Source organism: Branchiibius sp. NY16-3462-2 (genome assembly GCF_001594145.1).
Taxonomy (GTDB): domain Bacteria; phylum Actinomycetota; class Actinomycetes; order Actinomycetales; family Dermatophilaceae; genus Branchiibius.
In genome coordinates, this window is sequence record NZ_LVCF01000035.1 from 229,025 (window position 1) to 343,566 (window position 114,542).

The 114,542-nt window shown below is 67.4% G+C and carries 111 protein-coding genes, 1 tRNA gene, 1 pseudogene and 1 riboswitch (2 of these 114 running past the window's edge); of the genes and pseudogenes, 69 read left to right on the plus strand and 44 right to left on the minus strand.

The annotated features are described in order from the left end of the window. The 4 genes from AZH51_RS10500 to AZH51_RS10515 form a co-directional block, all read right to left on the minus strand. Positions 1-651, minus strand: the 5' portion of a protein-coding gene (locus AZH51_RS10500; protein ID WP_291523981.1) for an SDR family oxidoreductase. 309 nt of this gene lie to the left of the window's left edge; only the first 651 of its 960 coding nucleotides appear in the window; the start codon lies at positions 649-651; its stop codon lies beyond the left edge, outside the window. Continuing rightward, entirely contained in the window at positions 648-1,124 is a 477-nt protein-coding gene (locus AZH51_RS10505; RefSeq protein WP_291523983.1) for a hypothetical protein, read from the minus strand. The genes AZH51_RS10500 and AZH51_RS10505 overlap by 4 nt, the downstream gene beginning before the upstream one ends. Next, entirely contained in the window at positions 1,121-2,317 is a 1,197-nt protein-coding gene (locus tag AZH51_RS10510) for a zinc-dependent alcohol dehydrogenase (RefSeq protein ID WP_291523985.1), read from the minus strand. Before AZH51_RS10510 ends, AZH51_RS10505 begins: the two co-directional genes overlap by 4 nt. A gap of 99 nt (positions 2,318-2,416) precedes the next feature. After that, positions 2,417-2,869, minus strand: coding sequence for an HIT family protein (locus tag AZH51_RS10515; protein WP_291523987.1), 453 nt, complete (start codon positions 2,867-2,869; stop codon positions 2,417-2,419). Between the two features lie 140 nt (positions 2,870-3,009). Here AZH51_RS10515 and mraY point away from each other — a divergent pair, with 140 nt between their 5' ends. From mraY to AZH51_RS10545, 6 genes are read left to right on the plus strand one after another with little or no spacing between them, the layout of a single operon-like run. Further along, a complete protein-coding gene (gene mraY, locus AZH51_RS10520; RefSeq protein WP_291523989.1) occupies positions 3,010-4,110 on the plus strand; it encodes a phospho-N-acetylmuramoyl-pentapeptide-transferase in 1,101 nt (366 codons plus the stop codon). Positions 4,111-4,152: 42 nt separating this feature from the next. Beyond that, positions 4,153-5,553 carry a DNA polymerase IV gene (locus AZH51_RS10525; RefSeq protein ID WP_291523991.1) on the plus strand — a complete coding sequence of 467 codons (1,401 nt, stop codon included), beginning with the start codon at positions 4,153-4,155 and terminating at the stop codon, positions 5,551-5,553. Positions 5,554-5,611: 58 nt separating this feature from the next. Next, positions 5,612-9,016, plus strand: a complete 3,405-nt coding sequence (locus tag AZH51_RS10530; protein ID WP_291523993.1) for a DUF2126 domain-containing protein — start codon at positions 5,612-5,614, stop codon at positions 9,014-9,016. 12 nt (positions 9,017-9,028) lie between these two features. Next, the gene (locus AZH51_RS10535) at positions 9,029-11,566 is read left to right on the plus strand and encodes a circularly permuted type 2 ATP-grasp protein (RefSeq protein ID WP_291523995.1); all 2,538 of its coding nucleotides are present in this window, start codon (positions 9,029-9,031) and stop codon (positions 11,564-11,566) included. Then, the gene (locus tag AZH51_RS10540) at positions 11,566-12,492 is read left to right on the plus strand and encodes a transglutaminase family protein (protein ID WP_291523997.1); all 927 of its coding nucleotides are present in this window, start codon (positions 11,566-11,568) and stop codon (positions 12,490-12,492) included. The genes AZH51_RS10535 and AZH51_RS10540 overlap by 1 nt, the downstream gene beginning before the upstream one ends. 28 nt (positions 12,493-12,520) lie before the next feature. Then, positions 12,521-13,408, plus strand: a complete 888-nt coding sequence (locus AZH51_RS10545; RefSeq protein ID WP_291523999.1) for a serine hydrolase — start codon at positions 12,521-12,523, stop codon at positions 13,406-13,408. On the opposite strand, the gene AZH51_RS10550 is transcribed toward AZH51_RS10545, so the two are convergent. Both AZH51_RS10550 and AZH51_RS10555 read right to left on the minus strand, forming a co-directional pair. Next, positions 13,409-15,340 (minus strand): potassium transporter Kup, encoded by a 1,932-nt coding sequence (locus AZH51_RS10550; protein WP_291524001.1) that lies wholly within the window; start codon positions 15,338-15,340, stop codon positions 13,409-13,411. Between the two features lie 23 nt (positions 15,341-15,363). Continuing rightward, on the minus strand, positions 15,364-15,747 hold the full coding sequence (locus AZH51_RS10555; protein WP_291524003.1) for a helix-turn-helix domain-containing protein: 384 nt from the start codon (positions 15,745-15,747) through the stop codon (positions 15,364-15,366). A 105-nt stretch (positions 15,748-15,852) separates the two neighbouring features. Here AZH51_RS10555 and AZH51_RS18740 point away from each other — a divergent pair, with 105 nt between their 5' ends. After that, positions 15,853-16,776: an alpha/beta fold hydrolase gene (locus tag AZH51_RS18740; RefSeq protein WP_367188045.1), complete on the plus strand. Its 924-nt coding sequence runs from the start codon at positions 15,853-15,855 to the stop codon at positions 16,774-16,776. Here the strand turns inward: AZH51_RS18740 and AZH51_RS10565 are convergent. After that, a tRNA-Leu gene (locus AZH51_RS10565) sits at positions 16,733-16,815 on the minus strand. The two genes, AZH51_RS18740 and AZH51_RS10565, sit on opposite strands and share 44 nt — an antisense overlap. Positions 16,816-16,890: 75 nt before the next feature. On the opposite strand from AZH51_RS10565, the gene AZH51_RS10570 reads away from it, so the two are divergent. The 4 genes from AZH51_RS10570 to AZH51_RS10585 are packed head-to-tail and all read left to right on the plus strand — an operon-like array spanning position 16,891 to position 21,528. Beyond that, a complete protein-coding gene (locus AZH51_RS10570; protein ID WP_291524006.1) occupies positions 16,891-17,184 on the plus strand; it encodes a hypothetical protein in 294 nt (97 codons plus the stop codon). A 9-nt stretch (positions 17,185-17,193) separates the two neighbouring features. Then, a complete protein-coding gene (gene gtfA / locus AZH51_RS10575; RefSeq protein ID WP_291524008.1) occupies positions 17,194-18,690 on the plus strand; it encodes a sucrose phosphorylase in 1,497 nt (498 codons plus the stop codon). Between the two features lie 4 nt (positions 18,691-18,694). Next, the gene (locus AZH51_RS10580; protein ID WP_291524010.1) at positions 18,695-20,200 is read left to right on the plus strand and encodes an ATP-dependent DNA ligase; all 1,506 of its coding nucleotides are present in this window, start codon (positions 18,695-18,697) and stop codon (positions 20,198-20,200) included. 5 nt (positions 20,201-20,205) lie between these two features. Then, complete coding sequence (locus AZH51_RS10585; protein ID WP_291524012.1) at positions 20,206-21,528, plus strand: M20/M25/M40 family metallo-hydrolase; 1,323 nt, start codon at positions 20,206-20,208, stop codon at positions 21,526-21,528. 18 nt (positions 21,529-21,546) lie between these two features. On the opposite strand, the gene AZH51_RS10590 is transcribed toward AZH51_RS10585, so the two are convergent. Next, positions 21,547-21,732 (minus strand): DUF5703 family protein, encoded by a 186-nt coding sequence (locus tag AZH51_RS10590; RefSeq protein ID WP_291524014.1) that lies wholly within the window; start codon positions 21,730-21,732, stop codon positions 21,547-21,549. 40 nt (positions 21,733-21,772) lie between these two features. On the opposite strand from AZH51_RS10590, the gene AZH51_RS10595 reads away from it, so the two are divergent. Continuing rightward, positions 21,773-22,054, plus strand: coding sequence for a primosomal protein (locus AZH51_RS10595; protein ID WP_291524016.1), 282 nt, complete (start codon positions 21,773-21,775; stop codon positions 22,052-22,054). Here AZH51_RS10595 and AZH51_RS10600 read toward each other — a convergent pair. Then, on the minus strand, positions 22,051-22,989 hold the full coding sequence (locus AZH51_RS10600; protein WP_291524018.1) for an aldo/keto reductase: 939 nt from the start codon (positions 22,987-22,989) through the stop codon (positions 22,051-22,053). The two genes, AZH51_RS10595 and AZH51_RS10600, sit on opposite strands and share 4 nt — an antisense overlap. A gap of 22 nt (positions 22,990-23,011) precedes the next feature. Here AZH51_RS10600 and AZH51_RS10605 point away from each other — a divergent pair, with 22 nt between their 5' ends. From AZH51_RS10605 to mshC, 4 genes are read left to right on the plus strand one after another with little or no spacing between them, the layout of a single operon-like run. Further along, positions 23,012-23,707 carry an MSMEG_4193 family putative phosphomutase gene (locus tag AZH51_RS10605; protein WP_291524020.1) on the plus strand — a complete coding sequence of 232 codons (696 nt, stop codon included), beginning with the start codon at positions 23,012-23,014 and terminating at the stop codon, positions 23,705-23,707. 19 nt (positions 23,708-23,726) lie between these two features. After that, positions 23,727-24,257: a DUF3090 domain-containing protein gene (locus AZH51_RS10610; RefSeq protein ID WP_291524022.1), complete on the plus strand. Its 531-nt coding sequence runs from the start codon at positions 23,727-23,729 to the stop codon at positions 24,255-24,257. Then, on the plus strand, positions 24,235-25,035 hold the full coding sequence (locus tag AZH51_RS10615; protein WP_291524024.1) for an SCO1664 family protein: 801 nt from the start codon (positions 24,235-24,237) through the stop codon (positions 25,033-25,035). The genes AZH51_RS10610 and AZH51_RS10615 overlap by 23 nt, the downstream gene beginning before the upstream one ends. A gap of 19 nt (positions 25,036-25,054) precedes the next feature. Further along, on the plus strand, positions 25,055-26,296 hold the full coding sequence (mshC, locus tag AZH51_RS10620; protein WP_291524025.1) for a cysteine--1-D-myo-inosityl 2-amino-2-deoxy-alpha-D-glucopyranoside ligase: 1,242 nt from the start codon (positions 25,055-25,057) through the stop codon (positions 26,294-26,296). On the opposite strand, the gene AZH51_RS10625 is transcribed toward mshC, so the two are convergent. Continuing rightward, entirely contained in the window at positions 26,293-27,579 is a 1,287-nt protein-coding gene (locus AZH51_RS10625) for a ClC family H(+)/Cl(-) exchange transporter (RefSeq protein WP_291524027.1), read from the minus strand. The two genes, mshC and AZH51_RS10625, sit on opposite strands and share 4 nt — an antisense overlap. A 66-nt stretch (positions 27,580-27,645) precedes the next feature. Here AZH51_RS10625 and AZH51_RS10630 point away from each other — a divergent pair, with 66 nt between their 5' ends. Genes AZH51_RS10630 through AZH51_RS10640 form a run of 3 tightly spaced genes read left to right on the plus strand, consistent with a single transcriptional unit; the run spans position 27,646 to position 29,560 of the window. Further along, complete coding sequence (locus tag AZH51_RS10630; RefSeq protein WP_291524029.1) at positions 27,646-28,113, plus strand: MarR family winged helix-turn-helix transcriptional regulator; 468 nt, start codon at positions 27,646-27,648, stop codon at positions 28,111-28,113. A gap of 23 nt (positions 28,114-28,136) precedes the next feature. Continuing rightward, on the plus strand, positions 28,137-29,033 hold the full coding sequence (locus AZH51_RS10635) for a maleylpyruvate isomerase N-terminal domain-containing protein (protein WP_291524031.1): 897 nt from the start codon (positions 28,137-28,139) through the stop codon (positions 29,031-29,033). Next, entirely contained in the window at positions 28,991-29,560 is a 570-nt protein-coding gene (locus AZH51_RS10640) for a PadR family transcriptional regulator (protein ID WP_291524032.1), read from the plus strand. The genes AZH51_RS10635 and AZH51_RS10640 overlap by 43 nt, the downstream gene beginning before the upstream one ends. A 9-nt stretch (positions 29,561-29,569) precedes the next feature. Here AZH51_RS10640 and AZH51_RS10645 read toward each other — a convergent pair whose 3' ends face one another. Further along, positions 29,570-30,412 carry a PAC2 family protein gene (locus AZH51_RS10645; protein WP_291524035.1) on the minus strand — a complete coding sequence of 281 codons (843 nt, stop codon included), beginning with the start codon at positions 30,410-30,412 and terminating at the stop codon, positions 29,570-29,572. Between the two features lie 71 nt (positions 30,413-30,483). Between AZH51_RS10645 and metH the strand changes: the two genes are divergently transcribed. Both metH and AZH51_RS10655 read left to right on the plus strand, forming a co-directional pair. Beyond that, positions 30,484-34,233 (plus strand): methionine synthase, encoded by a 3,750-nt coding sequence (gene metH, locus AZH51_RS10650; protein WP_291524037.1) that lies wholly within the window; start codon positions 30,484-30,486, stop codon positions 34,231-34,233. Then, a complete protein-coding gene (locus tag AZH51_RS10655; protein WP_291524039.1) occupies positions 34,234-34,902 on the plus strand; it encodes an HAD family phosphatase in 669 nt (222 codons plus the stop codon). It abuts the gene before it with no gap. Positions 34,903-34,927: 25 nt separating this feature from the next. Here the strand turns inward: AZH51_RS10655 and AZH51_RS10660 are convergent, their stop codons facing one another. Next, a complete protein-coding gene (locus AZH51_RS10660) occupies positions 34,928-35,374 on the minus strand; it encodes a hypothetical protein (RefSeq protein WP_291524041.1) in 447 nt (148 codons plus the stop codon). Positions 35,375-35,417: 43 nt separating this feature from the next. Here AZH51_RS10660 and AZH51_RS10665 point away from each other — a divergent pair, with 43 nt between their 5' ends. Further along, complete coding sequence (locus tag AZH51_RS10665; protein WP_291524043.1) at positions 35,418-35,792, plus strand: hypothetical protein; 375 nt, start codon at positions 35,418-35,420, stop codon at positions 35,790-35,792. Between the two features lie 25 nt (positions 35,793-35,817). On the opposite strand, the gene AZH51_RS10670 is transcribed toward AZH51_RS10665, so the two are convergent. Continuing rightward, complete coding sequence (locus tag AZH51_RS10670; protein ID WP_291524045.1) at positions 35,818-36,684, minus strand: PD-(D/E)XK nuclease family protein; 867 nt, start codon at positions 36,682-36,684, stop codon at positions 35,818-35,820. Positions 36,685-36,737: 53 nt separating this feature from the next. On the opposite strand from AZH51_RS10670, the gene AZH51_RS10675 reads away from it, so the two are divergent. The 3 genes from AZH51_RS10675 (at position 36,738) to arc (ending at position 40,841) form a co-directional block, all read left to right on the plus strand. Next, entirely contained in the window at positions 36,738-37,883 is a 1,146-nt protein-coding gene (locus AZH51_RS10675) for a site-2 protease family protein (RefSeq protein ID WP_291524047.1), read from the plus strand. Positions 37,884-38,008: 125 nt separating this feature from the next. Continuing rightward, positions 38,009-39,034 carry a tRNA (adenine-N1)-methyltransferase gene (locus tag AZH51_RS10680; RefSeq protein ID WP_291524049.1) on the plus strand — a complete coding sequence of 342 codons (1,026 nt, stop codon included), beginning with the start codon at positions 38,009-38,011 and terminating at the stop codon, positions 39,032-39,034. A gap of 64 nt (positions 39,035-39,098) precedes the next feature. Further along, positions 39,099-40,841 (plus strand): proteasome ATPase, encoded by a 1,743-nt coding sequence (arc, locus tag AZH51_RS10685; protein WP_291524051.1) that lies wholly within the window; start codon positions 39,099-39,101, stop codon positions 40,839-40,841. 3 nt (positions 40,842-40,844) lie between these two features. On the opposite strand, the gene AZH51_RS10690 is transcribed toward arc, so the two are convergent. Next, a complete protein-coding gene (locus AZH51_RS10690; RefSeq protein WP_291524053.1) occupies positions 40,845-41,228 on the minus strand; it encodes a DUF3054 domain-containing protein in 384 nt (127 codons plus the stop codon). A 102-nt stretch (positions 41,229-41,330) separates the two neighbouring features. Between AZH51_RS10690 and AZH51_RS10695 the strand changes: the two genes are divergently transcribed. From AZH51_RS10695 to AZH51_RS10740, 10 genes are all read left to right on the plus strand, one after another. Beyond that, positions 41,331-41,984: an SRPBCC family protein gene (locus AZH51_RS10695; RefSeq protein ID WP_291524055.1), complete on the plus strand. Its 654-nt coding sequence runs from the start codon at positions 41,331-41,333 to the stop codon at positions 41,982-41,984. Further along, positions 41,981-42,658 carry a DUF4166 domain-containing protein gene (locus AZH51_RS10700; protein ID WP_291524057.1) on the plus strand — a complete coding sequence of 226 codons (678 nt, stop codon included), beginning with the start codon at positions 41,981-41,983 and terminating at the stop codon, positions 42,656-42,658. The genes AZH51_RS10695 and AZH51_RS10700 overlap by 4 nt, the downstream gene beginning before the upstream one ends. Continuing rightward, positions 42,651-43,286 carry a TetR/AcrR family transcriptional regulator gene (locus tag AZH51_RS10705; protein ID WP_291524059.1) on the plus strand — a complete coding sequence of 212 codons (636 nt, stop codon included), beginning with the start codon at positions 42,651-42,653 and terminating at the stop codon, positions 43,284-43,286. The genes AZH51_RS10700 and AZH51_RS10705 overlap by 8 nt, the downstream gene beginning before the upstream one ends. Before the next feature lie 28 nt (positions 43,287-43,314). Further along, complete coding sequence (dop, locus tag AZH51_RS10710; protein ID WP_291524060.1) at positions 43,315-44,850, plus strand: depupylase/deamidase Dop; 1,536 nt, start codon at positions 43,315-43,317, stop codon at positions 44,848-44,850. Between the two features lie 87 nt (positions 44,851-44,937). After that, positions 44,938-45,138, plus strand: coding sequence for a ubiquitin-like protein Pup (locus AZH51_RS10715; RefSeq protein WP_109684590.1), 201 nt, complete (start codon positions 44,938-44,940; stop codon positions 45,136-45,138). Then, positions 45,135-45,968, plus strand: a complete 834-nt coding sequence (gene prcB, locus AZH51_RS10720; protein WP_291524064.1) for a proteasome subunit beta — start codon at positions 45,135-45,137, stop codon at positions 45,966-45,968. The genes AZH51_RS10715 and prcB overlap by 4 nt, the downstream gene beginning before the upstream one ends. After that, the gene (prcA, locus tag AZH51_RS10725; protein ID WP_291524065.1) at positions 45,965-46,735 is read left to right on the plus strand and encodes a proteasome subunit alpha; all 771 of its coding nucleotides are present in this window, start codon (positions 45,965-45,967) and stop codon (positions 46,733-46,735) included. Before prcB ends, prcA begins: the two co-directional genes overlap by 4 nt. Before the next feature lie 152 nt (positions 46,736-46,887). Next, the gene (locus AZH51_RS10730) at positions 46,888-48,699 is read left to right on the plus strand and encodes an ABC transporter ATP-binding protein (protein ID WP_291524066.1); all 1,812 of its coding nucleotides are present in this window, start codon (positions 46,888-46,890) and stop codon (positions 48,697-48,699) included. Continuing rightward, complete coding sequence (locus AZH51_RS10735) at positions 48,696-50,543, plus strand: ABC transporter ATP-binding protein (protein ID WP_291524068.1); 1,848 nt, start codon at positions 48,696-48,698, stop codon at positions 50,541-50,543. The genes AZH51_RS10730 and AZH51_RS10735 overlap by 4 nt, the downstream gene beginning before the upstream one ends. Beyond that, a complete protein-coding gene (locus AZH51_RS10740) occupies positions 50,522-51,196 on the plus strand; it encodes a YigZ family protein (protein WP_291524070.1) in 675 nt (224 codons plus the stop codon). The genes AZH51_RS10735 and AZH51_RS10740 overlap by 22 nt, the downstream gene beginning before the upstream one ends. Here the strand turns inward: AZH51_RS10740 and AZH51_RS10745 are convergent, their stop codons facing one another. Beyond that, complete coding sequence (locus tag AZH51_RS10745) at positions 51,197-52,180, minus strand: NAD-dependent epimerase/dehydratase family protein (protein ID WP_291524072.1); 984 nt, start codon at positions 52,178-52,180, stop codon at positions 51,197-51,199. Between the two features lie 48 nt (positions 52,181-52,228). On the opposite strand from AZH51_RS10745, the gene pafA reads away from it, so the two are divergent. From pafA to AZH51_RS10760, 3 genes are all read left to right on the plus strand, one after another. Next, the gene (pafA, locus tag AZH51_RS10750; RefSeq protein WP_291524074.1) at positions 52,229-53,590 is read left to right on the plus strand and encodes a Pup--protein ligase; all 1,362 of its coding nucleotides are present in this window, start codon (positions 52,229-52,231) and stop codon (positions 53,588-53,590) included. Positions 53,591-53,656: 66 nt separating this feature from the next. Then, positions 53,657-54,679, plus strand: a complete 1,023-nt coding sequence (locus AZH51_RS10755) for an FKBP-type peptidyl-prolyl cis-trans isomerase (RefSeq protein WP_291524076.1) — start codon at positions 53,657-53,659, stop codon at positions 54,677-54,679. Positions 54,680-54,739: 60 nt separating this feature from the next. Further along, positions 54,740-55,156: an FKBP-type peptidyl-prolyl cis-trans isomerase gene (locus tag AZH51_RS10760; RefSeq protein WP_291524078.1), complete on the plus strand. Its 417-nt coding sequence runs from the start codon at positions 54,740-54,742 to the stop codon at positions 55,154-55,156. A gap of 104 nt (positions 55,157-55,260) precedes the next feature. Here the strand turns inward: AZH51_RS10760 and AZH51_RS10765 are convergent, their stop codons facing one another. Continuing rightward, the gene (locus AZH51_RS10765; RefSeq protein ID WP_291524080.1) at positions 55,261-56,340 is read right to left on the minus strand and encodes a DUF3866 family protein; all 1,080 of its coding nucleotides are present in this window, start codon (positions 56,338-56,340) and stop codon (positions 55,261-55,263) included. A 54-nt stretch (positions 56,341-56,394) separates the two neighbouring features. On the opposite strand from AZH51_RS10765, the gene AZH51_RS10770 reads away from it, so the two are divergent. The 6 genes from AZH51_RS10770 to AZH51_RS10795 are packed head-to-tail and all read left to right on the plus strand — an operon-like array spanning position 56,395 to position 62,959. Then, entirely contained in the window at positions 56,395-57,387 is a 993-nt protein-coding gene (locus AZH51_RS10770) for a YafY family protein (protein WP_291524082.1), read from the plus strand. Continuing rightward, positions 57,387-58,355, plus strand: coding sequence for a YafY family protein (locus AZH51_RS10775; RefSeq protein ID WP_291524084.1), 969 nt, complete (start codon positions 57,387-57,389; stop codon positions 58,353-58,355). Before AZH51_RS10770 ends, AZH51_RS10775 begins: the two co-directional genes overlap by 1 nt. A gap of 51 nt (positions 58,356-58,406) precedes the next feature. Then, on the plus strand, positions 58,407-58,739 hold the full coding sequence (tatA, locus tag AZH51_RS10780; RefSeq protein WP_291524086.1) for a Sec-independent protein translocase subunit TatA: 333 nt from the start codon (positions 58,407-58,409) through the stop codon (positions 58,737-58,739). Positions 58,740-58,784: 45 nt separating this feature from the next. Next, positions 58,785-59,621 carry a twin-arginine translocase subunit TatC gene (gene tatC, locus AZH51_RS10785; protein WP_291524089.1) on the plus strand — a complete coding sequence of 279 codons (837 nt, stop codon included), beginning with the start codon at positions 58,785-58,787 and terminating at the stop codon, positions 59,619-59,621. A 9-nt stretch (positions 59,622-59,630) separates the two neighbouring features. Next, positions 59,631-62,420, plus strand: a complete 2,790-nt coding sequence (locus tag AZH51_RS10790; RefSeq protein WP_291524091.1) for a DEAD/DEAH box helicase — start codon at positions 59,631-59,633, stop codon at positions 62,418-62,420. A gap of 14 nt (positions 62,421-62,434) precedes the next feature. Beyond that, positions 62,435-62,959, plus strand: a complete 525-nt coding sequence (locus AZH51_RS10795) for a PH domain-containing protein (RefSeq protein ID WP_291524093.1) — start codon at positions 62,435-62,437, stop codon at positions 62,957-62,959. Here the strand turns inward: AZH51_RS10795 and AZH51_RS10800 are convergent. Then, complete coding sequence (locus tag AZH51_RS10800; RefSeq protein ID WP_291524291.1) at positions 62,956-63,858, minus strand: 5'-3' exonuclease H3TH domain-containing protein; 903 nt, start codon at positions 63,856-63,858, stop codon at positions 62,956-62,958. The genes AZH51_RS10795 and AZH51_RS10800 overlap by 4 nt on opposite strands. Positions 63,859-63,928: 70 nt before the next feature. On the opposite strand from AZH51_RS10800, the gene AZH51_RS10805 reads away from it, so the two are divergent. Then, the gene (locus tag AZH51_RS10805) at positions 63,929-64,402 is read left to right on the plus strand and encodes an Lrp/AsnC family transcriptional regulator (protein WP_291524095.1); all 474 of its coding nucleotides are present in this window, start codon (positions 63,929-63,931) and stop codon (positions 64,400-64,402) included. Between the two features lie 10 nt (positions 64,403-64,412). Next, entirely contained in the window at positions 64,413-65,585 is a 1,173-nt protein-coding gene (locus tag AZH51_RS10810; protein WP_291524097.1) for a nucleotide sugar dehydrogenase, read from the plus strand. A gap of 57 nt (positions 65,586-65,642) precedes the next feature. Here the strand turns inward: AZH51_RS10810 and ybaK are convergent, their stop codons facing one another. After that, positions 65,643-66,113 carry a Cys-tRNA(Pro) deacylase gene (ybaK, locus tag AZH51_RS10815; protein WP_291524099.1) on the minus strand — a complete coding sequence of 157 codons (471 nt, stop codon included), beginning with the start codon at positions 66,111-66,113 and terminating at the stop codon, positions 65,643-65,645. Positions 66,114-66,427: 314 nt separating this feature from the next. On the opposite strand from ybaK, the gene lnt reads away from it, so the two are divergent. Together lnt and AZH51_RS10825 are read left to right on the plus strand one after the other, a co-directional pair. Next, positions 66,428-68,011, plus strand: coding sequence for an apolipoprotein N-acyltransferase (gene lnt / locus AZH51_RS10820; protein ID WP_291524101.1), 1,584 nt, complete (start codon positions 66,428-66,430; stop codon positions 68,009-68,011). Then, a complete protein-coding gene (locus AZH51_RS10825) occupies positions 68,008-68,760 on the plus strand; it encodes a polyprenol monophosphomannose synthase (RefSeq protein ID WP_291524103.1) in 753 nt (250 codons plus the stop codon). The genes lnt and AZH51_RS10825 overlap by 4 nt, the downstream gene beginning before the upstream one ends. 89 nt (positions 68,761-68,849) lie before the next feature. On the opposite strand, the gene AZH51_RS10830 is transcribed toward AZH51_RS10825, so the two are convergent. Beyond that, positions 68,850-69,206, minus strand: coding sequence for an RNA polymerase-binding protein RbpA (locus AZH51_RS10830; RefSeq protein ID WP_109684568.1), 357 nt, complete (start codon positions 69,204-69,206; stop codon positions 68,850-68,852). A gap of 205 nt (positions 69,207-69,411) precedes the next feature. On the opposite strand from AZH51_RS10830, the gene AZH51_RS10835 reads away from it, so the two are divergent. Further along, positions 69,412-69,942 carry an FxsA family protein gene (locus AZH51_RS10835; protein WP_291524106.1) on the plus strand — a complete coding sequence of 177 codons (531 nt, stop codon included), beginning with the start codon at positions 69,412-69,414 and terminating at the stop codon, positions 69,940-69,942. On the opposite strand, the gene AZH51_RS10840 is transcribed toward AZH51_RS10835, so the two are convergent. Genes AZH51_RS10840 through AZH51_RS10860 form a run of 5 tightly spaced genes read right to left on the minus strand, consistent with a single transcriptional unit; the run spans position 69,943 to position 76,465 of the window. Continuing rightward, on the minus strand, positions 69,943-71,304 hold the full coding sequence (locus AZH51_RS10840; RefSeq protein ID WP_291524108.1) for an MFS transporter: 1,362 nt from the start codon (positions 71,302-71,304) through the stop codon (positions 69,943-69,945). Further along, positions 71,301-72,254 (minus strand): GDP-L-fucose synthase, encoded by a 954-nt coding sequence (locus tag AZH51_RS10845; protein ID WP_291524110.1) that lies wholly within the window; start codon positions 72,252-72,254, stop codon positions 71,301-71,303. Before AZH51_RS10845 ends, AZH51_RS10840 begins: the two co-directional genes overlap by 4 nt. Further along, positions 72,247-73,281, minus strand: a complete 1,035-nt coding sequence (gmd, locus tag AZH51_RS10850) for a GDP-mannose 4,6-dehydratase (RefSeq protein WP_291524111.1) — start codon at positions 73,279-73,281, stop codon at positions 72,247-72,249. Before gmd ends, AZH51_RS10845 begins: the two co-directional genes overlap by 8 nt. After that, the gene (locus AZH51_RS10855; protein ID WP_291524112.1) at positions 73,278-74,639 is read right to left on the minus strand and encodes an O-antigen ligase; all 1,362 of its coding nucleotides are present in this window, start codon (positions 74,637-74,639) and stop codon (positions 73,278-73,280) included. The genes gmd and AZH51_RS10855 overlap by 4 nt, the downstream gene beginning before the upstream one ends. Then, positions 74,636-76,465 carry a hypothetical protein gene (locus tag AZH51_RS10860; RefSeq protein WP_291524113.1) on the minus strand — a complete coding sequence of 610 codons (1,830 nt, stop codon included), beginning with the start codon at positions 76,463-76,465 and terminating at the stop codon, positions 74,636-74,638. Before AZH51_RS10860 ends, AZH51_RS10855 begins: the two co-directional genes overlap by 4 nt. 190 nt (positions 76,466-76,655) lie before the next feature. Here AZH51_RS10860 and AZH51_RS10865 point away from each other — a divergent pair, with 190 nt between their 5' ends. Further along, entirely contained in the window at positions 76,656-77,465 is an 810-nt protein-coding gene (locus tag AZH51_RS10865) for a WecB/TagA/CpsF family glycosyltransferase (RefSeq protein WP_291524114.1), read from the plus strand. A gap of 77 nt (positions 77,466-77,542) precedes the next feature. Here AZH51_RS10865 and AZH51_RS10870 read toward each other — a convergent pair whose 3' ends face one another. Then, entirely contained in the window at positions 77,543-78,988 is a 1,446-nt protein-coding gene (locus tag AZH51_RS10870) for a polysaccharide biosynthesis tyrosine autokinase (RefSeq protein WP_291524115.1), read from the minus strand. A gap of 199 nt (positions 78,989-79,187) precedes the next feature. Here AZH51_RS10870 and AZH51_RS10875 point away from each other — a divergent pair, with 199 nt between their 5' ends. Genes AZH51_RS10875 through AZH51_RS10885 form a run of 3 tightly spaced genes read left to right on the plus strand, consistent with a single transcriptional unit; the run spans position 79,188 to position 80,797 of the window. Beyond that, on the plus strand, positions 79,188-79,463 hold the full coding sequence (locus AZH51_RS10875) for a DUF1905 domain-containing protein (protein ID WP_291524116.1): 276 nt from the start codon (positions 79,188-79,190) through the stop codon (positions 79,461-79,463). Next, entirely contained in the window at positions 79,460-80,329 is an 870-nt protein-coding gene (gene mmuM, locus AZH51_RS10880) for a homocysteine S-methyltransferase (protein WP_291524119.1), read from the plus strand. Before AZH51_RS10875 ends, mmuM begins: the two co-directional genes overlap by 4 nt. Before the next feature lie 9 nt (positions 80,330-80,338). Then, positions 80,339-80,797 carry a GNAT family N-acetyltransferase gene (locus tag AZH51_RS10885; RefSeq protein WP_291524121.1) on the plus strand — a complete coding sequence of 153 codons (459 nt, stop codon included), beginning with the start codon at positions 80,339-80,341 and terminating at the stop codon, positions 80,795-80,797. On the opposite strand, the gene AZH51_RS10890 is transcribed toward AZH51_RS10885, so the two are convergent. From AZH51_RS10890 to AZH51_RS10900, 3 genes are read right to left on the minus strand one after another with little or no spacing between them, the layout of a single operon-like run. Next, positions 80,760-81,899 carry an aminotransferase class I/II-fold pyridoxal phosphate-dependent enzyme gene (locus tag AZH51_RS10890; RefSeq protein WP_291524123.1) on the minus strand — a complete coding sequence of 380 codons (1,140 nt, stop codon included), beginning with the start codon at positions 81,897-81,899 and terminating at the stop codon, positions 80,760-80,762. The two genes, AZH51_RS10885 and AZH51_RS10890, sit on opposite strands and share 38 nt — an antisense overlap. Next, the gene (locus AZH51_RS10895) at positions 81,896-82,396 is read right to left on the minus strand and encodes a DinB family protein (RefSeq protein WP_291524125.1); all 501 of its coding nucleotides are present in this window, start codon (positions 82,394-82,396) and stop codon (positions 81,896-81,898) included. The genes AZH51_RS10890 and AZH51_RS10895 overlap by 4 nt, the downstream gene beginning before the upstream one ends. Positions 82,397-82,405: 9 nt before the next feature. Further along, positions 82,406-82,828, minus strand: coding sequence for a cupin domain-containing protein (locus AZH51_RS10900; RefSeq protein ID WP_291524127.1), 423 nt, complete (start codon positions 82,826-82,828; stop codon positions 82,406-82,408). Positions 82,829-82,859: 31 nt separating this feature from the next. Here AZH51_RS10900 and AZH51_RS10905 point away from each other — a divergent pair, with 31 nt between their 5' ends. Both AZH51_RS10905 and AZH51_RS10910 read left to right on the plus strand, forming a co-directional pair. Next, complete coding sequence (locus AZH51_RS10905) at positions 82,860-83,657, plus strand: alpha/beta fold hydrolase (protein WP_291524129.1); 798 nt, start codon at positions 82,860-82,862, stop codon at positions 83,655-83,657. Then, positions 83,657-84,166 (plus strand): helix-turn-helix domain-containing protein, encoded by a 510-nt coding sequence (locus AZH51_RS10910; protein ID WP_291524131.1) that lies wholly within the window; start codon positions 83,657-83,659, stop codon positions 84,164-84,166. Before AZH51_RS10905 ends, AZH51_RS10910 begins: the two co-directional genes overlap by 1 nt. Before the next feature lie 7 nt (positions 84,167-84,173). Here AZH51_RS10910 and AZH51_RS10915 read toward each other — a convergent pair whose 3' ends face one another. Continuing rightward, positions 84,174-84,758, minus strand: coding sequence for a carboxymuconolactone decarboxylase family protein (locus AZH51_RS10915; RefSeq protein ID WP_291524133.1), 585 nt, complete (start codon positions 84,756-84,758; stop codon positions 84,174-84,176). Further along, positions 84,755-85,624, minus strand: coding sequence for an SDR family oxidoreductase (locus AZH51_RS10920; RefSeq protein ID WP_291524135.1), 870 nt, complete (start codon positions 85,622-85,624; stop codon positions 84,755-84,757). The genes AZH51_RS10915 and AZH51_RS10920 overlap by 4 nt, the downstream gene beginning before the upstream one ends. A gap of 18 nt (positions 85,625-85,642) precedes the next feature. Here AZH51_RS10920 and AZH51_RS10925 point away from each other — a divergent pair, with 18 nt between their 5' ends. Genes AZH51_RS10925 through AZH51_RS10955 form a run of 7 tightly spaced genes read left to right on the plus strand, consistent with a single transcriptional unit; the run spans position 85,643 to position 93,285 of the window. After that, a complete protein-coding gene (locus AZH51_RS10925; RefSeq protein ID WP_291524137.1) occupies positions 85,643-88,000 on the plus strand; it encodes an excinuclease ABC subunit UvrA in 2,358 nt (785 codons plus the stop codon). A 22-nt stretch (positions 88,001-88,022) separates the two neighbouring features. Beyond that, entirely contained in the window at positions 88,023-88,820 is a 798-nt protein-coding gene (locus tag AZH51_RS10930) for a DUF1295 domain-containing protein (RefSeq protein ID WP_291524139.1), read from the plus strand. After that, entirely contained in the window at positions 88,813-89,283 is a 471-nt protein-coding gene (locus AZH51_RS10935) for a low molecular weight protein-tyrosine-phosphatase (protein ID WP_291524141.1), read from the plus strand. Before AZH51_RS10930 ends, AZH51_RS10935 begins: the two co-directional genes overlap by 8 nt. Next, positions 89,259-90,047 (plus strand): fructosamine kinase family protein, encoded by a 789-nt coding sequence (locus AZH51_RS10940; RefSeq protein WP_291524143.1) that lies wholly within the window; start codon positions 89,259-89,261, stop codon positions 90,045-90,047. Before AZH51_RS10935 ends, AZH51_RS10940 begins: the two co-directional genes overlap by 25 nt. Positions 90,048-90,094: 47 nt before the next feature. Continuing rightward, positions 90,095-91,576 carry an aspartate ammonia-lyase gene (gene aspA / locus AZH51_RS10945; RefSeq protein ID WP_291524145.1) on the plus strand — a complete coding sequence of 494 codons (1,482 nt, stop codon included), beginning with the start codon at positions 90,095-90,097 and terminating at the stop codon, positions 91,574-91,576. Further along, on the plus strand, positions 91,573-92,889 hold the full coding sequence (locus tag AZH51_RS10950) for an anaerobic C4-dicarboxylate transporter (protein ID WP_291524147.1): 1,317 nt from the start codon (positions 91,573-91,575) through the stop codon (positions 92,887-92,889). Before aspA ends, AZH51_RS10950 begins: the two co-directional genes overlap by 4 nt. Before the next feature lie 12 nt (positions 92,890-92,901). Continuing rightward, positions 92,902-93,285 carry a DUF732 domain-containing protein gene (locus AZH51_RS10955; RefSeq protein WP_291524150.1) on the plus strand — a complete coding sequence of 128 codons (384 nt, stop codon included), beginning with the start codon at positions 92,902-92,904 and terminating at the stop codon, positions 93,283-93,285. On the opposite strand, the gene AZH51_RS10960 is transcribed toward AZH51_RS10955, so the two are convergent. The 3 genes from AZH51_RS10960 to AZH51_RS10970 all read right to left on the minus strand — a co-directional run bounded on the left by AZH51_RS10960 (position 93,275) and on the right by AZH51_RS10970 (position 94,757). Next, entirely contained in the window at positions 93,275-93,625 is a 351-nt protein-coding gene (locus AZH51_RS10960) for a hypothetical protein (RefSeq protein ID WP_291524152.1), read from the minus strand. The genes AZH51_RS10955 and AZH51_RS10960 overlap by 11 nt on opposite strands. Positions 93,626-93,680: 55 nt before the next feature. Continuing rightward, positions 93,681-94,178 (minus strand): DNA starvation/stationary phase protection protein, encoded by a 498-nt coding sequence (locus AZH51_RS10965; RefSeq protein ID WP_291524153.1) that lies wholly within the window; start codon positions 94,176-94,178, stop codon positions 93,681-93,683. Between the two features lie 156 nt (positions 94,179-94,334). Further along, on the minus strand, positions 94,335-94,757 hold the full coding sequence (locus AZH51_RS10970; RefSeq protein WP_291524155.1) for a helix-turn-helix domain-containing protein: 423 nt from the start codon (positions 94,755-94,757) through the stop codon (positions 94,335-94,337). 101 nt (positions 94,758-94,858) lie between these two features. On the opposite strand from AZH51_RS10970, the gene AZH51_RS10975 reads away from it, so the two are divergent. After that, the gene (locus AZH51_RS10975; protein WP_291524157.1) at positions 94,859-95,728 is read left to right on the plus strand and encodes an enoyl-CoA hydratase/isomerase family protein; all 870 of its coding nucleotides are present in this window, start codon (positions 94,859-94,861) and stop codon (positions 95,726-95,728) included. A gap of 123 nt (positions 95,729-95,851) precedes the next feature. On the opposite strand, the gene AZH51_RS10980 is transcribed toward AZH51_RS10975, so the two are convergent. After that, a complete protein-coding gene (locus tag AZH51_RS10980; protein WP_291524159.1) occupies positions 95,852-96,166 on the minus strand; it encodes a multidrug efflux SMR transporter in 315 nt (104 codons plus the stop codon). Positions 96,167-96,180: 14 nt separating this feature from the next. Further along, positions 96,181-96,246, minus strand: a riboswitch (guanidine-III (ykkC-III) riboswitch). Between the two features lie 7 nt (positions 96,247-96,253). Beyond that, positions 96,254-97,456: a cysteine desulfurase-like protein gene (locus AZH51_RS10985; RefSeq protein WP_291524161.1), complete on the minus strand. Its 1,203-nt coding sequence runs from the start codon at positions 97,454-97,456 to the stop codon at positions 96,254-96,256. Positions 97,457-97,698: 242 nt separating this feature from the next. Here AZH51_RS10985 and AZH51_RS10990 point away from each other — a divergent pair, with 242 nt between their 5' ends. The 4 genes from AZH51_RS10990 (at position 97,699) to eutC (ending at position 103,539) form a co-directional block, all read left to right on the plus strand. After that, entirely contained in the window at positions 97,699-99,675 is a 1,977-nt protein-coding gene (locus AZH51_RS10990) for a S53 family peptidase (RefSeq protein ID WP_291524163.1), read from the plus strand. A 164-nt stretch (positions 99,676-99,839) separates the two neighbouring features. Further along, the gene (locus AZH51_RS10995) at positions 99,840-101,426 is read left to right on the plus strand and encodes an amino acid permease (protein WP_291524165.1); all 1,587 of its coding nucleotides are present in this window, start codon (positions 99,840-99,842) and stop codon (positions 101,424-101,426) included. Continuing rightward, positions 101,423-102,820 carry an ethanolamine ammonia-lyase subunit EutB gene (locus tag AZH51_RS11000; protein ID WP_291524167.1) on the plus strand — a complete coding sequence of 466 codons (1,398 nt, stop codon included), beginning with the start codon at positions 101,423-101,425 and terminating at the stop codon, positions 102,818-102,820. The genes AZH51_RS10995 and AZH51_RS11000 overlap by 4 nt, the downstream gene beginning before the upstream one ends. Next, positions 102,817-103,539: an ethanolamine ammonia-lyase subunit EutC gene (gene eutC, locus AZH51_RS11005; protein ID WP_291524169.1), complete on the plus strand. Its 723-nt coding sequence runs from the start codon at positions 102,817-102,819 to the stop codon at positions 103,537-103,539. The genes AZH51_RS11000 and eutC overlap by 4 nt, the downstream gene beginning before the upstream one ends. On the opposite strand, the gene AZH51_RS11010 is transcribed toward eutC, so the two are convergent. The 4 genes from AZH51_RS11010 to AZH51_RS11025 form a co-directional block, all read right to left on the minus strand. Next, positions 103,528-105,234, minus strand: coding sequence for a threonine/serine exporter ThrE family protein (locus AZH51_RS11010; RefSeq protein WP_291524171.1), 1,707 nt, complete (start codon positions 105,232-105,234; stop codon positions 103,528-103,530). The genes eutC and AZH51_RS11010 overlap by 12 nt on opposite strands. Before the next feature lie 42 nt (positions 105,235-105,276). Continuing rightward, positions 105,277-106,584, minus strand: a complete 1,308-nt coding sequence (locus tag AZH51_RS11015; RefSeq protein ID WP_291524173.1) for a glycosyltransferase — start codon at positions 106,582-106,584, stop codon at positions 105,277-105,279. Then, the gene (locus AZH51_RS11020; RefSeq protein ID WP_291524175.1) at positions 106,581-108,809 is read right to left on the minus strand and encodes a glycoside hydrolase domain-containing protein; all 2,229 of its coding nucleotides are present in this window, start codon (positions 108,807-108,809) and stop codon (positions 106,581-106,583) included. Before AZH51_RS11020 ends, AZH51_RS11015 begins: the two co-directional genes overlap by 4 nt. A 104-nt stretch (positions 108,810-108,913) precedes the next feature. Next, positions 108,914-109,618 (minus strand): hypothetical protein, encoded by a 705-nt coding sequence (locus AZH51_RS11025; protein WP_291524176.1) that lies wholly within the window; start codon positions 109,616-109,618, stop codon positions 108,914-108,916. Positions 109,619-109,646: 28 nt separating this feature from the next. Between AZH51_RS11025 and AZH51_RS11030 the strand changes: the two genes are divergently transcribed. Together AZH51_RS11030 and AZH51_RS11035 are read left to right on the plus strand one after the other, a co-directional pair. Then, positions 109,647-110,357 carry a hypothetical protein gene (locus AZH51_RS11030; protein WP_291524178.1) on the plus strand — a complete coding sequence of 237 codons (711 nt, stop codon included), beginning with the start codon at positions 109,647-109,649 and terminating at the stop codon, positions 110,355-110,357. Between the two features lie 135 nt (positions 110,358-110,492). Beyond that, the gene (locus AZH51_RS11035; RefSeq protein ID WP_291524180.1) at positions 110,493-110,759 is read left to right on the plus strand and encodes a hypothetical protein; all 267 of its coding nucleotides are present in this window, start codon (positions 110,493-110,495) and stop codon (positions 110,757-110,759) included. Here AZH51_RS11035 and AZH51_RS18745 read toward each other — a convergent pair. The 5 genes and pseudogenes from AZH51_RS18745 to AZH51_RS11055 all read right to left on the minus strand — a co-directional run. Further along, a pseudogene (locus tag AZH51_RS18745) lies at positions 110,702-111,010 on the minus strand (hypothetical protein); the annotation flags it as partial. The gene AZH51_RS11035 and the pseudogene AZH51_RS18745 sit on opposite strands and share 58 nt — an antisense overlap. Further along, positions 110,985-111,863 (minus strand): DUF5666 domain-containing protein, encoded by an 879-nt coding sequence (locus tag AZH51_RS11040; protein ID WP_291524182.1) that lies wholly within the window; start codon positions 111,861-111,863, stop codon positions 110,985-110,987. The gene AZH51_RS11040 and the pseudogene AZH51_RS18745, both read right to left, overlap by 26 nt. A 2-nt stretch (positions 111,864-111,865) precedes the next feature. After that, positions 111,866-113,095, minus strand: coding sequence for an ABC transporter permease (locus AZH51_RS11045; protein WP_291524184.1), 1,230 nt, complete (start codon positions 113,093-113,095; stop codon positions 111,866-111,868). After that, positions 113,092-113,784, minus strand: coding sequence for an ABC transporter ATP-binding protein (locus AZH51_RS11050; RefSeq protein WP_291524185.1), 693 nt, complete (start codon positions 113,782-113,784; stop codon positions 113,092-113,094). Before AZH51_RS11050 ends, AZH51_RS11045 begins: the two co-directional genes overlap by 4 nt. After that, positions 113,781-114,542: the 3' portion of an efflux RND transporter periplasmic adaptor subunit gene (locus tag AZH51_RS11055; protein ID WP_291524187.1), read on the minus strand. The gene runs 567 nt beyond the window's last position; only the last 762 of its 1,329 coding nucleotides appear in the window; its start codon lies off the right edge, out of view; the stop codon is at positions 113,781-113,783. Before AZH51_RS11055 ends, AZH51_RS11050 begins: the two co-directional genes overlap by 4 nt.

Sequence of the window (114,542 nt, forward strand, 5' to 3'; positions counted from 1 at the left end):
CAGGATAGGGAGCGATGCGGCCGGCGCGAACCATGCGTACTCCGCGGCTGCGTCGCCGGCGAACTCGGCCTGCCCGTGCGATCCGGTCCTCATCAGACCCGGTATCACCGTCGTCGCGGTGATCCCGCTGCCCGACAGTTCGGCTGCCAGGCCGTCAGTGAATCCGACCGCGGCGAATTTGGCTGTGGCGTAAGGCAACAAGTGTGGCGGCGAGATCATCCCGCCGACCGAGGTCACCACTCCGATGCGGCCGCGACCGCGCTGGCGCATGTGTGGCAGCACGGCGAGCACCGCCACCACCGGACCGGTGCCCATTGTCTCCATGGCCTGATCGAACTGCTCCAGACCGACCGATTCCAGTGGCCCGGCCTGGATCACGCCGGCAACGTAGATCAGCACGTCGATTCCGCCGTACGTCGCCGCTACCTCGTCGATCATTGAGGACAACGCGTCCCGGTCGCGTACGTCACAGACACGCGGGCGGACCGCGGTCCTACCCGTTTCTTCAGTCAACTGCCTTGCGGCCGCGTCGAGTTCGATCGCGTCACGGGCGGTGATGACGACCTCGTACTCACGCGCCAGCAACTCACGCGCGATGAGTAGACCCAGGCCGCGGGAGCTGCCGATCACCAGGGCGACGTCGCTGGTCACTTCGAGACCACGTGCTCGTGCAGCCGGGACAACGTCTCCTCCTGTTCCAGCGCCCGCTCCTTGAGTCCCGTCAATCTCTCAAGGTCGAGTTCGTCGCGCGTTTCACTCAGAGACACCAAGGTCTCCCACAGCAGCGCTTTGGCGTTTACGCCTGCCTGCAACGCCTCCAACTCGAGCACGTCAGCACCTGCTGACCGATGCCATAGTGAACCGTTCGGTTTGAAGCGACCGGCGAATTCACCGGCGACAGCGGCATATTCAGTGAGCGAGCTGCGACGAACGCCAAGGGACTGCATCACCTGGGCAAGCGCATCGCGATCCTCGGCGACCTTCTGGGCCAGTTGCCCGACCTGCTGCCGAACCTCGGCGACGCTGTGTCCGTTGGCGACCCGCCCGAACAGCCGCACGCCTGCTGTCGCTCCCGCGTAGTGGTCGCGTAGGTACAGCGGGAGCCAATCAGTCGTGTCGCTCATGACGCTCCTCCCGGCCGAAGGACGACTTTGACGCACCCTTCGGCTTTCCGCTGGAAGATGTCGTACATCTCGGCAGCGTCCTCCAACGGGGCGTGGTGGGTGGCCAGTGATTCGACGCCCAGGGTGTCCCGCTCATCGCCGAGGATCTCCAGCAGTTCGTCCGTCCAGCGCCGTACGTGACACTGGCCCATCCGCAACGTCAGCCCCTTGTCGAAGATCGTCATCATCGGGAACGGATCAGCCATCCCGCCGTAAACGCCACTGATCGACACGGTCCCGCCGCGGCGTACCGCATCGAAGGCGGTGTCCAACGCCGCCAGCCGGTCGATTCCGAACCGCTCGGTGGCCGCCTTGGAGACCGGTGAGGGAAGGCGGGAGGCCGCGCCGATGAGCTTTTCGGCGACCGGGTTGCCGTGGGCTTCCATGCCGACCGCTTCCACCACGCAGTCCGGTCCGCGTCCTTCGGTGAGGTCCTTCAGTGCCGCGGCAGCGTCGTCCGTCTCGTTGATGTCGACCACCTCGACGCCCCACTCCCGCGCGAGGGCAAGGCGTTCGGGCACCAGGTCGACGCCGATGACCCGCTTGACCCCTCGACGCAGGGCGGATCGGACCGCCAACTGACCGACCGGTCCGAGACCGACAACAGCGAGCGTTCCGTCCTGGGGAACGTCGGCATAGACCACGGCCTGCCAGGCGGTGGGCAGGATGTCGGACAGGTAGAGGAACCGTTCGTCAGGCGGGTCCGCGGGCAGCTTCACGGGTCCGAAGTCCGCGTGCGGGACGCGCACCAACTCAGCCTGCCCACCGGGGACGGCGCCATAGAGGCTGGTGTAGCCGAACAGACTTGCCCCCTTGTCCTGTTCGACGTTCTGGGTGGTCTCGCACTGTGCGAACAGCCCCCGCTCGCACATGAAGCAATGGCCGCACGAGATGTTGAACGGCACGACCACGCGGTCTCCGGGCGCGAGGTTCTGCACCGCCGAACCGACCTGCTCGACGACGCCCATGAATTCGTGGCCGAGGATGTCGCCCTTAGTCAGATAGGGAGCGAGCACCTTGTACAGGTGCAGGTCTGATCCGCAGATGGCGGTCGAGGTCACCCGCACGATGGCATCGGTCGGCTCCTGCAGGGTCGGCTCGGGAACCTCGATCACGCGAACGTCTTCAATTCCCTGCCAGGTCAACGCCTTCATCGCTCGAACGTACGGAGGTCCAACCCAACGAGGCACACCCCAACCGACTCGCCGTCAGGGGTGAGGTGCAACCGGCCGTGATGTGCCGACGAGCAGCATTCACCTGACGGCGAGGCTGGCCGTCAGCTGCGCAGCCAGGTCGTCGAGCTCGTCTGCTGGTATCCATTGAGACTGGTCATCGGTCAGATAACCGAAGACGCGTGGTCCCTTGAGTTCGGCGGGAAGGTCAGCGGCGCGCGGCACGAGATGAATATGCAAGTGTTCGAAGCCTGCTGCCTCCGCGAACTGGAGCAAATACGTCTTCACGCACCCGGTAACCGCCCGCAGCGCGATGCTGAGATCGCGGATCAACCCGCCCAGTTCATCAGCGGCCGCCGGGGACAGGTCGGCGAATGAGGTGACGTGAGTTCGGGGCACGAGGACCAACCAGCCGGGCAGTGTGCTGTTGAACGCGTGCGCCGCACGCCAGTGCGTTGTCGAGACAACGTTCTCCCGCGGCGGCAATGACTCGAGGGCTTCGTGACGACAGGGATAGCAGGAAGCGGTGTCCACGTCGGCGACGATAGAGGGCGTGCGTACGACCGTGGGCGGCGTGTCAGGAGAAGAGGGCTGGTGTCGTCTGGCATGGTGTCCGTCGTGCCTTCGAACGCCATCCGGACTGACGGCCCGAGGGCAGGATCGAGGGGTCCCCTTTGAAGCTCGTCGTGATCTCCGCGCTGTGCTCGGTCGTGTTCGGTCTGATCGGCACACGATGGTTCATCACGTTGGCCACTCGCAAAGGGTGGGCCCAATACGTCCGCGATGACGGCCCCGTTTCCCATCACACCAAACGAGGCACCCCGCAAATGGGCGGGATCCCGATCTTGTTGTCCGCCGTCCTGGCGTACGCCGTTGCCCACCTCGTGACATGGACACCCCCGACTGCCTCCGGGCTGCTGGTTCTCTTCCTCATGCTGGGCACCGGCTTCGTGGGTTTTCTGGACGACTGGCGCAAGATCCGCCGGGAACGATCATTGGGCCTGACTGGTCGGGAGAAGCTCATCGGCCAGGCACTGGTCTCCATCGTCTTCGTCCTGCTCGCCACCCAGTTCTCCCGCGACGGACTGACCCCGGCGAGCTTCCATATCTCCTTCCTGCGTGACACCTGGGTCAACCTCGCTTTCGCGGGCACCGGTATCGGACTGGTGCTCCTGGTGCTCTGGGCCAACGTCATCATCGCCGGGGCGAGCAACGGGGTGAACCTCACCGACGGTCTCGACGGGCAAGCAGCGGGTGCGTGCGTGATGGTGTTCGGGGCCTATGTCCTCGTGGCCATCTGGCAGTTCAAACAAAGTTGCCAGACGGTCGCCATAGCCCACTGTTACGCAGTCCGCGATCCACTCGACCTTGCCGTCGTGGCCGCGGGGGTGATGGGTGCTTGTTTCGGGTTCCTGTGGTGGAACGCCTTTCCCGCAAGGCTGTTCATGGGTGACGTGGGCTCGCTCGGGCTGGGCGGCGCGTTGGCCGGTCTCGCTATCACCACCCGCACCGAGTTGCTCATGGTCATCCTCGGCGGACTGTTCGTCACTGTGACGATGTCATCCATCCTGCAGACCGGCTACTTCAAACTCACTAAGCGTCGCAACGGTGGTGTCGGGAAGCGGCTGTTCAAGATGGCGCCGTTGCATCATCACTTCGAGTTGATCGGATGGGAGCAGATCACCATCACGATCAGGTTCTGGATCGTCTGCGGCGTCTGTGTCGTCTTCGGGTTGGGCCTGTTCTACGCCGAGTGGGTCACCGCCGCGACGTGAGCCGCGAAGCCCGCGTGGCAGCACGTCAGCGACGATAGGGGCGTGCGTACGACGGCGAGCATCCTGCACCTGGATCTTGACGCCTTCTTCGCCGCCGTTGAGCAACGCGACAAACCCTCCCTGCGCGGCAAACCCGTCGTCGTCGGCGGCATCGGCAACCGCGGCGTCGTGGCGACCGCGTCCTACGAAGCCCGCGCGTACGGCGCGCGCTCGGCGATGTCGACCTCCGAGGCCCGCCGCCGCTGCCCGCCAGGCACCGCGTTCCTCTTCCCGCGCGGTGAGGCCTACCGTCGCTCGAGCCGCGTAGTCATGGAGCTGTTGCGCGAGCTCTCGGACAAGGTCGAGCAGGTGTCCGTCGACGAGGCGTACGTCGATCTGGCGGCAGAGGGGGAAGCGCACCTGACCGTCGCGCAGGTACGGACCCGCGTCGAAGAACTCCTGGCCACCATCGAGGAGGGCACCGGTGGTCTGACCGCGAGCGCCGGCGTCGGCAGTTCCAAGATGATCGCCAAGATCGCTTCCGACATGCACAAGCCGCACGGCCTGGTCATTGTCAATCCCGGTGACGAGGAGGACTTCCTCGCTCCGCTACCGGTGCGCGCGCTCGGCGGCGTCGGCCCGGCCACCGCGGACCGATTGCGCACGTTCGGTGTCGAGAAGGTGGCCGATCTGCGAAGGATGACCGAGTCCGATCTGATCAGCATCTTCGGAAACGCCCACGGCTCAGGCCTTTTCGCCATTGCCCGCGCGCAAGACGACCGAGAGGTGATCACCGAACGCGAGGCCAAGAGCATCTCCGCCGAGGAAACCTTCGACGTGGACGTCGTGGACCGCGCCGTACTCAACGAGGAACTCGCCCGCCTCACCGATCGGGTCAGCGCGCGCCTCACCGAACACGGGGCCTTCGCCCGCACCGTCACCATCAAGGTCCGCCACCACGACTTCAGCACCTTCACCCGCAGCGTCACCGCCAGCCATCCCACCGACGACCCGGCCGCGTTACTGCGCCTGGCGATCGGGTTGCTGGAGGCCCACGACGTCAGTGACGGGCTGCGCCTGCTCGGCTTCGGCGTATCCGGTTTCGTCGCGCACGCCCAGGCCGCGCTCGACATGCAGTGGCCGGGGGAGGAGGACCTGCCCGTCGCCACGGCCAGCGCGGAGGACGAGGTGGCACACGACCAGGTCGCCAACGCCTGGGGTTCGGCACAGGCCCTGGTCAGCCGCCCCGCGGCGTACGCCATCAATCCCGGGGACCCGGTGTGGCGCCCGGGCCAGGACGTCATCCACGAGGAGTACGGCGCCGGCTGGGTCTGGGGCAGCGGGCGCGGCGTGGTGACGGTCCGCTTCGAGGGTCCGCGGACCGAGCCGGGCAAGGTGCGGTCCTTCCGGGCCGCCGACGACGCGTTACGCCCCGCGGATCCACCAGACTGGACCACGCCGTGAGGGGCCGTCGTAACACCGGCGCAACACCCCCGCCGCATACCTCTGGCAAGGTAACCCTGTGACGATCCGGGTAGCCCTGCAACACCGCACGACGTACCGCTTCGACCAACCGGTGACGGTGCATCCACACACTGTCCGCCTCCGCCCCGCTCCCCACAGCCGGACGCCGATCGATTCGTACTCCCTCACGATCGATCCGCCGAACCACTTCATCAACTGGCAGCAGGACGCGTTCGGCAACTATCTGGCCCGGTTGGTGTTCCCCGAGAAGGTGTCCACGCTGGACATCTGCGTGGACCTGGTGGCGGACATGACCGTCATCAACCCGTTCGACTTCTTCGTCGAGGAGTACGCCGAGAACTACCCCTTCGTCTACCCCGACGCCCTCAAGGCCGACCTGGAGCCCTACCTGCGGCCGGTCGACGAGAGCGGCAGCGGCCCGGGACCGCTGGTGACCCAGTGGGTCGCCGACAACGTCGTCATCCCCGAGGACGGGATCCGGATCGTCGACTTCCTGGTCGACATCAACGCCAAGATCAACCGGGACGTCGCCTACACGGTCCGGCTCGAACCCGGCGTACAAACCCCCGATCACACGTTGGCCGCGCACCTCGGCTCCTGCCGCGACAGCGCCTGGTTGCTGGTCAGCGTGCTGCGCCAACTGGGTCTGGCGGCGCGATTCGTGTCCGGCTACCTGGTGCAGCTCACTTCCGACATCCAGGCCATCGACGGTCCCAGCGGGCCAACGGAGGACTTCACCGACCTGCACGCCTGGGCCGAGGTCTACATCCCCGGTGCCGGCTGGGTCGGCTTGGACGCCACCTCAGGGCTGTTCGCGGGTGAGGGGCACATCCCGCTGTCCGCCACCCCGCACCCCAGCAGCGCGGCGCCGATCTCCGGGGCGACCGACTTCGTCGGCGTGGACTTCGAGTTCAGCAACACCGTGCAGCGGGTCTTCGAGGACCCGCGGGTCACCAAGCCCTACTCCGATGACCAGTGGAACCGCATCCAGCATCTCGGCCATCACGTCGACACCCTGCTGCAGGAGGGTGACGTCCGCCTGACCATGGGTGGCGAGCCCACCTTCGTCTCGGTCGATGACACCTCCACCCCCGAGTGGGAGACCGACGCCGATGGACCGGACAAGCGCGAGCGAGCCGCCGACCTGGCCCGCCGGCTCAAGGCGCGCTGGGCGCCGGAGGGCCTCAGCTTCCACGGCCAGGGCAAGTGGTACCCCGGAGAACCATTGCCGCGCTGGCTGATCGGGTTGATCTGGCGAACCGACGGCAAACCGCTGTGGCACGACCAGGAGTTGCTGGCCGACCCGTGGACCGAGTCGGACCTCAAACCCGGCAGCGTCCAGGCCGCCCGCCAGGTGCGCGCAGTCGCCCTGGGGATCGCCGCACGACTCGGCATCGACGCGAAACTCACCCGCGCGGCGTACGAGGACCCCTTGAACCAGTTGGCGCTGGAGGTGGGCCAGCCCGCCGGGGAACGCCCGGACGACGACGCCGACCCCGAGGAGCAGAAGGACGAGAAGACGCGCCGCAAGCTGGGTGCCGAGATCGACAAGGCCGCCGGTACGCCGGCCGGCTGGGTCATCCCCGTCTTCCCCAATCCCAAGGGCAAGGGCTGGGGTACCGCCCAATGGCGGACGCGCCGGCGTCGGCTGTTCCTGACCGCGGGCACCTCACCGCTCGGCCTGCGACTGCCGCTGGGTTCGATCGCCTGGAAGGAAGCGCCGTACGAACCGGACGCCTCACCGTTCGCGGCCCGTGGCGATCTGCCGGCCACCCGCCCGGTGCGTGGGCTGTCCAAGGTGAAGAAGGCCAAGGTCTACGACATCGAGGACGCGCCCCGCACCGCGCTGGCGGTCCAGGAGCGCGACGGTCACGTCTTCGTCTTCCTGCCGCCGCTGACCAAGCTGGACGATGCGATCAATCTGCTCGCAGCCATCGAGGGTGCCGCCGCGGCAGCCGGCCAGCCGGTGGTGCTGGAGGGTTACGCACCGCCCGGCGACCCGCGCACGAAGTCGCTCACGGTCACGCCCGACCCTGGCGTCATTGAGGTCAACGTGCAGCCGACCTCGACGTGGGACGAGCTGCAGGAACTGACCACGACCCTGTTCGAGGACGCCCGGCACGCCCGGCTGACCACCGAGAAGTTCGACCTCGACGGTTCGCACACCGGCACCGGCGGCGGCAACCACATCACGCTCGGCGGCAGAACGCCCAAGGACTCGCCGATGCTGCGGCGCCCGGACCTGCTGCGCAGCATGGTCACCTTCTGGCAGCACCACCCGGCGCTGTCCTATGTGTTCTCCGGCAAGTTCATCGGGCCGACCAGCCAGTCACCGCGGGTCGATGAGGGCCGGCACGAGACGCTCTACGAGCTCGAGATCGCCTTCGCCGAGATGGACCGGGTGCTCGCCGAGGGCGAGCCGCGGCCGTGGCTGGTCGACCGGTTGCTGCGTCACCTGCTCACCGACATCACCGGCAACACCCACCGCAGTGAGTTCTGCATCGACAAGCTCTACAGCCCCGACACCGACCGCGGTCGCCTCGGTCTGCTGGAGATGCGTGGTTTCGAGATGCCCCCGCACGCCCAGATGTCGTTGGTGCAGGCGCTGCTCGTGCGGTCGCTGGTCGCCCGGTTCTGGAACCAGCCCTATTCCGGGTCCCTGGTCCGCTGGGGCACCGCGTTGCACGACCGGTACCTCCTGCCGGCTTTCGCCGCAGCGGACCTGCGGGACGTCGTCGGTGACCTCAACGATTTCCTGGGCGAGGACGGTCCGTACTTCGACCAGACCTGGCTCGACCCGTTCCTGGAGTTCCGCTTCCCGCGGCTGGGGGAGGTCGACGTACTCGGAGTGCACCTGGAGTTGCGCACCGCGGTCGAGCCCTGGCACGTGCTGGGTGAGGAAGTCAGCCTGGGCGGCACTGCCCGCTACGTCGACTCCTCCATCGAGCGCGTCCAGGTCGCCGCGACGGGGTTGGTCGAGGGCCGCCACGTCGTCACCTGCAACGGCATCCCGGTCCCGCTGCAGCCGATCGCCGGCTCCGGCTGGGGGCTGGGCTCGCCCGGCACCGGCTCCGCGCCGGACACCTGGGTCGGCGGGGTGCGCTACCGCGCGTGGGCGCCGCCCAGCGCGTTGCACCCGACCATCGGCGTGCACTCACCGCTGGTGTTCGACCTGGTCGACCGCTGGAACGGCCGGTCCCTCGGCGGGTTCACCTACCACGTGAGCCACCCCGGCGGCCGTGCCTACGACGACTACCCGGTCAACGCGGCCGCCGCGGAACCCCGCCGCAACAGCCGGTTCTCCCGGACCGGGCACACCCCGGGGCGGGGGGACACCAGCAAATGGCCGCAGTACGAGTCGCTCGTGCGGCACGGCGCGGGGGAGTACCCGGCCACGCTGGACCTGAGACGTTTTTCGGGGGGTCCCCCACCGACCTCGTAAGGTGGGCCGATCATGAGCCAACCCGCCGACGCTTCCCCCGGCGTCATCGACGCGTATGCCCATCTGCTGCAAGCAGGTTCGGGCGGCGACGAGTTCCTCGTCGACGCCAACCTCCGTGACGGCAACGAAGCGCTCGCCCAGCGCGTGGACGCTCTGGGCGTCAACGGGCTGCGGGCCCGACGGGCCACGGTGCGCCGTGCCATCGAGGACGATGGGATCACGTACGGCGGTGCGCCGGGTTCCACGCGCGCCGGCCGGTGGCGCCTGGATCCGCTACCGACGATCCTGGCCGGCAGTGAATGGCAGCGCCTCGAAGCCGGTCTGGCCGAACGCGCGCAGTTGCTGGATGAGATCCTCACCGACCTCTACACCGACCAACGGCTGATCGCCACGGGTGTCATCCCGGCAGAAGCGATCCTCGGCCACCGAGGGTTCATCCATCAGGCCGTCGGCACCCGGGTCCCCGGTCCGAACCAGTTGATCCTGCCCTCGATCGACCTGGGCCGGGATTCCGACGGTGAATGGACCGTCATCGGAGACCGCTCGCAGGCACCGTCGGGTGCGGGCTACGCCATGGCCGACCGGCGGATCATCGCCCGGGCGATGCCGGCCCTCTACCGGGACACCCCGATCGCCCGGTTGCGCGGTTTCTTCGACGACATGCGGTTCGCCCTGATGGACGTCTCACCGCATCACGACCGATCGCCGCGGGTAGTGCTGCTATCGCCCGGCCCGGACAGCGAGACGGCGTTCGACCAGGCCTTCCTGGCCGCGCTGCTCGGCTTCCCGCTGGTGCAGTCGGAGGATCTGTCCACCCGGGACGGGCGGATCTGGATGCGCACCACCACCGGGGAATACGAGCGCGTCGACGTCATCCTGCGCCGGGTCGACGCCGGGTGGTCCGACCCCCTGGAGTTGCGCTCGGGCTCGCGCCTCGGCGTACCCGGACTCATCGAAGCCAACCGGCGCGGACACGTCGCCGTCGTCAACCCGGTCGGCGCGGGCATCCTGGAGAACCCCGCCCTGCTGGCCTACCTACCGCAGTTGGCCCGCGCGGTCCTTGGCACCAGCCCCCGGTTGCCCACCGCCCGCACCTGGTGGTGCGGGGACGCCCAGCACCGGCGCGAGGCGCTGCCGCTACTGGACAAACTGGTCATCAAGGCGATCAGTCGCGACAGCGGCTTCGTGACCCGGTTCGGCTGGGAGCTGAGCCAGGACGAGTTGAGCGACCTGCGCGCCCGCATCGAGGCCCAGCCGTGGGCTTGGGCGCTGCAGGACCCGGTGTCGTTGTCGACCGTGCCCGTGGTCACCAACGACGGTCTGATGCCGCGCCGGCTGGTGCTGCGCGCGTTCGGTGTCGCCCGGGACGGCAGCTACCGGTTCATGCCCGGTGGCCTGGGCCGGTTGTCGACCGACAGCAGCAGCCGCATGGTCAGCAACGCCCTGGGCGGTCAGGCCAAGGACATCTGGGTGCTGGCAGCTGACGAGACTGCCGGACCGGAGTTGTTCACCCCGATCGGCAACGCCACCGCACAGCTGCCCGGGCTGGCCGCCGCCGAGGTCGCGGTCGCCCCCCGCGTCGCCGACGACCTGTTCTGGCTGGGCCGGTACGCCGAGCGCGCCGAGGCCGCGACCCGCATGTCGATCGTCGCCGACGATCTGTTGGCCGACACGATGGGCCGCACCGGTTCACTGGGTTCCGCGGCGACCCGGGTGTTCCTCGACGCGCTGAGCGCGGTGACGACCGTGCGGGCAACCGGGTCGCATGAGGGCGCCCGCAACGACCAGGAGTTGTTGCGCACCGTCCTGGTCGGCCCCGGGAGCGGCTCCATCTCGTACGCCGTGCGGCACCTGATCCGCAGCTCGCTGGCGGTCCGGGAGCTGCTGTCCAGTGACACCTGGCTGATCGTGAGCCGGCTGAGCCGGGTCATCGAACCCGAGGAGCTCAGCGAGGAGCAACCGCTGCAGCCGGTGCTGGCCCAGGTGCTGGAGTCGCTGATCGCGGTGTCCGGTCTGGGTGCCGAGAGCATGGTGCGCGACCAGGTCTGGGCCTACCTGGAGGCCGGCCGACGCATCGAGCGGGCGCAGCACACCGTGACGATGCTGTCGCACACGCTGGCCGAGGAACGGTCGCCGGTGATCGAGGGCCAGGTCATCGAGGCAGTGCTGCGGGCCACCGACAGTGTGATCACGCACCGGCGGAGGTTGTCCGCCGGACACAGCGACGGCGGCCCCGTCCAGGGTGCGCTCGCGTTGTTGCTGTCGGACCGGACCAACCCGCGCTCGGTGCGCTACCAGCTGGATCAGATGGTGGCGGCGATGTCGCATGCGCCCAACAAGGAGCTCGACGAACGCATCGCCGCGGTCACCACGACGATCGCCACGATGGATCTCGAAGAGTTGACCAGCGGCAAGCGGGCCGCCTTGCGAACGAGCCTGGCTCAGTTGGGAACCGAGTTGCACGAGCTGGCCGCCGAGATCGAGCGGGTGCATTTCGTACGCCGTGCCAACCAGATGTCGCTCACCGGCGGCGGGCTGGTGATCAGCTGATGGCCGCCAACTGGGGTGACGTGCACGCCCGCCGCAGCTATGAGGTCCGGCACCGCACGACGTACAACTACGACGACTTCGTGACGACCTCCTTCGCGCGCTCCTGTCTTCGCCCGCGCAGCACCACTCACCAGCAGGTCGTGAGCAACCGGATCGAGGTGCTGCCGGGCGCCGATGTGCTCACCGAGCACGTCGATTACTTCGGCAACTACAGCCACTACATCGAGATCCGGACCCGGCACACCCAGTTGCAGGTCGCCAAGACCTCGGTGGTCGACGTCACGTGGCCCAAGGTCGACGTCGACGAAGTCAACCAGTGGACCGTTGCGCAGGCCGCCTTGCAGCTACGGGATGCGGCGACGTTTCCCTCGGCCGAGCACGCGTCGTACACGCTGCCCTCGGATCTGGTGGTGCTTTCTCCCGAGGTGCACGAGTACGCCGCGCAGATCCTGCCGCCGGACCGGCCGCTCGGGGACGCACTGGTGGACCTGTACGAGACCATCTACCGCGACTTCAGCTATCAGAAGGGCGCAACGTCGGTCACCACAACGCTGGCCGAAGTGCTCAAGGAGCGGGCCGGGGTATGTCAGGACTTCGCGCATCTGGCAGCGGGCTGTCTGCGCGTCGTCGGGCTTCCGGGGCGCTACGTGAGCGGTTACATCGAGAGCCGACCCCCTGACGGTAAACCGAAGCTTGAGGGTTCTGACGCCACTCACGCGTGGACATCGACCCGGCTTCCGGACGGTCGGTGGGTGGATCTGGACCCGACCAACAACCACTTCGCCGACTCCCGGTACATCGTGACCGCCTGGGGTCGGGACTTCCGGGACGTGTCGCCGCTGAAGGGTGTCATCTTCACCGAGTCGAAGAAGAGCACGTTGAAGGTGGCCGTGGATGTCATCCCGTTGGAGCGCCTCCCTGTCTGAGACAGGAACAGGCCCTACGATTTCGACCGTGACCGCCCAGCCGCCGCGCCGCAGTGTGCTGACCGCTGCGCTCGCCCTGCCTGCACTGGCGGCGTGCGCCAATGCGGGAGGTCGACCACCGGTCGGTCGCAGTGCCGCGGGCCAGGCATCCAACGGCGTGCGCCTGCTGGCTACCCCGACCACGCCGCCGGTGCCCACTATCACCCGCGCGGCCCTGACCGCGGTGGCCAGGAAATACCTGGCGACCCGTACGGCGACCCTGGGCTTCTCGTTGCACGATCACCGCACCGGGGTCTACCTGCACTATCTGCCGCAGAAGAACGAGACCGCGAGCAGCGTGAAGGTTCTGGTACTCGCCGCCACCTTGCGGATCGCAGCAGAGCACAAACGCTCGCTCACTGCCTCCCAACGGGCGCTGGCGACGCAGATGATCGAGTACAGCGACAACAACGCGACCACCCGGCTCTTCCGGGCGGCCGGATACAAGAATGTCCAGCGGGTCGCCGGTCTGTTCGGATTGTCCGGGACCACCATCAACCCCGCGTGGGGGATCTCGACCACCACGCCCGCCGACTGGGTGACGTTGATGGACCACGTGGTCAGGGGCAGTACGGTGCTTTCGCCAGCGGATCGGGCCTACATCCGGTCGCTGATGAGTCGGGTGACCCCGACGCAGCGTTGGGGTGTTGCCAATCCTCCGGTGACTGCCGCGACCGTCGCGCTGACCAAGAACGGCTGGCTGCCCTACAAGGGCGTGTGGCGGGTCAATTCGATGGGCTACCTCGAGGGACAGGGCCGCAAGTACACCCTGGCCATGCTCAGCAGGTCACCCAAGGGCTTCGACTACGGCGTGCAGACCCTCAACGGGTTGTCCACGACGCTGTTCACGGCGCTGGGCAAGCACCTGGTTGCGTGATCACACCAGGACGTTGGTGCCCATGATGATCGTGCGCGCCGGCGGTAGCCGGTAGTACTCGGTGGGATCCGCCGCGTTGTGCGCCATCGCGGTGAACAGGCGCTTCCGCCACGTGCTCATATTGGGTAATTCGGTGCGGGACAGGGTGATCCGGGACAGGAAGTACAACGCCGTGTCCGGGTCGACGGGTAACCCCAAGGAGGTCGCACCGGCCAGGGACTGCGGGACGTTCTGCACATCCTGGAATCCATAGGTCACGGTGACGTGGTGGATGTGGTGGGACGGATGCCCGATGGTGGCGACCGTGACGCGCTCGTCCTCCGGCACATAGGGCACGTTCGCGGAGATGGCCGACAAGATCACCACCGACTCGTGCAGCACCTTGTTGAAGGTGACGTTCTCCCGCAGCGCCAACGGCACGGTCTGGTCATCGGGGTGCAGGAAGACCGCGGTGCCCGAAACCCGCGTCAGGTCCTGCTGCTGCAGCTCGGTCACGAACGGGACGAGTTTGCCCTCGAGTTTCTGGCGTCGCTCGGTGACCAACGTGCGCCCGCGTTGCCAGGTCATCATCACCAGGACCACCACGGCCGCGATGAGCAACGGCAGCCAACCACCGTGCGCGACCTTCGTCAGGTTGGCGACGAAGAAGGTCAGTTCCAGCCAGCCGAACAACGAGCCGACCAGGATCAACTTCCAGCGCGGCCAGTGCCACGCGGCATCCGCGTGGACCAGGAACAGCACGGTGGTGATCAGGAAGGTTCCGGTGACGGCCAGCCCGTAGGCGGTCGCCAGTCTCGAGGAGCGCTGGAAGATCAGCAACAGGGTGATCACGCCGGCGAACAGCACCCAGTTCACCGCGGGCAGGTAGATCTGGCCGCCCTCCTTGTGGGAGGTATGGCGCACCGTCAGCCGGGGAAGGTATCCGAGGCGGATCGCCTGGTTGGTGACCGAGTAGGACCCCGAGATGACCGCCTGCGAGGCGATCACGGTGGCCAGGGTGGCCAGGATGACCAACGCCAGTTGCGCCCAGTCCGGCGCCAACCGGAAGAACGGGTTACTCAGGGCTTCGGGTTGTTCCCGGATGAGCGCTGCCTGGCCGAGGTAGTTCAGCGTCAGGGCCGGGAACACCAGGAAGAACCACGCCCGGCGGATCGGTGAGCGACCGAAGTGGCCCATATCGGCGTACAGCGCCTCGGCGCCGGTGATGGACAACACGATCGCGCCCATGGCCACGAACGCGATGCCCGGGTGGTCGATGACGAACAGGACGGCGTACGACGGCGATAACGCCCGCAGGATCGCCGGATCGTGCACGACCTGGCGAAGGCCGAGCAGCGCGAGCACGGTGAACCACACGACCATCACCGGACCGAAGACGCGACCCACCAATTCGGTGCCGAACCGTTGGACGAGGAAGAGGGCGACGATGATCGTGACGCCGATGGGCAGCACAAGGTGGGCCAGACCGGGGGCCGGCACCTCAAGTCCCTCGATGGCCGACATGACGGAGATTGCCGGGGTGATGACGCTGTCCCCGTAGAACAGGGAGGCGCCTAGCACACCGAGCACCATGACCACGGCCCAGCGGCGGCCGCCCTGGGGTACGTGCTTGCGGGCCAGCGCCGCCAGGGCCATGACGCCACCCTCGCCGTCGTTGTCGGCGCGCAGGATCAACGTCACATACTTCACGGAGACGATCAGGGTGATCGCCCAGAAGATCAGGGAGACAACGCCGTACACGTCCGCGTCGTTGTTCTTGACGATTCCGCCGTCAAGCGTGAAGACGGTCTGGAACGCGTAGAGCGGGCTGGTCCCGATGTCCCCGAACACCACGCCCAGGGCGCCCAGGAGCATGGCTGCGGCACCGGCGCGGTGCACCGGGCGTACGTTGCTCGAACGTCCCGAGGGGGACTTGCGGGAGTCTTCGGCCACTTCGACCCTTCGGGGGACTACTGCTATCGGGTTACGTGCGCTGGCTGGCCGACTCTATCCCGATGATCGTCAATCTCCGCCATGTGGCTTTCAGCCCACTCGCGCAGCAGACCAAGGGGCTGGGCCAACGAGTGGCCGAGGTCGGTGAGTCGGTAGTGGACTGCCGGCGGCACGCAGTCCTCCACCCGCCGGGAGACCAGGCCATCTGCCACCAGACCCTTCAGCGTCTGGGACAGCATCTTCTGGGAGACACCGGGCATCCGACGGCGTAGTTCTGCGAACCGGACTTCATCTTCTGCACTGAGGACTGCGACCACCATCGCGACCCACTTGCTGCCGACGCGATCCAGGAGCTTGCGGGTGGGACACGCAGGACTGAACAGGTCACCGCGACGTGGGGTGGTCACCTCGGCCTCACCTGCTCTCGGAGAAGTGCGTTCTTCTGGTTGGTGCCCGGCCATCATATGGTCACTTTCTGATGCATGGTCACCAGGAGAAACCACGGGGAGCTGATGAGCGAATTAGTTGACGTGAAGGTTGAAGCCGACGTGTGGCTCAGCGTGTCCGTCTCTGGGCAGGGCGACGCAGTGTTGTTCGTGCACGGCTGGCCGCACACCCACCGGCTGTGGGAACCGCTGACCGCACTGCTGGGCGGGGTACGCCGCGTCATCGCACCGGATCTGCGGGGTGTGGGCGGCAGTAGCCGCGCTGCGACGGGGTACGACGCCCGCACCCTGGCCGGCGACCTGGCGACCGTCATCGATGACCTCGTTCCGGACGCGGCCGTCGACGTGGTGGCCATCGATGCGGGTGTGCCGCCCGCCTTTCTCCTGGCCCTGCAGCGACCCGATCGCGTCCGCACCCTGGTGTTGATGGAATCGACCCTGGGCAGGCTGCCCGGAGCCGAGGAGTTCTTTGCGGCCGGTGCTCCGTGGTGGTTCGGGTTCCACCAGGTACCCGGGTTGGCCGAGTCGGTGATCGTCGGCAACGAGGGCCCGTATCTCGACTTCTTCTTCGCCAGCGGCACCTACGACCGTCGCGGCATCCCGGCGGACCTGCGCCAGGCCTTCGTCGAGGCATATTCCGGCCGCGAGTCCATCGCCAGTGGACTGGGTACCTATCGCGCGATGCCGGTCTCAGCGCAGCAGATAGCGGCGGCGGCAGCAGCCGCCGGACGTCTGAGGATGCCGGTGATGGCGGTGGGCGCCCAACCGGTTGGTGATGCGCTGAGCCGGCAACTGGAACCCATTGCCGATGATCTACGCAGTGAACTGCTGCAGGAATGCGGTCACATCATCCCGCTGGACCAGCCCGAGCCACTGCGCCGGCTGCTCCTCGATTTCTGGCAAGCACCAACTTCTGGCAAGCATCGAAGTCTGGCTAGATCACGAGTGTCCGGAGGGGGACTTGAACCCCCACCCCCTTTCGGGGACTAGCACCTCAAGCTAGCGCGTCTGCCATTCCGCCACCCGGACGAGGTTGCGACCGTGAACGTTAGCACGGTGAGTGGCTGCCCCCCGAATCGCTCTCGTGGCTGGAAGACTTCGGGCATGGCGCTGACCACCAGGACGTTCACCACCGCACCGCAGCGGCTGTTCCGGGCCTTCACCGACCCGGTCGAACTCGCCGCCTGGTGGCCGGCGGCCAAGGCCGCGCCGGCCGAGACTGTCCGCTCCGAACCGGGGTCGTTGCTCGAACTGGTCGACGCGGACGGGCAGCACACCGTCCTGACCTTTGCGCCGGCTGCCGCCGGTTGTCAGCTGACGGTGGAGCGGGCCGACGATGCGCCGGCGTGGGCGGCTGACCTGGACAAACTGGACGCCCTGGTCGATCCACCGCGTTAGGGTCTGCGGGTGCGCAACCAGGTCCAGCTCATCGCCTACGCCGACCGGTTCGGGGGCACCATCGACGGCCTGCACCGTCTGCTCGACGAGAAGTTCGCCGGGGTGTTCGGCGGGGTCCACGTCCTGCCGTTCTACTCGCCGTACGACGGAGCGGACGCCGGTTTCGACCCGGTCGACCACACCAGCGTGGATCCGCGCCTGGGCACCTGGGCGGACATCAAGAGCCTGGCCACGTCGTACGACGTGATGGCCGACTTGATCGTCAACCACGTCTCCTCCCACTCGCCGCAGTTCCAGGACGTCGTGGCGCACGGGCGGGACTCGGCGTACGCCCCGATGTTCCTCACCATGTCCTCGGTCTTCCCCGACGGGGCGACGGAAGCCGATCTCACCGCCATCTACCGCCCGCGACCCGGACTGCCGTTCACGGCGCTCCGACTCGGCGGTGAACTGCGGTACGTGTGGACGACGTTCACCCCTGAGCAGATCGATATCGACATCACCTCCGACCTCGGCCGGGACTACCTGCACCAGATCCTCGACGCAGTCGCCGAAGCGGGTGTGGGCTTCGTACGCCTGGACGCCGTGGGGTACGCCGTGAAGACGCCGGGTACGTCGTGTTTCATGACCCCGGAGACGTTCGACTTCATCGCGGCGTTCACGCAGCGGGCCCGGGAGCGCGGTGTCGAGGTGCTGGTCGAGGTGCACTCGTACTACCGGGACCAGGTGGCGATCGCCGAGAAGGTCGACTTCGTCTACGACTTCGCGTTGCCGCCGCTGCTGCTCTACGCGCTGTCCACCGGCGACGGAGCGGCGCTGGCGGCATGGTTGCGGGACCGGCCGACCAACGCGGTCACGGTGCTGGACACCCACGACGGCATCGGCATCATCGACGCCGGTCCACGGCGGGGTGAGAAGGCAGGCGATCCGGTCCGGCCGGGTCTGCTCACCGAGGAGCAGGTCGACACCCTGGTGGCCGGGATCCACGAACGGACTGGTGGCAGCAGCCAGGCCGCGAGTGGCGCTACTGCCTCGAATCTTGATCTCTACCAGATCAATTCGACCTTCTACGACGCCCTGGGTCGCGACGACGCGGCCTATCTCGCGGCCCGGGCGATCCAGTTCTTCGCGCCCGGCATCCCGCAGGTGTACTACGTGGGCGCACTCGCCGGCGGCAACGACACCGAGTTGCTGGCCCGCACGAACGTCGGCCGGGACATCAACCGGCACTACTACAGTCCGGCGGAGATCGACGCTGCCCTGGAGCAACCGGCGGTGCGGGCGCTGCTGCAATTGTGTCGGCTGCGCAACACGATCGGCGCGTTCGATGCCGACGACCTCACGGTCGATCTGACCGGCACCGTTCTCACCCTGCACCGTGGGGCCACCGACGGGCCGCGCGCCTGCCTGACGGTCGACCTGGGCGACGGATCGGCGTCCATGGAGTGGACCGGCACCGACGGGGTGGCAGGGCGGCTGGACGACCTGCGGCAACTGCTTGACTGACGGGATGCTGCTGTCGCAGATCGTCGAGGTCTCCGGCCGGGTCGGCTCGACCAGGGCTCGTAACGCCAAGATCGCCAAGCTCGCGTCGGTGCTGCGCGCTGCCGATGCCGACGACGTCCCTCTGGTCACGGCGTATCTGACCGGCACCCTGCCGCAACGTCGGCCGGGGGTCGGCTGGCGCAGCGTGCGCGACCTGCCGTCGGCAGCGCTCGAACCCTCGTTGAGCGTGCGGGATGTCGACGCCGCCGTCAGCGCGATGGAACGCCTCTCCGGTCCGGGGTCGGCGGCGGCCCGTGCGGCGCTGGTGGCGGACCTCTTCGGTGCGGCCACGCCGGACGAACAGCGTTTCCTGGTAGGGCTTTTCACCGGTGAGTTGCGCCATGGCGCCCAGGACGGGGTCATGCAGTCGGCGATCGCCGAGGCCTTCGAGGTGCCCCTGGCCGGCGTACGCCGCGCGGCCATGTTGGCGGGGGACCTCACCGATGTTGCGGCCACCGCCCGGTCCTTTAGGACCGCAGGTCTGGAGCAGGTGGGATTGCAGGTCGGTCGCCCGTTGCGCCCGATGCTGGCCGGGAGCGCGGCCAGTGTTGACGCGGCGTACGGCGATGATGACGCGCAACGGTTCGACGTCGAATGCAAACTCGATGGGATCCGGCTGCAGGCGCACAAGGACGGGGACCGGGTGTGGCTGTTCACCCGCAGCCTGGACGACATCACCGACCGGTTGCCGGAGGTCGTGGCCGTGGTGCGCGGGTTGCCCGTGCAGACCGCGGTCCTGGACGGGGAGGCGATCGCGCTGCGTGCCGACGGCCGCCCCGAACCGTTCCAGGTCACCGGCGCGCGCACCGCCAGTGCGGACGGCGTCCCGGTCACGACGTTCTTCTTCGACCTGCTGCACGTGGACGGACGCACGTTGCTGGACGAACCGCTGCAGGCGCGCATCGCCTCTCTCGAGCAGGTCGTCGCGCCGGAGCACCGGATCCCACGGCGCGCGGGTGCGGACCTCGCCGGGGCGCGAGCGGCGTTCGCCGAATGGGTCGCCGGTGGTCACGAAGGTGTTGTGCTGAAGGACCCGGACGTGGTCTATGCGGCCGGACGGCGTGGTGCGGGATGGATCAAGGTGAAGCCGCGCCACACCCTGGATCTGGTGGTGCTCGCGGTCGAACGCGGCAGCGGCCGGCGCAGCGAATGGCTGTCGAACATCCACCTCGGTGCCCGCGACCCGCAGACCGGCGAATTCGTCATGGTGGGAAAGACATTCAAAGGGATGACCGATGAGATGTTGCGCTGGCAGACCCAGCGCTTCACCGACCTGGCCGACGGACCGGCGGACGGCTGGACGGTGCGGGTGCGTCCCGAGCAGGTCGTCGAGGTCGCCTTCGACGGAGTGCAACGTTCAAGCCGATATGCCGGGGGAGTGGCGCTGCGGTTCGCCCGGGTACTGCGCTACCGCGACGACAAGGGCGCTGAGGCGGCCGATTCGATCGAGGAACTACGCGGCTTACTGTAGAAGGCATGACCGACCAACCCACCGCCCTCGACGAGGTCGTCCAGATCTGCCAGGACCTGATCGCCTTCGACACCAGCAACTTCGGTGACGGCAGCGGTCCCGGTGAACGCAAAGCGGCGGAATACGTCGTGGGCCAGTTCGAGGAGGTGGGCCTCGAACCCGTCGTCGTCGAGAGCGACCCCGGCCGGGCGAGTGTCGTCGTTCGGATCCCCGGGCAGGACAGTTCACGGGGCGCACTCGTGGTCCACGGTCACCTTGATGTGGTTCCGGCCACGGCCAGCGACTGGCAGGTCGACCCGTTCGGTGCCGAGATCAAGGACGGTTGCATCTGGGGTCGCGGCGCAGTCGACATGAAGGACATGGACGCGATGATCATCGCGAACGTGCGGGAGCTGGTGCGCAGCGGTCGCAAACCCGCCCGTGACCTGGTCGTGGCGATGTTCGCCGATGAGGAGGCGGGTGGCCGCAAGGGCAGCCATCACCTCGTGGCCAACCACCCGGAACTCTTCGAAGGGGCCACCGAGGCGATCAGCGAGGTGGGCGGATACAGCATCACCTTCCCCGACGTGGCCGGGAAGGAACAGCGCGCCTATCTGCTGCAGAGTGCGGAGAAGGGCCTGGCCTGGCTGACGCTGCGGGCCACCGGCCGTGCTGGCCACGGGTCGGTGCCCAACCCGGACAACGCCGTGATGCACCTGGCGCAGGCGCTCACCCGGATCAACGACCACCCCTGGCCGCGGCAGTACGGCGCGACCGTCCGGGCGCTGCTGGACGGGCTGGCGCAGTTGTCGGGTCGCACGTACACGGATGAGGATCCCGAGCCGGTGCTCGAGCTGCTCGGCAGCACGCGCGGTTTTGTCGACGCGACGTTGCAGGACACGGTCAACGCGACGATGTTGGACGCCGGATACAAGCACAACGTCATCCCGCAGACGGCGACCGCCGGGATCGACTGCCGGTTCCTGCCGGGCCATGAGGACGAACTGATGGCCACGCTGCGGGACCTCGCGGGGGAGCACGTCACCATCGAGACGGTGCACCGCGATATCGCCGTCGAGGCGCCGTATGACACCGACCTGGTCGAGGCCATGAAGCGCTCCCTGCTGGCGGAGGATCCCGGGGCTGCGGTGCTGCCCTACTGCCTGTCCGCAGGGACGGACAACAAGGCGCTCAGCCTGCTGGGGATCAAGGGTTACGGATTCACACCCCTGCGGTTGCCGGCCGACCTGGACTTCGCGGCGATGTTCCACGGCGTCGACGAGCGGGTGCCGGTCGAGTCGCTGCTCTTCGGCACCCGGGTGTTGGGGCGCCTGTTGCAGGACTGCTGAGGCAGTTTTTGACCGGGCTCACGCCGTCCGCATGACCCGAATAATCTTCCGGCGCAGCCAGATCCGTCGGCGACCGCCGGTGTAAATGCGCGTGCGGGCCAGTTCCCAGTGTTCGTATTCGGCGAAGTCAGCAAGCATTTGCCGGATCTGCCCCGGGGTGGCGTCGCGGTTGAACTGCAGTTCGCGGAACTCGTACTCGACCATCGTTCGCCCATTGTGCGTCATTACCGATACGGTCTGGTCTATGGCCACCGATCCGCGCGTCGCGCTGGCCGCCTTCGTGGCGGCCCTGGAACGTCACTTCGAGGTCGTCGTAGCCCGCCGCGGAGAACAGGACCCGGCCGTCGAGGCCGCGTACCAGTCCCTGGCGGAAGCCTTCGATGAGTACGACCGCGCCCTGATGGACACCTACGGCGAGGTCACCCCCTTCGAGATCTACGACGACGAGGACGACGACGAACTCGACGACGAAGACGAGATCGAGGAACTGGACGAAGAGCTCGACGACGCGGACGACGAGGACTAGATCCGCGGCGTCGACACCTCATCGAGCGCGTCACGGACAGCGTCCGGGATCGTCAGTTCCTCACTGCGTAGGAGCGAGGCCAACTGGGTGGTCGTCCGCGCGCCGATGATGCTGGAGGCAACCCGGTCCCGCGTCCACGCCAGCGCCACCTCGGCGGGAGTGACCTCAAGACCGGAAGCAGCAGTGACGACCGCGTTGACGATCGGTGAGGCCGCCTCGCCCAGATGCCGCGCCGCCCACCGCTCGTGCTGGCCGGCAGCCGCGCGGGAGTCGGCGGGCGTGCCGTGGCGGTACTTCCCGGTCAGGATCCCACCGGCCAGCGGAGCCCACGCGAGAATGCCTGCGCCCGCGTACCGCGCCGCCGGGATCACCTCGGCGTCCGCCGAGCGGGTCAGCAGGTTGTATTCAATCTCGTTGGCCACCAAGGGAACTCGCGCCTCGGCGAGTAATGATCGGGCCGCGGTGAACTGCCAGCCGGTGTAGTTGGACACCCCGACGTATCGCGCCCGGCCGCTGCGATGGGCCGCCTCCAGGGCCGACATGGTCTCGGCCAGCGGTACCTGCTCGTCCCACGTGTGCACCAGCCACAGATCGAGATAGTCCACGCCCAACCGGTCAAGGGAGGCATCCAACGCCGTGAGCAGGGACCCGCGCGAAGCATCCACCCGCCGGTCCGCGTCGACGCCACCGATGCCGGCCTTACCGACCAACCGCAGCCGGTCACGGTCGAGGTCCTTGATCAGAGCGCCGATCAGCCGCTCCGCACCGCCGTTGCCGTACCCCGCAGCGGTGTCGATCGTCGTACCTCCGGCGGCCAGGAAGTCGGTCAGGAGGTCCCGGGCGGTCTCCAGGTCGACCTCACGACCCCAGCTACTGGTGCCCAGGGTCAGGCTGCTGACCCGCAATCCGCTGTCCCCGACCGATTGGCTACGCACCCGGGCAGGCTAGCGTGACCGCGTGGCTCTCGCTCTCATCGTCCGGCACGGCCGGACCGCAGCGAACGCGTCCGGCACCCTCGCCGGCTGGACCCCGGGAGTCGGCCTCGACGACGTCGGCCGCGAACAGGCGCAACGGGTCGGCGCCCGGGTCGCCGACCTGCCGATCCGGCGGATCGTCGCCAGCCCGCTGCAACGATGCCAGGAGACGGCTGGGGCGGTGCGCGGCGTACTCGACGTGCCGATCGAGACCGTGGATGACCTGGGGGAGTGCAAGTACGGCGCGTGGACCGGTCAGCCGATCCGGGACCTGGCCAAGGATCCGCTCTGGCGCATCGTGCAGGATCAACCGTCGGCGGTCACGTTTCCCGCATCGGAGGATTTCGAGGCGGAGTCGATGCGGGCCATGCAAGCGCGCGCAGTCGGCGCCATGCGCCGGATCGACCACGAGGTGACGCAGGAGTTCGGGGACCAGGCGATCTGGTTGGCGGTCAGCCACGGCGATGTGATCAAAGCCATCCTCGCCGACGCGCTGGGCACCCATTTGGACCAGTTCCAGCGGATCAGTGTCGGACCGGCCTCGCTGAGCGCGGTCCGCTACGGCCCCACGCGCCCGTTCGTGGTCCGGATGAACGACACCGGCGGCGACGTGAGCGACCTGATCCCGAAACCCGAGCACGCGCCGGAGGGTGATGCGCCGGTCGGCGGAGGATCGTGACCGGGACTAGGGTCGATCCATGCCGCTGATCGAGTACGACGAGCCGGAGCGCTTCATCGCCGGCACCGTCGGTGAGCCCGGGCAGCGCACCTTCTTCCTGCAGGCGGTCCAGGGCCCGCGGATCACCACCGTGTCGTTGGAGAAGGAGCAGGTGGCGGTCCTGGCCGAGCGTCTCAACGACCTGCTGGACGAGATCGGCCAGTCCGATGAGCAGGTGCTGCCGCCGGACAACGACCCGTTGAGTACGCCGATCGAGGACGAATTCCGGGTCAGCACCTTGAGCCTGGCCTGGGTTGCGGAAGTCCAGCGGGTGGTCATCGAATGCCACGACCGCGACGTACAACTCGAGGATTCCGGCGACGAAGTCGTCGAACTGACCGAACCGGACGCAACGGTGCTACGGATCGTCCTGTCTCCGATCGCTGCCCGGGAGTTCGCCCGGCGCGGGCTCGCGACGGTCGCCAGCGGGCGACCGCCGTGCCCGTTCTGCGGCGCACCGCTGGAGGCATCCGGCCATATCTGCCCCCGTGCCAACGGATACCGGCGCTGACGAGCTCGCCGCGCTGCTGGAGCGTGGCGACCTGGAGGTCGAAGGCCGGCTGACGCACGCGTCCAACGCGGTCTACCGGGTCATCGTCGACGGGTCCGTGCGGGCGGTCTACAAACCCGTGCGGGGAGAGCGACCCCTGTGGGATTTCCCCGACGGGACGCTGGCGGCCAGGGAACTGACGTCGTACCTCATCTCCCGCCTGGGCGGCTGGCACCGCATTCCGCCGACGGTGCTGCGCGAGGGTCCGCTCGGCCCCGGATCGCTGCAGGTCTGGGTGGGCCCGCTGGATGTGACCGGCGACCACGATCTGTTGCGGGTCGATCCACCCGGGGAGTTGCCCGAGGGCTACCGCCCGGTGGTGCAGGCGCAGGACGAGTACTTCGCCGACGTCGTGGTCTCGCATGCCGACGATCCCGCGCTGCGGGAGATCGCTCTGCTGGACGCGGTGCTCAACAACGCCGACCGCAAGGCAACCGCCCTGATTATCGACGACGGCGACCTGTTCGCCATCGACCACGGGCTGACCATGCACGAGGAGCCCAAACTGCGCACCGTGCTGTGGGGTTACGCCGGTGAACCGCTCTCGCCGGAAGAGACGGCGCAACTGACCGATCTGCAGTCGCTGTTGTCCGGCGATCAGGTGCGGGACCTGCTCGGACAACTGATCACCGAGACCGAACTCACCGCGCTGGACCGGCGGATCCGCAAGCTGCTGCGCGATGAGGCCATGCCCCCGGTCCCGCCCCATCGGCACCCGTTGCCGTGGCCGCTCTGGTGAGCCAATTACGCTGAACCCCGTGAATCTGGCCGACACTCCCTTGCAGCCCTGGGCTGCACCCGACGTCCCGGCCGTGCCGCCGGTCCCCGGCCGGCTGCTGCTGGCGACCCGTGCGGGAGCGCTCGAGCCCGTCCTCCCGACCGATGGCGTTGCGGGCATGTACGTGTGTGGGATTACCCCGTACGACGCGACGCACCTTGGTCACGCCGCCACCTACGTGACGTTCGACCTGGCGAACCGGGTCCTGCGCGACAGCGGTGCGCAGGTGCGGTATGTGCAGAACGTCACCGATGTCGACGACCCACTGCTGGAGCGGGCGGCGCGGGACGGTGTGGACTGGCAGGACCTGGCGCACAGCGAGATCGAGCTCTTCAAGTCCGACATGGCTGCGCTGCGAGTGCTGCCGCCCGACGTCTACGCCAGTGTCGTGCAGACCATGGACCGGCACATCGCGGTCGTCACGAAACTGCTGGACTCCGGCGCGGCCTACCCGGTGGAGACGGATCTGTATCTCGATCTGTCCCAACAGGATTCGTTCGGTTCGGTCAGCGGCTGGGACCGTGACGAGATGATGGCGGTCTTCGCCGACCGCGGCGGAGACCCGGAGCGGGCCGGCAAACGCGACCCGTTGGACCCGCTGCTGTGGCGTGGCGAGCGACCGGGCGAACCCGCCTGGGACGGTGGGGTGCTGGGTCGTGGCCGCCCCGGCTGGCACGTCGAATGCACCACGATCGCGTTGGACAACCTGGGGATGGGTTTCGCGCTGCAGGCCGGTGGGACGGATCTGATCTTCCCGCACCACGAGATGAGCGCCGTGCAAGCGGTAGCCCTGACCGGGACGCCGCCGTTCGCGCACAGCTTCGCCTATCAGGCGATGGTCGGCTTCGAGGGCCACAAGATGAGCAAGTCGCGCGGCAACCTGGTCCGGGTAGCTCAGTTGCGCCGTGATGGCGTGGACCCGATGGCCATCCGCCTCATGTTGCTGGCCCAGCACTACCGCACCGAGTGGGAGTACACCGACGACTTGCTGCAGGCAGCGCAGAGTCGGCTGGACCGGTGGCGCGCAGCCACCTCAGGTGGGGACGACCGGGACGCCGACGACCTGCTGGTGACATTGCGAGCCGCGCTGCGGGCGGACCTCGATGCTCCCTCCGCGTTACGAGCGGTCGACCGGTGGGCCGGCCGGGCGCCGTCCGGCGGTCAGCCGAGTGTCGGCGTACGGGACATGATCGATGCCCTCCTCGGGGTCACGCTGTCCTAGACCAACTCGTTCTCCCGCGCGGCGCGCGCTGCGCGGGTGGTCAGCAGGTCGTAGATCCCTTCCTGCCGCATCGCCAGAGCGAGGGTCAGCGCGATCGCGCAGGCGCCGAGGGTGGGCGCGAGTTGCGAGGTCGTGCCGGTCATCTCGCTGGCGAGAACGATGGCCGTGACGGGAGCGTGGACGCTCGCCGCGAAGAACGCGGCCATGCCGACGAGGGCCAACGCTGCCGGCGGGGGTGCGGTCGGGTCGACTGCGCGGGCCACGATGCCCACGGCGAGACCGACGTGCGTGCCGAGCACCAACATCGGTGCGAAGAGGCCGCCCGGGGTGCACGCGGCGTACGACACCACGCCAAGGACCCAACGCACTGCGAGTACGCCGAGTACGCCGGCCAGGGCGCCCGAACCCAACAGAGCCTGCTGGGTCAGGTTGTCACCACCCCCGACGAGTTGGGGCGCCACCAGGGCGATCACGCCGATCAGGGCGCCGATGAGGGCGGCGCGCAGCTCGACCGGCCAGGAGCTGGTGTCGGCTGCGTGCAGCGCCAGGACCACGGTGCGGTTGTACGCGACGGCGGCCACGCCACAGAGCAGACCGGCCAGCGCTATCCATCCGGCCTGCGACAGTCGCGGTTGCGCCAGGCGGGCGACGTGGAACGCGTTGTCGTCGTGGACGAGCAGGTGGGCACTGGCGAAGCCGGCAGCGGAGGCGGTCAGGGTTGCGACGGTCGCCTTGGCATCGAATCGCTTCAGAAGCTCCTCGAGCACGAAGACGCCGCCCGCGATAGGTGCGTTGAATGCGGTCGCGAGCCCGGCGGCTGCTCCGCCGGCGACCAGCAACCGGAGTTGCTCGGAGTGGCGCCGCGTCAGCTTCGACACCATGACGGCGATGTTGCCGCCCATCTGGACCGACGGCCCTTCACGGCCGAGGGCCAGGCCGGCACCCATCGACAGCAATCCGCCGACGTACTTCACGGGGAAGATCCGCAATCGTCCCGGTGCGGCGCGGCCCTCGACGACGGCTTCGACCCGTGGGATCCCGCTGCCCTCGGCATGGGGTTCGACGCGATGCACGAGTCCTGCCGCAACAGTGGTGGCCAGGGCGCATGCCGCCACGAAAACGGGGGGCGCCCACCAATGCGCGTGCGACCAGTCGACGACCTGGCCGCGACGAGATGTCAGCCAGGACAGGGCGATCCGGAAGGTGGCAGCGGCGATCCCGGTGAGGGCACCGACCATCGCGGCGATGCCCGCGAATGCCCACCACGACCTATTCCGGTCCATATGTGCAGTATGCAATAGATGCACTCTGCATATGAAATCCTCATCCGCGCACGGCATGATGGGCGTATGAGCCGAGGTAGGTCCGATGAACTCGTCACCTCGCTGCTGACCGCATCGAGGGCGCTGGTGGGAGTGTCGGCCGCCTCGCTGGCGTCCGTGGAGCAGCAGGTGACGCTGGTGCAGTTCCGGACCCTGGTGGTCCTGTCCCAGCAGCCGCACAGCACGGTCGGTGCCGTGGCCGCCCGACTGGGGATCAACCCGTCCTCGGCGCAGCGACAGATCGACAGGCTGGTCAGTGCCGGGCTGGCCTCGCGCGAGGAGAATCCGGCCGATCGCCGCGAGGTGGTGGTCGCCCTGACGGCGACGGGTCAGCGCATCGTCGAGGACGTGACCCGGGCCCGGCGCAAAGCGTTGACCGCCATCGTGCGCGGGATGCCGGCAGATCAGTACGAATCACTGATCACTGCCCTGGATGCTTTCGCCATCGCCGCGGGCGAGCCGTCGGCGGACGACGCCGCGGGATTGGGCTGGTAAAGCGGACCTGGCCTGGTCTTGACATGACAATGTGGACGGTCGAGGATTCCCTCGTGTTCCCCGTCACACCCGACCCGTATGCCCTTGCCGACGCTATCCAGCGGGAGTCGGCAAGGGTGGCGTCGCTCTTGAGTGATGTCCGGCCGGGGTCGTGGGACGCTACGGTCCCGGGTCTGGAGTGGACGGGCGGCCAGTGCGCCCGCCATGTGGGGGCAGTCCTAACCGGTTTCGCAGCCGCGATCCGCGACGAGTTGGGCAGTCTCGGCGATCTGGGTCTGTCGGCCGCCGACCCCGACATTCCAGTGGGCGACTATCTGGCCCTGTCCACGCTGGCGACGATGGAACGCTCCCCGGCCGAACCTGCCGCCCTGGCGCGGACCATCGAGGACGGCGGCGAGGAGTTGGCCCGTCTCGCGCGCGAACCGCTCGATCTGGACCGCGACTGTCCGACACCGTGGTACGGCCCTGGGCGCACCCGCACCGCGGGCACCCTTCTCGCGGTGGCGGTGACCGAACTACTGGTCCACGGCTGGGATGTGCAGGGGGCATTCGGCCGCCCGCGGACCATCGAACCGCGAGCCGCGACCGCTGCCGCCGGAACCGTGATGAGTCAGATGGTCCCGTTCCTGGCGGCACCCGCCGCGAGCGCGACGCCCGAACCGGCAGCCCCGGCCACGACGTACGAGATCCACATCCGCGGCGGTGACCGCTTCCAGCTCCGGGCGGCAGGCGGCACCGTCACCGCTCAAGCGGTGGGGGAGAGCCCGGATTGCGTCATCTCCATGACCGGCCCGTGGAGCTTGCTGGTCGGATTCAACCGGGCTCCCCTGTGGCGAGCGGTGGCCACCGGGAAGATCCTCACGTACGGTCGCAAACCATGGGTGGCAAGGACCTTCGGGTCGATCGCGAAGGCGCCGTAGCGCTCAACGCCACCGCTGCGTCGCTCCTGGGCTTTCTGCACGACGGACCGTGCAGCGGCTGGGACCTGACCCGCCTGGTGGAGACGAGGTTGGGTGATTTCTGGTCCATCACCCGCAGCCAGGTCTACCGCGAACTGGCCGACCTCTCCCGCCGGGGGCTCGTCGAGGCGGGCGAGACCGGGCGACGGGACGCCCGGCCCTACACCCTGACCGACGACGGCAGGAAGGCGTTCGCGGCCTGGGCGGCGCAGGGTCCGGGCGCCGCCACCATCCGTTTGCCGTTGCTGCTGTTCGTGTCGCTGGGTCGACACATCGGTACGGCGCGCCTGCTGGAGGAGTTGCGGGCCCAACTGGGCGCGCAGCGGGCCCTGGTCGCCGAGTACGAGGCGCAACGCGCGCGACTCGTGGACAGCGGGGCGGATGCGCTGATCATCGCGACCGTCGACTACGGGATCGCCACCAGCAACGTGACGATCAAGTGGCTGGAAGGGCTGGTCGCTCGTCTGCGGGACGAGGACTCTGCTTAGTCCTCGCGGTTAGTCCTCGTCGCGGCGGCGCAGGTAGCGCTCGAACTCCTGGGCGATGGCGTCACCGCTGGCCTCGGGCAGTTCGGTGGTGTCCTGCTGCTCCTCCAGGGAATGCACGTAATCGGCGACTTCCTCATCCGAGGCCGCCAACTCATCCACCCCGTGCTCCCAGGCGCGGGCCAGGTCCGGCAGATCGGCGTGGCCGATCAGGGTGTCGAAGAGCATCTCAAGACGGGTGAGCAGCGCCAGCGTCGCCTTGGGGGAGGGCGAACCGCCCGCATAGTGGGGTACGGCGGCCCACAGTGAGATGGTCGGGATCCCGTTCCGGTGGGCAGCATCCGAAACCACACCGACGATCCCGGTCGGACCCTCGTAGCGGCTGGGTTCGAGGTCGTAGCGGTCGCGGATGTCCGGGTCGTCGCTCGAGACCGTGACCGGGATGGGCCGGGTGTGCGGCACGTCGGCGAGCAGGCCCCCCAGAGTGATGAACATGCTGGCGTCCGCGTCGGCGGCCAGGTCGATGATCTCCTGGGTGAAGGCGATCCACCGCATGGACGGCTCGATACCTTGCACCAGGATGACGTCCCGGTCCAGGGGAGTGTCCCGGGCCAGGAACAGCTTGGTTGTGGGCCACGTGATCTCCCGGTCGCCGGCCTCCCCGGAGATCCGTGGGCGGTTCACCTGGAAGTCGTAGTACTCCTCGGGATCAAGGGCCGCCAGGGGTTGCGCATCCCACATCTGAACCAAGTGGGCCAGGGTCGAGGTGGCCGTTTCGCCGGCGTCGTTCCACCCTTCGAAGGCGGCAATGACGAGTGGATCCCGCAGCAGTGGCAACTCCTCGAACTCGATCACCCGCTCAGCGTACGGACTGCCGCGACCGGCTCGGTAGAATCCTCCTCAGATTCGACCGAATGGGGACCGATGTGAGCAGCCGCTCCGAAACCACCCAGGCGTCGCAGATCCAGCCGGACCAGACGGCGGCACTGCGCGACCTACTCAGCCAACGCATCCTGATCCTCGATGGAGCGATGGGTACCCAGATCCAGGCGAAGGGGTTCTCCGAGGCCGACTATCGGGGTGATCGCTTCGCCGACTGGCCCAGTGACCTGCGCGGCAACAATGATCTGCTGAGTCTGACCCAGCCCGAGGCGATCAAGGCCATCCACACTGCCTACCTCGACGCAGGTGCGACGTTGGTGGAGACCAACACCTTCAACGCCCAGCGGATCTCACTGGCCGACTACGACATGTCGGATCTGGCGTACGAGTTTAACCTGGCGTCGGCGCGTCTGGCACGTGCCGCCGTCGATGAGTTCATGGCCGCCCATCCGGGCGAGCAGCGGTTCGTCGTGGGAGGCATCGGACCGACCAACCGCACGGCCAGCATCTCCCCGGATGTGAACGACCCGGCAGCCCGCAACGTCAGCTACGAGCAACTGGTCGAGGCCTACCTGGAGCAGGCCAACGGTCTGGTCGACGGCGGATCCGACCTGCTGATCATCGAGACCATCTTCGACACCCTCAACGCCAAGGCCGCGATCTTCGCGTTGGAGACCCTGTTCGAGCAGCGCGGTCGCCGCTGGCCGATCATCATCTCCGGCACGATCACCGACGCCTCCGGACGAACCCTCTCGGGGCAGGTCACCGAAGCCTTCTGGAACAGCGTCCGGCACGCCCGCCCGCTGGCCGTCGGCCTGAACTGTGCACTCGGGGCGGAGGAGATGCGGCCCTACCTGGCCGAGATCTCCCGCATCGCAGACTGTTTCGTGTCCTGCTACCCGAACGCGGGCCTGCCGAACGCTTTCGGTGAGTACGACGAGACCCCGTCGCAGATGAGCGAGATCATCGCCAAGTTCGCCGCCGACGGCCTGGTGAACATCCTGGGCGGCTGCTGCGGCACGTCTCCGGCGCACATCGCGGCCATCGCCCAGCAGGTCCGGGACTACTCTCCGCGGGAAGTTCCGTCGGTCCAATCCGCCTGCCGTCTATCGGGTCTGGAGCCGCTGAACATCACCGACGAATCCCTCTTCGTCAACGTGGGCGAGCGCACCAACGTCACGGGCTCCGCCCGCTTCCGCAACCTGATCAAGGCGGGGGACTACACCACGGCGCTCAACGTGGCCCGCCAGCAGGTCGAGGCCGGCGCCCAGGTCATCGACATCAACATGGACGAGGGGATGCTCGACGGCATCGAGGCGATGGACCGCTTCTGCAAGCTGGTCGCGTCCGAGCCGGACATCTCCCGGGTCCCCGTCATGATCGACTCCTCGAAGTGGGACGTCATCGAGGCCGGATTGCGTTGTGTCCAGGGCAAACCGATCGTCAACTCGATCTCCATGAAGGAAGGCGTCGAGCCGTTCGTGGAGCACGCCCGGTTGTGCCGCAAGTACGGTGCGGCGGTTGTGGTCATGGCCTTCGACGAGCAGGGTCAGGCTGACTCGTTGGAGCGCCGCAAGGAGATCTGCGAGCGGGCCTACCGCATCCTGATCGACGAGGTGGGCTTCCCGGCGGAGGACATCATCTTCGACCCCAACATCTTCGCGGTGGCCACGGGCATCGAGGAACACGCCAACTACGGTGTCGACTTCATCGAGGCGACCCGCTGGATCAAGCAGAACCTGCCGCACGCCCTGGTGTCCGGTGGTGTATCGAACGTGTCGTTCTCCTTCCGGGGCAACAACCCGGTGCGGGAGGCGATCCACGCGGTGTTCCTCTACCACGCGATCTCCGCGGGCATGGATATGGGCATCGTGAATGCCGGTGCCTTGGTGGTCTACGACGAGATCGATCCCGAGCTGCGGGAGCGAATCGAGGACGTCATCCTCAACCGGCGGGCGGACAGCACCGAGCGCCTGTTGGAGATTGCCAACAAGTTCAACGTGAAGGGCGACGAGGCCGAACCCGCTGCCGCTGAGTGGCGTTCATTGCCGGTGCGGGAACGAATCACGCACGCGCTCGTCAAGGGTCTCGACGAGTTCGTGGTGGATGACACCGAGGAACTGCGAGTGGAGTTGGCTGCTTCCGGTGGCCGGCCCTTGGAGGTGATCGAGGGCCCGCTGATGGACGGCATGGGCGTCGTCGGCGATCTCTTCGGCGCTGGCAAAATGTTCCTGCCGCAGGTCGTGAAGTCGGCGCGGGTGATGAAAAAGGCTGTGGCACATCTGATTCCGTACATCGAAGCGGAGAAGAAGCCGGGTGACGCGGCGCACAGCAAGGGCAAGATCGTCATGGCCACGGTCAAGGGCGACGTGCACGACATCGGCAAGAACATCGTCGGTGTCGTCCTGCAGTGCAACAACTACGACGTGGTCGACCTCGGCGTCATGGTGCCGCCGCAGAAGATCCTGGACGCGGCCCGTTCCGAGAACGCGGACATCATCGGCCTCTCCGGGTTGATCACGCCGTCGCTCGACGAGATGGTCACCCTCGCCTCGGAGATGGAGCGGCAGGGTTTCGAGATCCCGCTGCTGCTCGGTGGCGCGACAACCTCGCGGGCGCACACCGCGGTGAAGGTCGAGCCGAAGTACCACGGCCCGGTCGTCTGGGTGAAGGACGCATCCCGTTCTGTACCAACGGCTTCCGCGTTGTTGTCGGATGAGCGACGGGGTGCGTTCCTGGAGGACGTGTCGCGTGACTACGCCTCGATCCGTGAGCGGCATGCCGCCAAGCGGATCGAACGGCCACTGGCGTCGTACGCGCAAGCCCTGGATCGACGTACGCCGATTGATTGGGTTGGTTACGAGCCCACCAAGCCGACGTTCACGGGTCTGCGGAGTTTCAACGACTACCCGCTGGCTGAGCTGCGGGAGTACATCGACTGGCAGCCGTTCTTCAACGCGTGGGAGATGAAGGGCCGCTACCCCGACATCCTGAACAACCCGGCCAGCGGTGAGGCGGCCCGCAAACTGTGGGACGACGCGCAGGCGATGCTCGACCGGTTGATCGAGGAGAAGTGGCTGCAGGCCAACGGCGTGGTGGGCTTCTTCCCGGCGGCCGCGGTGGGTGACGACCTGCTGGTCTACGGCTCGGAGGACCGTTCCGAGGTGGTCACGACGCTGCACCACCTGCGCCAGCAGGGGGAGCACCGCGAGGGCGTTCCGAACCGGTCGCTCGCCGACTATGTGGCACCGGTCGAGACCGGAATCGCCGACTACGTGGGCGGATTCGCGGTGACGGCTGGTTTGGGTGCAGCCGAGAAGGTGGCCGAGTTCAAGGCGGCGCTGGACGACTACAGCGGGATCCTGTTGGAGTCGTTGGCCGACCGGTTGGCGGAAGCCTTCGCCGAGCGACTGCACGAGTTGGTGCGCACGGAACTGTGGGGATATGCGCCGCAGGAGTCGCTGGACAATGAGGCGCTGATCGACGAGCGCTACACCGGTATCCGCCCGGCGCCGGGGTATCCCGCGTGCCCGGACCACACCGAGAAGGCGACCCTGTGGGAGTTGTTGGAGGTCAAGGAGCGCGCCGGGATCTCCCTCACCGAGTCGATGGCGATGTGGCCGGGGGCTGCGGTCAGCGGTTGGTACTTCTCACATCCGCAGTCGCAGTACTTCGTCGTGGGCCGGCTCGGGCAGGACCAGGTGGGTGACTACGCGCGGCGCAAGGGCTGGACGATGGCGCAGGCCGAGCAGTGGTTGTCCCCGAACCTGGGCTACGAGCCGGAGGACTCCTAAGTGTTGTTGCCAGCAGCAGTGCTGTGGGACATGGACGGCACGCTGGTGGACACCGAGCCGTACTGGATCGGGGCGGAGAAGGCGCTGGTCGCAGCGCACGGTGGTGTGTGGACCGACGCGATGGCCAAGGAGTGCGTCGGCAACACCCTGCTGCGGTCGGCCCAGATCATCATCGACAACTCCGACGTGTCGATGACGCCCGAGGAAGTCGTCGACTACCTGATCGGCGAGGTGCTGACCGAGATGCGCCGGCACATGCCGTGGCGTCCCGGTGCCCGGGAACTGCTGGCCGAGGCGGTGCGGGCCGGTGTGCCCAACGCGCTGGTGACGATGTCCTACACCGTGTTGGCCGATGAACTGGTGGCGGCGTTGCCGGAAGGTTCATTCGCAACGGTGGTGACTGGCGACGTAGTGACGAACGGGAAACCGCATCCGGAACCCTATCTGACCGCCGCTTCGCAACTTGGCGTGCAGCCGGAAGATGCTGTGGCTATTGAGGATTCGCCCACGGGCGTGCGCTCGGCGGTGGCCGCCGGAGTGCCCACGATCGCCGTACCGCACGTGGTCGAGGTGCCGCAGATGGCTGGTGCAGTGCAGGTGGACTCACTGGCCGGCTTGCGGCTGCGTGACCTGACCGGCTTGTTCACCGCGGCGCCGGCCCGGCACTAGCTCACTCGTCTCACGCCCCGAGCGGTTACCGAGTCGGCGTAACGGTCACGGTCGCAACGTAATTGGTTGGCGGGCAGGTCGGTCCGTTCGGGATCTGCTTAGACGGCGTCACGGTGGCCGTGCTGGTCGGTCCGATACGCCCAGCGTCATCGGCGACGTCAACTGTCACGACAACCGGGCCCTTCGTGCCGACCGCGGTATCCCTGACGGCGATCGGGGCACCGGATTGTGCACTGTCGAACATGCACGCGCCGTTGATGCACACCGTGCCGACCCACGACGGTGGCGGTGGATAGGCGAAGGTGGGAGAGGTCGGAGTCGCTCCACTGACGGACACGACCACCCCCTGGTCCAGGGACGAGTAGTCCATGGGGCAGGACGAAACTTCCTCGTCGGATGAGCAACCGGACAAGAAGGCGACCGAGATCGCCAGAAGCGTGGCGCCAATGCCGCCCGTACCAGCCCTCGACATGTCCGCACCCTAGCGACAGCGCGGGCCTTTGTACCCTCGGCACATGCGCAGCATCGCGAACTACGACGCTGAGAAGTACGTCGACAATCCCGATTACGAGTCCATCGAGCCGGGCATCTACCTGCTCCAGGACGGCTCGGAGGAGTACGTGACGTCGTTGACCTTCGAGCAGGAGCCCGACCTGGGTGAAGGAGACAGCCCGGCGCGGATCTCGCAGTACCCGCTGGAAGATCTCCTCGACCGGTTCAATGTGTGGGTCTCGGACTTCTATCCCGACCTGAATTCATCCAGCGCTCGGACCTGCTACCAGGAGTTCGCCGCGGCCGACCTCGCCGACATCCAGGCGTTCCGGGAGATCATCGGCCGACACGTCTATCTGCGCAACGACGGCGCGGCGGTGCACCTTGTCATTGACTGAACGTCATCGGGGTAGCAGCGTCGCGTCAGTCCGGGTCGATAGCCCCGGTGATCGCCGGATCGGTCGCGCGCTCGATCGAATACTCCGGCAGCGGCGGGGGAGTGCCACCCCAAGCCGGGCACAACGCCTTGTGGTCACACCAGTCGCACAACCGCGACGGCCGCGGCCGCCAGTCACCGGTCGTCGCGGCGCGCTCGATCGCCCGCCACAGCGCCTTCACCTTGCGCTCGGTGGCCAGCAGATCCCATTCGGACGGCTGATAACGGACGATCTCCCCGTTGCCGAGATAGACCAGCTGCAGCATCGCCGGGATCACTCCGCGAGTGCGCCACCACACCAGCGCGTAGAACTTCATCTGGAACAGCGCCTTGCCCTCGAAAAACTCAGAGGGTGAGCGGCCCGTCTTGTAGTCCACGACCCGGACCTGGCCGCCGGGTGCGACATCCAGCCGATCGACGTACCCGCGCAGCGTCAACCCGTCCACGTCGGCCTCGACGTACAGCTCACGCGCCGCGGGCTCCAACCGGGTCGGGTCTTCCATCTCGAACCAGCGCTGCACCAACCGGAACGCATCGGCCAGCCAGTCGGCCAGACCGTCCTCGTCCACGAGGTCTCCCAGGTCCGGATTCTCCTGCACCAATCGTCGCCACTGGGGCTCGATCAGGTCGCGTGCGGTGTCCGGATCCCGTTGCCCCGCAGGCAGATCAAAGAGCCGCTCGAGTACGGCGTGCACAAGAGTCCCGCGCGAAGCCGCGGGACTGGGGGCCTCGGGCAAGCGGTCGACAACCCGGAACCGGTAGAGCAGCGGACACTGCATGAAGTCGCCCGCACGGCTCGGCGACAGAGCCGCACGACGCGGTGGAGCGGCCGTCTGGGTCACCGGAGAAGTCATAACCAGAACTGTAGGACGGGGGTCCGACAACCTTCCCGACTACGCTGGCCGGCATGGCGAATGCAGCGCAAAGTCCGGGTCTGCGGATCGGGTCCCTGCGTGGCGCACCGGTCTATATCGGCCGCAGCTGGCCGATCATCGCGATCATCATCATCTTCACCTTCGGGCCCCAGGTGACCTACCTGCGGCCCGACCTCGGCGCGGGCGGGTATCTGGTGGCTGCTGCCTTCGCGATCCTGCTGTTGCTGTCGGTGCTGGTCCACGAGGCCGCGCACGCGCTCGTGGCCCAGGCGCGGGGGATGGCCGTGCACCAGGTGGTCGCCGACGCGTGGGGTGGTCACACCAGCTTCGACCAGGACGACACCTCCCCGGCCACGGGTGCACTGGTCGCTGTCGTCGGGCCGCTCGCCAACGCCGTACTCGCCATCCTGGGCTGGCTCGTCCTGCAGATGCAGGGGGATGGCTCGGCCGTGACCCGGTTCGATCCGATCAGCGTGCCCACACTGTTGCTGTCGGCGTTCGTGTGGGCCAACGGGTTCGTGGCCATCTTCAACCTCTTGCCCGGCCTGCCGCTCGATGGTGGCTACCTCGTGTCGTCCCTGGTGTGGGCGGTGACCGGCAGCCGCTCGCGCGGTGCGGTCGTGGCCGGGTGGTGCGGACGCATCGTCGCGGTGTTGGCCGTCCTGTGGGCGATCGGCCTGCCGCTGATGCGCGGTCAGCAACCGTCGATGATCACCACGGTGTGGGCGATCATGATCGGCGGCTTCCTGTGGTTCGGCGCCGGCGCCGCGATCAACCGCGGCCAGGCCGCCCACGTCCTGGGCAAGGTGCAGGTGGGTCAACTGTTGCGACCGGTGTTCGTCGCCTCCGGCCCGACAGCACTGTCGAGCCTGCCGCAGAACGCGGACATCGTGGTGACCACCGCGGACGGAACGCCCTGGGGTGTCGTGCCTGCCGAGATCGCGACCCAGGTCCGCGCCAGCCAACCGGGGCTCGCGGTGGAGTCGGCCGCGTTGCGACAGCCCGAGCCGTGGGTGGCGCAGGTCGAGAATCCGCAGGCCGATGTGTCACAGCTGGTGCGCGTGTACCAGGCCGGCGGGGGAGCAGCGAGCTACCTACTGGTGGCGACCGGGTCTGGTCAGGTGCTGGGGATCGTACGCACCGAGGACCTACGGGTCGCGCTCAACGCGGTGGCCTGACCTTCAACGGGCGCGGATTGTGAGGACTGTGAGGTTCTTGAGGGCCAACGCGCCAAAGACGTCCTCAGGAACCTCGAAATCCTCAGAAACGTCGGCGCGCCCCGCCACGCATAGAATCTGCTGCGATGACTGATCAGCCCACCGGAGCCGACCGTCGCCGAGGCCCGTTCCGGGCGGGCGATCGTGTCCAGCTCACCGACGCCAAAGGCCGGATGCACACCATCGAGTTGGTGCCCGGCAAGCAGTTCCACACCCACCGTGGTCATATCAAGCACGATGACCTGATCGGCTCCACCGACGGCATCACCGTGCGCAACACCGCCGGTGTCGAATACCTCGCGATGCGGCCACTGCTGTCGGATTACGTGATGTCGATGCCGCGCGGCGCTGCTGTCGTCTATCCGAAGGACGCCGGGCAGATCATCACGATGGCTGACGTCTTCCCGGGTGCGGTGGTCGTCGAGGCCGGTGTGGGATCGGGCGCGCTCAGCATGTCGCTGCTGCGCGCGGTCGGCGATCAGGGCCGGGTGCTGTCCATCGAGCGCCGGGAGGATTTCGCGGACATCGCCAAGGCGAACGCGCGAGCGTTCTTCGGTGAGGACCACCCGGCCTGGGACGTGCGCATCGGTGACTTACAGGAGGAGCTGCCACTCGCCGTACCGGAAGGATCGGTTGACCGGGTCGTCCTGGACATGCTCGCGCCCTGGGAGTGCCTCGACGCGGTCGCCTACGCCCTGGCTCCCGGAGGGGTGCTGATCTGTTACGTGGCCACCGCGACCCAGCTGTCCCGGGTTGCGGAGGACATCCGGCTGCACGGCGGGTTCAGCGAACCGGCCGCCTGGGAGTCGATGGTGCGCGACTGGCACCTGGAGGGCCTGGCCGTCCGCCCGGCGCACCGGATGCACGGGCACACCGGCTTCCTGATCACGACGCGCCGACTGGCTCCGGGAGTGACCCCGCCGCGGCGCACGCGCCGACCAGCCAAGGGGTCGTACGACGAGACGCAGGTCCCGGGGGATGAGACGTCCGAGGACGATGTGATCAAGGACACATCCGGGTGGGACAGTGCGGACTTTGGCGAAAGACCCGTGTCGGAGAAGAAGATTCGGCGCTTACGGAGGGCAATCAGCGCGCCACCCGACGAAAACTGATCTTCGCGGGTTAGGGTCGGTTGGCATCACTTGGACGCGCTCCGGCGCGGCAGAGGAGGCCACGATGACCGAGCACTTCACGCCCCACGGTTCTTCCGATGAGGAGTCCGTCGCCCGCCTGCAATCCGAGGTGGCCGCGCTCCGCGACCGCCTTGCCACGGCACCGGGTAGCAGCCGCGCGCGGGAACTCGAACAGCAGATCCTCCAACTCCAGTCCTCCGTCGGCACGCTGTCGGCGCAGAACGAACGCCTTGCCCGCACCCTCAAGGAAGCGCGCGAGCAGATTGTCAATCTGAAGTCCGAGGTCGACCGGCTCGCGCAGCCGCCGGCGACCTTCGGAGTCGTGCTGACCGTGCACGACGACGGCACCGCCGACATCCTCAACTCCGGCCGCAAGATGCGGGTTGCGGTGAGCCCCTCGGTCGAGGGCGAGCAGATGGTGCCCGGCCGTGAGGTCATGCTCAACGAGGCCCTGAACGTCGTGGCGGCCGTCGGCTTCGAGAACATCGGCGAACTGGTCCAGGTCAAGGAACTGCTGGGCGAGGACCGCATCCTGGTGGTCGCCCACGGCGACGAGGAGCGGATCTGCCGTCGCGCGGCGTCGCTGGTCGATGAGGCCGTCCGCGTGGGCGACTCGCTGTTGCTGGACACCCGCAGTGGTTTCGTCTTCGAGCGCATCCCGAAGGCGGAGGTCGCCGACCTGGTCCTGGAGGAAGTGCCGGACATCCGGTACGAGGACATCGGTGGGCTGTCCGGGCAGATCGAAGCGATCCGCGACGCCGTGGAGTTGCCCTACCTGCACGCCGACCTGTTCCGTGAGCACGCGCTGCGCCCGCCCAAGGGTGTCCTGCTCTACGGCCCACCCGGCTGTGGCAAGACGCTGATCGCCAAGGCGGTCGCTGCGTCGCTGGCGCGCAAGGTCGCCGAGATCACCGGCCGCGAGCAGACCAAGAGTTACTTCCTGAACATCAAGGGACCTGAGCTGCTCAACAAGTACGTCGGTGAGACCGAGCGGCACATCCGGTTGATCTTCCAGCGCGCCCGGGAGGCGGCCTCCGACGGCACTCCCGTGGTGGTGTTCTTCGACGAGATGGAGTCGCTGTTCCGCACCCGTGGATCCGGTGTCTCCTCCGACGTCGAGACGACGATCGTGCCGCAGCTGCTGGCCGAGATCGACGGTGTGGAGCGCCTGGAGAACGTCATCGTCATCGGTGCCTCCAACCGTGAGGACATGATCGACCCGGCCATCCTGCGACCCGGCCGTCTCGATGTGAAGATCAAGATCGAGCGCCCGGATGCCGAGAGCGCCCGGGAGATCTTCAGCAAGTACCTCGAGGCGGGGCTGCCGCTGCACGCCGACGACCTGGCCGAGAACGACGGTGACGCGCAGGCCACGGTGGACGGCATGATCCAGGCGACGGTCGAGCGGATGTACGCCGAGATCGACGAGAACCGCTTCCTGGAGGTCACCTACGCCAGTGGTGACAAGGAGATCCTCTACTTCAAGGACTTCAACTCCGGCGCGATGATCCAGAACATCGTCGACCGGGCCAAGAAGATGGCGATCAAGGACCAGTTGACCATCGGCGCCAAGGGCATCCGGGTGGAACACCTGTTGCGCTCCTGCGTCGATGAGTTCAAGGAGAACGAGGACCTGCCCAACACGACCAACCCCGATGACTGGGCGCGGATCTCGGGCAAGAAGGGCGAGCGGATCGTCTACATCCGCACGCTGATCGACGGCAAGAACGGCGACAACCCCGGTCGCTCGATCGACTCCGTCGGTAGCACCGGGCAGTACCTCTGAGCCTCAGCTAGTGGCGTGGCGCCGCCGGGCGATGAACCCGGCGGCCCACCGCCAGCCGAGCAGGAACACCGCGAGCACGATGCTTGCGACGATGATGAACGACACGGCGATCCCGCGACCGGTGACGACCCGCAGCACCATGCCCAGGAAGACGGTCGCGAACCACACGGTCACGCCCGCGTTCACGCTCAACGGTGCCGATCGGCGTACGGCGAGGCTCACCACCCAGCCCAGCACCAGACCCGCCAGGAACGGCCCGGCGGTCGTGAGCACACCTGCCGCGGCACCGGACTCGTCGTGGGACCTGCGGCCGATGGCCGCGAACAACAGCACGAGCAGGGCATCGAGCACGAACGCGCCGACGGCGCGCAGGGCGGGGCTGGTCACGCCGCCCAGTATCGCCTGAGCAGTCCTCTTTCTCGGATTTGAGCACGTGCTCAAGGTGGCTGGTAGCCTTTTGAGCAGTCGCTTAAAAGGACGGAGGACATCATGCAGGGCTCAGCAGTTCGGCCACGCACCGGGATTGACGTCGGCGCGGAACTCAACTCCAGCCTTGAACGCGTGTGGGCGTTGACCCAGGATCCGAGCAAGCACGCCCGCTGGGACGTCAGGTTCGGGCGCATCACGCCGACGGGGGCCGGGACGTTCTGCTACCGCCGCTTCGGAGTGGGCGGCACCGGCGAGCACTCCGGTGACCGCCGGGCGACTGATGGGTCGGCGACCTCGGCGCTGCGGTTCGCGTGTGCCCATCCGTTGTCTCCCATCGAGGAGGGTTCCGGCTACTGGCGATACACGCCTCGCGAGGACGGGGGAGTGACCTTCGCGACCTGGTACGACTATCGGTCGCGGTACCCCAGGATCGACCGGTTCTTCCGACCCCTGATGGCCCGGGGCACCGCGTGGTCGTTCGACCGTCTGCGGCTGTGGGCGGACCGCAGCGTGCCACCAGAACTCAGTGCAAGCATCGCGCTGGCAGACGCGGCGATACGAGCCGGCGTCGTGATTGCAGCGACGCTGATGACGGACGGGCCGGTCGGGTTGCTCGCGGCGGGCGTGCTCACGATCCTGGCGCTCCGACTGCCGCCGCTGCCGTGGGCCCCGTCGGCGCGCCGGACGAGCTGGAGCGTGGGGTCAGTGCGATGACCTCGATCTTCGCGCGGGCGCTCGGCTCAGACTTCTACAACCTGCATCCGCGCATGCAGGAGCGGTTCGGTCTGGACGTCGCCGGCGGCCGGGCCTGTATCGGTCGAGGCACGATGGATCGCATCTGGCGCGGACACGCCGTCGTCGCACCTTTCCTACGGTTGGGTGCCCAGCGGAACCTACTGTTTCCCGAGACCGGTGTCGGTGTGCCGTTCACGATCGAGAACTATCCCTATCTGGACGGTTACGGCCGCGAAACGGTGACCTTCGTGCGTACCTTCGAGGTCGGTCAGGGTCGCCGTCGCCGGTTCGACGCAACGATGGTGTTCGACCCGACCCGCCAAAAGGTCGTCGACTACCTGGGCACCCACCAGCACATCGCCGCAGACCTGGAGATCACCGTCGATGAGCGCGGTGGCTTGCGCATCGACTCCGACGTGATGCGACTGCACGAGGGCGTGCTGAGCGGCACCATGCCCTCGTGGATCAGCGGTCGGGCCACGGTGCGCGAGCACTGGGATGAGCAGGCGGCGTGCTTCCGGATCCAGGTCGAGGTGCACCACCGGATACTCGGCCCGGTATTCGGCTACCACGGCCGGTTCACCGCCAGCTATGTCGATGCGCAGCACGTACCGGCCGCGGTCCAGCCCTACCGGGAGGAGATCCGTGTCTGACACCCGCGCAGCAGCGACGAAGCAGGCTCTCGTCGACGCGACCATGCGCGTGATCCGCGAGCAGGGAATCTCAGCCGTATCCACCCGGACGATCTCCGCAGCCGGCGGGGTCAATCAGGCGTTGATCTTCTACCACTTCGGAAGCGTGGACGGCCTGGTCGCGGCTGCGTGCCTGGACTCCACAGCGCAACGCGTGGCGCTGATGCGACCAGAGCTCGACGCCGTCTCCACCTTCACCGAACTCGTCGAGGTCGCCGGTCGGTTGCACCGGCAGGAACGCGAGGTCGGCAACGTGACCGTCCTGGCGCAGGTACTTGCCGGATCGCACGGCAACCCCGCGCTCGCCGAAGCGACCGGCGCTGCACTCGGGCTGTGGAATGACCAGGTGCGTACGACGCTGACCCGGTTGCTGCGCGACTCGCCGCTGAGCGACGTACTCGATGCTGGCGCCCTCACGGACCTGGTGAGCGCAACCTTTATCGGACTGGAGCTCACAGAGCCGACGCGCGCGGACTCCGCGACGCTCGAGCAGGCGCTGGCCGGAGTCAGCCGGCTCGCCGCCACGCTCGACGGCCTCGGTCCCGTTGCGCGCCGCGCTCTACGGTCTGCGCTACGCGCCTCCCGCTGAGCGAATGCCGAGGTGGGAGACTGAGGTCATGACCGTACGCCGCGTGATGGGTATCGAGACCGAGTACGGCATCTCGGTGCCCGGCAACCCGACTGCCAACCCGATGGTCCTGTCCGGGCGGGTGGTCACGGCGTACGCCACGGACCAGGGCATGCGGGCGGCGCGCGCGGGCTGGGACTACGAGGACGAAGCCCCGCTGCGCGACGCGCGCGGATTCGAGATCTCCCGGGTGCACGCCGATCCCAGCCAGCTGACCGACGAGGAAGACCCGACCCTCGCCAACGTCGTGCTCACCAACGGCGCCCGGTTGTACGTCGACCATGCGCACCCGGAGTACAGCTCACCGGAGGTCACCACGCCACGCGCGGCCGTGGCCTACGACCGGGCCGGCGAGGTCGTCATGGCCCGTGCGGTGCGGTTGCTGTCCGCGCCCGGCACCCCCGGGGTCAACCTCTACAAGAACAACACCGACGGCAAGGGCGCCAGCTACGGCACTCACGAGAACTACCTGATGAGCCGCACCACACCGTTCGCCGACATCGTCAAACACTTGATCCCGTTCTTCGTGGTGCGGCAGGTCATGTGCGGTTCCGGCCGGGTCGGCATCGGGGTCGAGTCGGGCAAGCCCGGCTTCCAGTTGGCGCAGCGCTCGGACTTCTTCGAGGTCGAGGTCGGCCTGGAGACCACCCTGAAGCGGCCGATCATCAACACCCGCGACGAACCGCACGCGACGACCGAGAAGTACCGCCGGTTGCACGTGATCCTGGGCGACGCGAACCACTGCGACGTGGCGAACCTGCTGAAGATGGGCACCACCTCGCTGGTGCTGGCGTTGATCGAGGCGGGGGCGATCACCGAGGACCTGACCGTCGACAAACCCGTGGCGACGCTCCAGGCGATCTCGCACGACCCGACCCTGCAGACAAAGGTGTCCCTGGCCGGTGGTCGGCAGATGACCGCCCTCCAACTGCTCTGGCGCTATCACGAGCTCGTCGCCGACTGGTTGGACACAACGTACGGCTCCGACGTGGACGAGGACACCGCTGAGGTGATGCGGCACTGGGAGCAGGTGCTGACCACGCTCGAGCGGGACCCGATGGACGCCGCCCGGCAGGTGGACTGGGTCGCGAAACTGGCCACGCTGGAGGGCTATCGGGCTCGCGACGGCCTGGACTGGGGCAACCCGAAGCTGCGCCAGATCGACATCCAGTGGTCCGACGTACGTCCCGACAAGGGACTTTTCCACCGGTTGGCCGCCGCCGGACGGTTCGATGAGTTGGTCAGCGCGGAAGACGTCCAGCACGCGGTCACCGCGCCCCCCTCGGACACCCGCGCCTACTTCCGCGGCATGTGCCTGACCAAGTTTCCGCGCGAGGTGGCCGCCGCGTCCTGGGACTCGGTCATCTTCGACATTCCCGGCCAGAGCAGCCTGCAACGGGTGCCGACCCTGGAACCGGAACGCGGCACGCGCGCGCACGTCGGCCAGTTGCTCGAGGAGTCGGCGACCGCGCAGGATCTGCTGCGGTCCCTGGAAGCGCTGCCGCCCACCGACACCGGGCGATGACCACGCGGGGGTAAAAGCCGCGATCCTGTCGGTCCCACGACATAGGGTGGGCACCACGACGTCCCACCTCCCGAAAGGGGCCTAACGATGCCCAGCCAGGAGCACAAGAGCACACAGCGCCGCGACGGCGATCCGGCCGACGACGCACCGGAGCCCACCCCCGTCGCCCAGGCCAACAAGGCCGAACTGGACGCCGACATCGACGACGTCCTGGATGAGATCGACAGCGTCCTGGAGAGCAACGCCGAGGAATTCGTGCGTGGCTTCGTCCAGAAGGGCGGCCAGTGAGCGCTGGAGACGTCCGCGATGATGGCCGGCTGCCGCTGGAGTTCACCCGCACCGGGTCGTCGTCGTTCAGTGAGTTCCTGTCCCATTACGCACCGCAGCTGATGCCCTCGGCCCGCACGTTGCCACCGGGCACCACGCTGGAGGCACCGCACGGCACGACGATCGTCGCGGTCACCTTCGACGGTGGCGTGCTCATCGCCGGTGACCGACGCGCCACGATGGGCAACCTGATCGCCAACCACGACATGACCAAGGTGTACGCCGCGGACGAGTACTCCGCGGTGGGCATCGCGGGGACGGCGGGTGTCGCAATCGAACTCGTGCGGTTGTTCCAGGTCGAGTTGGAGCACTACGAGAAGATCGAGGGCGCCCTGTTGTCCCTCGACGGCAAGGCCAACCGGTTGGCCTCGATGATCCGGGGCAACCTGGGCATGGCCATGCAGGGCCTGTCCGTGGTGCCGTTGTTCGCCGGGTTCGACCTGGACACCTCGGTCGGGCGGATCTTCTCCTACGACGTGACCGGGGGTTGCTATGAGGAGCACGACCATCACAGCGTGGGGTCCGGCTCGTTGTTCGCCCGGGGCGCGCTGAAGAAGCTGTGGCGCCCAGGTCTGGACGAGGCCGACGCCGTACGGGTGACGGTCGAAGCGCTGTACGACGCGGCGGACGATGACTCCGCGACCGGCGGTCCCGATCTGGGTCGGCGGATTTTCCCGACCCTGGCGGTGCTCGACCTGAACGGCGTGCGGTTCCTGACGACCGATCAACTCGAGTCGGTGGTCGAGGACGTTGTGGGCGCCCGCCGCGCGCAGGGAGGTGGTGGCGCATGAGCATGCCGTTCTACGTCTCGCCCGAGCAGTTGATGAAGGACCGGGCTGACTTCGCGCGCAAGGGAATTGCCCGTGGCCGGTCCGTGGTCGTCGTCGCGTACGACGGGGGAATCGCCTTCGTCGCGGAGAACCCGAGCCGCGCGCTGCACAAGATCAGCGAGATCTACGACCGGATCGCCTTCGCGGCAGTGGGTCGCTACAACGAGTTCGAGAACCTTCGGGTCGCCGGAGTGCGGTACGCCGACATGCGCGGCTACTCCTACGACCGCGCCGATGTCACCGCGCGTGGCCTGGCGAATGCCTACGCGCAGACCCTTGGCGCCGTGTTCACCCAGGAGTCCAAACCGTACGAGATCGAACTCGTCGTCGCCGAGGTCGGTCGGACCGCGGAAGCGGACCAGATCTACCGGTTGACCTACGACGGTTCGGTCAGCGACGAGCGCGGCTTCGTCGCGATGGGCGGGGCTGCCGAGCGGATCGGTACCGGTCTGGAGCAGGAGTGGAGCAGCGGGCAGGACCTGGGGTCGGTGTTGCGCCTCACCGTGCGACTGCTGGGTGGCGACGACGAGAACGGCTCCCCGCGGGTGCTCGGCGCAGACCAACTGGAGGTCGCCGTACTCGATCGGCATCGCGAGCGGCGGTTGTTCCGCCGGTTGACCGGGCCGTTGCTGGAGGCGCTGCTCAACCCCGCGGACCCGACGCACGACGTGCCCGCGACCGATGAACCCCACGCCGGCTCCCGCGACACCCTCAGCGAACCGGAGTAGCCACGGGTCACACCCGGCGGGGCCGCACGGCGTTTCGAGGCTGTCGGTGCCGCAGGGCATAATGGCCAAGTAGTTAGCCAGGCAAAGAAGTTGCCCGGCGGCTCATCACCCTCCGCACGATCTGCTGGGGGAGAAGTGGGGGCTGCTCGCCGATGCCGGATCACCAACCCGCGGTCGCACCACCGCCCGCCACGCCGCACACGTGGAGCGCTCTGGTCCGCCTCCTGCCCTACCTGCGTCCCTACCGGGCCCGCTGGATCACCATGTTCACCGCGGCGATCCTCAGCCTCGTGGCGACCATCGGAATCCCGCTGGTCACCAAAGCGGTGATCGATGGCCCGATCGCGCACAAGGACCGGCACGGTCTGTGGGTGCTTGGCAGCGGGGCCCTGGCGTTCGGGATCCTGGAGGCGACTTTGTGGTTCGTCCGCCGGTGGCTGGTGTCCCGCGCGACGCTGGGTGCTGAGACGGGTATCCGCAAGGATCTCTACGCCCGGCTGCAGGTGCTGCCGATGTCCTTCCACAGCCAGTGGCAGTCCGGGCAGTTGCTGTCGCGGATGATGAATGACCTGGCCACGGTGCGCCGACTGCTCGGCTTCGGGTTCACCTTCCTGGTGCTCAACGTCATCCAGATCATCGTGGTCAGCGGCATCCTGTTGGCGATGTACTGGCCGCTCGGGGTCCTGGTCATTGTCAGCGTCGTGCCCATCGTGGCCGTCATCTGGCACTTCCAACGCGAGTTCATCCGGCTGTCACGGGCCGCGCAGGACCAGGCCGGCCACGTGGCCACCACCGTCGAGGAAGCAGCACTCGGCAACCGGGTGATCAAGTCCTTCGGCCGCGAGGAGCACATCTTCGAACGCTTCGACGACCGCGCTACGGAGCTCTACGGCATCCAGTTGGAGAAGGTGAAGCTCCAGGCGAAGTTCTGGACGCTGCTGGAGGTCATTCCCACCCTCAGCCTGATCGCGGTGCTCGGTCTTGGCGCGGCGGCCGCCGGTCAGCACCGGCTGACGCTGGGCACCCTGGTCGCCTTCATCACCCTGATGCTGTCCCTGGTGTGGCCGATCTCCTCGCTGGGCTTCCTGCTGTCGATGGCGCAGGAGGCGATGACCGCCTCGACCCGCATCGTGGAGATCTTCGATGCCCCGATGGACATCACCGACGGCACCTCAGGTCACCAACCGCGCACCGGACATCTGGAACTGGTCGATATCGGCTTCCGCTTCGACGACACACCACCGGATGGGGAATGGGCCTTGCGGCACGTCAATCTCGACGTGGCGCCAGGGGAGACAGTTGCCCTGGTGGGTTCGACCGGATCAGGGAAATCCATTCTCACAGCGTTGATTCCGCGGCTGCACGACGTCAGTGAGGGTTCGATCCGCATCGACGGCGTGGACATCCGCGAGATGAGTCTGCCCGACCTGCGCAGCACGGTGGCGACTGCGTTCGAGGACCCCACGTTGTTCTCGATGTCGGTGCTGGAGAACCTCACCCTGGGTAATCCGGGGGCCGATCCGGACCATGTCCAGGAGGCCATCGAGGTGGCCCAGGCACACTTCGTGCACGACCTGCCCTACGGCCTGGACACCCGCATCGGCGAACAGGGGATGAGCCTGTCCGGCGGGCAGCGCCAGCGACTGTCCCTGGCCCGCGCCGTCCTGACCCGACCCCGGGTGCTGGTGCTGGATGACACGTTGTCCGCACTCGACGTACACACCGAGGCCAAGGTGGAGGAGGCGCTGGGCCGGGTGCTGCACGACGTCACCGGCATCGTGGTCGCCCACCGGGCCTCCACCGTGCTGTTGGCGGACAAGGTCGCCCTGCTCGAACGAGGCACCATCACCCACGTAGGCACGCACAGCGAGTTGCTCGCGAACGTTCCGGCCTACCGGTATCTGCTCAGCGCGGAGATGGACCAGGACGAAGATCGCGAAGAGTTCGCGGAGGTGTTGTCGTGACGACGACCGCGAGCGACGCGCCCGCCACCGATCCGAGCTGGCGCGGACGCTTCGAGGAGCGCCCCGACCAGACCCCGATCGACGAGAGCATTCCCCGCGGGCGTGAAGCGCGCGAACTGCTGTGGTCGCTACTACGGCCCTACCGGTGGATGATCCTGGTCCTCGCGCTGGTCGTGGTCGTGGAGAACGCCGCCCGGTTGTCGGTGCCGATCCTGGTCCAGCGCGGCATCGACCATGGCGTGCCGCCCCTGCTGCGGGACGGCAGCGCCGGGCCGCTGCTGCAGGTCGTGGTCGCGCTGTGCGTCGTCGTGACGATCCAGGCGATCACCCGGATGTTCTTCCTGCGGCGCTCGGGATTCATCGGCCAGAACGCGCTGCTCGACCTGCGCCGTCGGGTCTTCCGGCACTTCCAGGCGCTCGACGTCGCCTTCCACGACCGCTACACCTCCGGCCGGGTGGTGTCCCGCTCGACCAATGACGTCGAAGCCATCCAGGAGATGCTGGAGAACGGCTTCGATGGGTTGATCACCGCGGTGCTCACCCTCTTCGGCACCGCCGCACTGCTGATCGTGCTGGACGTGAAGCTGGGTCTGATGTGCCTGATCAGCTTCCCGTTCCTGGTCGTGCTCGCAATGTGGTTCCGCCGTGAGTCCGCGATTACCTACCGTGGCGTGCGGGAGAACGCGGCCCTGGTCATCGTGCAGTTCGTCGAAACCATGACCGGGATCCAGGCGGTGCAGGCCTACCGTCGCCAGGCCCGCAACCAGGAGATCTTCGACGACGTCGCCGACCGCTACCGGGTGGTGAACGAGCGCACCTTCCGCCTGGTCGCCATCTTCATGCCGGCGGTCAAACTGGTCGGCAACCTCACCACCGGAATGGTGCTGCTCTACGGCGGTTACCGGGTGCTCGAGGGCGACATGACCATCGGTGTCCTGACCGCGTTCCTGCTCTACCTGCGGATGTTCTTCGAACCCATGCAGGAGATCACGCAGTTCTACAACACCTTCCAGTCCGCGTCGTCGGCGCTGGAGAAGCTGGCCGGTGTGCTCGCCGAGGTGCCCGCCATCCAGAACCCCGCGGAGCCGGTCCGGCCCGAAAAGGTCCGCGGCGCAGTTGATTTCGACCACGTGAAGTTCGAGTACGTCGAGGGGCGGCCGGTCCTGCCCGGCCTGGAGCTGCACATCCCGGCCGGCCAGACCGTCGCTCTGGTGGGCACCACTGGTGCGGGCAAGACCACCATCGCCAAACTCATGGCCCGCTTCTATGACCCCACCGATGGCACCGTCCGGCTCGACGGTGTGGATCTGCGGGATATGGCGCAGGAAGAACTGCGCCAGCACGTGGTGATGGTGACCCAGGAGAACTTCCAGTTCGAGGGCAGCATCGCCGACAACATCCGGTTCGGGCGACCCGGAGCCAGCGATGAGCAGGTGCGCGCTGCCGCCGAGGCGGTCGGCGCCGATCGCTTCATCAACGAACTACCGGAGGGTTACAACACCAACGTGGCCAAACGGGGTGGGCGCCTGTCCGCCGGTCAGCGGCAACTGGTGGCGTTCGCGCGCGCCTTCCTCGCCGACCCCGCTGTGTTGATCCTGGACGAAGCCACCTCCTCCCTGGACATCCCCAGCGAACGGCTCGTGCAACGCGCGCTGGAGACCGTCCTGGCCGATCGGACGGCGCTGATCATCGCCCACCGGCTCTCGACCGTCGAGGTCGCCGACCGGGTCCTGGTGCTCGAGCACGGCCGGATCCTGCAGGACGGGTCCCCGGCCCAGTTGGTCGCCAGCGGTGAGGGGGAGTACGCCGCGCTGCACGATGCATGGGTATCCTCGCTGGCCTGATGGCCGGCTACCTGACCCTTCCGGCGGGGCGTGACCTCACCGCCGAGACCGAGGTACGCCGCTCGCGGTTCCTCGCGCAGGTCACCCGGGTGGGGGACGAGTCGGGCGCCCGGGCAGTCATCGCCAGCCGCCGCTCGGCGTACCCGGATGCGCGGCACCATTGCAGCGCGTTCGTCCTCGGGCCCGATCCGCGCACCGAGCGCAGCAACGACGACGGGGAACCCTCCGGCACCGCCGGCGCACCCATGCTGCAGGTGCTGCGCAGCGCCGGGCTGTCAGACGTCGTCGCCGTGGTCACGCGGTACTTCGGCGGCACGCTGCTCGGCACCGGTGGACTCGCCCGCGCGTACGCCGACGCGGTGCAGGCCGCCCTGGACGGCGATGGTCAGCGGGTGCGCCGCGAGCCGGTGGAACTCTTCGACCTGGCGGTGCCGCACGCGGAGGCCGGTCGGGTCGAGGCGGGACTTCGTGCGGCGGCGCTGGACCGGCCGGATCTGCAGGTGCTGGGCACCAGTTATCGCGACGACGCGGTCCTGCACCTGGCCGCCGGTCCGATCAGCGCTCGGCACCTGCCGGAACTAATCGCCGGGCTCACCGCCGGCGCACACGCAGCGGTGCCGACCGGCCGGGACTGGATCGACGTACCGGTGTGATCACGCGACCGCGGCGCTGATCAGCTCACGTTCGTCATCGGGGGACAGGCCGGCGCGGCGGACGCGCCCCGGCCCGGTCCGCAGTTCCCAGGCCAGCTCGTCGGTGACGGTCTGCTCCAACGGCCGGGTAGTCAGGCCCGCTTCGACGGCCCGCTCACAGCGCCGCCCGAGCATGCCGGCGTACTCCTGCGGTAGCCAGATCGGCAGTGACCGTGGCCCGGACCAGGGGTTGACGTCGTGCGCTTCGAGCCACCCGGGTGCGGCAGGAACGACCGGGCCGGAGTGTCCGACGACCGATCGGACGCTCGCCAGATACTCCGCGAACGGGATGGACTGACCGGCCGCGTCGAAGATGCCGGAGGTCGCAGCGTCGGCCGCCGCGACCAGCCAGTCCGCCAGGTCACGCACGTCGATCCACTGCACCGGTTGGTCCGGCGCATCGGGGACCAGCACGGCACCGTCGTCGGTGGCGGGATGGGCGAACCGCAGCGGCCAGTAGCCCGTGCGGTCGGTGCTGTCACCGGGACCGGCGATCAGTCCGCTGCGAGCGATGAAACAACGGTCGGCACCCAGCCGCCCGCGAACCAGCTCCTCGCAGCGGACTTTCGCCTCGCCGTACTGCTCATCGGTGTAGTCACCCACCGACGCGGGCAGCAGCGCGGCGTGTTCGTCGGTAGCCGGGTGGGATTGATCGGCGTACACCGAACACGACGACACGAACAGCCAATGACCCACCTGATCGCTGAGCGCGTCGAGCGCAGTCGTGACCAGTGCGGGATCGCGGGCCACGTCGATGACGGCATCGAACCGGCCCTGCGGATAGGCCTCGACCCGGGCGCGGTCGCCGCGGACGAACCGGACACCGGGCGGCGGTGGCCCCGACTGACCACGGGCCATGACCGTCACCGTGTGGCCGTGATCGACGGCGGTGCGCACCACCTGTGAGCCGAGCCACGCCGTACCGCCCAACACCAACAGGTCCATCCCGCCAGCCAACCAGGCAGGAGGGCCCTGCGCGACTACTGTTGGTGCATGGACCGTCGGATCTTCGGGATCGAGAACGAGTACGGCGTGACGTGCACCTTCGAGGGGCAGCGTCGGCTCACGCCGGACGAGGTCGCGCGCTATCTCTTCCGCAAGGTCGTCTCCTGGGGGCGGTCGAGCAACGTCTTCCTGTCCAACGGTTCGCGGCTCTACCTGGACGTGGGCAGCCACCCCGAGTACGCAACGCCCGAATGTGATGACGTGCGCGAAGCGGTCATCCACGACAAGGCCGGTGAGCGCATCGTCGAGGGCCTGGTCGAGGACGCGCAGTTGCGCCTCGCCGAGGAAGGTATCGAGGGGCAGATCTACGTCTTCAAGAACAACACCGACTCGGCGGGCAACTCCTACGGCTGCCACGAGAACTACCTGGTGGGCCGCCAGGGGGAGTTCCAGCGGATCTCCGACCACCTGATCCCGTTCCTGGTGAGCCGTCAGATCACCTGTGGCGCAGGCAAGATCGCATTGCTGGGCCACCGCCCGACGTACTGCGTCAGCCAACGTGCCGACCACATCTGGGAAGGCGTGTCGAGCGCCACGACGCGGTCACGGCCGATCATCAACACCCGCGACGAACCGCACGCGGACGCCGAACGCTATCGCCGGCTGCACGTCATCGTGGGTGACAGCAACATGAGCGAGACCACGACGATGCTCAAACTGGGTTCGGCGGACCTCGTGCTGCGGATGATCGAGGAAGGCGTTGCGCTGCGCGACCTCAGCCTGGAGAACCCGATCCGCGCGATCCGCGACATCAGCCATGACATCACCGGTCGCACCGAGGTCCGGCTGGCCAACGGCAAGGAGATGTCGGCGCTGCAGATCCAGGGTGAGTACTTCGAGCGCGCCAAGGCGTTCGTGGACCAGCACGGGCTGGTCGACGCCCAGACCAAACGGGTCATGGACCTGTGGGAACGCACCCTGCACGCCGTCGACACCGGGGATCTGAGCCTGGTCGACACCGAGATCGACTGGGTCATCAAGCACACCTTGCTGGACAGGTACTCCACCAAGCACGGGTTGTCGCTGGACGATCCGCGCATGTTGCAACTGGACCTGACCTATCACGACATCAACCGCCGCCGCGGACTGTTCTACCTGCTGCAGCGCAGCGGGCGGGCGGCCCGGGTCAGCACCGACGTCGAGGTGTTCGAGGCCAAGACGCGACCGCCCCAGACCACCCGGGCCAAGCTGCGCGGGGACTTCATCCGCGCTGCGCAGGCCGGTCGGCGCGACTTCACTGTCGACTGGGTGCACCTGAAGCTGAACGACCAGGCGCAGCGCACGGTCCTGGTCAAGGATCCGTTCGTCGCGGTGGACGCCCGGGTGCAGCGCCTGATCGACGGGATGTGAAGCGCTCCTAACTCGCCGGGTTATGGTGAGCCGACCATTCCCCGTTCAACATTGAGGTTTGCATTCGTGCGCCGCACTCTGCGCCTGGCCGCCGCCGGCACCCTGCCCCTGCTCCTGCTCACCGCCTGCGGGAGCGACAGTTCCACCTCGTCGGCAAGCGGTTCCAAGGCCTCTTCGACCGCGACCTGCACGGCGCCGCCGACCGCGTCCGCCGCTGAGGTGTCCAGCCTGTCGACGGTCACCGTCGACGCGAAGGACGCCAAGAAGCCGGCCGTGACACTGGCCAAGAAGCCGTTCAAGGTGGCCAAGACCGAGACCAACGTCATCAAAGCCGGCACCGGTGCGACCCTGACCAACAAGGACCTGGCAACGGTCAACTACACCCTGGTCAACGGCACCTCCGGCAAGGAAGCCGCCAACACCTTCGCCACCAAGCCCGTGGTCTTCGACCTGACCGACACCACCTTGGTGAAGGGGTTGTCCAAGGCTCTGATCGGTCAGAAGGTCGGCAGCACGCTGACGATCGCCGTACCCCCGGCTGAGGCGTTCGGCTGCGACGGTCAGAAGAGCCTGGGCATCACCGAGAACGACACGATGGTCTTCTACATGGACGTCATCAGCGCCACGCAGCCGCTGACTGAGGCGACCGGCACCCCGGTGGCCCCGAAGGCAGGTCTGCCCACCGTGAGCGTCCCTGCCGGAAAGGGCAAGGAAGCCACGATCACCATGCCCAACGCCAACCCGCCCAAGACGCTGGTCAGCCAGGATCTGATCACCGGCAAGGGTGCCAAGGTGGCCGAGGGTGACACGGTCATGGTCAGCTACACCGGCGTGATCTGGGCCAACGGCAAGAAGGGCACCGCGTTCGACTCGACCGCCAAGCAGGGTGGACAGCCGACGACCTTCCAGCTGGTCCCCGGTCAGCTGATCAGTGGCTGGGTCAAGGGTCTGGAAGGTAAGACCGTCGGCAGCCGCGTGCTGCTGGTCGTGCCCCCGGCCGACGGCTACGGCACCGCCGGCAACACGCAGGCCAGCATCAAGGGCACCGACACCCTGGTGTTCGTGGTCGACATCCTCGCGATCACCTGAGCCGTCCCCTGAGGCATCACCTGAGCCTGAGCCCACCCGTCACCACGTAAGGAGTAACGCATGGCCCACGACCCGAACGTCAAACCGGAGATCGACTTCCCCGGGGACGAGCCGCCGACCGATCTGGTCATCGAGGACATCACCGTCGGTGACGGCCGCGAAGCACAGGCCGGCGACACGATCCAGGCGCACTACGTCGGTGTCGCCTGGTCCACCGGTGAGGAGTTCGACTCCTCCTGGAACAGGGGCGCGCCGCTGCGCTTCCAGGTGGGCGTCGGTCAGGTCATCCAGGGCTGGGACACCGGCATCCTGGGGATGAAGGTGGGCGGGCGGCGCAAGCTGACCATCCCTGCCGACCTGGCGTACGGCGATCGCGGGGCTGGCAACGCCATCGGCCCGGGCGAGACCCTGATCTTCGTGGTCGACCTGGTCAGCGCCGACAAGCCCGGTGCGGGATCGGCCTTCGGTCTGCGCTGAGCCTCAGCACTTTTGGAACGGGATGCACGCGAAACAGCTGGTTTCGGGTGCATCCCGTTCCAAATGTTGGGGGTCAAATGTGCGGGGGCAACGGTCGGCGCAGGCTACAGCAGGCTGGCGACGTGCTTGCCCGCCGCAGCAGCGACCAGGAACGCGGCTTCGTCCTGCGCGAGTCCGCGGCCCATGGACTGCATCAGCACCGGCGCCTCGTCGAGGACCGCGCGCATATCGGTGACATCGACGTCGACCCGGCGCAGCCGGCCGTCGGTGCTGGCGATGAGTTCGTCGACCTGCTCCGACAGCGACCGGCCGAAATCGGAGTCGATGCTGGCGATCGGCACATCGGCGGGGACCAGCGCGACCCGGCCGTACGCCGTACGACTGTGATGGGACAGACCACGGTGGCGGGGTCGCTCGTCAGCCTCCGACACGCGCAGGGCAGCAACGGCACGGCCACCCAGGGTGTGCGCGGCGTTGAGCGTCTCGCCGGCTGAGGTCCCGGAGAACCCCCACCTCGTCCCGGTGCCCAGGTTGCCCGGACCCTGACTGACCACGGCCACGTCAGCGCCCAGCACGAGGCGGGCCGCCAGCAGACCGGTGTGCACGTTGACCGCCTCCAGGGTGCCGCCGAAGGCCTGGCCCACGGTGATCGCGCCGGTCAGCCAGTTGGCCCGGCGCAGTCCGGCGACGTTGCGCGAGAACGCCAGCGGCAACGCACCACCGTCGGTCATCACGTAGACGACCTTCGCGTCCGGCTTCTGCGCGCGCAGCCCGGCGATGATGGCCGGCACCGAGGAATGCAGGTCGGCGGCGATGACCGGCATCCCGTCGATCGAGTCCGCGTCGGCCAGGACCTGGTGATGCGGACTGTCCTGCTCATCGACCCCCAGGACCATGTCCTGCAACGGGGTGTAGCGGGCCTTGACGACGTGGCCCTGGGTGAACGCGGGATCGCTGGGCAACCGGTCGGGTGTGGCGACGACCAGCGCGAGACCTCCGGTGCCCAGACCCTTCTCCAGTGCCGTGACGTTCAGCAGGACCCGGTCGCCGACGTTCGGGCGCCCGGTGAGCGTCACGTAGGCGATCGCCGGCACCAACTCCTGACCCACCCGCGCCTGCACCTGACACGCACCGGACCACAACTCTTCGACCGTCTCAACGGTTCCCTGACGCCACTTGATCACGCACGCAGGGTAGTACGGCGCGTCCGGGGCCCGGGGTGGGATACCGTCGGCGCTGTGAGCGCACCGTCACCGGCCGTCAAGACCGAGCGGCTGCTCAATCTGGTGATCTGCCTGCTCTATACCCGCCGTCCGCTGTCGAAGGCGCGGATCCGCGAGGCGGTCCCGCAGTACGCCCAGACCGCCTCGGACGAGGCGTTCGACCGGATGTTCGAGCGGGACAAGGACGAACTGCGGGAGTTGGGCATTCCGCTGCGCACCGAGCCGCTGGATCCGTTGTTCGACGACGAGCCCGGCTACCGCATCGACCAACGCGACTACGCCCTGCCGCAGATCGCCTTCGAACCGGATGAGTTGGCCGTTCTGAGCCTGGCCAGCCGCACCTGGCAGCAGGCCAGTCTGGCCGGTCCGGCTGCGTCCGCCCTGCGCAAACTCCAGGCCGCGGACGTCGAACGCGACGTGGACTCGATCATCGGTCTGGAACCGCGGGTACGCACCAGCGAACCGGCGTTCGCACCGGTCAAGGACGCCGTGCTGGACCGTGTCGCGGTGCGGTTCACCTACCGCCGCCCCGGCGGCGCCGCGACCGAACGCACCGTCCAGCCATGGTCGGTCGTCAACCATCTCGGGCGCTGGTACGTCGCGGGTTTCGATCTGGACCGTCAGGCGCCCCGCGTCTTCCGGCTGAGCCGCATCGAGGGCGCCGTGCGGCGTACCGGCACACCGGGGGAGTACCAGATCCCGCCGCACGACGCGATCGCGATGATCTCCGGGACGGACGGCCCGCAGGTGAGCAGCCACGCCCGGGTCCTGGCCCGTCCGGGATCGGCGCACGCGCTGCGCCGGCGGGCCGTCGCAACGAGCGAGGGTCCGGAAGGGTGGAACGAACTGACGTTGGAGTACGGCGACGCGGAGACCTTCGCCGAGGAACTCGCCGGGTTCGGCCCGGTCGTGCGGGCGCTCGAACCCCCCGAGGTCGTCCAGGGCGTCGTACGTCGATTGCAGGCTGCTCTTGATGCCAACCAGCCAGCCGAGCAGGAAGGTGCCTGATGGCTGCAGAGTCCGCGACCCAACGGCTGGGTCGCTTGTTGCAACTGGTGCCCTGGCTGGTCAACCGGCAGGGCATCGACATCGAACAGGCCGCCGCCGAGTTCGGCGTCAGCCGGGCGCAGATCGAATCCGATCTGGAGTTGCTCTTCATGTGCGGGACACCGGGGCACATGCCCGACGACCTGATCGAAGCCGAATGGGAGCAGGGCCGGGTGTTCCTGCGCAACGCCGACACCATCGCCCGGCCGCTGCGCCTTGGTGTCGACGAGGCGCTGGCCCTGATCGTCGGTCTGCGCACCCTTGCCGACGTGCCCGGACTGGGCGACCGGGACGCCGTCGACCGGGCCCTGGCGAAACTGGTCGAAGCGACCGGGGACGCCAGTGCTGCTTCGGCGAACGTCCAGGTGCGACTGGCCGACCTGCCCGCCGACCTGTTGACCGACCTGCGCAGCGCGGTGCGAGACCACCGCCGGGTACACCTGCGGTATCTGGTCGCCTCGCGCGATGAGACCACCGAGCGCGACGTCGATCCGATGCGGGTCCTGTCGATCGACGGGCACTGGTATCTCGAGGGCTGGTGCCACCGGGCCCAGGACCAGCGGCTGTTCCGCCTGGACCGTGTCGAGGCATGGCAGGTGCTCGACCTGGACGGCACCCCGCCACCGGATGCCGCGCCGCGGGATGTGGCCAGCTTCAACGCCGAGGTCTTCACCAGCGGTCCGGAGGACCTTCTGGTAACTCTGGAGCTTCAACCACACGCCGCCTGGGTCGCCGACTACTACCCGGTCGAGTCGGTTCGGGTGATGCCCGGCGGGTCGGTGCGTGTGACGTTGCGTACGGCGGACCTCACCTGGCTGCGGCAATTGGTCTGGCGGCTCAGTGGAGCGGCCGAGGTGATCGAACCGGAGCAGTTACGGCAGCAGGTTGCAGGCGGCGCCCGCGACGCACTTTCGGCCTATGTAACGTAGGCTGGCCGAAGACCGTAACCGCAGTCACACATCGAGGAGCACAACACCACCATGGGTCTCAAGGGTCTGTTCGATGGATGGCACATCGTCATCATCATCCTTCTGCTGGTCGTGGTGTTCGGTTGGAAACGCCTGCCCGACGCCGCTCGTAGCCTCGGTCGTTCGGCGCGGATCCTGAAGAGCGAGATCGGTGACATGAAGGACGAGGGCAAGAGCCCCGGCGCCGGCACGACTGTCCCCGGCGAGACGGTCCCACCGCAGCAGACCGGCAGCACCGTGCCCGGTGAAGCACCGGTGCAGCAGCCGCCGGTCCAGAGCTACCCCCAGCAGCCGGTGCAACAGCAGCCCTCGGCCTCCAACCCCGATCGCGGCACCGGCGCCTGACCGCAATCGCTTGACTGCGCTCACCACTGACGTACCCGGGCACCGATGGCCGTACTGACGCGTAAGAACAATCCGGAAGCCCGGATGTCGTTGGGGGACCACTTCAAGGAGTTCCGTAACCGCACCCTCATCGCGGTCCTCGCGATCTGTATCGCAGGCATCATTGCCTGGCTGAAGTACGACGTGCAGCAGGCCGACGGAACCCACGTCGGCATCTGGCCGTGGCTACAGCGACCGATCCTGGAAGTGGCGGCGAGGCATCCCGGACAGGAGATCGCGCCGAACTTCACCTCCATGACGGACGCGTTCGGCGTGAAGCTAAAGGTGTCGTTGTGGGCCGGGCTGATCATCTCCAGTCCGGTGTGGCTGTGGGAGATCTGGGCGTTCCTGGCCCCCGGCCTCACCGGCAAGGAGAAGAAGGTCGGCGTCGCGTTCATCTTCACCGCGGTGCCGCTGTTCCTGGCCGGCTGCTGGGTCGCCACCCTGGTCATGCAGAACGCGGTCGGCTTCCTGCTCGGCGTCACGCCCAGCGGTGCGACCAACCTGTTCAGCGCGCAGGAATACCTCACCTTCGTCACCAAGTTCATCCTGGCGTTCGGTTTCGCCTTCCTGCTGCCCGTCTTCCTGGTCGCCCTGAACATGGCGCACGTCTTCCCCGGCCGGATCATGCTCAAGGGCTGGCGGGTCGCGGTCATGGTGATCGGTGTCTTCGCCGCCATGATGAGCCCGACTCCGGACGCCTGGTCGATGCTGGCTCTGATGGCCCCGATGGTGGTGCTGTACTTCGCCGCGTGCGGGATCGCCATGTTCATGGATAAGCGCCGCGGCGCCAACCGCCCCGAGTGGCTGGACGTCCCCGATGACGAACGGTCCTCGCTCTAAAGTGTGTTTGTGAGCGCCGCACAGCCCGACGATCCGGCCAAGCGGTTCGACCGGTCCCACCTGACCCGGTTCACCGAAACCTTTGACTTCGAGCTGGATGACTTCCAGATCCGCGGGTGCACGGCCGTGCAGCAGGGTCGTAGTGTCCTGGTCGCCGCACCCACCGGATCCGGTAAGACCGTTGTCGGCGCGTTCGCGGCGTACCTCGCCCTGCACACCGGCCGTAAGACCTTCTACACGACGCCGATCAAAGCCCTGTCCAACCAGAAGTACAACGAACTGGTCGAGCAGCACGGCGCGGACAAGGTCGGCCTGCTGACCGGCGACTCCTCGATCAACGGCGAAGCGCCGGTGGTGGTGATGACCACCGAGGTGCTGCGCAACATGATCTACGCCCGCTCCAGCACCCTGCTGGACCTCGGCTTCGTGGTGATGGACGAAGTGCACTACCTGGCCGACCGGTTCCGCGGCGCGGTCTGGGAGGAAGTGATCATCCAACTGCCGGCATCGGTCCAGCTGATCTCCTTGTCCGCCACCGTCAGCAACGCGGAGGAGTTCGGCGACTGGCTGCGAGAGGTCCGCGGCGACACCGAGGTCATCGTCGAAGAACACCGTCCGGTGCCGCTGTGGCAGCACATGATGGTCGGCAAGCGCATCATGGACCTTTTCGTCAACGCGAGCGAGAATGCTCGGGTCAATCCTCAACTGCTGCAGGCCATTTCAGCGCAGGAAGCGGAGTCCCGCCATGGCCGGCGCGACGACGCCGGGGGGCCGCGGGGGCGCCGCGGGCAGAACCGCGGAGGACCCAAGGGCCCGGTGCGCGCCGGCCGCCCCGGCCGCGGGCCCAGCCGGCCCGAGGTCATCGAGGCGCTGGACCGTGAGGCGCTGCTACCGGCGATCACCTTCATCTTCAGCCGGGCAGGTTGCGACGCAGCGGTCTCGCAGTGTCTGGCGTGGGGCACCCGGCTGATCCCACCGGAGCAGGGCGAACGCATCCGACAGCGGGTGCAGGAGCGCGTCACCTCGATCCCTGAGGAGGATCTGGTCGTCCTGGGTTACTGGGACTTCCTGGAGGGGCTGACCCGCGGGTTCGCCGCCCACCACGCAGGCATGTTGCCGACGTTCCGCGAGATCGTCGAGGAGTTGTTCACCAGCGGCGACCTGCGCGCGGTGTTCGCCACCGAGACGCTTGCGCTGGGGATCAACATGCCTGCCCGCAGCGTGGTGCTCGAACGGCTGGTGAAGTTCAACGGTGAGACCCACGCGGATATCACGCCGGCCGAGTACACCCAGCTCACCGGCCGGGCGGGTCGTCGCGGCATCGACATCGAGGGACACGCAGTCGTTTTGTGGCAGCGAGGTGTCGACCCCGCCGAAGTGGCCGGCCTGGCCTCCACCCGCACCTACACGTTGCGCTCCTCCTTCGTCCCTACCGCGAACATGGCCGTCAACCTGGTGGGCCAGGTCGGCCGGCAGCGCGCCACCGCCGTGCTGGAGGCTTCTTTCGCGCAGTTCCAGGCCGACCGGTCCGTCGTGGGTGTGGCCCGCTCGATCCAGCGCAACAAAGAGGCGTTGGAGGGTTACAGCGACGCGATGCGTTGCCACCTGGGCGATTTCGAGGAGTACGCCGGCCTGCGACGGCACCTGAGCGATCTGGAGAAGCAGGCTCGCAAAGCCCGCCTCGCCTCCGAGCACGCCGCCACCCAGGTGTCGCTGGATGATCTGAAACCCGGTGACGTGATCCACCTCGCCGAGGGCCGCAGGGCCGGCCTGGGCATCGTGATCACCCCGCACCGGCCGGGAAAGGCGTCCTCGCCGGTGCCGACCGTCCTCACCCAGGACGCGCAGGTACGCCGCCTGGAACCATCCGATGTCAACGGACCGGTGCGTCCCATCGCCCACATCCCGCTGCCCAGGCAGTTCAACCCGCGCAACCCGAAGTCGCGTCGCGACCTGGCAGCGACCGTGCGCGCGAAGGCCGGTCGCGACGTCCCGACGCAGCGGGAGATCAGCCAGGCCGCCGATGAGGCGCAGGAGGCCCGGGAAGCCCAGCGATCGGCGTACGACGAGCAGATCGACTCGCTGCGGGCGCAGATCAGGGAGCATCCCTGCCACAGCTGCCCCTACCGCGAGCAGCACGCGCGCTGGTCCCAGCGGTGGTGGCAGTTGGAGCGCGAGACCGAAGGTCTGCAACGCAAGGTCGACCGCCGCACGCACACCGTGGCGCGCACCTTCGAGCGGATCTGCGACCTGCTGGCCGGTCTGGGATACCTCGATCCGACCGGTACGACGGTCACTGACCAGGGCCAGGTGCTCGCCCGGATCTATGCCGAGAAGGATCTGCTGGTCGCGGAGTGCCTGCGCCAGGGCACCTGGCGACAGTTGGACGCTGCGTCGTTGGCTGCGATCGTGAGCGCGCTGATCTACGAGCCGCGCGGTGACTCGGCGGGGGAGCCGCCGAAGATCCCCAACGCCGACGTGCGGGACGCGTTGGAGGACCTGCGGGATATGTGGGCCGGCCTGGTCGCCCGCCAGCAGGAGGCCGGCGTGCCGCAGATGGGTGAGCCCGACGGTGGGCTCGCGTGGAGTGTCCATCGGTGGGCCAGTGGCGCACGGTTGGAGACGGTCCTGCGGGACGGGTCACTGACGGCCGGTGACTTCGTGCGGCGCTGCAAACAACTGGTCGATCTGCTGGGTCAGATCAAGGACGCCGCACCCGATGAGGGGCTGCGCCGGACCGCGGATCGGGCCGTCGACGCCATCCTGCGCGGCGTCGTGGCCGCCGACCGGCTCGACTGATCGGGATTGCGCGCATGGTCTTCACCCGCGAGGAACTGACCCAGGGCGAGTACGTCGTGGCCTCCCTTCGCACGCACAGCAAGGAGATCTGGGGCTCGCTGCTGATCCTGTTGGTCACGCTGGTCCTGCTGGCGATCGGGCTGTTCTACCTGCACGACCGGGGACTCGTGGTGGTGCTCACGCTGCTCGTCACCGCAGGAGTCGTGATCGTCATCTGGGTGCTTCGGCCCGTATTGCGTTGGTACAGCACACATTTCGTCGTCACGAACAAACGAATCATCACCCGCCACGGGGTTCTGTCGAAGACCGGCCGGGACATTCCGCTCTACCGGATCAACGATGTGTCCTCCCACCAGGGAGTGCTCGATCGCCTTCTCGGCTGCGGCACCTTGGTCATCTCCGACGCCTCGCAGCAGGCCGGGCTGTCCTTCCGGGACATCCCGCAGGTCAAGAAGGTCCAGGTGGAGATCACCCAGTTGCTGCTCGACCTGCACGATGGCAGCGATGACGACGGGACGCAGTTGGACGACGGTCGCTAGATCCCCAGCGCAGTGCGCAACCGGCTGACCGGGTTGCCGACCCGGTAGACGTCGATGAGTTCGGCCAACCGCTGCGGATCGGCGACGGCCGTGGGCAGCGAGGGGTCGAGGTCCGCCGGTAGGGGTGCATCCCGGGCGACCTGCACCACCTCGGGCGCGGCGTCCAGGTAGTCGCTGGCGGCGAGCAGTTTGCTGCGTTGGGAGGGCGTGAAGCCGCCATCCCCGTCAGCCAGCGCGGCCCGCAAAGTGGCCAGATCGCCGTACCTGCCGATCAACGTGGCGGCGGTCTTCTCACCGACACCGGCTACCCCCGGGAGTCCGTCACTGGTGTCACCGCGCAGGGTCGCCAGGTCGGCGTACTGAGCGCCGGTGCGCACGCCGTACCGCTCGAACAGCGCGGCCTGGTCAATGATGTCCGGTGCCCGCACGCCACCCTTGGCCGTGTAGAGCACGCGCACACCCGCCGCGTCGTCGACCAGTTGGAACAGGTCGCGGTCCCCGGTCACGATGTCGACCGGACCATCAGCGGCCACGGCCAGGGTGCCGATGACGTCGTCGGCCTCGTAGCCGTCGCTGCCGATCCGGCACAGACCGACGGCGGCCAGCAGGTCCACGATCACCGGCACCTGCGGCGTCAGATCCTCCGGCGACTCTTCCTGCACGTCGCTGCCGGCCGTCAGGCGGTGCGTCTTGTACGTCGGGATCGCGGCCACCCGGAACGCCGGTCGCCAGTCGTTGTCCCAGCACGCCACCAGGTCCGTGGGGTGATGGTCGTTCAGCAGCGTGGCAATCATGTCGGTGAAGCCCCGGATCGCGTTGGTGGGGATGGGCGCGCCGTCCGGGCGAGCAGGAACTCCGAAGAACGCCCGGAAGTAGAGACTGGCCGAGTCGAGAAGCATCAACCGCGATGTCACAAGCCCACTGTGTCAGAAGCCGACCCCGGCTTCGCGAGGCGCTATCTTTCAACACGTGGAAGCGTTCGACCGGCAGATCGTGCAACTCCTGGGCAGCGACGGGCGGTTGAGCTTCACCGACCTGGGCCGGCTGACCGGGATGTCCACCTCAGCGGTGCACCAGCGGGTCCGCCGGCTCGAGGAGCGCGGGGTGATCAAGGGCTACCGGGCCGTCCTCGACTACGAGGCCGCTGACATCCCGCTGACCGCTCTGGTGTCGGTCACCCCGGTGGATCCCGCGGCTCCCGACGATGTGCCGGACCGGTTGCGGCACCTGGAAGAGATCGACTCGTGCTTCTCCGTGGCGGGGGAGGAGAGCTACGTGCTGAAGGTGCGCGTGGCCAGCCCCGGTCGCCTCGAGGAGTTGCTGGCGCGGATCCGGGCGGCGGCCGCGGTGACGACACACACCACGGTGGTGTTGAGCACGCCGTGGGAAGACCGGTGCGTGATGCGGCCCGAAGTGGACCAGCCACCTGCCGACGACAACTAACCTGTCACGCATGGATGCCAAGATCGCTGTCGCCGGTGTGGGATACGTCGGCCTGTCGAACGCCGTGTTGCTCGCCCAACGCAACGACGTCGTCGCACTCGATCTGGATGCGGCCAAAGTGGCTCTGCTGCAGGCGGGTACGAGTCCGATTGCCGATCCCGAGATCGAGCAGTTCCTCCGCGACGAGCCACTGCGGCTGACCTTCACGACCGACCCGCACGAGGCGTACGCCGACGCACAGTTCGTGATCGTGGCCACGCCGACCGACTATGACCCGCAGACCAACTACTTCGATACGCACAGCGTGGAGTCGGTGGTCGCCGAGGTGGCGCGGATCAACCCGGACGCAGTGGTCGTGATCAAGTCCACCGTCCCCGTCGGATACACCGCAGCGCTGCGCGACAGCACCGGCAACCCGAACATCATCTTCTCGCCGGAGTTCCTGCGCGAAGGGAAAGCCCTCTACGACAACCTGCACCCCTCACGGATCGTGGTGGGTGAGGACAGCCCGCGGGGCAAGGAGTTCGCCCAGTTGCTGCTCGAGGGCGCGGTGGACGACGCGCCGGTCCTGTTGATCGACAACACCGAGGCCGAGGCTGTCAAGCTCTTCGCGAACACGTATCTGGCGATGCGGGTCGCGTTCTTCAACGAGTTGGACACCTTCGCGGTGCGTCACGGATTGTCCAGCCGGCAGATCATCGAAGGGGTCAGCCTGGACCCACGGGTGGGTGGGCATTACAACAACCCGTCGTTCGGCTATGGCGGCTATTGCCTGCCCAAGGACACCAAGCAACTGCTGGCCAACTACAACGACGTACCGCAGAACCTCATCGAGGCCATCGTCTCGGCGAATACGACCCGCAAGGACTTCATCGCCACGGAGATCCTGGCCCGGCAACCCAAGGTCGTGGGTATCCACCGGCTGATCATGAAGGCGGGTTCGGACAACTTCCGGGCCAGCAGTGTGCAGGGCGTCATGAAGCGGATCAACGCCAAAGGCGTTCCCATCGTCTTGTTCGAGCCGGAACTCGAGGCGGACGAGTACTTCGGCGCGCCGGTGCTTCGCGACTTCGAGGAGTTCTGCGCACGATCCGATGTCATCGTGGCCAACCGCCTGGTGGAGGAACTGGAGCCGGTGCGCGACAAGGTCTACACGCGCGACCTGTTCGGCAACGACTCCTGAAGGCTCAGGGACTCCTGAAGGCTCAGCGATTCCTGAAGGCTCAGCGACTCGTGAGGTTCACCGCGCGACGGGTGCCACCAACGCGTCCAGAAGCCGGACCAGATCCTGCGGGTCCACCTCGATGTCGAAACCACGGCGGCCGCCGCTGACCAGGATGCTCGGGTAGTCCGTAGCGGACTGGTCCAGCACGGTGGGCAGGCGTCGGCGTTGCCCGAAGGGGCTGATCCCACCCACGACGTAGCCGCTGCTGCGCTGTGCGTCGGTGCTCTCGGCGAGCCCGACCTTCTTGACCCCGAGCGCTGCCGCGACCGCCTTCGTGTCCATCATCGTCGCGACCGGGACCACGACCACGGCCAGCCCGGCCTCGGAGGCGACGACCAGCGTCTTGAACACCCGGTCCGCGGACACGCCCAGCGCGTCCGCGGCCTCCTGACCGTAGTCGGTCACCGACGGATCGTGGTCGTACACGTGCTCGGTGAACGGGATCTTCGCGGCACGCAGAGCGCGCGTGGCAGGAGTAGCGGGCATGCTCTCATTCTGCTGGCCTCGCCGTAGGCGATGGGCAGCGGCGTGTCGGGAGCGACACGCCGGGGAGACGATGAAAATCCAGTCTGTCGTTGCCCGTTGTTCACCTTTCTGACCTGCACCGATGCGCGTTTGCGCAGGCCAGAGGCCGGTTGACAGGACGGCGTCGACGGAGTTTTCTTGCCTGCGTCGGTAGTAGGTCCGACGGCCCATCGCGGTGGGTCTCGGTTGCAGTTCTAGTAGAAAACGTGCGCGCGGACACCGCGCGGCGGCCCCAACGACGCGGCCGAGACCCACCCGCCGACTACGCTGAGGCAGTGCTGCGCCGCCTCCTTCTTGCTGCCGCCTCCGGCGTCGCGCTGTGGGCAGCCTTTCCGACCGTCAACTGGTGGTGGCTGGCGCCCATCGGCGTCGCGGGTCTGGCGCTGGCCTGCTGTGGCGCCCGGGTGCGTGGCGGTCTGCTGATCGGCCTGGTCACCGGTCTGGCGTTCTTCGTACCCGGCCTCGCCTGGTCGGGGATCTACGTCGGCCACGTGCCGTGGTTCGCCCTGGCGATCACCGAGTCGTTGTACTTCGCAGCGATGGCCGGGCTGCTCGCCTGGTTACAGGGACCCACGGGGACGGCCCGGGTCCGGCCCGTGGTGGTCGCCCTGGTCTGGGTGGTCCAGGAGTGGCTGCGCGGAACCGTACCGTTCGGTGGCTTCCCGTGGTTGCAGCTGGCGTGGTCGCAAGCTGACAGTCCGATGTTGCCGATCGCTCGGTTCGCCGGTTCGACCGGTCTGAGCTTCGCGGTCGCCCTGACCGGCGGCCTGCTGGCGGCGATCGTCCATGATCGACGTACGCCGCGCCTGGCCCTGGCCGCCGCGGCCGGTGCGATCGTCCTGGCTCTGGCGCCGCTGGCCGTGACCGTGCCCGTCGACGGGCGGCCCGTGCGGGTGATGGGTATCCAGGGCAACGTCCCGACCGCGGGCCTGGAGTTCAACGCCCAGCGCCGTGCCGTACTGGACAATCACGTCCGCCTCACCGAGAAGGCGGCGCAGGAGGTTGCCGACGGGCAACGGCAGCAACCCGATCTGGTGGTGTGGCCGGAGAACTCCTCCGACATCGACCCGTTGCGCAATGCCGATGCGGCGACGCAGATCGTTCGGGCCGTGAACGCCATCAAGGCGCCGACCATCATCGGCGCCGTCCTGCAGCAGCCCGCACCCAAGGTGTCCAACGCCTCGCTGCTCTACCTGCCGGACAAGGGGCTGGCCCAGACGTACGTCAAGCGCCACCCGGTGCCGTTCGCGGAGTACATCCCCTACCGATCGTTCTTCCGCTTCTTCAGCAAGCAGGTGGACCTCGTGCGCGCCGACTTCGCCGCGGGGGACCAGGTCGGATTGTTCAAGATGCCCACCGCCCGCGGTGTGGTGCCGGTGACCCCGATCATCTGTTTCGAAGTGGCGTACGACGATCTGGTGCGTTCCGGGGTTGACGCCGGGGCCCAGCTGATCGCCGTACAGACCAATAACGCGACGTTCGGCTACAGCGCAGAATCAGCACAGCAACTAGCGATCTCCCGGGTCCGCGCGGTCGAGTTCGGGCGCTCCGTGGTGCACATCTCCACCGTGGGTATCAGCGCGCTGATTACTCCGGACGGGGTGACGCACCAGCGCACGGATCTGTTCACCCCGGCCATTCTGGATGGCACGCTGCCCTTGCGCACCGAGCGGACGGTCGCCGACCGGATCGGAGTCGCCCCGGTGGGACTGGCGGTGGCCGGCACCGTGGTCGCAGTCGTACTCCGGCTGCGCCGGCGAGGGATTACTGGCCCCCCAGGCCCGCCCGGTATGGTGAGCGATCAACCCAGGACGGTAGGAACGCAACCGGCCGTCGACAAGCTTGATCGGACGAAATGACCCCGCACTCCCCATCAGCGACTCTCGTTCTGCTGCCGACCTACAACGAGATCGACAACCTGGCTCGGGTGATGCACCGCATCCGGACAGCTGTCCCGGATGCCGATGTTCTGGTTCTCGATGACGACTCGCCCGACGGCACTGGCAAGCTTGCCGACGAGTTGGCGGCCGAGGATCCGGCGATCACGGTGCTGCACCGCACGGCCAAGGAGGGTTTGGGGGCGGCCTACCTCGCCGGTTTCGAGTGGGGCCTCGAGCGAGGATACGAATTCCTGATCGAGATCGACGCCGATGGCTCCCATCCGCCGGAGGAGCTGCCCGCGATGCTGGCCGAGGCCGCCGACCAGGCTGACCTGGTGATCGGTTCGCGTTATGTGCCCGGAGGAGCCGTGGTCAACTGGCCCGTGCACCGGCAGTTGCTCAGCCGGGTCGGCAACCAGTACGTGCGACTGCTGCTGGGGATGCCGGTTCGCGACGCCACGGCGGGGTACCGCGTCTATCGCGCGGACGCGCTGCGGACGCTCGGCTTGGACACGGTGCAGTCGCAGGGCTACTGCTTCCAGACGGACCTGACCTGGCGTGCGGCCCGGGCCGGACTACAGATCCGCGAACTGCCGATCACCTTCACCGAGCGTGAATACGGTGATTCCAAGATGAGCGGCGATGTCGTTCGCGAGTCGATGCGCTCGATCACCGGCTGGGGTGTGAAGCACCGCGCCCAGCAACTGCGGTCGCTGGTGGGCCGCTGACGGCCGCTGGCGTACTAAAGAAACACCCCAACCAAAGAAATACCCCGATGTGCCGGTGGGCACATCGGGGATTCCCCCGGTCGAGGGACTCAGGCGGTGCGCTGAGCCGACTTCTCACCACGAGAGGCGCGCAGCAGCGTCAGCCGCTCCTGCAGGAGCTCTTCCAACTCGGGGATGGTGCGGCGCTCGAGGAGCATGTCCCAGTGGGTGCGCGGTGCCTTGGTGGGCTTGCGGTCCGGCTCGGGGCCGTCGACCAGCTTGGCCTCAGCTCCGCAGCGGCATTCCCAGATGGCCGGAACGTCCGCTTCCACCGAGAACGGCAGCTCACTGACGTGCCCCTCGGGGCAGACGTAACTCACCATCTGGCGCTCACTGAAGGTGATGCCGTCCTCGGTTTCGAAGGACAGGGTGCTCAAGTTGGTGCCGCGCAGGGAACGCTCTGCCATGTCGGTTCCTTCCGACTCGTTCTGATCACAAGGCTGCTCACCGGATATTGGGGGCCGGCAGCCAGGCGGGAGGCCGGTCCGGCTCTCCGTGCTGTCAGTGGGTTCAACGCCCCACAGTCCCGTGGTGTTCCATTGGGGTGCTGTGATTTTCCTGTGCCCGGTGTGGGCGTGGAATCCGCGGCCGGGTTCGGACGTTCTCCAGGGTATGAACGCCCCACGAGCCGCCCGTCGCCGCCGTCCCCGATGGCTGGTGGTCGGGGTTGTGCTGTGGCTGGCCATCGAGATTGCCGTGTTGTACGCCGTGGCTCACCTCATCGGTTGGGGTCCGGCGCTCCTGGTGCTGCTGGGGCTCAGCTTCGCCGGGATCAGCATCACCCGTCATCAGTTGACTGGGGCACTGCGCACCTGGCGGCAAGGCGGCACGCGCTCGCGCTACGGCGCTGAGACCGTCGTGACCCCGATCGATCCCGGCAGCGTGGGCGGTTCGGCAGTCGGTATCGCCGCCAGCGTCCTGATGACCGTCCCTGGTTTCGTCAGCGCCGTGGTGGGCGCGCTGCTCCTGGTGCCGTGGGTTCGTCGCACCGTCGGCCGCCTGCTGGCGGGGGTCGTGACGGCGCGGGCAGTATCCGTGGTTGCCGCCGTTCAGCAGCCGACGGTTCCTGGCCAGACGAGCACCGGGACCGACGACGTACGCAACGGGCTGCCGATCATCGAGGGCGAGATCGTCAAAGAGTGATCACCGCAAGGTGGCGGGAACCTGGTTGCCGACAGCGGTGATCCCGGCGCGGACATCGACCGTGCGCAGGATCGCCGCACCCGCGGCGAAGAACACGACCAACGCAAGGATCGACCAGCGGTAGTCGTGCACCCACTGGAAGATCAGGCCGAACAGCAGGGTGCCGAACCAGCTCGTGCCGCGCTCCATGGCCTGGTAGAAGCTGAAGTACTTCGTCTCCTCCCCGCTGGGGATCAGATGGCTGAACAACGAGCGGCTCAGGGACTGGCTACCACCCAGCACCATGCCGATCCCCGTGGCCAGCAGGAGCCACAGCACGAAGGCCCCCCGGGGCAGGAAGAACGCCACGGTCACGACGGCGGTCCAAGCGCCCAGGCTGCACAGGATGCTGCGTTGTGAGCCGAACCGGGCCGCCAACCGGGCGAAGAAGAGGGCACCGACGAACGCGACGATCTGCACCCAGAGGATCGTGATCACCAATTGGTTGTCGCTGAACCCGAGCTGCCGGTTGCCGTAGAGACTGGCCGAACTGATGACGGTCTGGATGCCGTCGTTGTACAGCAGGAAGGCCACCAGGAAGCGGAAGGTCTGCGGGTAGCGCCGGATCTGCCCGAAGGTCGCCCGCAGTTGGGCCACGCCCGCCCGAAGGCTCGCGGCCAGCGATCCGGCAGCTGCCTCACCCCGGACCGAGTCCAGTCCGGTCGCGGAGTACCACGCGAACGCCGCCCACCACAGCCCGGAGATCAGGAAGATGACGCGCACGGCTCCGGTGGTGCTGAGCCCGATCGAGGAGTGCAGGCCCAGGAGGACCAGCGCGATGATCAGCAGAATGGCGCCACCGATGTAACCGAAGGACCAGCCGATGCTGGAGACCCGATCCCGGTCCTCCGCGGGCGTGATCCGCACCATGATCGCGTTGTAGACACTGGTACTCAGGGCGATGCAGATTGTGGAGATCATTGCCAGCACCACACCCAGGCCCCACCGGGTGCCCGCGACCAGGGACAGCCCCATCGCCGCCAGCGAGCCGACACTTGCGAAGAAGGCCAACAAGCGGGCCGGCCGCCTCGCCCGATCGGCGAGCGCCCCTCCCAGGATCAGCAGCACCGCGGCCACGATGGTTCCGGCGGTCAGGGTGTACGGCACTACCGACCCGGGTGCGATCGGAATGCCCAGAACGTGCAGGTTGGTGCGGCAGGTCTGATCCGTGGGCTGGCCCGGACACGCCGCAGCGTTCGCGACGGTCGTCAGGTACGGGCCGAGCAGGACCGTGATGGTCACGGTCAGATACCCGGTGACGCCCAGATCGTTCCAGTACCAGCGTCGTTGGAGTTGCCGCTGCTCCGGGGTGGATACGCTCACAGCCGCAGTGCGTCTTGGTGTTCCAGGAACCAGTCGTAGGTGGACGCCAGACCAGTCGTCAGGTCGATCTGGGACTTCCAACCGAGCGACTCCAGCATGGAGACGTCCAGCACACGTTGCGGTGTGCCGTCGGGTACTTCAGGGTTCCAGTTCGTGGCGCCCTGGTATCCGACGGTGGCCGCTACCCGTCGCGCGATCTCCTGCAGGCTCTCGTCCTTGCCGGTGCCCACGTTGACCTGGGTGGGTCCGTCGTAGTGGTCCAGCAGGAACAACACTGCGTCCGCGAGGTCGTCGACGTGCAGGAACTCCCGGCGCGGTGTGCCGGTGCCCCAGTTCGTCACCTCGGTCGCCCCCGTCTGGACTGCCTCGTGGTAGCGACGAATGAGAGCGGGCAGAACATGCGAGCCAGTCGGGGAGAAATTGTCGCCGGGTCCGTAGAGGTTGGTCGGCATGGCACTGATCCACGGCAGGCCGTACTGCCGGCGGACCGCCTGGACCTGCATGATGCCGGCGATCTTGGCCACTGCGTAGGCGTCGTTGCTCGGCTCCAGATGGCCGGTCAGGAGAGCCTCTTCGCGGATCGGTTGTTCGGCGAACTTGGGATAGATGCAGGCGGACCCGAGGAAAATCAGCCGCTCGACGCCGAATTCGAGGGCGGCGTCCATGACGTTGACCTGAATGCGGACATTGTCGGACAGGAAATCCACCGGGTAGGTGCTGTTGGCCAGGATGCCGCCGACCTTCGCGGCAGCCAGGGCCACATACACCGGACGGTGCTGCTCAAAGAACGAGAACACGGCGGATCGCTCGCGCAGGTCCAGTTCGTCAGAGGGCGCGGTGAGGATCTGGTCGAACCCGTCCGCCTCCAGCCGGCGGACCAGGGCTGAGCCGACAAGTCCGCGATGTCCCGCGACGAAGATGGGACGGGCGCGATCCAGGGGTTCAGGCATTGGACCACCCTGCCAGCTGCACGGTGTCGACCCATCGTGTGCCCGCGCACCTGAGGGCGGCGATGTCCGCATCGACCATCAGTCGTGCCAGAGCATGGCCATCGACCGATGCCTTCCAGCCCAGGTCCTGCGCGGCGCGGGCGGGGTTGCCGATCAAGGCATCGACTTCGGTCGGGCGCAAGTACCGCTCGTCGAAGCGCACGTGGTCCTCCCAGTTCAATCCGGCGTGCTCGAAAGCGGTCTGCAGGAAGTCACGCACCGTGATGCCGACGCCCGTCGCCAGGACATAGTCGTTGGGGGTGTCCGTCTGCAGCATTCGCCACATCCCCTCGACGTACTCCGGCGCGTAGCCCCAGTCCCGCACCGAGTCCAGGTTGCCCATGAACAGTTCCTTTTGTTGGCCTGCTTTGATCGCGGCGACGGCGCGCGTGATCTTGCGGGTCACGAAGGTCTCACCACGACGCGGTGACTCGTGGTTGAAGAGGATCCCGTTGACCGCGAACAGGTCGTAGGCCTCACGATAGTTCTTGGTGATCCAGTAGCTGTACAGCTTGGCCGCGGCGTACGGCGACCGGGGATAGAAAGGTGAGTCTTCATCCTGGGGCGGGGGCGTACTTCCGTACAGCTCTGAGGAACTGGCCTGGTAGTAGCGGGTGTCGATACCGGCCAGACGCACCGCCTCCAGCATGCGTATCGACCCGGTGCCAGTGACATCGGCGGTGTGCTCGGGCTCATCGAAGGAGACCCGCACGTGCGACTGGGCGGCCAGGTTGTACACCTCCGCGGGTCGGATCTGGCTCAGGAGGGTGACCAGGCGAGCACCATCCCCGAGGTCGGCATAATGCAGGAACAGCCGGGCGTCCGCGTCGTGGGGGTCCTGGTAGAGGTGGTCGATCCGGTGTGTGTTGAAGGTCGAGGCCCGGCGAATCAGGCCATGCACCTCGTAGCCCTGGTGCAGGAGGAATTCGGCGAGGTAGGAGCCGTCCTGGCCGGTGATGCCGGTGATCAAGGCGCGTTTGCGGGTCATCTGTATTCGTCTCGCTGTTCAACGGTTGTGGAAGGGTCGCTGGCGACGGGATCCAACGTGGGCGGTTCGCCGATATCCCGGTCCCAGTGGGTGTGCGCGATCGTGGCAATGCCGGCGCCGTGGGGTGGGTAGGACAACAGGCGCAGGCCGCAGCCGAACAACATCATCCACAGTGTGCCAGCGCCGTCCCAGGCATCCAGGGCCACGAAGGTGCCAGCGCCGGTGATGAGGAACAACGACAGGCCAAAGTCGACGCGGCGTCGCATGGCCAGGACGGCAACCACGAGAATCACGCCCAACAAGGCCATACCCAACCAGCCCAACCGCATCCCACTGAGCACCAACTGCGAGTCGACCGTCACCGTGATGTCCTGGGCGCGGTCCGGCGCCTGGATGAGCCATACGTTCGCCGGAAGGTCGCCCAGACCGTAGCCGAGGGGACGGGCCAGCAGGATCCGGGGGAGAAGCGAGTAGATGGCGGCACGGTATTCCATGCTGTTGGCCAGCGCGTCACTGCTGCTGGTGACCGGCTGCCAGACCTTGCTCGCGTAGTACCAGAGGGTCGCCAATCCGATGAGCGCAGCCAGGAACAGGACACCGAAATGGCGCGCCATGAAGCGGGCCAGGCCGGGTAGGACCATGAAGATCACGACGCCTACGGCGATCCCGAGTGGTCCACGGCTGCCGGTCGCGTAGATCCCGGCCATGAGGAGCAGCATGGTCGGCCATCGCAGCCACCACGCCCGCAGACAGGCGTAGGCGAACGGTATGGCAAGACCCAGAAGGACCCCGAGGATCAGCGGATGTTCGGCTCCCACCACGGCGCGCGCCGAATTGTCCCGGAAGTAGCTGGCGAACTCCGCGTCGCGGCCGAAGATCGACGTGCCGATGGCGAATTCCACCACTGCCAGGGCAGCGGAGAGGCAGGCGACCGCCGTGATGGATCTAGCGAGGTAGTTCATCGCGTCGCGCGAGCTGCAGATCACGCAGCCCGCGCAGATCGCCAGTGGGAACGTCACGAAGAAACGTTGCCCGTTGGCGTCCGCGAGCACCGATCCGCTCACCAGGAGACTCATCGTGTATCCGGCCGCGCCTACCAGAAGAGCAAGGAGGTAACCCATGCCGGGGACCGCCTTCACCGGGCCGTGCGGCCCGATCCCCATGAGGAGGACGAGCACGAGCAGCGCCGTGAGGGTCACTCGCCCCGGCACGCCGGTCTTTGCCAACAGCGAGAAGTTGTAAACACCGAGAAGGAACGCGGCGACAGACACTTTGAAGGTCAAGCCCAGGCGAGTGCTCTCGGGTCGCGACGCCACTGCGGTGGCCGACTCGGGCGAGTCGCGGAGCGCGATGGTCATGCGGCAGCCTCTCTGCGCCCACAGATGGTTCGAAGGACGGCTGACAGAGAGCTCGGATCGTCGTACCAGAACACCTCGGCATCGTCCGCACCACTGATGTCCGACAGGACGGGGGCCAGTTCGCGGTGCACGATGACGGGTCGGCCGGCAACGATCGCCTCCGACAGTTTGTTCGGGACGCCGCTACCAAGACGGTTCGAGATGAAAGCAACTGTGTTGCCCTCGAGGATCTCTGCTGTTGAGTCCGCCCATCCGATGTAGGTCATCCCGGAAGGCAAGGGGCCGGTCGGGGAGGTGGGCCCGAACAGATGGATGGCGATGTCGGGTCCAGCCATCGTGACAGCCTGGCAGAGCGCGGCCAGACCGCGCTGATTGTGGAATGAGCGGAAGTCACCGGAAAGCACGATGCGTTCGGCCGGCCAGCGAAACGGCGAGAGTCTGCCCAGGTCGGGCGAGGTCTGCATGGGGAAGATGCTGGTCGGACGCAGCACGTTCAGCCACCGATCGGCGTCAGCGTCACGCCCGGCGATGTAGGACATGGGCAGCCCGGGGGAGAGCGCTTGCAGGGCGAACATCCAGGCGCCGACCGCGAGAAGTTTGGGGTCGCCGGCCGTGCGCCGCGCCCGCCATTGCAACGCCGCAGCGTCACAGACGTCGAGAATCACGTTCCGGCCGCCGCGATGTAGCCGCCGGGCGAGGTGGCCCATGGGCGGGGACCCCAGGGCGATCAGGATCGTGACATGTGCCTCCTGGGGCGGCTGGTAATGCCGCGCCGCGGCCATCCTGGCCCGCAGACTCACCTCATGGCGGGGTCCGGTATGGATCGGTGCGACCACGGCGTCCGGAAAGAGCCGTGTCAGATGCTCCAGCCGGCAGGCGACACCTGTGTGGAGAAACTGTGGTTCGAACTCCGTAATGATCACAACGGAACGACCGGAGAAGTCTGCAGCGGCATCGGGTGGGCCGAGTCGTCCGTGCTTGGCATCGACGACTCCCCGGACGGCCTGGAAAAGTTCCGGAAGATCCTGCCGGCGGCGGGTCGCGAACCGCGCTGCGTCCCGCAGCATTTCCCGGCGCCACGGCCACGGCGCGAGCGAGTCCGCGAACTTGTCGGTGAGACGGACCTGGTTACGGTAGCGAAGGTAGGTCGGATAGGCCCCCGGCTCCTGGTAACCCGTGGCTGCGGGAACCATCAACGTGTGGAAGCCGGCTGCCCGCAGCGAGAGTTGCAGGTCGATTTCTTCGACGTAGAGGAAGTAGCTCGGGTCGAAGTCGCCAACCTCAGCCGCCTTCTCGAGGTCGATCAGCAGGATTGCGCCGTCGGCCCAGTCCACAACCTCCGGGGTGGTGCCCAGCACGCATTCGGCCCGCGGCCGCCGCAGGTTGTAGTGACCAGAGCGGCCATCGGCATGAATGTAGCCCCCGGTGGAGAACATGGTCCCTGGTGCCGAGGCGTACTCCAGCAGGGGCGCCGCCACCGCGGCGGCCGGATCAGCTATCAACGCATCAATGAGCAGGGCGACCCCGTCCGATGTCAGCCGCGCTTCCTGGGTAAGCACCAAGGCATACCGCAGGCCCAACTCCCGTAAGCGCGCCAGTCCGTAATTCGCGGCGGCGGCATAGCCCACGTTGCCCGGGGCGGCGAGCACCTCGTAGCGATCGTCAGCGGTGAGCGTCACCGGGTCGTCATTGGCGCTGTTATCGACTACGACGACACGCTCCGGCTGGACAGTCCAGCTGGCGATATGACCGACCAGGTCCTGAACGATGGCAGGGTGACGGTAGTGGATCGTCACCACACCGAAGTTCACATGCACCTGGTTCATTTGCACCTCACGGACCGACCGGTAGGCATCGCCACCGGTGAAGCTACGTCAGCGTAATCCGCAGCACCGTGTGAACCAAGTCACGACGAGCGGTTTACCAAACTCTTAGCTACCGAACAGTAAGAGATCGTTGACCTACGCTTGCGTAGGTGGTGGAATGTGACGCGTGTTACACACTAGCCCGGGACTCGTGAGTCTCCCCGCCGCACCGGCGACCAAGACAGTGTTCGACACCACGACAGTGTTCGACTCGGCACGACGCGCCCGCGAAGAGCGCATCGGTCGGATCGATTTCACCGTCGCGACCCTCGACGAGGCGGTGGACCAGGTGCTCGCCGATGCCGTCTCGGACGGGCGCAGCACCGGATGGTCCATCCGGTTGGCGGGCGCCCACGCAGTGGTGACTGCCGAGGAGGACGCTGCGTACGCCGAAATCCTCAACGGCCCTGGCGCCACCTACGCCGACGGCGCCCCCATCGAATGGATCATGAAACATCGCCGGGTCCCGGGGGCGGGACGGGTCCGTGGGCCCTCGCTCTTCCGGGAGTGCTTGCGCCGCGGCCAGGACCTCGGGGTCCGGCATTTCCTGCTCGGCACGACCGAAGAGACCCTGGCATCGCTGACGGCGGAGATCTCCAACTGCTACCCCGCCGCCAAGATCGCCGGCCACTGGGCGCCGCCCTTCGGACCGATCGACGACGCCTTCGTGACTGCGGCCGTCGAGCAGATCGCCGACACCGGACCGCACCTCATCTGGGTGGCCGTCGGCGCACCGAAGCAGGAGGTTGCTGCGCTGCGCCTGGCCGAGGCAACCGGTGCGATCTGTATCGGAGTCGGCGCGGCGTTCGACTTCGTCGCGAAGACCAAGCCGGAGGCGCCGGGCTGGATGCAGACCGCCGGTGTCGAATGGCTCTTCCGGTTGGCCAGCGAACCCCGCCGCCTTGCCCACCGCTATCTGGTCGGCAACGCCCAGTTCCTGCGCATCGTCGCCCGCAGCTGACACCCCAGCCCGCAGATAGAGCGGATAGAAAGGAAGGCCCCCGTCCGAACGGACCGGGGGCCTTCCTTTCTACCTGTTCACTTCTTGGAGCGTTGACGGCGCAATGCGCGCTCGCGTGATCCGCGCTGCGTTGACGGGGCAGCGACTTCGCGTCCGTAATAGGTGCCGTACCCGCTGCCGTAGTAGGACTGCATGTCCCGCTGGGTGAGTTTGTTCATCACCACACCGAGAATGTCCGCGTGCACCTCCCGCAGGCTGCGCAAAGAGGTCTCCAACTGGTGATCGAGGGTCTTGCCCGCGGTGATCACGACCACGACACCATCGACCTGGGTGCCCAGGATCGCCGCATCGGTCACCGGCAGCAGCGGGGGAGCGTCGATGACGACGAAGTACTCCTGTGACAGGTCATCCAACAAAGCCTTCATGGCCTTCGACCCGACCATCTCGCTGGGGTTGGGCGGGGTGAGACCCGCTGCCAGTACCGACAGGTTGGGCGTCTCGGGAGCTTCCTGCAGGACGTCGGCCAGGTCGACCCGGTGGGCAAGGACCTCCGCCAGGCCGGCGCCATCCAGCAGGCCGAAGCCGGTGGCCACCGAGGGCCGCCGAAGGTCAGCATCCACCAGGAGGGTTCGCTCTCCGGACAGGGCGACGGACGCCGCGATGTTGGCCGCCACCGTGGACTTACCGTCGTCCGGGTTGGGACTGGATACGACGATCACGCGTAGCGTGCGGTCCACGTTCATGTACTGCAGACTGGTCCGCATCTTTAGGAACGCTTCAGCGGTGATCAGGCCCTCGGTGTCCGTGCGCACTCCCTCGCCGACAACGATCGGGATCCTCTGCTCGGACTTGCTGAGCTGGGAGTTCTGCGGCACCGACCCGAGCACGGGTACGCCGAACTGCTCGCGGACCTTGTTGGGGTCGCGCAACCGGCCGTCCATCTGACTGCGGACCATCGCAAGGCCGATTCCGGCGAGCAGACCGACGATGCCAGCGATGATCAGGTCGAGCTTGGTATTGGGGGACACCGGCGAGGACGGCAACTGGGCCGGGTCCACCACGTCCACGCGCAAGGAGTTCGCGCTGCTGCCCTCGATCTGCTTCACCTGGGCCGCGAGCGCCTTGACCCAGGCGTTCGCGATCGCCTGAGCCTGTTCGGGGCTGCTCGCGTTGGCGGAGATCCGCAGCAGCACGGTGTCGGTGGGCTGCTCGACGCTGATCTGGTTGATCAGGGCCGCGGGGGTGGTCTGCAGATTGAGGTCGTCAATCACGCGTTCGGCGACGGCCCGGCTCTGTGCGACATCGACGTACGACGTGGCGCGCGACTTGGCCAATTGATCGCCGAACGAGGCCTCGGACAGGTTCTGCGACGGACCCGCCGTCACATAACCCGACGACGACGCCTGGTAGACCCTGGGTTGGAACAGGTCCCAGACGAACATCACCGCGATCGCGGCCAGGGTGGCGGCGATGATGACTTTCCAATGGCGGCGCAGGATCCGGTAGTACTCATCGATGCGCATGGGAACCTCCCGAGGTCGCGGCGGGCGCGAGAACGAACGACCGGACAGGTGAGTGAACAGCCGCCGGTGAACCAGATCGGCTTGCTAACTTACCGAACCGGAAAGTGGCGTGCGTCACTTTACCCCAGGGATCGGATGCAACCTAAGTCCGGCTCACCAGCGCGGTATGCAGCAAGATGCGGTGGTGGAGGTTTCCTTCGTGAGCGAAGTCATCGAATGGCGGGGACCGGCGCCGTACCTGTTCGCGCCGGTGACCAGCCCGGCGACCGATGACGTCGCCGATTGGATCGAATTCAGCTACGGCTGGGGCTGCATCCCCGTGACCGCGCGATTGGGCGCCACGACGTGGGAGACATCCTTGATGCCCAAGGACGGCCGCTACCTGGTGCCGTTGCGGGTGAGCGTGCAGCGAGCCGAGCGGGTCGGCCTCGGAGACGAGGTGCGGATCGGTCTGGAGCTGAGGCCCGCGTCGTGACCATCGTCCTGGACGGTGGACTGTCCAACGCGCTGGTCGACCGCGGTCACGATCTGGCTGACGACCTCTGGACCGCCCGGCTGCTCGCCGACGACCCGGCAGAGATCGTGGCCGTTCATCGTGACTACTTCGCCGCCGGAGCCCAGGTGGCCACCAGCGCCAGTTATCAGGCCAGCGTCGGCGGGTTCACCGCCGCCGGGATGTCGCGACGTACGGCCGAGGAACTCATCAAGCGCAGTGTCCGCCTGGCCCGGGAGGCGACCGACGAGGTGCCGGGCCGGCTGGTCGCCGCATCCGTTGGTCCGTACGGCGCGGTGCTGGGCGACGGCTCGGAGTACCGCGGCAACTACGGTCTGTCGGCCGCCCAACTACGTGACTTCCACGCACCCCGGATCGAACTGCTGGCCGGCGAGCAGCCGGACCTGCTGGCGGTGGAGACGATCCCGGACCTGCTCGAGGCCCAGGTGCTGGTCGAACTCATCGGCCAGGTCGGCGTACCCGCATGGTTGTCCTTCACCATCGACGGCGACCACACGCGCGCAGGGCAACCACTGACCGAGGCGTTCGCGGTCGCTGCCGACGCGCCCGGCGTGGTGGCCGCCGGGGTCAACTGTTGTGTGCCGGACGACGTCCTACCGGCCATCGGACTGGCCACGCAGGCCAGTGGGAAGCCGGCGGTCGCCTACCCGAACGCGGGCGAGACCTGGGATGCCGAGCACCACCGGTGGGTCGGTGATCCAACGTACGACGTGCGCCTGGTCCCAGCGTGGCTGGACTCGGGCGCACAGTACGTGGGCGGTTGCTGCCGCGTCGGTCCGGCCGGGATCGCGCAGGTCGCCGAGGTCGTTTCCGCACGGTCGGCTTGACTGGGCGACGTGGACGAACGCTACGAGTTGATCGATGGCCCACCGCCGCTCGCGGACTACCTGCGGTTGCGCGCCGGATCCGGCCTGACGCCCAAACGCCCGGACCAGGCCGCTCCAGCGCTGACCAACAGCTGGGCCTGGTGCCACGTGGCGGAGTCGGCGACCGGGGCGGTGGTCGGGATGGGTCGGGTGATCGGGGATGGCGGGTGGTACTTCCACCTGGCCGACATGGCCACCGATCCGCAGTATCAACGGCAGGGGATCGGCCGGGCGGTCATCGACCGGCTGCTGGGCCTGATCCAGCAGCACGCCCCGGAAGACCCGTACGTCACCCTGATGGCTGATGGGCCCGGGGTGCGGCTGTACGAATCGGTGGGTTTCGTGCCGTCCGCGCCCGGCACGATCGGCATGGTGCTGCGGTCTCGCCCTGCTAGAGAGAGCGCCGAATCCGGGCGACTGCCTCAGTGAGCAACTCGGGGGTGGTGGCCAGGTTGAGCCGGGCGAATCCGGCGCCGGTCGGGCCGAAGTCGCGACCGTGGGCCAGGGCGACCCGGCCCACCGTCAGGAAGTGCTCCGCCGGGTCGTCACCGAGGCCGAGGTCGCGGCAGTCCAACCAGGCCAGATAGGTGCCGGGGTCGCCGCCCCAACCCACTTGGGGCAGTTCACGATTCAGCAGTTCGCGCAGTAGTTCCCGGTTCTCCTCGAGGTCCTGCTGCAGTCCCGTCAGCCAGTCGCGGCCGCCGCGCAGGGCAGCGGTGTGCGCGATCGAGCCGAGGTGGCTGGGCAGCGCGCCGACCATGCGCGAGATGGCCGCGCGGGCCGGCATCGCGTCGGTTCCCGCGATCACCAGTGCGCCTTTGAGCCCCGCCAGGTTGAACGCCTTGGACGCCGACGTCACCGTCAGGGCTCGCTCGGTCCCGAGCACGTCGAGGTACGGCGTGAACCCGCTCGCGACCAGCGGTGCGTGGATCTCGTCGGAGACCACGCGCACGCCGTACCGATCGGCCAGCTGCGCCAGGCCGGCCAGTTCGTCGGCGGTATGGACAACGGAACTCGGGTTGTGCGGATTGCACAGGAGGTACGCGGCTGATCGGCCGCCACGGGTGGCCGCTTGGAAGGCGCTCTCCAGAGCCACCGGGTCCAGGCGGCCATCCGAGGTGAGGGCCGCATCCAGCAGCGTACGGCCGGTGCGCTCGATGACCATGAAGAACGGCCCGTAGACCGGCGAGCTGAGCACGACCGTGTCGCCACGGTCGGTCAGGGCCTCGATCGCCAGCGCCAGACCGGTGACCACGTCGATGATGGGCAGCGCCCGGGCGGGGTCCCAGCGCCAACCCCAGGTCTGTTCGGAGAACTGCGCGAAGGTCTCGGCGTAGCCGCTGCCGGCGGGATAGCCGGTGTCACCGTCGCGCATCGCCCGGGTCACGGCCTCGACCACCGCCGGGATCGGGTGGGCGTCCATCTCGGCCACGAACGCGGGCAGCACGTCCGGGGGATAGGCCCGCCACTTCACACTGGTGCGGCTGCGCAACTGCTCGAGGGTGAGGTCGCGCAGAGGATGCATGGTCATCCAGTCATCCCGCGGACGTAGGCGGCCTGACCGACGTGCTGCAGATCGTCGGCGGCGACGGAGACCAGCCGGACCGCGAGGGTGACCGGCGGGTCCCAGTTCTCGTCGACGATGGCGTCGAGATCCTCGTCCGTGAGGCTGGCCAGGTAGGCGTCGCTGCGCTCCGCGACCGCGTCAAGATAGCCGCGCAGCAACTCGGCGCTCGCCGTCACCTGCGCTGCCTGCTCACGCGATTGTCCGTAGCCGGTAGCCGATTCGTCGAAGGGCAGCGCGAACCGCTGTGCCCAGCCGCCGGCGGTCCAGACCTGCTCCGTGCCGGCGACGTCGGCGATCTGGGCGTCCTGCACCCGGGCGGTGTGCCACAGCAACCACGCCACCGAGTTGTTGCCGCCGGGCGTCGCCGCAAGGTCGGCCCCGGTGCTGTCGTCGAGGACCGCTGCCGCCTCCTGCCGGACCCGGTCGAAGAGATCTTGGAGCAACTGCGCGGTGGTGGTCATACGGCCACGTTACGACCCGGTGGCCAGTTCGAAGTCCGCGAAGTCGAAGCCGGGCGTGACCATGCAGGCGACCAGGACCGGTTCGTCCCCGGCGGGGCGGGCCGCCTGCCAGTGACCGCCGGGCACGAGGGACTGGAAGCGGTGCCCCGCGGACGGGTCGGACCCGAGGAGGGTGCGATCGGCGTACGCCGGGTGGTCACCCGAGCCGCCCAGATCCAGTTCCAGCGGGCCGCCCTTCTGGTGGATCCACAGCTCATCCGATCGCACCCGGTGCCACGCCGACTCCTGCCCGGGCGTCAGCAGGAAGACGATGGCGGTGGCGCTGACCCGGTCACCGACCGCCACCTGCGACCGGTAGGTCTCGGCATACCAGCCGCCCTCGGGATGCGGTTGCAGACCCAGTCCGGATGCCCACTCGGGAAGCGATGTCATGGCTCGATCCTTGCCTAGTACGTTCTGTGCCGTGGAGCAGACGCAGATTCACGCAACCCAGATCGGCGACGAGGGCGATCGGATCGTCTTCCTGCACGGCCTGTTCGGTCAGGGCAAGAACTTCACGCGCATCGCCAAAGCCCTGACACCGCAGTTCAGTTCGTTGCTGGTCGACCTGCCCAACCACGGCCGGTCCGCGTGGACCGAGACCGTGGACTACGTCGACCTGGCCGACCGGGTGGCGCAGTTCCTGCGGGACGGTTTCGCCGCGGACGGCCCGGTGCACATCGTCGGCCACTCGATGGGCGGCAAGGTGGCGATGGTGCTGGCGCTGCGACACCCCGACATCGTCGACCGGTTGGTCGTTGCGGACATCTCACCGCGACATTCCGAGAGCGCGGGGCAGTTCGAGCATCTGCTGGACTCGCTCAAGTCGTTGGATCTGAGCACCATCCACCGTCGCGGCGATGCCGAGGAGCAGTTGCGCCCGCTCGTGCCCAACGATGCGGTGCGCGGGTTCCTGCTGCAGAACCTGCGGTCCACGCCAGAGGGGTTCCGCTGGCAGGCGAACCTGGATCTGTTGCGGGACAGTCTGATTCCCATCGCCGGCTTCCCGGATATCGACGCCACCTTCGACCATCCGGTGCTGTGGCTGGCGGGGGAGCGCTCGGACTACATCACCGACGCCGACCGCCCGGAGATGGAGCGGCTGTTTCCCCGGATGACCTACGTGGTGATCAAGGGCGCCGGCCACTGGCTGCACTCGGACCAGCCCGAGGCGTTCACCTCTGCACTGCGGGTATTCCTGTCCACGGACCGGTGGCGCTGATGGCCCTCAGTGACGCCGAGGTGGTGCGGTTGCGCGAGCTATATGCCGCCGGTGCCCGACAGGTCGATCTGGCAACGGAATTCGGCATCGCCCAGACTGCGGTGTCGGCCATTGTCAACGGTCGCACCCGCGCTTCGGCGGGGGGTCCGATCGCGACACGTTCCCTGCGGTCGGCTTCGGCGCCCGCGACGTCACCCCGGCCAGCCGCCGCTCCGCGAAAGACGTTGTCCGCGGAGCAGATCGAGCAGGTACGCCGACGGGTCGCCTCGGGTGAGAAGCGCACCGAGATCGCTGCTGACCTGGGTATCTCGCGGTCCACGATCGACTCGATCATCAGCGGTCGTCGCGGTACGGCGACCCGGAAGCCGTTGAGCGACGACCAGATCCGCCAGATTCGCTCCGCAGCGGCCTCGGGGACGCCCCAGTCCTTGTTGGCGCAGGAGTACGGCACGTCGCAACAGGTAATCAGCCAGATCGTGCGGCGGGTGACCTACCGCGACGTGCCATGACCTGGGGTCAGGGGCTTGGCACCTCCGGTTGAATACGCAACGCGCGGATGGCGGCGGCCAGCATGTCGTAATGACCTGCGAGCAGGACCAGTTCGACCAACTGCCGGTCATCCAGGTGTTCCGCAACGGCCGCCCATGTGGCGTCGTCGACATCGCGGGTCAGCACCAACTGGTCCACAGCCGCGAGGATGGCCCGTTGCCGGTCCGTCCAGTCACCGTCAGCGGACTCGCTCTCGACGGCCGCGATCCGCTCCCGGCTGAGGCCCGCGCCCCGGGCAATCCGGCGGTGCTGGCGCAACTCGTAGTCCGATCCGCGCAGCGCGGCGACGCGCAGAATGACCAGTTCGGACTCGGCGCGTGGCAGTGTCCCGAACGGCATCAAACGAGCGGCGAAGTGCAGCCACCCGCGGAACAGTCCTTTGTTGCGGCCGAGCACCCGGAAAAGGTTCATCGGCTCCGTCCTGGCCAGCCGGCCACCACCGCGAGCCAGCACCCAGGCACTGATACCGATCTCGCCGAACCGGCCGGGCCGCACCCGCGTCACCTGTCGTCCGGTGCTCAGCTGTCTGCTGCTCTTCTGTCCGCTGGTCATCGCAGACTCCGTTCCGCTCGGTCGGCCATCCGGTTGGCCGCGTGCATCATCGCCGCGTAGGCCGGTGGTACGTAGCGCTGGACCGCGTGCAGCGCCCGGATGTCGGCTGAGGTGTACACCAGCGGTTTGCGAGCCAGCATGCCGCCGACGATGCGTTCCGCGGCAACCTGCGGGCTGATGGCCCGGTGCTGGAAGCGTCGGCGCAACTTTGCGAATTGTGCTGTGCTGGTGTCGATCCCGGCGATCCGCATCGACTCGGTCAACGGCGTGTCGACCGCACCGGGGCAGGCCAGCGTCACCGCGATCTCGTGCCGGGCCAGATCGAACCGCAGCACTTCGCTGACGCCGCGCACCCCGAACTTACTGGCGCTGTACGCGGCGTGCCACGGCAGACCGAGGAGCCCGGCGGCAGACGACACGTTGACCAGGTGGCCGCGGCGGCCGTGTTCGATCATCGGCGGCACGAAGGTCTCGATGACGTGGATCGGTCCCATCAGGTTCACGTCGATCACCTGCTGCCACTGCTCGGCGGACATCTTCTCGACCTTGCCCCAGATGGCGATACCGGCGACGTTGAGCACGGCATCCACAGCCGGGGTCTGGGCGTGAACCTCCTCAGCGAGGTCACGAATTGCGTCCAGCGACGTCACGTCAGCGGTCCGGGCGGTAGCGACGCTGCCCCCGGAGGCCGCGATCGACGTGCGCGCATCGGCCAGACCCTCGCCGTCGATATCGGTCAGATGCAGGATCGCCCCACGGGCCGCGAGTTGGTCGGCCACCGCGCGTCCGATGCCGCTGGCCGCACCGGTGATCAGGACGTGGTGGCCGGTGATGTCGGCGCGGCGGGGTCGCACGGAGGGGAGCATGCCCACCATCATGGCCACATGACCCGCTCCGGACAGCCAATCGCCCCGGCCGACCAGCACGACGTGATCACCGTGCACGGGGCGCGGGTGAACAACCTGCGGGACGTCGACGTGACCATCCCCAAGCGCCGCCTGACTGTCTTCACCGGGGTGTCGGGATCGGGCAAAAGTTCGCTGGTGTTCGGGACGATCGCTGCCGAGTCGCAGCGGTTGATCAACGAGACCTACAGCGCCTTCGTCCAGGGCTTCATGCCCACCCTGGCGCGACCGGACGTCGATGTGCTGGACGGGCTGACGACCGCGATCATCGTGGATCAGGAACGGATCGGGTCCGATCCCCGCTCGACCGTGGGCACCGCGACTGACGCCAATGCGATGCTGCGAATCTTGTTCTCCCGATTGGCGGTTCCGCACATCGGTGGGCCGCCGGCCTACTCGTTCAACACCCCCACCGTGCAGGGCTCCGGAGCGATCAGTGTCGGGACCAAGCGAGCGACCAAGGCGACCTTCTCCCGGCTCGGCGGCATGTGTCCGCGCTGCGAAGGTCGTGGCAGTGTCTCCGACTTCGACCTCACCGCGCTCTATGACGACAACCTGTCGCTGGAGGATGGCGCACTGAAGATCCCCGGGTACTCGATGGACGGGTGGTACGGGCGGATCTTCAAGGGCTGCGGCTTCTTCCCGGCCGACAAACCGATCGCGAAGTTCTCCGCCAAACAGTTGGACGCGCTGCTCTACAAGGAACCCACCCGGATCAAGGTCGACGGCATCAACGTCACCTACGAGGGTCTGATCCCGAAGATCACCAAGTCGATGCTGGCCAAGGACCGGGAAGCCATGCAGCCGCACATCCGGGCCTTCGTGGACCGGGCGATCACCTTCTCGGTCTGTCCCGAGTGCGAGGGGACCCGCTTGGCCGAACCGGCTCGCAACTCCCGGATCGGGACCGTGAGCATCGCTGATGCCTGCGCCATGCAGATCACGGACCTGGCGACCTGGGTCCGCTCTCTGGAGGAACCGTCCGTCGGGCCGTTGCTGACCGCACTGGGGGACAGTCTGTCTGCGTTTGACCGCATCGGGTTGGGTTATCTGTCGCTGGACCGGCCGGCGGGCACGTTGTCCGGGGGAGAAGCCCAGCGGGTCAAGATGATCCGGCACCTGGGTTCTGCGCTCACCGATATCAGCTACATCTTCGACGAACCGTCGGTCGGGCTGCATCCACACGACATCGCGCGGATGAACGAGTTGCTGCTGCAGCTACGCGACAAGGGCAACACCGTGTTGGTGGTGGAGCACAAGCCAGAACTCATCGCGATCGCGGATCACGTCATCGACCTGGGACCGGGTGCCGGATCTGCCGGTGGCACAGTGACTTTCGAGGGTCCGGTGGCCGACCTGCGGTCGTCTGGGACTGTCACCGGGCGGCACCTGGACGATCGAGCGGCACTGAAGGTCGACGTACGTCGATCGGTTAGCTCCCTGCCTATTCGCGGCGCCAGCGCGCACAACCTGCAGGATGTCGACGTGGACATCCCGCTCGGGGTGCTGGTCGTTGTCACCGGAGTGGCCGGCTCCGGCAAGAGCTCGCTCATCGATGGCTCGCTGAGCGGGCGCGACGAGGTCGTGGTCATCGACCAGACGCCGATCCGCGGGTCTCGTCGGTCCAACCCCGCCACCTACACCGGCCTGCTCGAGCCGCTGCGCAAGGCGTTCGCCAAGGCCAACGGAGTCAAACCGGCGCTGTTCAGTGCCAACTCCGAAGGCGCCTGCCCGACCTGCGGCGGCGCCGGCGTCATCTACACCGACCTGGGCATGATGGCCGGGGTGAGCACGGTGTGCGAGGACTGTGAAGGGCGCCGGTTCCAGCCCGAGGTGCTCGGCTACACCCTCGCCGGTCGGTCCATCGCGGACGTGCTGGAGATGTCCGCCGACGCGGCGGCAGCCTTCTGCGTAGAGGTGAAACTTCCTGCGGCAGAACGGATCCTGACCCGGCTGGTCGATGTGGGGTTGGGCTACGTCACCATTGGCCAGCCGCTCACCACCCTGTCCGGAGGCGAGCGGCAGCGTTTGAAGCTGGCCGCGCAGATGGGGGAGAAGGCCGACATCTACGTCCTCGACGAGCCGACGACCGGTCTACACCTGGCGGACGTGGAACGGTTGCTGGCCCTGCTGGACCGGTTGGTGGACTCCGGGAAGTCGGTGATCGTGATCGAGCACCATCAGGCGGTCATGGCCCACGCCGACTGGATCATCGACCTGGGGCCGGGCGCCGGACACGACGGCGGCCGGATCGTCTTCGAAGGCACACCTGCAGATCTGGTGGCCGCCCGGTCGACGCTGACGGGGGAGTACCTGTCCAGGTACGTGGCACGCTGATCGCGCGGTTACCGTGGCAGTGATGAACCTCGACACCCGAAATCTGCGCCGCGTCGTCGCCGTCTCCGCCCTGGCAGTGACCACCATCCAGACCGCGACCGCTGCAGTGGCGATCCCACGGCAGCGCCGCGACTACGCCGACGGCGCGTGGGGCCCCGGCCTGGCTGCGGTCGCCCTCACCGGAGCCGTGCTGGGCAATGGTGATCCCGTACGCCGATGGACGACCGCCGTGCTCACCACCGCCTGGGCGGCGCGGCTGGAACACCTGATGCTCGGGCGGCTGCGCGGCAAGGATACGGAAGACGATCGCTACACCGAGTTCCTCTCCGGCGCATCGACTGCCGGTGTCATCGGGAAAGTGTTTGTGACACAGGCTGTTTCCCAGCTGCTGGTATCAACGCCCACCCAGCTGGCAGCATCCTCCACCCTGCCGCGGGGCAAGCGCCGCCTGCTGTTCCCCCTCGGTGCCGCCATCATGGTGACCGGTGCCGTGGTGGAAGCGATCGCGGACCGTCAGAAGGACGCCTACTCCGCCCGTCCCCGGGAGGAGCGGCCGTCGGTGCTCGACACGGGCCTGTGGGGTTGGTCGCGTCACCCCAACTACTTCGGCGACTCGCTCTTCTGGGACGGGGCGTACGTAGCGGCGGCTGCATCGCCACCGGCGGGGTGGACCTTCCCGGCACCGATCGCGATGAACTACTTCCTGATCTACGCGACCGGCGCGAAGCGGACCGAGAAGAAGATGCAGGACCGGCCCGGTTACCGCGATTATCAGCAGCGTGTCTCCTTCTTCTTCCCCTGGCCCGGCAAACATGCCTGACCCGTTGCGCATCGTCTTCGTGTGCACCGGGAACATCTGTCGGTCGCCGATCGCCGAGAAGGTGCTGCAGCGCCACCTCCAAGACGCCGGACTCGCCGATGCGGCGACCGTGACCAGTGCAGGGACGGGCCCTTGGCACGAAGGTGAGCCAGCCGACTCCCGTGCGGTGGATGTGCTTACGGCAGCGGGATATTCGGCATCGCACGTCGCGCATCAGATCACCGACAGTGACCTGTCCGCGGATCTGTTGGTGGCCCTGGACAGCGGGCACGCTCGCGACCTGCGGCGCCTGGGCGCACCGGCAGACCGGGTGCATCTGCTGCGTTCGTTCGATCCGGACGCGGACGGTGCGGAGGTCCCGGATCCGTATTACGACGGTCCGGCCGAGTTCCAGGACGTGCTCACCATGGTCGAGTCTGCTACCTCCGGAGTGGTGCAGTGGGTGCGCGACCAGTCACGCTGAGCGACGGCCGGCGCGGCTTCGCCAAGGACGCGCCACAGTCATCGATCGATGCGGAGGCTGCGTCCCTGGAGTGGCTGCAGGTGGAGGGCGGCCCGCCGCTCCCCGAGGTTCTGGTGAGTGACCCGGGAAGGCTGGTCACGGCGTACGTCGAGTCCAGCCGACCCGACCCCCAGGTCGCCGAGGAGTTCGGGCGTCGTCTCGCGACGCTGCACGCGGCCGGGGCTGATGCCTTCGGCGCCGCGCCACCCGGCGGCCCGGAGCTCGCCTGGTTCGGAATGACCCGGATGCTGAACAAACCTGTGGCCCAGGATGATTGGCCGACGTGGTATGCCCAGGACCGGGTACTTCCCTACGTGCGTCAGGCGGTTGACGCCGGGTCGCTGAGCGCGGGGGAGTCGACGGTGTTCGAGGAGGTCTGTGCGCGGTTGCCGCAGCTGGCCGGTCCGGCCGAGCCACCCGCACGACTGCACGGCGACCTGTGGTCGGGCAACGTGTTGTGGTCCCACGATGCCGCCTGGCTGATCGATCCTGCCGCCCACGGTGGCCACCGGGAGAGCGACCTCGCCCTGTTGGCACTCTTCGGGTGCCCGAACCTGGAACGCATCCGATCGGCGTACGACGAGGCCTCGCCGTTGGCACCCGGGTGGCGCGCCCGCGTCCCGCTGCACCAGCTCTTTCCGCTGCTCGCGCACGTGGTGATCTTCGGGCGCGGATACGCCGATCAAGCGCTCGAAGCGGCGCGTTCGGCGCTGCGGATCGGGTAACCTCCAACCCTTCCGGACGATCGCCCCAAGGCACTAGCGTTCCCAGCATGACGACGCGAACTGAAGAGGATCTGCTGGGCTCCAAACCAGTGCCCGCAGACGCGTACTACGGCATCCACACCGTGCGAGCGATCGAGAACTTCCCGATCTCGGGGATCACGATCAACGACGTCCCCCAATTCATCCGCGGCATGGTCATGGTGAAGAAGGCCGCCGCTCTCGCGAACAAGGAATTGCGCGTCCTGCCGGTCGATGTCGCTGACGCCATCGTCGCCGCCTGCGACGCCATCCTGGACGACGGGCGCTGCATGGATCAGTTCCCGATCGACGTCTTCCAGGGCGGTGCCGGCACCAGCGTCAACATGAACACCAACGAGGTCGTCGCCAACCTGGCCCTCGAACTGGTCGGGTACGACAAGGGCCGCTACGACGTGATCAACCCCAACGACCACGTCAACAAATCCCAGTCGACCAATGACGCCTACCCGACCGGCTTCCGGGTCGCGGCGTACACGATGGTCCAAGCCCTCGTCCAGGAGGTGCAGGAACTGTCGTTCGCCTTCTCTGCCAAGGCACAGGAGTTCGCGACGGTCCTGAAGATGGGCCGGACGCAGTTGCAGGATGCGGTCCCGATGAGCCTCGGCAGCGAGTTCGAGGCGTTCGCGGTGAACGTGCACGAGGAGATCACCCGGCTGCGCACGGCGGCCGAACTGCTCCTGGAGGTCAACCTCGGAGCCACCGCGATCGGCACCGGGCTGAACACCCCGCCAGGGTATCCGGCGGCAGCGGCCCGGCACCTGTCCCAGGTCAGCGGACTGGGGACGGTACCGGCGGCCCACCTGGTCGAGGCGACCTACGACAACGGCGCCTACATCGCGGTGCACTCAGCCGTGAAACGCCTGGCGACCAAGCTGTCCAAGATCTGTAATGACCTGCGGCTGTTGTCTTCTGGACCTCGCGCGGGACTGCACGAGATCAATCTGCCAGAGATGCAGGCCGGCTCCTCGATCATGCCGGCGAAGGTCAACCCGGTCATCCCCGAGGTCGTCAACCAGGTCTGCTTCAAGGTGATCGGGAACGACGTGACGATCACCATGGCAGCCGAGGCCGGTCAGCTCCAGTTGAACGTCATGGAGCCGGTGCTGGCGGAGTCGCTGTTCGAGTCGACGCGGCTGCTCACCAACGCCTGCGCCACGTTGCGCAGCAAGTGCATCACCGGTATTACCGCCAACCCCGAGGTGTGCGAGGCCTACGTGATGAACTCCGTCGGCATCGTCACCTATCTCAATGAGGTCATCGGGCACCACGCCGGCGATCAAGTCGGCAAGGAAGCGGCGCGGACCGGCAGGGGAGTGCGCGAGGTGGCCCTGGAGATGGGCCTGTTGTCCGAAACGCAGTTGGACCAGTTGCTGTCGACGGCCAACTTCTTGAATCCGACGTTCGCCGGCCGGCTCTACACCCCGGACGAGAAAGGCATCCCGCCGCTGGAGAAGCAGACCGCGGCGGACACGGACTCCTCGAGCTCATGATCATCCTGCAGTTCCTGGTCGTCCTGCTCTTCGTCTTCATCGGAGCGCGACTCGGCGGTATCGCCATCGGCCTGGCCGGTGGCGCAGGGGTGATCGTGCTGGGGCTGCTCGGCCTGCACGTGGATGCCAAGACCGGTGTGCCGTGGGATGTTCTGGGCATCATCATCTGCGTCATCGCAGCGATCGCAGCCATGCAGGCCGCCGGGGGACTGGAACTGCTCGTCCACCGCACGGAACGACTACTACGGTCGCGGCCGAGCAACATCACGTTCATGGCACCAATCGTCACCTACTTCATGACCGTCCTGTCCGGCACCGGACAGATCGCCTTCTCGACACTGCCGGTGATCGCCGAGGTCAGCAAGGAAGCCAAGATCCGCCCGTCCCGGCCACTGTCCATCGCCGTGGTGGCCTCCCAGATGGCGATCGTTGCCTCCCCGATCTCTGCCGCGACGGTGGCGATGGCCGCCGTCCTGGAACCCATGGGCGTCGACTTCATCAAGATGCTCACGATCTCCGGTATCTGCACCCTGACCGGGTGCATGATCGCCGCCTTCGTCGCTTCAAAACAGGGCTGTGAGTTGGAGGATGACCCGATCTACCAGGACCGCCTGGCCCGTGGTCTGGTCGCGCAATCCGATCCGGAGGCGAAGGCAAATTTCAAGGCCCGCAAAGGGGCCGGGCTATCGCTGATCATTTTCGCGGTGACCCTCGTGGTCGTGGTGTTGTACTCCACCGCGATCTCCGAGTCGGTCGGTCTGATCAGCGATCCGACGATCGACCGGTCGGCGGCGATCATGACGTTCATGATGCTGGCCGCGCTGCTCATCCTGGTCTTCTGCAAGGTCGAACCGCCCGCGGTCATCGAGACCCCCACCTTCCGGGCGGGGATGAACGCGGCAGTCTGCATCACCGGCGTGGCCTGGTTAGGAAACACCTTCGTGCAGAACCACGTTGAGGACATCGAGCGGATCGGCGGCGACGTTATCCACGACCATCCCTGGATGTTGGCGATCGTCCTGCTGCTGGCCTCGGCGCTGCTGTACTCCCAGGCGGCGACCACGATCGCGCTGATGCCTGTGGCGGCAGGCATGGGCGTGTCCGCTTCGACGTTGCTCGCGTGCTTCCCCGCGGTGACCGGGCTGTTCCTGCTCCCCACGTATACAACCGTGGTGGCGGCAATCGAGCTCGACGACACCGGAACGACCCGGATCGGCAAATACCTGTTCAACCACTCGTTCATGATCCCCGGCCTGGTGGCGGTCGCCAGCTCGATCGCCCTAGGCTTCCTGATCGCGCCGATCCTGATCTGAGGACGACTGCTCATGACTACACGTATCTGGTCCCTGCTGGCGCTACCCGTCCTGGCGGTGAGCCTCGCGGGATGCGTCAGCGACTCAACTGCCGACAACGTGCCGCCGGCTCGCGACGAGTCGGCCTTCCTAGCTGCCGTCAAGCAGTACGAAACGCCGCAGATCGACCGGGACGAGTTGATCCGGCAGGGGGACGCGGTCTGTGAATCGCTCACCGACTCCGCGGATGCCGACGGGCTTTACCAGGCTCTGGTGAACAACGCCAACGAAGGCAGTGGGCCCTTTTTCGGAGAGACCCGGCTGCGCGTGATGTCAGCGGCAGTGAAGTATCTGTGCCCTGAATGGGCCGAAGTCGATCACACGTCCTGGGGGAGTGCGACGGCGCTCAAATCGTGAGGTGGTCGACGCCCAAGTGGTCCAGATCGACCAGGTTGCTGGCGTGTCCGCCGAGCCAGACCGTGACGGTACGGCGAAGATCCAGCTCCTGGGGGACCCACTCGGCCACCCAGGCGGCCACCGCCCTCTCGAGGGAACTGGTCACCGGATCGACCCGGTGGATCGAAACACGGGGCGGAGCGGTCAGCGTGCTGATGCTGCCCTCGGGGCCTTCGATCAGGACCTGGCCGTAGGCGTCCTCGGGCAGGAGTGCCAGGGCAACGGCGATGTCGTCCAGGTCGGCGATGTGACCAGCAACCAGGACATGTTCCAGCGGAACGCGACGACGATGAGACCTCACGAAGATAAGCATAGCCTTACCTTCGTGAGATCCGCGCCGAAACGCCGCAAGCGGGTCAGGCGGCGATGTGCGCCTGGAGCAACCAGCGGTCCTTGGTCAGGCCACGCTCGATCTCGATCGCAACATCCTGGCTGCTGAGGTCGATGTCGTCGAGGCCCACGATCGCGGCGCGGACCGTGACCAGTGCGGCGTCGATCAAGCCGACCACCTGAGCGACTGTGGTTTCCCAGGGCTGGAATCCATCGGACAGCGCCGGCAGCGAGGATTTCGCGGCGACGGTGGCCAGCCGGGAGTCCAAGGGCAGGCCCAGGGCGACGACGCGCTCGGCGGCGGTGTCGGCGAAGTCCTGGGCGTGGGCGACGACGTCATCGAGCAGTTCGTGGATGCCGATGAAGCTGCCACCGCGCACGTGCCAGTGCGCCTGCTTGCCGTTGACGACCAGCGCCTCCATGTCGAGGACGACGGGGGTGAGGAACTGCGCCGCACCCGCGGCGACCTCGTGGGAGGCAGCGAGAGTGGTGGGGATCTCGGTGGTCTGGGTCTTGGTAGCCATATCAATCTCCTGATGTCGCCCTGATGAAACTTGAATGATTCCAGGATGGTCCAGATCGCTTGGTATGACAACGAAGAGCAGGCTGGCCTAACGGCACGCGCTTCGACCGCCTACGCCCGCACGAGTCCCTGCGGGCGAGTAACGGTGCAGGGGGAGTCAGCCGGCGTTCGGTGCCTCGCGCTGCGTGCGCTGGTCGTAGGCGGCCTGGTTCGACCGGATGGCGGCGGCGTTCAGCACCGTCCAGTCGTAGAGCCGGCCGAAGGGCTCGCGCAGCGACTCGCCGAGCGGGGTGATCGCGTACTCGACGCCGACCGGCGACGTCGGTAGCACGCGCCGCTCGATCAGGCCGTCGCGCTCGAGCCGGCGCAGGGTCTGGGTGAGCACGCGCTGCGTGATGCCCTCGAGGCGGCGCTTGATCTCGTTGAACCGGCGCGGCTCGGTGAGCACGGCGAGGCACATCATCGACCACTTGTTGGCGATCTGGTCGAGGATCGGACGACTCTCGCAGTCGACACTGAAGGTCTCGGTCGCGGTGTCGAGCAGCGCGCTGTAGGGCTTCACGGTGGTGTCCTCCGGCATCCCTGGGATAGGAGAAGTGCGTTATTGACGCACCGGGAGCGGCGCTCCAAGATAAGTATGCATCCCATACCGGGTATGCATCGCATACTTTTGGAGATCTCGTGACCGCATCCGCACATCCCCTCAACGCTGACCCGATTACCGCCGAGTACGCCGCCCTGCGCGTTCGTCGTGACGGCGCCGTGGTGAACGTGACGTTCGACAACCCGCCGGTCAACGCACTGAGCGCCGACGTGATGCGGGAGCTGCGCACGCTGCTGCTCGGCGTGCGGGGTGACGAGAGCATCGCGGTGATCGTGTTCGACAGTGCGAATCCCGAGTTCTTCATCGCGCACGTCGACATGCACCTCGGCGACCAGATGGATCAGCTCGGCCGGCTGGCGGCGCAGGCGCCCGCGGGCGTCAACGTGTTCCAGGCGACCGGCGAGCTGCTGCGCTCCCAGCCGCAGGTGACGATCGTGAAGCTGGCCGGGATCGCGCGGGGCGGCGGGGCCGAGTTCGTCGGCGCGGCCGACCTGACCTTCGCCGCACGCGAGACCGCGCGGATCGGGCAGATTGAGAGCCTCATGGGCATCGTGCCGAGCGGAGGGGGCACCCAGTACCTGCTCGAGCGGGTCGGACGCAACCGCGCGCTCGAGCTGGTGCTCACGGGCGACGCCATCGACGCCGACACCGCCGCGCTCTACGGATGGATCAATCGAGCGCTGCCCGCCGACGAGCTCGACGCGTTCGTCGAGCGCACCGCCCGCCGCATCGGGGAGCTGCCGCCCGGAGTCGCGCGCGCGGCGAAGCGCGTGCTCCCGGCGACCACTCCGCTCGAGGGCTACGAGCGCGAGGAGACCGAGTGGAGCGCGCTCATCGGTCGGCCCGAAACCGAGCGCATCATGCGTGAGAGCCTCGAGCGGGGCGCCCAGACGGTCGACGGAGAACGCGACCTCGAGGACCTCCTGCGCCGCGTCGCCCGCGGGTAGGTTCCGTACCGGTGTCGAGTCCTCGGTGACGATTGATTGGATGTCCGATAATCTACATTATGTCAAGTTGAATCAAATGCTCCGCGACCTACCCTCTCCCCTCGGGTTCTCACCCCGACTTGATCAGTGCGCCAGTTTCAGGCCAATGACGCAGGCGACGATGCCGACCAGGCACACCAGCTTCAACACCGAGACGGGTTCGGCGCCGGTGACCATCGCGTAGATCACCGTGCCCGCGGCGCCGATCGCCGTCCAGATCGCGTACGCCGTACCGACCGGCAACGTCCGCAGCGCGTAGCCCAGGCCGACCATGCTGGCCACCGCCGCAACCGCGAAGATCGACGTCGGCAACCACCGGGAGAAGCCTTCGGATTTGCTCAGCGCCGTGGCCCACACCGCTTCGAGCCCACCGGAGAGAATCAGAATCAACCACGCCATCGCGGCCACGACCTTTCGTGGCCGTCTTGTCGCTGTCCGGGTACGGCTCCCTCGTCCGGGTGCCACGAGCGTGGCCCCTTCATTGTCTCAGAGTTCTGCGCGCACCCCTGCCACCAGTCGCTCGACCTCATCGACGCTGGTGTACGGCGCCAGCGAGATCCGCAAGCCCCCGGACTCCCCCAGCCCCAACGCCCGCGCCGGCTCGTAGGCGTAGAACGAACCTGCCGGAGCGATCAGCGCTTGTGCGGCCAGCGCGTCGGCGATCGCCGCCGGGTTCGCCTCCGCGAACGTCAGCAATGTGGTCGGCGTACGCCGCTGCGCCCGTGAGTGATTCACCACCCGACCGTCAGCAACCAGGTCCGTCAACCCCTCATCCAGTACGCCGAGTAGCTGGCTCTCGTGGGCGGCGAACGCCTCGTGCGCGGACCGCAGCCGCTCCCTGCGCGACTGCCCCGCACCCCAGGAAGCGATGAAGTCAACTGCGGCGGTTGCGCCGGCCAGTTGTTCGTACGGCAGCGTGCCCAACTCGAAACGCTCCGGCGACTCGTCCGTTGACGGAAGCAGCTTGTCCGGTGAAAGCTCCTCCAGCACAGCTGGATTCGCGAGCAACACCCCGCAGTGCGGACCGAAGAACTTGTACGGCGAACACACGTAGAAGTCCGCACCCAACGCAGCAACGTCGATGAAGGAGTGCGCCGCGTGATGCACACCGTCCACCCAGACGAGGGCATCGGCGTCGTGCGCTGCCGCAGCGATGGCCGCCACGTCCGGGCGTGAACCGATCAGGTTCGACGCGCCCGTCACCGCCACCAACCGCGTGCACGGCGTGATGGCCGACTCCAATGACTCGGCCGTGAACTGCCCCGTCGCCGGATCCAGCTCCAACCACCGAACGACCACCCCAGCACGCTCGGCCGCGATCGCCCACGGCCGCACGTTGCAGTCGTGATCCAGTTGCGACAGCACGATCTCATCGCCGCTCCCCCAGGTACGCGCCAGCGTCCGGGAGAAGTCGAAGGTGAGCGCGGTGGCCGAGCGGCCGTGCACGATACCGGCCGTGGGCACCCCGCCCAGGTCGCCGTACGCCGACCTGAACTCCTCGACGCACCGCGCAGCGTTCCGGGCGGCCAGGCTGCCCGCTCCACGGTTCGACAACGGTGCACGCAGGGCACCCGCGATCGCGTCGGCGACGGATGCCGGCGTCTGGGTGCCGCCCGCACCGTCGAAATACGCCTCACCGGCGGCCAGGGCCGGGAACTGGGATCGGAACGCGGCGACGTCGAAGGTCATCCTGCGACCCTGTCACATCGTGGTGTTCCCAGCGAAAACTCAGCCTCACTCAAGGTTGGATTCAGGTGAATCTGTATGCGCCGCAATGTTTTTCGTTTTCGTAATCCATAGCGGCAATTCGGCCAAATCGCGGCCCCCCGACAGGTAACTTGCCGGAGGTGTGCCATATCGACGCACTATCCAACAGATCGAGGACAGACAGTATGGGACTGCGCAACAACCGGCGGCGGACATCGCAACAGATGGCTGCCGTCACCGTCACTCTCGCCCTGAGCGTCGCCGGAGCCGCGGCCGCGAACGCGTCGGTCACGGCCGATGGGTCCATCAAGTACCCCGGGTCGGTCCCCAAATGGGCGGTCACCGCCCAGGACGCCGGAGCCGCACCCGCGGACGACACCGTCGAGGGTGAGATCTACCTGAACCTGCAGGACAAGCAGGGCGCCGAGACCCTCGCGACTGCGGTCTCCACCCCGGGTAGCCCGCTCTACCGCCACCCCCTGTCCCCCAGCCAGTGGATCAGCCGCTTCTCCCCCACTGCCGGTGAGTACGCGACCGTGGTGAACAAACTGAAGTCCGAAGGCCTCACGATCACCGGCACGCCGGCGAGTCGGCTGTACGTCGTGTTCCGCGGAACCGCCGACCAGGTCAATGCCGCCTTCTCCACCTCGATGCACCTCTACCACCACGCGGGCACCCGCCTTGCCGCACCTGCCAAGGCGCCCGCGCTGCCCTCGAGCATCGCCAAACTGGTGAGCGCGGTGAGCCTGGACCAGTCTCGTCTGCAGACCCGGCCGAACCTGGTCTCGCCGGGCCACGTGGACAAGACCGCGGGCTCCTCGAGCCTGAACAAGTCAAAGGCGCAGGCCCAGAGCAAGCTGCGCTCGCAGACGACGCCGTCCACCACGGCCGCGTGCTCGCAGTACTGGGGCCAGTACACCGCCTCGGTGCCGGCCGCCTACAACGGTCAGACGTCGTACCCGACCAACATCTGTGGCTACGACGCCAAGCAGCTGCGCTCGGGGTACAACCTCAACACCTGGAACAGCCTGGGCGTTAACGGTTCTGGCCAGACGGTCGCGATCACCGACGCCTACGCCTCACCCACCATCGTCTCCGACACCAACGCGCTGGCGGCACAGAGCGGCGAGCCCGCGCTGGGCGCCGGTCAGTACCAGCAGATCGTCCCCAGCACCTTCTACGACGAAGAGGCCTGTGGCGGTCCCAGCGGTTGGCAGGGTGAGCAGTCTCTCGACGTGCAGGCCGTCCACTCCCTCGCCCCGAAGACCAACATCCTCTACGTCGGCGGCTCCAACTGCGGCGGCGGTCTCGACATCGCGCTGTCGACGATCATCGACCGGAAGCTGGCCACGGTCGTGAGCAACAGCTGGGGTGACGTCGGTGAGGATGTCCCGGCCGAGGTCCTCGCGGGTGAGCAGAACATCTTCGTGCAGGCTGCCGGCGAGGGTATCGGCCTGTACTTCTCCAGCGGTGACAACGGCGACGAGGCTGCTGCGCTGGGCACTGCCGAGCCGGACTTCCCTGCGTCCGACCCGTTCGTCACCTCCGTCGGCGGCACGTCGATGGGTATCGACAAGAAGGGCAAGCTGGCCGTCGAAACCGGTTGGGGCACTGCGTACCAGCGGATCCTGGACAACGCCGACGGGACCTCCAGCTACGCCGGCGCGTTGCCGGGTGCGTTCGGGGGCGGCGCCGGCGGCGGGGTCAGCACCCTGTTCGCCGAGCCGGCCTACCAGAAGGGCGTCGTGCCCAACTCGCTGTCCGGTGGCAAGCGCGTCTCCCCGGACGTGTCGGCCCTGGCCGACCCGTACACCGGTTTCCAGATCGGGATCAGCCCGATCACCGATGACGGCACGTTGGCGACCGCGGACTACGAGAACGAGACGTACGGCGGCACCTCCTTGGCCTCGCCGCTCACCGCCGCGATGGTGGCGCTCTCGCAGCAGTTGACCCACGGCAGTGTCGGTTTCGCCAACCCGACGCTCTACACGCTGGATCGTTTCCTGCCCGGGTCGTTCCGCGACGTCAAGCCCTCGAGCACGCCCGTTGCGGTGGAGTACACCTCCGCCTCGAGCGGTCACCGGTTCTTGATCACCATGGACAAGGACACCTCCTTGACCACGACCGCCGGCTACGACGACGTCACCGGTATGGGTGCGATGTCCTTCAGCCTGGCCCAGCTGCTGGGTCACGGTCGCTGACCGGATCGGCGCATTGAATCGACGTGGGGCCGGGCAGTCGCCCGGCCCCGCGACACGTTGCGGTCGATTTCCCACCGCATCAGGCACCGGCGCGGCACACTAAGGGCTGCAGCTGCCCCCGCCGGAGTGGGTCCCCCGGCCAACCGCGGAAGGACGCACGCGCCATGCCCGAAGGTTATGAACCCCTCGACGACGAAGCTCATCTGGCGAGCCTGGGGTACAAACAGGAGTTGTCGCGCAACTGGTCGGGGTTCTCCAACTTCGCCATCTCGTTCTCGATCATCTCGATCCTGGCCGGCTGCTTCACCAGCTTCGGTCTGGGGTGGAACAACGGCGGACCTGCGGCCATCGCCTGGGGCTGGCCGATCGTGGCTGCCTTCATCATGGTCATCGGCTTCTGTATGTCCGAGCTGGTGTCGGCATACCCCACCTCGGGCGGAATCTATTGGTGGGCAAGCAAACTCGGCGGTCCGAAGGCCGGCTTCTTCACCGGTTGGCTGAATCTGATCGGACTGCTGGCGATCGATGCGTCGGTTGCCTACGGTTGCGCGAGTTTCTTCGATACCTTCATCGGGTACTACAGCGATTCGTGGGCTTCGAGCTATTCGCTGACCCGCGTTTTCATCGAGTTCATCGTGATCCTGGCCCTCGCCGCAGCCATCAACATCTTCTCCAGCCACCTGCTCGCGATCCTGAACAACATCTCGGTGTGGTGGCATGTCATCGGCTCGCTCGTCGTGGTCGCGATCCTGTGGTTCTTCCTGAAGTCCGGCGCCCACCACGCGTCCCTCTCAGACGTCTTCACCAAGACGATCAACAACACCGGCTTCTTCGGCGGTCACACCAGCGGATGGGGATTCCTGCTCTACGTCCTGCCGCTGTCGGCCATCCTCACGCAGTACACGATCACCGGTTATGACGCCTCGGTGCACCTGTCTGAGGAAACCAAGTCAGCCGCCAACTCCGCGGCGCGCGGCATCTGGCGATCCATCTTCTACTCCGCCATCGGCGGCTGGATTCTGCTGCTGAGTTTCCTGTTCGCGGTGCAGGATTCGGACAAGGTCAGCGAAGGCGGTGGGTCGGTGTTCGCGATCTTCGGCCAGGCACTCGACCCCAAGGTCGCCGGTCTGGTCGTGCTGATCTCCACCGCGGGACAGTTCTTCTGCACCTGCGCCTGCATGACCTCCACCAGCCGGATGTTCTTCGCCTTCAGTCGGGACCGGGCCGTCCCCGGCTCCCGGTACTGGTCCAGGCTGAACGCCAACAAGGTTCCGGTCTACGCGGTGATCGCTGCTGCGGTGATCGCTCTGCTGCTGACGCTGCCGGCATTGGTGAAGGTCGACGTGAACGGCGCTCCGGTGCCGGTCGCGTTCTTCGCGGTCGTGTCGATCGGTGTCATCGGCCTGTACCTGTCCTTCGGCATCCCGATCTTCCTGCGCTGGCGAGCCGGGTCGAACTTCAAGGTCGGCTCGTGGAACAACGGCATCAAGTACCGCTGGATGAACCTGGTGGCCGTCATCGAGATCACGGTGATGTCGATCGTCGGTCTACTGCCCACCCTGAACGTCGGAGTCCCCTGGGTCGACGGCTTCTCGATGAAGTACGTCAACTACGCCATCATCGTGGTCCCGGTGGCGCTTCTGCTGTTGTGGATCTACTGGCACGTCTCGGTCAAGCACTGGTTCACTGGACCGGTCACCACCATCGAGTCAGCGGCCACTGACTCCGAACCGGAGCCGACCACGACGTGAAGTACCGCCAGACGATCAACCAGCGCAGCTACGAGTTCGACGGGCTGGTCGACGTCCTTGCCAAGGCGACGCCCCTGCGTTCGGGCGACGTGCTGGCTGGCTGCGCGGCGGAGTCGGGTGCGGAACGCGCTGCGGCGCAATGGGTTCTGGCCGACCTGCCACTGTCCCTGTTCCTCTCCGAGTACGTCGTGCCACCCGAGACCGACGACGTCACCCGGCTGATCCTGTCGGCTCACGATCCTGGCGCGTTCGAACCCGTCGCCGCGTTGACCGTCGGCGGGTTCCGGGAATGGTTACTGGAGACGGTGGGTCGCGGTGACCACGCGTCGCTGATCGCCCTGCGTGACGGGCTGACACCCGAGATGGCGGCGGCCGTCAGCAAGATCATGCGTAACCAGGACCTGATCGCCGTCGCTGCCGCCTGCCAGGTCACCACCGCATTCCGCGACACGATCGGTCTGCCCGGGCGGTTCTCCACCCGGTTGCAACCCAACCATCCGACCGACGACCGCACCGGGATCGCGGCCAGCGTGCTCGACGGACTGCTGCTCGGGTCCGGCGACGCGGTCATCGGGATCAATCCCGCGTCGGACAATCCCCGCACCGTCGCCGATCTCCTCCGACTCCTCGACGACATCATCACCCGCTACGAGATCCCCACCCAGTCGTGCGTCCTCACCCACGTCACGACGACCCTGGAGTTGATCGCCGCCGGCGCGCCGGTCGATCTCGTCTTCCAGTCGATCGCCGGAACCCAACGCGCCAACGAGGGGTTCGGTGTCGAGCTGCCAACTCTGGCAGAGGCTCTCAAAGCGGCCCGCTCTCTGCACCGGGGCTCTGTCGGCAACAACGTCATGTACTTCGAAACCGGTCAGGGAGCGGCACTGTCCGCCGACGCCCACTGGGGAACCGACGGTCGGCCGGTCGACCAGCAGACTCTCGAAGCACGCGCTTACGGGGTGGCAAGGGCGTTCGAACCGCTGCTGGTCAACACCGTCGTCGGCTTCATCGGACCGGAGTACCTCTACGACGGCAAGCAGATCATCCGGGCCGGCTTGGAGGATCACTTCTGCGGCAAGCTCCTGGGACTCCCGATGGGCGTGGACGTCTGCTACACCAATCACGCCGAAGCCGACCAGGACGATATGGACACCCTGCTCACGCTGCTGGGAGCGGCCGGTTGCACCTACGTCATGGGTGTCCCGGGCGCGGATGACGTGATGCTCGGCTACCAGTCGACCTCCTTCCACGACGCGCTCTACCTGCGTCAGGTGCTCGGCAAGCGGCCGGCACCGGAGTTCGAGGCCTGGTTGGACCGGTTGGGTCTGCTGGCCGCCGACGGAAGTATCCGGGCCGTCGAACCGGGTACCAGCCCGCTGCGGGAGTTGGCGTGACGGATCTGTGGGAACGACTGCGGACCCACACCCCTGCGCGGATCGGTATTGGCCGGTCCGGGTCCGGAACACCCACGGCTGCAGTGCTTTCCGCGACAGCTGCGCATGCCGCGGCTCGTGACGCAGTCCATGCGGAGTTGGATGTGCCCACGTTGCAGCGTGAGCTCGAAGGGCTCGGACTCGGCCCCGCGCTGGTGGTGCCCTCGGCGGCGCCGGACCGATCGACGTACCTGACCCGGCCGGATCTGGGCCGCACCCCCGGCGGTAACTTGCCGCAGCCAGGCGATGCGGAGCTGGCGGTGGTCGTCGCGGACGGCTTGAGCGCGGTCGCGACGCAGACGCACGCCGTACCGCTCCTGCAGGCCCTGCTCCCCCTGCTGGACTCCCCCACCACGGTCGCTGCACCAGTCGTCGCGACCCAGGCGCGAGTCGCGCTCGGTGACCACATCGGGCAGGCACTGGGTGCCCGGTTGGTGCTGGTGCTGATCGGGGAACGCCCCGGACTGTCCGCGGCGGACTCACTCGGTGCCTATCTCACCTGGCAACCGCAACCGGGGATCCTGGACTCGGCGCGTAACTGCGTCTCCAACATCCGGCCGCCACACGGCCTGGATTACGACACGGCCGCCCGCACCATCGCCGCGCTGATCTCCGGGGCGCGGCAACTGGGCGCGACCGGCGTGCGGTTGAAGGACCTGACCGGTTCCCTAGCGCCCTGACCTGGCTCGCAAGCGGTCCTCGAGGGGACGACTGACCGCCAAGCCGGCGATGACGCCCAGCGAGATGGTCACCAGCGTCGTACCGGTCGTCACCAACGTCGCCGCGGCGCTCGCTCCACCCCCGACCGCCGACGTGACGCCGACGAGCCCCAACGCACCAGGCACCAGCAACCAGAAAGCGGGCAGGAAACACACCAGGGGCGGCGGCCCGGTCGGTCGGGTCGAGACGATCATCGCGGCGGGGGTCATGAAGAACGCACCGACCATCGCGGACACGGCGCTGCCGAACAGCACGCCGCCGACGACCTGCCCGGCGTACGCGATCACCAGGACGAGCAGGATCCAGCGCCGTGCCCCGGGCCGGGCCGCTTTGTAGAACACCAGACCGACGCCATAGATCAGCACCCCGGCCCACGGCGCCAACGGTCCGAAGAAGGACTGACCGCTGGTGCGGGCCAGGCTGGCCGGTACGCCGACGAGCGAGGCCGCTGCCGTGATCCCTACCGCCAGCAACACCAGTTGCATCAGTCCGGAGGCGAGGCGGGCGGAACCCGACACGATCTGTTTGGTGACCAGGTCGATCGTCCCGTTGGTCAACTGAGCACCCGGGAGGAAGGTGATCAGTGGTGGCACCAGGGCCGCGAGGAGGTTCAGATCCCACCCGGTGCGGGCCAACAGAAACGCGATGGAAGCAACGACGAAGGACATGCCCAGGACGACCATCACGGAGTAGATCGACTCGATCCGCGCCGTCCACCGCAGCACCAGGGCAGTGAGGCCACCAAGCACCGCCGCCACCAGTAAATCCAGCGGATTGGCCCCCAACAGGAGCGCCAGGCCGACGCTCATGGCGGCGTATCCGGCCACTTGCACGACCGGCGGGTACGGGTAGTCAGCGTCCGCGATCGCGGTGAGCCGGGCCAGGCCGTCGCGGGGAGACAGCCGTCCGTCGCTCGCCTGATCGGCCACTTCGGTGATGCCCTGCATCTGTCCCAGGTCGATGTCCCGCTCCCCCGCGCCGATCGCCGCGGTCGCCGTGTCATCCACGCCCGGCACCGACACCAACAGGGCAGTCGGCAATGTGATGATCTCGGCCTCCGGCACTCCACCGACGGTCGCGACCTTGTGCAACGTGTGATTGACCTGGATGAGCGGCGCGCTGATATCCAGCATCGCCTCACCCAGCACGGTGACGAAACGCAGCAGGTCCCGCCGATCGGTGGGAGACGTCGGTTGCGGACTGTGTGGCGCAGCCTCCGGCGCCACTGGCCGGCCGGCAGCCCGCCGTCCCGTGGCCCGCGTCTTCACGTACCACACGATTCCGGCGGCGATGGCGGCCAGCACCACGATGACACCGGTCAGCCCTAACGGCCATGGCACGTCGCCACCGCTTGACGCGGGGCGGGTGATCCACGCCACCGTCTCACTCGTGGTGGTCGTGGTTGTCGTGGTGGTCGCCGTCACCGTGGTGGTGGTCGGACTGGAGTCGACGGGACTCTGCGTCGTGGGCGGCTCGGTGGTCTGACCGGCACCGGCCGGGCTGGACGGCGTTGCGCCTTCGCTCGGCGTACTCGGTGTTGTCGTGGTTTCCGGGGCGGGGGACGTCTCGGTCGCAGTGTCGGTGGCCGTCCCGCTCACCGGCGCCGTGTCGGACGCCGTGGAGGTGTCGGTGGCAGCGGGCAGCGAGGTGGGCACAGCCCTACCGAAGCAAATCAGCCTGAGAACGGCCAATCGGCCTCAGCAGGCGACGCCTTCCAAAGAGTGGGTGAGGTAGCCCAGCATCGTGTCCAGCACGACCGCCCGGTCGAACTGCAGGGCATAGTCGACCGCCTTGTTGCTGTGGGCGACCCATTCCTCCTGCGTCATGGCGGTCACGGTGCGCAGTGCCTGCGCGATCGCGTCCGGATCGCTCACCGGGACGGTGATGGCGGTGTCGCCCACGGCCTCGGGGACACCACCGGTCTCGGTGGTGATGACCGGTCCCCCGCCCGCGAGCATGTTCTCCACCAGGGCGATTCCGAACGTTTCCACGAATTCCGGACGCGGCAGGGTCGGTAGCACGAACGCCGTGCAGCCGCGCATGAGGGCGGGCTTCTCGTCGTCGTCGACATCGGTCAACACGGAGATGCGGTCCGCCAACGGAGACGCCGCCGCCATCTCCCGGACGCTGGCCTCCTGCGGACCCTGGCCCGCGATGATCAGGCGCACCTGGTCGCTGACGCCGCTGCGCTCATAGCCGGCAATGAGGTCGGCGATGCCTTTGGCCTTGACCAGGCGGGACAGGAAGAGCACGTAGCGTTCGCTTGCCAGTCCGCGCCGGGCCATCACCGCGTCCGCCTCCGACTGCGGGATCGAACGGTAGGAGGCGGTGTCGAGGGCGGGATAGGAGATCTGGATCCGCCGACGGCACTCGTAGGCGAACGAGGTCCCGTGTTTGGCGTCGAGCTCGGCCGCCTCCGCCACGATCAGTTCCTTGGTGTACCGCGAGACGGCCAGCACACAGTCGTTGGTCAGGTAGGCCGACAGCAGGTGCACGGCGGCGCCGTACCTGTCCTTCTCGACGCACTCGCGGACGACATTGGTGATGTCCGAGCCGACCGCCTCCGCGATCGTGAGTACGTCGAGGGGCAGGCCCACGCGCTGGGCGACGGTGAGCGCGTCGGTGACTGCCGTCGTATGCGGCGACAGATAGAGGCTGAGGCAGATCGTGGGAGTGCCGTCGGTGAACAGTTCGACCAGCCGGCCGACCAGTCCGGCGTACCAACGGCCGTCCACGACACGGTAATCGCCCACGGGCTCAGGGCGTTCCACGGTAATACCGGGGCTGTAGGGCTGGACGCCCTCCAACGGTTTGAGCGGCAGACCGGCGGCCTCCAGCCGGTCCAACGGCCAGCTGACGATCCGCACGTCGGTGAATCCACGCTGCAGGGCGGCCTCGGCGATGTTGCGCGCTTCGACCGAGTGGCCGCAGATAACCGGGTCCGCGCGGACCACGATCACCAGGCGGCGGTACCGCTCCAGGACGACTTCCGGTGCTGGCATCATTTCGTAACCCCCGTTGCGAGTGCGGATGTCCCAACGCTGGGCCGGGACGGTGGCCGGAGCGAGGACCCCCAGTTAGAGGGGGTGTCGCCCAGGGTGATGTGCAGCTCTCCGCCACGATGCAGATCGCTCATGGTCAACCAGGTCTGCGGGACCTCGACACCGTCGAGTCGCACTGACTGGATGTACTGCGCTGCGGTGTCCCGGCTCGGGGGCCGGAAACCGCTGGTACGAATGAGTATCTCTGATTCCGCCGTGCGAATCTCAGCCTCCTCGAACGCCGGTGGATGAAGCAGGACGAGGTTCTGACCGGCGACCGGGAAGAGACCGAGACTGGCCCATACGTACCACGAGGAGATGGCACCCGAGTCGTCGTTGCCGGCCAGGCCGCCCGGGCCGGTACCGAACATCTGGTGGACGGCTGCGTGGACCACCTCCGCGGTGCGGTCAGGACGACCGGCAAAGTGGTAGGCCCACGGGGCTTCCATGTCCGGTTCGTTGTTCATTCCCTCGAATCGGCCCAGTTCGTAACCTCGTTCGAGCTCATCGCGACCCGGCCGCAAGCCCGGCTGAACCACGGCCGGGGCGCCGTACCCGAAGAACCGATCCAGCAGTTCGACGAACCGATCCTCACCGCCGGCCACCTTGATCCGAGCCGCCATGTCGTGCAGCAACCGGAACGAGTAGTTCCACGGACCGCCCTCGTAGAAGGTCGATTTCGCCATCAGCCCGGTCTCGGGATTGAACGCAGCCGGCCAGCCGTCCGCCCAGGGTTCGAGATCGGCGACCAGCGCCTGATCGTCGATGGCGTCCGCGACGACTGCGGCACACCAGTACCCGAAGGCAAGGTCGAGGACGTGACTGATCGGGTGGGTGATGCCGTCGCGCAGGTACTCCTCGCCGTACGTCCGACGCAGATCGGTGTGCATGTGCACCACGGCCCGGTCCCAATCCACGCCCGGCATCCGTAGCTGGCACAGGTCGGCAAACAGCGTGTGCGCCAACGCGCTTCCCTGCCGGGAGAAACGATCCGCGCCTCGGGCCATCCGGTAGCCGATCGGGAAGTTGCCTTCTTCCTCACAGATCTTCAGCAGCGCGTTCGCGAGATCCACTGCCCGCTTCGGTCGCAGCAGGGTCATCAGCGGCAGTTGCGTCTTGTAGATGTCCCACATCGTGCACAGGTCGTAGACGAACGGCCCGTTGGTCGGCCAGAAGGGGCTCTCGTCCTTGGCGAAGCACGGCTTCATCAGCGAGTGGTAGAGCGCAGTGGCCATGACCGTGCCCTGGTCCTGGTCCGGTGTTGAGACCTTGATCTGCGACAGGTGATCGCGCCAGACGTCCTGCGTCTGCTGCCGACGGGCGTGGAAACCACCGACGAAATTCGCGGTGTCCGCCGCAAGATTGGCCTTCGCTTGCTCAGTCCCCCTCAGCGAGAAGCCCATTCGCAACTCAACGGTCTGCCCGGCTACCGATGGTCCGGCCCACATCAGCCCGAACGGGCGCAACGTGGTGGGCCTGATGTCGGCGAAATCCAACCGGGAGCCGCCGGGCATGATCCGCCGGTCGTACCACAGCACCTGGCGGAAGTCGGTCGCATCGCATTCCAGGTGTACGGCGAGTGGGGTGCCTTCCATGACGACCTCACCGCGGGCGCTGCCCTGGCCCAGGAACTCCAGATGCGCCCGCAACGGGATAGTCTCGCCGTACGGGATCGCCAGACCACCGGTCGAGAAGTCCACGACCAGGCGGGCGTCCCGGCTCTCGGGGAACGTGTACCGGTGCACCGCGCTCTTGGGTCCGACGGTGACCTCGCAGACGATTCCTGTCTCGAGTTCCGCGCGGTAGTAGCCCGGCTCGGCGTACTCGTCGCGCACCTGCCACGCGGTCCCCAGGTCGTCCAGCGTGCTCAGCATCGGCGTGACCCGGAAGTAGTTGTAGTACTTGCGGATTGCGCCGGTGCCTGACTGCTGGAAATGCGTGAAGCCTGAGACCCGCATCCGGTCGGTCATGGGCACCGGCAGCCCTTCGGTGCCCAACTCATAGATGCCGTACCCCGTCGGATAGGCACCCGAGAAGGCGCAGGCCGACACCATGCCGAAGGGATACGTCGCACCGGGATGGGTGTTGCCGACTTGCGGTTTGGGCCACCACCAACTGGCCGCGATGCCATGCGGCTGCGGCAGGTCAGTGGCAGCGGTGCCGATGAACGGGTCAACCAGGTCGAACATGGCGGCTCCCCTCGGGCGAGTGGCGCGGTCTGTTGTTCGACGGTAGGTGACCTATGTGTCGGTCTCGTTACGCGCAGACGTCAGTACGGACGCTGTGTGCTTCATCACCGCGACCCTCCGCCGGGCATTCCGCCGCCACCCATACCGCTGCGCCCGCTGAACCCGCCACCGCCGGTGAACGCATTCTCGTTGCTGGACCCGTCGGCTCCGAGGGTGGCTGTGAGGTCACCGAGCACTACCTGGGTGCCCGCGTCGAGACCCGTGATCTGAGCCTTTCCCCCGCCCACGGTGCCCACCGTGACCGACTTCGTCGTGACCGTGTCGCTGCCGGAGACCACCTGGACGGTGGCGCGGCCGGTGGCCACCATCGTCAGCGCCGACGCCGGCACCGTCACCACGTTGCTGACGCTCTTGGTGGTCACGGCCACCTGCGCCTGCGAGTCCTGTGCCAACGCCTGCGGGGGGTCGTCCACCGTGATGGTGACCGGGTAGGTGGGAGTGCTGCTGGTGCTGTTCGTCGGCAGGATCCCGATCTGGGTCACCGACCCGTTGACCGTGCCACCGCCACCGGCCGGGGTGATAATTGCGGCCTGGCCGACCGCGAGCGTGGGCAGCGCCGATAGCGGTACGTCGACCGTCACCTGGGCAGCGCCCGTCCCGATGATCGTGATGCTCGATGAGGTCGATGCGTCCTTGCCGCTGGTCAGCCCGACGGTCGCGACGGTCCCGCTGATGGGGGCTGTGAGCGTGGCTGAGTTGACTGCCTCCTGGGCTTGGCTGACCTCGAGCTCGGCCGCACTGACGGTCATCGTTCCACCACCGCCGGTGCCGCCCCCGGTGCCATCCCCACTGGCTGCACCAGCATTGCTGGACGCGCCACCGTTGCTCGACGCGCCGCCATCGCTGGACCCAGAACTGCCTGAGCGCTCATTGCTCGAACCCGTTGCGCCTGACCCGGTGCCTCCCGATCCCGTGCTTTTAGTGTCACCGCTCTGGGTGCCACCGCTCTTGCTGGCACTGCTCGGTGAGCCGCTCGACGACCCGCTGGAGCCGCTTGTGGTTCCGCCGCTCGTACCCCCGGCGCCGCCCTGGGTCGATGAGGAACCGCCCGAGCCGGACTTCGAACTCAGTTGGTCAAGAACGGTGTTCAACTGCGTGAGAGTCGATGAGGCCTGCTCGAAGGTGGCGGAGGCCGTCTGGGTCGTGGACACACAGGCCTTCACCACGGCGGGATCGAGCGATGCCGACGGGGATGCGGAGGAGGAACTGGAACTACTTGGCGTACCCGTGCTCGTCGTCGACTCCGAGGTCGACGGCTCGGCGGTCGTTGGTGCTGAGGTGCTGGTGCCGGTGCTCGTCGGTGACGCCGTGTCGGTGGACGTCGGTGTGCTCGTCGCGGTCGAGGTCTGGCTCGGTGTGTCCGTGGAGGTGGGAGACGCCTGCAAGGTGGCGCTGCTCGATGAACTTCGGGTGCCAGAGCGCGACGTCCCGCCAGTGGTCCCGGTCGACCCGCCAGCCGCCATCACCGGCGCACAGGTGACCTTCTGATTATCTACCGCCGCCTTCATCGACCGGACCTGCTGCGACAGCGTCGCCGACAGCGACTTCAACTGCGCTGTATCGCCGTTCGAGGTCTGCTTCCCGGATCCGGCGCCACTGGACCGGGTCGGTGAAGCAGTACTGGTGGCTGTGGGTGTGGCCGTCGGCGCGGAGGACGATCGTGTCGACGAACCAGCGGCGGAGGACGAACTCTTCGCGGTCGCAGCGGCAGCGGCCGACGAGCTCGGAGACGACGTACTGCTTGTCGTCGTGGCCGCGGCCGCTTTGGCCTGGGCCAGGTCGGCCTGGGCCGACAACAGGTCAGCGTTCAGCCCCGCGGTGTCCATCGTCGCGAGGGCCTGTCCGGCTGTCACGGTGTCCCCTACCGCGACCTTCACCCCCGTGACCTGACCCGAACTGGGGAATGCCGCTGAGACCTGATTTACCCGGGCGACCGTGCCGCTGACGCTGAGCTGGCTGCTGCCCGAGCCGGTACTGGCGGTCGCCAACCGGTAGTGATCGGACAGCGCATCGGCGGCGGCCGCATGCGCCACGCCGTACGTCACGGCCCCGGCGACGGCGACCACGCACAGACCAGCGGCGGACCCGAGAACGACGCGGCGGCGCCGGTCGGGGTCACGAAGCATTCGGTGCACCCCCATTGCCACCACCGAATCCTTCCATCTGCGAGGTGCATTCGCCGTTCACCGATTCACTGATGGTCAGACTGGTCGCCGTGAGCACAGAGTTTGCCGTCGTGCCACGGGCTTCGACGCACTTGCCGGCCTGAATCGCGGAGGCAGTCGCAGACGATTCCTTCGTGTACGTCGTGCTGGACGAGGTGGTTACCGTGACCGACTTCGCTGTGCTGCCAGTCGTCTGGAAGACGAACCCGTTGTTGGTGACCGAAGTGACCTTGCCGGTCAGCCCGCGCATGCCGCCGAAGCCGCGGCCATCGGACTTCGCGCCGCTGCTGGACGGGGTGCTCGTCGCCGTGCTGGCAATGCAATCGCTCGCCGGGAGAATCGTGACGGAGCTCGCAGTGACCGCACTCGGCACCGTGTAGCTGGGCATCGATCCCGTGGGCCGGCTGCCGCTGGTCGGGTTACCCGATGGCATCCCGGAGGGTCGCTCGCCGCCGCCCGCCCCGGAGAACTGCTGGCGCACCGAGACGCAGGCACCCTTCGCGAGATCGCTTGCACTGCCGGTGGATTGACTGCTGATCTTCGTGCTGTCCGTCCACTTCACCGAGCTGGTGCTGCCCTGTGACGTGGTGGCGGTCAAGGTCGTCCCGCTCACGGATGCGATCACGCCGCTGACACCGGGGTTGAACCCGCCGCCTCCCGGGCCGCCGCGCTGCCCACCTTGACTGGTGGCCCCAGCGGTCGGGGTGCCTGCGGCGGCCGCGGTGCCCGAGCCACCGGAAGAACAGCCAGCCACCATGACGGCCAGGAGGGCGGCGCCACCGAGGCTGATCGCCTTGTCGAACCGACGGATCTGCTGGGATCGCAACATACTTACTCGCTCCTCAGAGCTTCGATGGGTGCCAGGCGGGCGGCCCGGCTGGCTGGATAGACACCGGCTCCGACGCCGATGACGACAGAAACCGCTAGGGCCAGTAGCGCAGCCTCGAAGGACAACGCGACCGGTTGGTCGAGGAAGTGCGGTAGGACCAATGCGCCCAGCACACCGAGAGCGATGCCCAGGGCACCGCCGGCCAGGCCGAGGATGCTTGCCTCGGTAAGGAACTGCTTGCGGATGGTTCGCGGTGTCGCACCGAGTGCTTTGCGCAGACCGATCTCGCGGATCCGCTCGGTGACCGACACGAGCATGATGTTCATAACGCCAATGCCGCCGACCAGCAACGAGATTGCGGCGATCCCGGCCAGCAGGACAGTCAACGTCTTCGTGGTGCTCGTCGCCGTGTCGACGAGCGACTGCTGGCTGCTGATCGAGAAGTCGGCGTTGGTGACCGACACTTCGTGCGCGGTGGCCAACGCGTTGGTGGCCTCCTGCTTCGCCGCCGCCAGATGGTCGCTGCTGGCTGCTTCCAGGTAGATGTTCGACACACTGTCCGAGCTGGAGGTCGACAGGCGATGCGCGTAGGTCGTTGATGGAATCACGACCGTGTCGTCCTGGTCGACATTGTTGACGGTGCCGGCAGACTCCAGCACACCGATGACGGTGAAGGTCTGACCGTCGATCGTCACCTGTCGACCGACCGGGTCGGGGTTGTTTGAGAACAGTGCGGTGACGACCGTACGGCCAAGTACGACAACGGGATTGGCATCGGCTACGTCGGCAGCACCGATGAACCGTCCGGTGGACACCGACCGCGCACGGACCTGAAGCCAACTGGGCGTGGTGCCGACGACCGTCGTCGTCGTGTTGCTGCTGCCGTTGAGCACCGAGAACGACCCGCTCGACGTGGCGGCGACCCCCGCAACGTCCGGAACAACCGTGGTGTTGGCGAGCATCGTGGCGTCCGATTGAGTCAGGGTCGTCGCGGATCCAGCGGCGCCCCGCACTCCGGCCGAACTCGTCGTACTCCCGGGCGTCACCACCAGCAGGTTGGTGCCCAGGGCGTTGATCTGATCGGCCACCTTCTGCTGGGCGCCCTGACCGAGACCCACGGTGAGCATCACCGCCGTGATTCCGATCAGAATGCCGAGCACCGTGAGCCCAGATCGCAACCGCCGTGCGCTGATCGCGTCGAGCGCGCTGCGTACCGTCTCTGCCCAGCTCATGCGGCGGGTGCTTCGGCGTCGAGTTGCCCGTCACTGATCCGTACGGCGTGCGCTGCCTGGGCCGCCACGTCCGGTTCGTGGGTGATCACCACGACCGTGCGCCCCTGGTCGTGCAAGTCGTGGAAGAGTTGCAGGACATCCTGCGTCGCAACGGAGTCCAGGTTGCCGGTGGGCTCGTCCGCGAGGATCATCGACGGGTCGGTCACCAGGGCCCGTGCGACAGAGACGCGTTGCTGCTGTCCGCCGGACAGTTGTGTCGGCCGGTGATCAAGCCGGTCACCCAGACCGACCCGGTTCAGCGCCTCCGTCGCCCGGTTCTGCCGTTCCGCGCGCCCCACGCCGGCGTAGACCAACGGCAACTCGACGTTGCGCAGCGCGGACTGCGACTGCAGCAGGTTGAACTGCTGGAAGACGAAGCCGATTTCCCGGTTGCGCACCTGCGCCAGTTCGGACTCCGACATCTGGGAGACGTCCACGCCGGCGAGTTCGTAGGTGCCATCGGTCGGGATGTCGAGGCATCCGAGGATGTGCATCAGGGTCGACTTGCCCGATCCGGAGGGACCGGTGATCGCCAGGAAGTCACCCTCCGGGACGTCGAGGTCGATGCCCCGAAGTGCGTGCACTTCCAGTTCGCCGGAGCCGTAGGTCTTGGTGACCCCGCGCAGCGAGACGATTGCCGGGGCGATCATTGCGCCGCCGCCGCTGCGGGTGCCGCCGAGTTGCCCATCCGGGAGCCGCCGCCGAAACCACCGGGCCCGCGCGAGGTCACTTGGACCATTTCGCCGGCGGCGACACCGGACAGGACCTGGGTGCGGGTGCCGTAGACCGAACCGGTCGACACCTCGACCTGCGCGGTTCCGCCGTTCTTCGAGACGGTCACCACGGACTTTCCGTTGTTCGAAGAGATCGCCGTCGTCGGGACGGTCAGCACGTTGTTCACCGACTTCGTCGTCACCACGACCGACGCGCTGGTGCCGACGTAGATGCCCGATTCCGTGCCGGACACTTTGACCACAACCGGGAAGGTCGCCGTACTACCGGTCGAGGTCGAACCCACGATTCCCACCGACTGAACGGTGCCGGTCAATGCGGTGCCCGTGGTCGTGCTCGTCGATCTTGAACCGGACGAGGAGGAACCCGAGGAGGACGAACCGGAACCTCCCGAGCTTCCACCGAACCCGCTGCCGCCGCCGAAACCCGAGCCTCCACCGAATCCGGGGAAGCCGCCCCGGGAGTTGCCTGAGGAACTGCTCGACGTCGAGATGCTCACCTGCGCGCTCTGACCCTTGGCCAGTTGGGCCAGGTCGGCGGAGCTCACGTTCGCATTCACGGTCCACGAGGAGGTGTCGACCAGGACGATGGCCGAGGAGGAGGACGTTGACGACGACCCGCCGCCGGCAGCGTTCGCGCCCCCCGCTCCTGCTCCGCCCGAGCCCCCGGAGCCGGT

Coding starts and splice junctions, on each gene's coding strand:
- AZH51_RS10895 (WP_291524125.1), bottom strand. CDS start 82,396: ATGACCACCACCGCGCAGTTGCTCCAAGATCTCTTCGACCGGGTCCGG.
- AZH51_RS10700 (WP_291524057.1), top strand. CDS start 41,981: ATGACCTCGATCTTCGCGCGGGCGCTCGGCTCAGACTTCTACAACCTG.
- AZH51_RS10860 (WP_291524113.1), bottom strand. CDS start 76,465: ATGAACCAGGTGCATGTGAACTTCGGTGTGGTGACGATCCACTACCGT.
- dop (WP_291524060.1), top strand. CDS start 43,315: ATGACCGTACGCCGCGTGATGGGTATCGAGACCGAGTACGGCATCTCG.
- AZH51_RS10870 (WP_291524115.1), bottom strand. CDS start 78,988: ATGCGCATCGATGAGTACTACCGGATCCTGCGCCGCCATTGGAAAGTC.
- AZH51_RS10800 (WP_291524291.1), bottom strand. CDS start 63,858: ATGCTTCTCGACTCGGCCAGTCTCTACTTCCGGGCGTTCTTCGGAGTT.
- AZH51_RS10995 (WP_291524165.1), top strand. CDS start 99,840: ATGCCCGAAGGTTATGAACCCCTCGACGACGAAGCTCATCTGGCGAGC.
- AZH51_RS11015 (WP_291524173.1), bottom strand. CDS start 106,584: ATGATGCCAGCACCGGAAGTCGTCCTGGAGCGGTACCGCCGCCTGGTG.
- AZH51_RS10715 (WP_109684590.1), top strand. CDS start 44,938: ATGCCCAGCCAGGAGCACAAGAGCACACAGCGCCGCGACGGCGATCCG.
- AZH51_RS10795 (WP_291524093.1), top strand. CDS start 62,435: ATGGTCTTCACCCGCGAGGAACTGACCCAGGGCGAGTACGTCGTGGCC.
- AZH51_RS11045 (WP_291524184.1), bottom strand. CDS start 113,095: ATGAGCTGGGCAGAGACGGTACGCAGCGCGCTCGACGCGATCAGCGCA.
- AZH51_RS11050 (WP_291524185.1), bottom strand. CDS start 113,784: ATGATCGCCCCGGCAATCGTCTCGCTGCGCGGGGTCACCAAGACCTAC.
- AZH51_RS10625 (WP_291524027.1), bottom strand. CDS start 27,579: ATGGACCGGAATAGGTCGTGGTGGGCATTCGCGGGCATCGCCGCGATG.
- AZH51_RS10810 (WP_291524097.1), top strand. CDS start 64,413: ATGGATGCCAAGATCGCTGTCGCCGGTGTGGGATACGTCGGCCTGTCG.
- AZH51_RS10935 (WP_291524141.1), top strand. CDS start 88,813: ATGCCTGACCCGTTGCGCATCGTCTTCGTGTGCACCGGGAACATCTGT.
- AZH51_RS10630 (WP_291524029.1), top strand. CDS start 27,646: ATGAGCCGAGGTAGGTCCGATGAACTCGTCACCTCGCTGCTGACCGCA.
- AZH51_RS10775 (WP_291524084.1), top strand. CDS start 57,387: ATGGCTGCAGAGTCCGCGACCCAACGGCTGGGTCGCTTGTTGCAACTG.
- AZH51_RS10610 (WP_291524022.1), top strand. CDS start 23,727: ATGCCGCTGATCGAGTACGACGAGCCGGAGCGCTTCATCGCCGGCACC.
- AZH51_RS10980 (WP_291524159.1), bottom strand. CDS start 96,166: ATGGCGTGGTTGATTCTGATTCTCTCCGGTGGGCTCGAAGCGGTGTGG.
- AZH51_RS10580 (WP_291524010.1), top strand. CDS start 18,695: ATGCTGCTGTCGCAGATCGTCGAGGTCTCCGGCCGGGTCGGCTCGACC.
- AZH51_RS11020 (WP_291524175.1), bottom strand. CDS start 108,809: ATGTTCGACCTGGTTGACCCGTTCATCGGCACCGCTGCCACTGACCTG.
- AZH51_RS10955 (WP_291524150.1), top strand. CDS start 92,902: ATGACTACACGTATCTGGTCCCTGCTGGCGCTACCCGTCCTGGCGGTG.
- AZH51_RS10640 (WP_291524032.1), top strand. CDS start 28,991: ATGGGTGGCAAGGACCTTCGGGTCGATCGCGAAGGCGCCGTAGCGCTC.
- AZH51_RS10670 (WP_291524045.1), bottom strand. CDS start 36,684: ATGACTTCTCCGGTGACCCAGACGGCCGCTCCACCGCGTCGTGCGGCT.
- AZH51_RS10505 (WP_291523983.1), bottom strand. CDS start 1,124: ATGAGCGACACGACTGATTGGCTCCCGCTGTACCTACGCGACCACTAC.
- AZH51_RS10540 (WP_291523997.1), top strand. CDS start 11,566: ATGGCCGCCAACTGGGGTGACGTGCACGCCCGCCGCAGCTATGAGGTC.
- AZH51_RS11040 (WP_291524182.1), bottom strand. CDS start 111,863: ATGTTGCGATCCCAGCAGATCCGTCGGTTCGACAAGGCGATCAGCCTC.
- AZH51_RS11025 (WP_291524176.1), bottom strand. CDS start 109,618: ATGACCGTCAGTGCGGCCGAGCTCGAGGTCAGCCAAGCCCAGGAGGCA.
- AZH51_RS10730 (WP_291524066.1), top strand. CDS start 46,888: ATGCCGGATCACCAACCCGCGGTCGCACCACCGCCCGCCACGCCGCAC.
- AZH51_RS10675 (WP_291524047.1), top strand. CDS start 36,738: ATGGCGAATGCAGCGCAAAGTCCGGGTCTGCGGATCGGGTCCCTGCGT.
- gmd (WP_291524111.1), bottom strand. CDS start 73,281: ATGACCCGCAAACGCGCCTTGATCACCGGCATCACCGGCCAGGACGGC.
- AZH51_RS10910 (WP_291524131.1), top strand. CDS start 83,657: ATGGCCCTCAGTGACGCCGAGGTGGTGCGGTTGCGCGAGCTATATGCC.
- AZH51_RS10915 (WP_291524133.1), bottom strand. CDS start 84,758: ATGACCAGCGGACAGAAGAGCAGCAGACAGCTGAGCACCGGACGACAG.
- AZH51_RS10825 (WP_291524103.1), top strand. CDS start 68,008: ATGACCCCGCACTCCCCATCAGCGACTCTCGTTCTGCTGCCGACCTAC.
- AZH51_RS10930 (WP_291524139.1), top strand. CDS start 88,023: ATGAACCTCGACACCCGAAATCTGCGCCGCGTCGTCGCCGTCTCCGCC.
- AZH51_RS18740 (WP_367188045.1), top strand. CDS start 15,853: ATGAGCGAATTAGTTGACGTGAAGGTTGAAGCCGACGTGTGGCTCAGC.
- AZH51_RS10950 (WP_291524147.1), top strand. CDS start 91,573: ATGATCATCCTGCAGTTCCTGGTCGTCCTGCTCTTCGTCTTCATCGGA.
- prcA (WP_291524065.1), top strand. CDS start 45,965: ATGAGCATGCCGTTCTACGTCTCGCCCGAGCAGTTGATGAAGGACCGG.
- AZH51_RS10595 (WP_291524016.1), top strand. CDS start 21,773: ATGGCCACCGATCCGCGCGTCGCGCTGGCCGCCTTCGTGGCGGCCCTG.
- AZH51_RS10835 (WP_291524106.1), top strand. CDS start 69,412: ATGAACGCCCCACGAGCCGCCCGTCGCCGCCGTCCCCGATGGCTGGTG.
- aspA (WP_291524145.1), top strand. CDS start 90,095: ATGACGACGCGAACTGAAGAGGATCTGCTGGGCTCCAAACCAGTGCCC.
- AZH51_RS10635 (WP_291524031.1), top strand. CDS start 28,137: ATGACAATGTGGACGGTCGAGGATTCCCTCGTGTTCCCCGTCACACCC.
- AZH51_RS10985 (WP_291524161.1), bottom strand. CDS start 97,456: ATGACCTTCGACGTCGCCGCGTTCCGATCCCAGTTCCCGGCCCTGGCC.
- AZH51_RS10585 (WP_291524012.1), top strand. CDS start 20,206: ATGACCGACCAACCCACCGCCCTCGACGAGGTCGTCCAGATCTGCCAG.
- AZH51_RS10920 (WP_291524135.1), bottom strand. CDS start 85,624: ATGCTCCCCTCCGTGCGACCCCGCCGCGCCGACATCACCGGCCACCAC.
- AZH51_RS10760 (WP_291524078.1), top strand. CDS start 54,740: ATGGCCCACGACCCGAACGTCAAACCGGAGATCGACTTCCCCGGGGAC.
- AZH51_RS10510 (WP_291523985.1), bottom strand. CDS start 2,317: ATGAAGGCGTTGACCTGGCAGGGAATTGAAGACGTTCGCGTGATCGAG.
- AZH51_RS10845 (WP_291524110.1), bottom strand. CDS start 72,254: ATGCCTGAACCCCTGGATCGCGCCCGTCCCATCTTCGTCGCGGGACAT.
- pafA (WP_291524074.1), top strand. CDS start 52,229: ATGGACCGTCGGATCTTCGGGATCGAGAACGAGTACGGCGTGACGTGC.
- AZH51_RS10830 (WP_109684568.1), bottom strand. CDS start 69,206: ATGGCAGAGCGTTCCCTGCGCGGCACCAACTTGAGCACCCTGTCCTTC.
- AZH51_RS10535 (WP_291523995.1), top strand. CDS start 9,029: ATGAGCCAACCCGCCGACGCTTCCCCCGGCGTCATCGACGCGTATGCC.
- AZH51_RS10890 (WP_291524123.1), bottom strand. CDS start 81,899: ATGACCATGCATCCTCTGCGCGACCTCACCCTCGAGCAGTTGCGCAGC.
- AZH51_RS10660 (WP_291524041.1), bottom strand. CDS start 35,374: ATGTCGAGGGCTGGTACGGGCGGCATTGGCGCCACGCTTCTGGCGATC.
- tatC (WP_291524089.1), top strand. CDS start 58,785: ATGGCCGTACTGACGCGTAAGAACAATCCGGAAGCCCGGATGTCGTTG.
- AZH51_RS10965 (WP_291524153.1), bottom strand. CDS start 94,178: ATGGCTACCAAGACCCAGACCACCGAGATCCCCACCACTCTCGCTGCC.
- AZH51_RS10665 (WP_291524043.1), top strand. CDS start 35,418: ATGCGCAGCATCGCGAACTACGACGCTGAGAAGTACGTCGACAATCCC.
- AZH51_RS10855 (WP_291524112.1), bottom strand. CDS start 74,639: ATGACCATCGCGCTCCGCGACTCGCCCGAGTCGGCCACCGCAGTGGCG.
- AZH51_RS10925 (WP_291524137.1), top strand. CDS start 85,643: ATGACCCGCTCCGGACAGCCAATCGCCCCGGCCGACCAGCACGACGTG.
- AZH51_RS10590 (WP_291524014.1), bottom strand. CDS start 21,732: ATGGTCGAGTACGAGTTCCGCGAACTGCAGTTCAACCGCGACGCCACC.
- arc (WP_291524051.1), top strand. CDS start 39,099: ATGACCGAGCACTTCACGCCCCACGGTTCTTCCGATGAGGAGTCCGTC.
- ybaK (WP_291524099.1), bottom strand. CDS start 66,113: ATGCCCGCTACTCCTGCCACGCGCGCTCTGCGTGCCGCGAAGATCCCG.
- AZH51_RS10970 (WP_291524155.1), bottom strand. CDS start 94,757: ATGCCGGAGGACACCACCGTGAAGCCCTACAGCGCGCTGCTCGACACC.
- AZH51_RS10990 (WP_291524163.1), top strand. CDS start 97,699: ATGGCTGCCGTCACCGTCACTCTCGCCCTGAGCGTCGCCGGAGCCGCG.
- tatA (WP_291524086.1), top strand. CDS start 58,407: ATGGGTCTCAAGGGTCTGTTCGATGGATGGCACATCGTCATCATCATC.
- AZH51_RS10680 (WP_291524049.1), top strand. CDS start 38,009: ATGACTGATCAGCCCACCGGAGCCGACCGTCGCCGAGGCCCGTTCCGG.
- AZH51_RS10570 (WP_291524006.1), top strand. CDS start 16,891: ATGGCGCTGACCACCAGGACGTTCACCACCGCACCGCAGCGGCTGTTC.
- AZH51_RS10900 (WP_291524127.1), bottom strand. CDS start 82,828: ATGACATCGCTTCCCGAGTGGGCATCCGGACTGGGTCTGCAACCGCAT.
- AZH51_RS10695 (WP_291524055.1), top strand. CDS start 41,331: ATGCAGGGCTCAGCAGTTCGGCCACGCACCGGGATTGACGTCGGCGCG.
- AZH51_RS10740 (WP_291524070.1), top strand. CDS start 50,522: ATGGGTATCCTCGCTGGCCTGATGGCCGGCTACCTGACCCTTCCGGCG.
- AZH51_RS10745 (WP_291524072.1), bottom strand. CDS start 52,180: ATGGACCTGTTGGTGTTGGGCGGTACGGCGTGGCTCGGCTCACAGGTG.